Annotated in this window: 105 protein-coding genes, 1 tRNA gene and 1 pseudogene (1 of these 107 running past the window's edge); 64 read left to right on the top strand and 43 right to left on the bottom strand. The window is 63.6% G+C overall.

The features are described 5' to 3' along the window. Positions 1-216 precede the first annotated feature (216 nt). The 5 genes from P9236_RS09425 to choX form a co-directional block, all read right to left on the bottom strand. Entirely contained in the window at positions 217-1,254 is a 1,038-nt protein-coding gene (locus P9236_RS09425) for an MBL fold metallo-hydrolase (protein ID WP_278074347.1), read from the bottom strand. Positions 1,255-1,436: 182 nt separating this feature from the next. Beyond that, positions 1,437-3,473 carry an autotransporter outer membrane beta-barrel domain-containing protein gene (locus tag P9236_RS09430; RefSeq protein WP_278074348.1) on the bottom strand — a complete coding sequence of 679 codons (2,037 nt, stop codon included), beginning with the start codon at positions 3,471-3,473 and terminating at the stop codon, positions 1,437-1,439. A gap of 106 nt (positions 3,474-3,579) precedes the next feature. Then, positions 3,580-4,761 (bottom strand): choline ABC transporter ATP-binding protein, encoded by a 1,182-nt coding sequence (gene choV / locus P9236_RS09435; RefSeq protein ID WP_278074349.1) that lies wholly within the window; start codon positions 4,759-4,761, stop codon positions 3,580-3,582. After that, positions 4,758-5,612: a choline ABC transporter permease subunit gene (choW, locus tag P9236_RS09440; RefSeq protein WP_278074350.1), complete on the bottom strand. Its 855-nt coding sequence runs from the start codon at positions 5,610-5,612 to the stop codon at positions 4,758-4,760. Before choW ends, choV begins: the two co-directional genes overlap by 4 nt. 219 nt (positions 5,613-5,831) lie before the next feature. Further along, positions 5,832-6,767: a choline ABC transporter substrate-binding protein gene (gene choX / locus P9236_RS09445; protein WP_278074352.1), complete on the bottom strand. Its 936-nt coding sequence runs from the start codon at positions 6,765-6,767 to the stop codon at positions 5,832-5,834. A gap of 232 nt (positions 6,768-6,999) precedes the next feature. Here choX and P9236_RS09450 point away from each other — a divergent pair, with 232 nt between their 5' ends. The 7 genes from P9236_RS09450 (at position 7,000) to P9236_RS09480 (ending at position 16,853) form a co-directional block, all read left to right on the top strand. Beyond that, positions 7,000-7,611 (top strand): thymidine kinase, encoded by a 612-nt coding sequence (locus P9236_RS09450; protein WP_278074353.1) that lies wholly within the window; start codon positions 7,000-7,002, stop codon positions 7,609-7,611. 390 nt (positions 7,612-8,001) lie between these two features. Continuing rightward, the gene (locus P9236_RS09455) at positions 8,002-9,090 is read left to right on the top strand and encodes a hypothetical protein (protein WP_278074354.1); all 1,089 of its coding nucleotides are present in this window, start codon (positions 8,002-8,004) and stop codon (positions 9,088-9,090) included. A 34-nt stretch (positions 9,091-9,124) separates the two neighbouring features. Continuing rightward, entirely contained in the window at positions 9,125-10,270 is a 1,146-nt protein-coding gene (locus P9236_RS09460) for a hypothetical protein (RefSeq protein ID WP_278074355.1), read from the top strand. 22 nt (positions 10,271-10,292) lie between these two features. Further along, the gene (locus tag P9236_RS09465; protein WP_278074356.1) at positions 10,293-12,203 is read left to right on the top strand and encodes an ATP-binding protein; all 1,911 of its coding nucleotides are present in this window, start codon (positions 10,293-10,295) and stop codon (positions 12,201-12,203) included. Between the two features lie 219 nt (positions 12,204-12,422). After that, positions 12,423-13,721, top strand: coding sequence for a DUF6638 family protein (locus tag P9236_RS09470; protein ID WP_278074357.1), 1,299 nt, complete (start codon positions 12,423-12,425; stop codon positions 13,719-13,721). A gap of 16 nt (positions 13,722-13,737) precedes the next feature. Beyond that, a complete protein-coding gene (locus tag P9236_RS09475) occupies positions 13,738-14,862 on the top strand; it encodes a DUF2333 family protein (protein WP_278074358.1) in 1,125 nt (374 codons plus the stop codon). Positions 14,863-15,173: 311 nt separating this feature from the next. After that, positions 15,174-16,853 (top strand): formate--tetrahydrofolate ligase, encoded by a 1,680-nt coding sequence (locus tag P9236_RS09480; RefSeq protein WP_278074359.1) that lies wholly within the window; start codon positions 15,174-15,176, stop codon positions 16,851-16,853. A 71-nt stretch (positions 16,854-16,924) separates the two neighbouring features. Here the strand turns inward: P9236_RS09480 and P9236_RS09485 are convergent, their stop codons facing one another. From P9236_RS09485 to P9236_RS09495, 3 genes are all read right to left on the bottom strand, one after another. Continuing rightward, the gene (locus P9236_RS09485) at positions 16,925-17,113 is read right to left on the bottom strand and encodes a hypothetical protein (RefSeq protein ID WP_278074360.1); all 189 of its coding nucleotides are present in this window, start codon (positions 17,111-17,113) and stop codon (positions 16,925-16,927) included. Further along, on the bottom strand, positions 17,053-18,240 hold the full coding sequence (locus P9236_RS09490) for a hypothetical protein (protein ID WP_278074361.1): 1,188 nt from the start codon (positions 18,238-18,240) through the stop codon (positions 17,053-17,055). The genes P9236_RS09485 and P9236_RS09490 overlap by 61 nt, the downstream gene beginning before the upstream one ends. 505 nt (positions 18,241-18,745) lie before the next feature. Further along, a complete protein-coding gene (locus P9236_RS09495) occupies positions 18,746-19,387 on the bottom strand; it encodes a cysteine hydrolase family protein (protein WP_278074362.1) in 642 nt (213 codons plus the stop codon). Between the two features lie 126 nt (positions 19,388-19,513). On the opposite strand from P9236_RS09495, the gene P9236_RS09500 reads away from it, so the two are divergent. Next, the gene (locus P9236_RS09500; RefSeq protein WP_278074363.1) at positions 19,514-20,500 is read left to right on the top strand and encodes a helix-turn-helix domain-containing protein; all 987 of its coding nucleotides are present in this window, start codon (positions 19,514-19,516) and stop codon (positions 20,498-20,500) included. Here the strand turns inward: P9236_RS09500 and P9236_RS09505 are convergent. Then, a pseudogene (locus P9236_RS09505) lies at positions 20,487-20,640 on the bottom strand (sugar O-acetyltransferase); the annotation flags it as partial. The gene P9236_RS09500 and the pseudogene P9236_RS09505 sit on opposite strands and share 14 nt — an antisense overlap. A 123-nt stretch (positions 20,641-20,763) precedes the next feature. Here P9236_RS09505 and P9236_RS09510 point away from each other — a divergent pair. The 5 genes from P9236_RS09510 to P9236_RS09530 all read left to right on the top strand — a co-directional run bounded on the left by P9236_RS09510 (position 20,764) and on the right by P9236_RS09530 (position 27,257). Further along, complete coding sequence (locus P9236_RS09510; RefSeq protein WP_278074364.1) at positions 20,764-21,225, top strand: DUF4126 domain-containing protein; 462 nt, start codon at positions 20,764-20,766, stop codon at positions 21,223-21,225. Then, the gene (locus tag P9236_RS09515) at positions 21,222-22,598 is read left to right on the top strand and encodes an FAD-containing oxidoreductase (protein ID WP_278074365.1); all 1,377 of its coding nucleotides are present in this window, start codon (positions 21,222-21,224) and stop codon (positions 22,596-22,598) included. The genes P9236_RS09510 and P9236_RS09515 overlap by 4 nt, the downstream gene beginning before the upstream one ends. Positions 22,599-22,767: 169 nt before the next feature. Then, on the top strand, positions 22,768-23,823 hold the full coding sequence (locus P9236_RS09520; protein ID WP_278074366.1) for a succinylglutamate desuccinylase/aspartoacylase family protein: 1,056 nt from the start codon (positions 22,768-22,770) through the stop codon (positions 23,821-23,823). Between the two features lie 291 nt (positions 23,824-24,114). Further along, positions 24,115-26,304 carry an anthranilate synthase gene (locus P9236_RS09525; protein ID WP_278074367.1) on the top strand — a complete coding sequence of 730 codons (2,190 nt, stop codon included), beginning with the start codon at positions 24,115-24,117 and terminating at the stop codon, positions 26,302-26,304. Between the two features lie 5 nt (positions 26,305-26,309). Beyond that, a complete protein-coding gene (locus tag P9236_RS09530) occupies positions 26,310-27,257 on the top strand; it encodes a cation diffusion facilitator family transporter (RefSeq protein ID WP_278074368.1) in 948 nt (315 codons plus the stop codon). A gap of 88 nt (positions 27,258-27,345) precedes the next feature. Here the strand turns inward: P9236_RS09530 and P9236_RS09535 are convergent, their stop codons facing one another. Beyond that, positions 27,346-28,416, bottom strand: coding sequence for a hypothetical protein (locus P9236_RS09535; protein ID WP_347405180.1), 1,071 nt, complete (start codon positions 28,414-28,416; stop codon positions 27,346-27,348). A 223-nt stretch (positions 28,417-28,639) separates the two neighbouring features. Here P9236_RS09535 and P9236_RS09540 point away from each other — a divergent pair, with 223 nt between their 5' ends. From P9236_RS09540 to P9236_RS09560, 5 genes are all read left to right on the top strand, one after another. Next, a complete protein-coding gene (locus P9236_RS09540; protein WP_278074370.1) occupies positions 28,640-29,074 on the top strand; it encodes a DsrE family protein in 435 nt (144 codons plus the stop codon). Positions 29,075-29,145: 71 nt separating this feature from the next. Then, positions 29,146-29,931 carry an SDR family oxidoreductase gene (locus P9236_RS09545; protein WP_278074371.1) on the top strand — a complete coding sequence of 262 codons (786 nt, stop codon included), beginning with the start codon at positions 29,146-29,148 and terminating at the stop codon, positions 29,929-29,931. A 50-nt stretch (positions 29,932-29,981) separates the two neighbouring features. Continuing rightward, a complete protein-coding gene (locus P9236_RS09550; RefSeq protein WP_278074372.1) occupies positions 29,982-30,293 on the top strand; it encodes a putative quinol monooxygenase in 312 nt (103 codons plus the stop codon). A gap of 68 nt (positions 30,294-30,361) precedes the next feature. Then, positions 30,362-31,450 (top strand): AbrB family transcriptional regulator, encoded by a 1,089-nt coding sequence (locus P9236_RS09555; RefSeq protein ID WP_278074373.1) that lies wholly within the window; start codon positions 30,362-30,364, stop codon positions 31,448-31,450. Positions 31,451-31,496: 46 nt separating this feature from the next. Next, positions 31,497-32,249, top strand: a complete 753-nt coding sequence (locus P9236_RS09560; RefSeq protein WP_278074666.1) for an SDR family NAD(P)-dependent oxidoreductase — start codon at positions 31,497-31,499, stop codon at positions 32,247-32,249. 29 nt (positions 32,250-32,278) lie between these two features. Here P9236_RS09560 and P9236_RS09565 read toward each other — a convergent pair whose 3' ends face one another. Next, entirely contained in the window at positions 32,279-33,166 is an 888-nt protein-coding gene (locus P9236_RS09565; protein WP_278074374.1) for a LysR family transcriptional regulator, read from the bottom strand. Positions 33,167-33,313: 147 nt separating this feature from the next. On the opposite strand from P9236_RS09565, the gene P9236_RS09570 reads away from it, so the two are divergent. After that, positions 33,314-34,849: an MFS transporter gene (locus P9236_RS09570; protein ID WP_278074375.1), complete on the top strand. Its 1,536-nt coding sequence runs from the start codon at positions 33,314-33,316 to the stop codon at positions 34,847-34,849. A 254-nt stretch (positions 34,850-35,103) separates the two neighbouring features. Here P9236_RS09570 and P9236_RS09575 read toward each other — a convergent pair whose 3' ends face one another. Genes P9236_RS09575 through P9236_RS09585 form a run of 3 tightly spaced genes read right to left on the bottom strand, consistent with a single transcriptional unit; the run spans position 35,104 to position 37,365 of the window. Continuing rightward, complete coding sequence (locus P9236_RS09575; RefSeq protein ID WP_278074376.1) at positions 35,104-35,418, bottom strand: nuclear transport factor 2 family protein; 315 nt, start codon at positions 35,416-35,418, stop codon at positions 35,104-35,106. After that, positions 35,418-36,194, bottom strand: coding sequence for a hypothetical protein (locus tag P9236_RS09580; RefSeq protein ID WP_278074377.1), 777 nt, complete (start codon positions 36,192-36,194; stop codon positions 35,418-35,420). The genes P9236_RS09575 and P9236_RS09580 overlap by 1 nt, the downstream gene beginning before the upstream one ends. Positions 36,195-36,198: 4 nt before the next feature. Next, positions 36,199-37,365, bottom strand: coding sequence for an ATP-grasp domain-containing protein (locus P9236_RS09585; RefSeq protein ID WP_278074378.1), 1,167 nt, complete (start codon positions 37,363-37,365; stop codon positions 36,199-36,201). A gap of 526 nt (positions 37,366-37,891) precedes the next feature. On the opposite strand from P9236_RS09585, the gene leuA reads away from it, so the two are divergent. From leuA to P9236_RS09605, 4 genes are all read left to right on the top strand, one after another. Beyond that, positions 37,892-39,568: a 2-isopropylmalate synthase gene (gene leuA / locus P9236_RS09590; protein WP_278074667.1), complete on the top strand. Its 1,677-nt coding sequence runs from the start codon at positions 37,892-37,894 to the stop codon at positions 39,566-39,568. A gap of 194 nt (positions 39,569-39,762) precedes the next feature. Further along, a complete protein-coding gene (locus P9236_RS09595) occupies positions 39,763-41,550 on the top strand; it encodes a tetratricopeptide repeat protein (protein ID WP_278074379.1) in 1,788 nt (595 codons plus the stop codon). A 224-nt stretch (positions 41,551-41,774) separates the two neighbouring features. Continuing rightward, positions 41,775-42,575, top strand: a complete 801-nt coding sequence (locus P9236_RS09600) for an alpha/beta fold hydrolase (protein ID WP_278074380.1) — start codon at positions 41,775-41,777, stop codon at positions 42,573-42,575. A 68-nt stretch (positions 42,576-42,643) separates the two neighbouring features. Next, entirely contained in the window at positions 42,644-43,261 is a 618-nt protein-coding gene (locus P9236_RS09605; RefSeq protein ID WP_278074381.1) for a hypothetical protein, read from the top strand. A 46-nt stretch (positions 43,262-43,307) separates the two neighbouring features. Here P9236_RS09605 and P9236_RS09610 read toward each other — a convergent pair whose 3' ends face one another. After that, positions 43,308-44,243, bottom strand: coding sequence for a metallophosphoesterase (locus P9236_RS09610; RefSeq protein ID WP_278074382.1), 936 nt, complete (start codon positions 44,241-44,243; stop codon positions 43,308-43,310). Between the two features lie 68 nt (positions 44,244-44,311). Here P9236_RS09610 and P9236_RS09615 point away from each other — a divergent pair, with 68 nt between their 5' ends. Next, positions 44,312-44,815 carry an NUDIX domain-containing protein gene (locus P9236_RS09615; protein WP_278074383.1) on the top strand — a complete coding sequence of 168 codons (504 nt, stop codon included), beginning with the start codon at positions 44,312-44,314 and terminating at the stop codon, positions 44,813-44,815. Between the two features lie 72 nt (positions 44,816-44,887). Here P9236_RS09615 and P9236_RS09620 read toward each other — a convergent pair whose 3' ends face one another. Further along, on the bottom strand, positions 44,888-45,874 hold the full coding sequence (locus tag P9236_RS09620) for a glutathione S-transferase family protein (RefSeq protein ID WP_278074384.1): 987 nt from the start codon (positions 45,872-45,874) through the stop codon (positions 44,888-44,890). A 308-nt stretch (positions 45,875-46,182) separates the two neighbouring features. Here P9236_RS09620 and P9236_RS09625 point away from each other — a divergent pair, with 308 nt between their 5' ends. The 6 genes from P9236_RS09625 (at position 46,183) to P9236_RS09650 (ending at position 50,930) form a co-directional block, all read left to right on the top strand. Further along, positions 46,183-46,788, top strand: a complete 606-nt coding sequence (locus P9236_RS09625) for an N-acetyltransferase (protein WP_278074385.1) — start codon at positions 46,183-46,185, stop codon at positions 46,786-46,788. 30 nt (positions 46,789-46,818) lie between these two features. Continuing rightward, entirely contained in the window at positions 46,819-47,580 is a 762-nt protein-coding gene (locus tag P9236_RS09630) for a 3-hydroxyacyl-CoA dehydrogenase (protein ID WP_278074386.1), read from the top strand. Between the two features lie 6 nt (positions 47,581-47,586). Continuing rightward, the gene (locus P9236_RS09635) at positions 47,587-48,765 is read left to right on the top strand and encodes a CaiB/BaiF CoA-transferase family protein (protein WP_278074387.1); all 1,179 of its coding nucleotides are present in this window, start codon (positions 47,587-47,589) and stop codon (positions 48,763-48,765) included. A gap of 37 nt (positions 48,766-48,802) precedes the next feature. After that, positions 48,803-49,570: a HugZ family protein gene (locus P9236_RS09640; protein WP_278074388.1), complete on the top strand. Its 768-nt coding sequence runs from the start codon at positions 48,803-48,805 to the stop codon at positions 49,568-49,570. A gap of 167 nt (positions 49,571-49,737) precedes the next feature. Further along, on the top strand, positions 49,738-50,076 hold the full coding sequence (locus P9236_RS09645; RefSeq protein ID WP_278074389.1) for a metalloregulator ArsR/SmtB family transcription factor: 339 nt from the start codon (positions 49,738-49,740) through the stop codon (positions 50,074-50,076). Positions 50,077-50,132: 56 nt separating this feature from the next. Next, on the top strand, positions 50,133-50,930 hold the full coding sequence (locus P9236_RS09650) for an RNA methyltransferase (protein ID WP_278074390.1): 798 nt from the start codon (positions 50,133-50,135) through the stop codon (positions 50,928-50,930). Positions 50,931-50,967: 37 nt separating this feature from the next. On the opposite strand, the gene P9236_RS09655 is transcribed toward P9236_RS09650, so the two are convergent. Both P9236_RS09655 and P9236_RS09660 read right to left on the bottom strand, forming a co-directional pair. Then, positions 50,968-52,107 carry a hypothetical protein gene (locus P9236_RS09655; RefSeq protein WP_278074391.1) on the bottom strand — a complete coding sequence of 380 codons (1,140 nt, stop codon included), beginning with the start codon at positions 52,105-52,107 and terminating at the stop codon, positions 50,968-50,970. Between the two features lie 140 nt (positions 52,108-52,247). Next, positions 52,248-52,784 (bottom strand): EipA family protein, encoded by a 537-nt coding sequence (locus P9236_RS09660; RefSeq protein WP_278074668.1) that lies wholly within the window; start codon positions 52,782-52,784, stop codon positions 52,248-52,250. A 390-nt stretch (positions 52,785-53,174) separates the two neighbouring features. On the opposite strand from P9236_RS09660, the gene P9236_RS09665 reads away from it, so the two are divergent. Then, positions 53,175-53,804, top strand: a complete 630-nt coding sequence (locus P9236_RS09665) for a histidine phosphotransferase family protein (protein WP_278074392.1) — start codon at positions 53,175-53,177, stop codon at positions 53,802-53,804. A 329-nt stretch (positions 53,805-54,133) separates the two neighbouring features. Next, entirely contained in the window at positions 54,134-54,502 is a 369-nt protein-coding gene (locus P9236_RS09670) for a response regulator (RefSeq protein ID WP_278074393.1), read from the top strand. A gap of 84 nt (positions 54,503-54,586) precedes the next feature. Here P9236_RS09670 and ctrA read toward each other — a convergent pair whose 3' ends face one another. Further along, positions 54,587-55,282 carry a cell cycle two-component system response regulator CtrA gene (ctrA, locus tag P9236_RS09675; RefSeq protein WP_006203583.1) on the bottom strand — a complete coding sequence of 232 codons (696 nt, stop codon included), beginning with the start codon at positions 55,280-55,282 and terminating at the stop codon, positions 54,587-54,589. A gap of 448 nt (positions 55,283-55,730) precedes the next feature. On the opposite strand from ctrA, the gene P9236_RS09680 reads away from it, so the two are divergent. Then, entirely contained in the window at positions 55,731-56,108 is a 378-nt protein-coding gene (locus P9236_RS09680) for a flagellar export protein FliJ (protein WP_278074669.1), read from the top strand. Positions 56,109-56,191: 83 nt separating this feature from the next. Here P9236_RS09680 and P9236_RS09685 read toward each other — a convergent pair whose 3' ends face one another. Continuing rightward, the gene (locus P9236_RS09685) at positions 56,192-56,593 is read right to left on the bottom strand and encodes a helix-turn-helix domain-containing protein (protein WP_278074394.1); all 402 of its coding nucleotides are present in this window, start codon (positions 56,591-56,593) and stop codon (positions 56,192-56,194) included. A gap of 90 nt (positions 56,594-56,683) precedes the next feature. Here P9236_RS09685 and P9236_RS09690 point away from each other — a divergent pair, with 90 nt between their 5' ends. Further along, positions 56,684-57,610 carry an NADP-dependent oxidoreductase gene (locus P9236_RS09690; protein WP_278074395.1) on the top strand — a complete coding sequence of 309 codons (927 nt, stop codon included), beginning with the start codon at positions 56,684-56,686 and terminating at the stop codon, positions 57,608-57,610. Positions 57,611-57,677: 67 nt separating this feature from the next. Here the strand turns inward: P9236_RS09690 and P9236_RS09695 are convergent, their stop codons facing one another. Next, positions 57,678-57,953 (bottom strand): DUF1153 domain-containing protein, encoded by a 276-nt coding sequence (locus tag P9236_RS09695; protein ID WP_006203587.1) that lies wholly within the window; start codon positions 57,951-57,953, stop codon positions 57,678-57,680. An 85-nt stretch (positions 57,954-58,038) separates the two neighbouring features. After that, complete coding sequence (locus tag P9236_RS09700; protein WP_278074396.1) at positions 58,039-58,224, bottom strand: hypothetical protein; 186 nt, start codon at positions 58,222-58,224, stop codon at positions 58,039-58,041. Between P9236_RS09700 and mnmA the strand changes: the two genes are divergently transcribed. Further along, entirely contained in the window at positions 58,223-59,413 is a 1,191-nt protein-coding gene (gene mnmA, locus P9236_RS09705) for a tRNA 2-thiouridine(34) synthase MnmA (RefSeq protein WP_278074397.1), read from the top strand. The two genes, P9236_RS09700 and mnmA, sit on opposite strands and share 2 nt — an antisense overlap. 55 nt (positions 59,414-59,468) lie before the next feature. Here mnmA and P9236_RS09710 read toward each other — a convergent pair whose 3' ends face one another. After that, positions 59,469-60,434 (bottom strand): Gfo/Idh/MocA family oxidoreductase, encoded by a 966-nt coding sequence (locus P9236_RS09710; RefSeq protein ID WP_278074398.1) that lies wholly within the window; start codon positions 60,432-60,434, stop codon positions 59,469-59,471. 241 nt (positions 60,435-60,675) lie between these two features. On the opposite strand from P9236_RS09710, the gene P9236_RS09715 reads away from it, so the two are divergent. Next, positions 60,676-60,752: transfer RNA gene (locus P9236_RS09715), tRNA-Met, on the top strand. Positions 60,753-60,866: 114 nt separating this feature from the next. Here the strand turns inward: P9236_RS09715 and P9236_RS09720 are convergent. Then, on the bottom strand, positions 60,867-61,775 hold the full coding sequence (locus tag P9236_RS09720; protein ID WP_278074399.1) for a formylglycine-generating enzyme family protein: 909 nt from the start codon (positions 61,773-61,775) through the stop codon (positions 60,867-60,869). An 89-nt stretch (positions 61,776-61,864) separates the two neighbouring features. Next, positions 61,865-63,370, bottom strand: coding sequence for an arylsulfatase (locus P9236_RS09725; RefSeq protein ID WP_278074400.1), 1,506 nt, complete (start codon positions 63,368-63,370; stop codon positions 61,865-61,867). 575 nt (positions 63,371-63,945) lie between these two features. Between P9236_RS09725 and P9236_RS09730 the strand changes: the two genes are divergently transcribed. After that, positions 63,946-64,224 (top strand): hypothetical protein, encoded by a 279-nt coding sequence (locus P9236_RS09730; RefSeq protein ID WP_278074401.1) that lies wholly within the window; start codon positions 63,946-63,948, stop codon positions 64,222-64,224. A 189-nt stretch (positions 64,225-64,413) separates the two neighbouring features. Here the strand turns inward: P9236_RS09730 and P9236_RS09735 are convergent, their stop codons facing one another. Next, on the bottom strand, positions 64,414-65,205 hold the full coding sequence (locus tag P9236_RS09735; protein WP_278074402.1) for a hypothetical protein: 792 nt from the start codon (positions 65,203-65,205) through the stop codon (positions 64,414-64,416). A gap of 230 nt (positions 65,206-65,435) precedes the next feature. Between P9236_RS09735 and P9236_RS09740 the strand changes: the two genes are divergently transcribed. After that, positions 65,436-66,410, top strand: coding sequence for a helix-turn-helix domain-containing protein (locus tag P9236_RS09740; RefSeq protein WP_278074403.1), 975 nt, complete (start codon positions 65,436-65,438; stop codon positions 66,408-66,410). Positions 66,411-66,713: 303 nt separating this feature from the next. Next, positions 66,714-66,983, top strand: coding sequence for a hypothetical protein (locus tag P9236_RS09745; protein WP_278074670.1), 270 nt, complete (start codon positions 66,714-66,716; stop codon positions 66,981-66,983). Between the two features lie 225 nt (positions 66,984-67,208). On the opposite strand, the gene uxuA is transcribed toward P9236_RS09745, so the two are convergent. Beyond that, a complete protein-coding gene (gene uxuA / locus P9236_RS09750) occupies positions 67,209-68,393 on the bottom strand; it encodes a mannonate dehydratase (RefSeq protein WP_278074404.1) in 1,185 nt (394 codons plus the stop codon). 187 nt (positions 68,394-68,580) lie between these two features. Here uxuA and P9236_RS09755 point away from each other — a divergent pair, with 187 nt between their 5' ends. The 4 genes from P9236_RS09755 (at position 68,581) to P9236_RS09770 (ending at position 72,725) form a co-directional block, all read left to right on the top strand. Further along, positions 68,581-69,312 (top strand): FCD domain-containing protein, encoded by a 732-nt coding sequence (locus P9236_RS09755; RefSeq protein ID WP_278074405.1) that lies wholly within the window; start codon positions 68,581-68,583, stop codon positions 69,310-69,312. A 17-nt stretch (positions 69,313-69,329) separates the two neighbouring features. Beyond that, positions 69,330-70,115, top strand: coding sequence for an SDR family oxidoreductase (locus P9236_RS09760; RefSeq protein WP_278074406.1), 786 nt, complete (start codon positions 69,330-69,332; stop codon positions 70,113-70,115). Between the two features lie 706 nt (positions 70,116-70,821). Continuing rightward, a complete protein-coding gene (locus tag P9236_RS09765; protein ID WP_347405181.1) occupies positions 70,822-71,502 on the top strand; it encodes a WecB/TagA/CpsF family glycosyltransferase in 681 nt (226 codons plus the stop codon). After that, positions 71,499-72,725: an NAD(P)/FAD-dependent oxidoreductase gene (locus tag P9236_RS09770; RefSeq protein ID WP_278074408.1), complete on the top strand. Its 1,227-nt coding sequence runs from the start codon at positions 71,499-71,501 to the stop codon at positions 72,723-72,725. The genes P9236_RS09765 and P9236_RS09770 overlap by 4 nt, the downstream gene beginning before the upstream one ends. Positions 72,726-72,765: 40 nt before the next feature. Here the strand turns inward: P9236_RS09770 and P9236_RS09775 are convergent, their stop codons facing one another. Beyond that, positions 72,766-73,923: a GNAT family N-acetyltransferase gene (locus P9236_RS09775; RefSeq protein WP_278074409.1), complete on the bottom strand. Its 1,158-nt coding sequence runs from the start codon at positions 73,921-73,923 to the stop codon at positions 72,766-72,768. A 303-nt stretch (positions 73,924-74,226) separates the two neighbouring features. On the opposite strand from P9236_RS09775, the gene P9236_RS09780 reads away from it, so the two are divergent. Next, positions 74,227-75,687 carry a hypothetical protein gene (locus P9236_RS09780; RefSeq protein ID WP_278074410.1) on the top strand — a complete coding sequence of 487 codons (1,461 nt, stop codon included), beginning with the start codon at positions 74,227-74,229 and terminating at the stop codon, positions 75,685-75,687. Positions 75,688-75,712: 25 nt separating this feature from the next. Here P9236_RS09780 and P9236_RS09785 read toward each other — a convergent pair whose 3' ends face one another. Then, positions 75,713-76,807: a glycosyltransferase family 4 protein gene (locus tag P9236_RS09785; protein WP_278074411.1), complete on the bottom strand. Its 1,095-nt coding sequence runs from the start codon at positions 76,805-76,807 to the stop codon at positions 75,713-75,715. Then, on the bottom strand, positions 76,804-78,216 hold the full coding sequence (locus P9236_RS09790; protein ID WP_278074412.1) for a lipopolysaccharide biosynthesis protein: 1,413 nt from the start codon (positions 78,214-78,216) through the stop codon (positions 76,804-76,806). Before P9236_RS09790 ends, P9236_RS09785 begins: the two co-directional genes overlap by 4 nt. A 240-nt stretch (positions 78,217-78,456) precedes the next feature. On the opposite strand from P9236_RS09790, the gene P9236_RS09795 reads away from it, so the two are divergent. The 3 genes from P9236_RS09795 (at position 78,457) to P9236_RS09805 (ending at position 83,328) form a co-directional block, all read left to right on the top strand. Further along, the gene (locus tag P9236_RS09795) at positions 78,457-80,616 is read left to right on the top strand and encodes a GumC family protein (RefSeq protein ID WP_278074413.1); all 2,160 of its coding nucleotides are present in this window, start codon (positions 78,457-78,459) and stop codon (positions 80,614-80,616) included. Positions 80,617-80,636: 20 nt separating this feature from the next. Further along, positions 80,637-81,746, top strand: coding sequence for a cellulase family glycosylhydrolase (locus P9236_RS09800; RefSeq protein ID WP_278074414.1), 1,110 nt, complete (start codon positions 80,637-80,639; stop codon positions 81,744-81,746). A gap of 64 nt (positions 81,747-81,810) precedes the next feature. Next, positions 81,811-83,328, top strand: coding sequence for a hypothetical protein (locus P9236_RS09805; protein WP_278074415.1), 1,518 nt, complete (start codon positions 81,811-81,813; stop codon positions 83,326-83,328). A 31-nt stretch (positions 83,329-83,359) separates the two neighbouring features. Here P9236_RS09805 and P9236_RS09810 read toward each other — a convergent pair whose 3' ends face one another. Next, positions 83,360-84,244, bottom strand: a complete 885-nt coding sequence (locus P9236_RS09810; protein WP_278074416.1) for a hypothetical protein — start codon at positions 84,242-84,244, stop codon at positions 83,360-83,362. Between the two features lie 493 nt (positions 84,245-84,737). On the opposite strand from P9236_RS09810, the gene P9236_RS09815 reads away from it, so the two are divergent. From P9236_RS09815 to P9236_RS09825, 3 genes are read left to right on the top strand one after another with little or no spacing between them, the layout of a single operon-like run. Next, positions 84,738-85,289 (top strand): MaoC family dehydratase, encoded by a 552-nt coding sequence (locus P9236_RS09815; RefSeq protein ID WP_278074671.1) that lies wholly within the window; start codon positions 84,738-84,740, stop codon positions 85,287-85,289. Beyond that, on the top strand, positions 85,286-86,446 hold the full coding sequence (locus P9236_RS09820; protein ID WP_278074417.1) for a CaiB/BaiF CoA-transferase family protein: 1,161 nt from the start codon (positions 85,286-85,288) through the stop codon (positions 86,444-86,446). Before P9236_RS09815 ends, P9236_RS09820 begins: the two co-directional genes overlap by 4 nt. Continuing rightward, positions 86,443-87,588 carry an extracellular solute-binding protein gene (locus tag P9236_RS09825; protein WP_278074418.1) on the top strand — a complete coding sequence of 382 codons (1,146 nt, stop codon included), beginning with the start codon at positions 86,443-86,445 and terminating at the stop codon, positions 87,586-87,588. Before P9236_RS09820 ends, P9236_RS09825 begins: the two co-directional genes overlap by 4 nt. Before the next feature lie 35 nt (positions 87,589-87,623). Here P9236_RS09825 and P9236_RS09830 read toward each other — a convergent pair whose 3' ends face one another. Then, positions 87,624-88,460: an amidohydrolase gene (locus P9236_RS09830; RefSeq protein ID WP_278074419.1), complete on the bottom strand. Its 837-nt coding sequence runs from the start codon at positions 88,458-88,460 to the stop codon at positions 87,624-87,626. A gap of 75 nt (positions 88,461-88,535) precedes the next feature. Continuing rightward, entirely contained in the window at positions 88,536-89,321 is a 786-nt protein-coding gene (locus tag P9236_RS09835) for an IclR family transcriptional regulator (protein ID WP_278074420.1), read from the bottom strand. Positions 89,322-89,477: 156 nt separating this feature from the next. Here P9236_RS09835 and P9236_RS09840 point away from each other — a divergent pair, with 156 nt between their 5' ends. The 10 genes from P9236_RS09840 to P9236_RS09885 all read left to right on the top strand — a co-directional run bounded on the left by P9236_RS09840 (position 89,478) and on the right by P9236_RS09885 (position 98,892). Further along, the gene (locus P9236_RS09840) at positions 89,478-90,791 is read left to right on the top strand and encodes a sugar ABC transporter substrate-binding protein (protein WP_278074421.1); all 1,314 of its coding nucleotides are present in this window, start codon (positions 89,478-89,480) and stop codon (positions 90,789-90,791) included. 209 nt (positions 90,792-91,000) lie between these two features. After that, the gene (locus P9236_RS09845; protein WP_278074422.1) at positions 91,001-91,897 is read left to right on the top strand and encodes a sugar ABC transporter permease; all 897 of its coding nucleotides are present in this window, start codon (positions 91,001-91,003) and stop codon (positions 91,895-91,897) included. Between the two features lie 2 nt (positions 91,898-91,899). Continuing rightward, positions 91,900-92,766, top strand: coding sequence for a carbohydrate ABC transporter permease (locus tag P9236_RS09850; RefSeq protein WP_278074423.1), 867 nt, complete (start codon positions 91,900-91,902; stop codon positions 92,764-92,766). Positions 92,767-92,770: 4 nt separating this feature from the next. After that, entirely contained in the window at positions 92,771-93,868 is a 1,098-nt protein-coding gene (ugpC, locus tag P9236_RS09855; RefSeq protein ID WP_278074424.1) for a sn-glycerol-3-phosphate ABC transporter ATP-binding protein UgpC, read from the top strand. A gap of 2 nt (positions 93,869-93,870) precedes the next feature. Further along, positions 93,871-94,992 carry a mandelate racemase/muconate lactonizing enzyme family protein gene (locus P9236_RS09860; protein WP_278074425.1) on the top strand — a complete coding sequence of 374 codons (1,122 nt, stop codon included), beginning with the start codon at positions 93,871-93,873 and terminating at the stop codon, positions 94,990-94,992. Between the two features lies 1 nt (position 94,993). After that, entirely contained in the window at positions 94,994-95,323 is a 330-nt protein-coding gene (locus P9236_RS09865) for an L-rhamnose mutarotase (RefSeq protein WP_278074426.1), read from the top strand. Further along, positions 95,316-96,389, top strand: coding sequence for a Gfo/Idh/MocA family oxidoreductase (locus P9236_RS09870; protein WP_278074427.1), 1,074 nt, complete (start codon positions 95,316-95,318; stop codon positions 96,387-96,389). Before P9236_RS09865 ends, P9236_RS09870 begins: the two co-directional genes overlap by 8 nt. 8 nt (positions 96,390-96,397) lie before the next feature. Beyond that, positions 96,398-96,850 carry a MaoC/PaaZ C-terminal domain-containing protein gene (locus P9236_RS09875; protein WP_278074428.1) on the top strand — a complete coding sequence of 151 codons (453 nt, stop codon included), beginning with the start codon at positions 96,398-96,400 and terminating at the stop codon, positions 96,848-96,850. A gap of 19 nt (positions 96,851-96,869) precedes the next feature. Next, positions 96,870-97,601 carry an SDR family oxidoreductase gene (locus P9236_RS09880; RefSeq protein ID WP_278074429.1) on the top strand — a complete coding sequence of 244 codons (732 nt, stop codon included), beginning with the start codon at positions 96,870-96,872 and terminating at the stop codon, positions 97,599-97,601. Positions 97,602-97,614: 13 nt separating this feature from the next. Further along, positions 97,615-98,892 carry an L-fuconate dehydratase gene (locus P9236_RS09885; RefSeq protein ID WP_278074430.1) on the top strand — a complete coding sequence of 426 codons (1,278 nt, stop codon included), beginning with the start codon at positions 97,615-97,617 and terminating at the stop codon, positions 98,890-98,892. A gap of 79 nt (positions 98,893-98,971) precedes the next feature. On the opposite strand, the gene doeB is transcribed toward P9236_RS09885, so the two are convergent. The 10 genes from doeB to P9236_RS09935 form a co-directional block, all read right to left on the bottom strand. Beyond that, positions 98,972-99,973, bottom strand: coding sequence for a N(2)-acetyl-L-2,4-diaminobutanoate deacetylase DoeB (gene doeB, locus P9236_RS09890; RefSeq protein ID WP_278074431.1), 1,002 nt, complete (start codon positions 99,971-99,973; stop codon positions 98,972-98,974). Between the two features lie 4 nt (positions 99,974-99,977). Next, positions 99,978-101,156 (bottom strand): ectoine hydrolase DoeA, encoded by a 1,179-nt coding sequence (doeA, locus tag P9236_RS09895; RefSeq protein ID WP_278074432.1) that lies wholly within the window; start codon positions 101,154-101,156, stop codon positions 99,978-99,980. A 37-nt stretch (positions 101,157-101,193) separates the two neighbouring features. Further along, entirely contained in the window at positions 101,194-102,186 is a 993-nt protein-coding gene (locus tag P9236_RS09900; protein ID WP_278074433.1) for a cyclodeaminase, read from the bottom strand. Beyond that, a complete protein-coding gene (gene eutB, locus P9236_RS09905) occupies positions 102,183-103,169 on the bottom strand; it encodes a hydroxyectoine utilization dehydratase EutB (protein ID WP_278074434.1) in 987 nt (328 codons plus the stop codon). The genes P9236_RS09900 and eutB overlap by 4 nt, the downstream gene beginning before the upstream one ends. A 20-nt stretch (positions 103,170-103,189) precedes the next feature. Continuing rightward, positions 103,190-103,966, bottom strand: a complete 777-nt coding sequence (gene eutA / locus P9236_RS09910) for an ectoine utilization protein EutA (protein WP_278074672.1) — start codon at positions 103,964-103,966, stop codon at positions 103,190-103,192. A 5-nt stretch (positions 103,967-103,971) separates the two neighbouring features. After that, on the bottom strand, positions 103,972-104,631 hold the full coding sequence (gene ehuD / locus P9236_RS09915; protein WP_278074435.1) for an ectoine/hydroxyectoine ABC transporter permease subunit EhuD: 660 nt from the start codon (positions 104,629-104,631) through the stop codon (positions 103,972-103,974). Continuing rightward, on the bottom strand, positions 104,631-105,290 hold the full coding sequence (gene ehuC, locus P9236_RS09920) for an ectoine/hydroxyectoine ABC transporter permease subunit EhuC (RefSeq protein WP_278074436.1): 660 nt from the start codon (positions 105,288-105,290) through the stop codon (positions 104,631-104,633). Before ehuC ends, ehuD begins: the two co-directional genes overlap by 1 nt. 193 nt (positions 105,291-105,483) lie before the next feature. Further along, complete coding sequence (gene ehuB, locus P9236_RS09925; protein ID WP_278074437.1) at positions 105,484-106,335, bottom strand: ectoine/hydroxyectoine ABC transporter substrate-binding protein EhuB; 852 nt, start codon at positions 106,333-106,335, stop codon at positions 105,484-105,486. Between the two features lie 106 nt (positions 106,336-106,441). Then, the gene (ehuA, locus tag P9236_RS09930; protein WP_278074438.1) at positions 106,442-107,227 is read right to left on the bottom strand and encodes an ectoine/hydroxyectoine ABC transporter ATP-binding protein EhuA; all 786 of its coding nucleotides are present in this window, start codon (positions 107,225-107,227) and stop codon (positions 106,442-106,444) included. Between the two features lie 136 nt (positions 107,228-107,363). Then, entirely contained in the window at positions 107,364-108,749 is a 1,386-nt protein-coding gene (locus tag P9236_RS09935) for a PLP-dependent aminotransferase family protein (RefSeq protein ID WP_278074439.1), read from the bottom strand. Positions 108,750-108,832: 83 nt separating this feature from the next. On the opposite strand from P9236_RS09935, the gene P9236_RS09940 reads away from it, so the two are divergent. The 4 genes from P9236_RS09940 to P9236_RS09955 all read left to right on the top strand — a co-directional run. Then, complete coding sequence (locus tag P9236_RS09940) at positions 108,833-109,324, top strand: Lrp/AsnC family transcriptional regulator (protein WP_278074440.1); 492 nt, start codon at positions 108,833-108,835, stop codon at positions 109,322-109,324. A 240-nt stretch (positions 109,325-109,564) separates the two neighbouring features. Further along, positions 109,565-111,058, top strand: coding sequence for an NAD-dependent succinate-semialdehyde dehydrogenase (locus P9236_RS09945; RefSeq protein WP_278074441.1), 1,494 nt, complete (start codon positions 109,565-109,567; stop codon positions 111,056-111,058). Positions 111,059-111,094: 36 nt separating this feature from the next. Next, complete coding sequence (locus P9236_RS09950; protein ID WP_278074442.1) at positions 111,095-112,474, top strand: aspartate aminotransferase family protein; 1,380 nt, start codon at positions 111,095-111,097, stop codon at positions 112,472-112,474. A 135-nt stretch (positions 112,475-112,609) separates the two neighbouring features. Beyond that, positions 112,610-113,633 carry the 5' portion of an alcohol dehydrogenase family protein gene (locus P9236_RS09955; RefSeq protein ID WP_278074443.1) on the top strand. 77 nt of this gene lie beyond the right edge of the window, so only the first 1,024 of its 1,101 coding nucleotides appear in the window; its start codon is at positions 112,610-112,612; its stop codon lies beyond the right edge, outside the window.

Below are 113,633 nucleotides of genomic sequence, written 5' to 3' on the forward strand. Positions count from 1 at the left end.
AGAAGCTCGCTCTACGCCAAGCCGCATGACCAGCAATATGGCCGCCCCTTTTTTGCAGAACTTGACGCACACAACCCCGTAGCCTTCATAGAGCGGAGACCCTTGCGAGGGCTTCGGCCGGCGAAGGCCGGAGCGCAGCGGACGTTGAGTCCGTGAGCACCGGAAGCGCAGAAAGACATCGTTTGCAGGCCGGCACCACCTGAATATCGGCACACCCTAGTGCATCAGCGGGCCGCTGGCCCTTCTCCACGCATCGATGCCGCCTTGGATGTGGCGGGCACTCGAAATCCCGACATCCTGCGCCGCCTGCACGGCCATCGCCGAACGCTCGCCGAAGGCGCAGTAGAACAGGATCTGCCGGCTGGTCGATTTCGCCAGCTCATGCAGCATGCCGCCAGGAGCGATGTTCTCCTGCAGCCGCGCGTAGGGCAGATGGATCGCGCCGGGGATGACACCATGGCGTTCCCGTTCGGATTGCTCGCGCAGATCGATCAGCGCCACATCGGGCCGCCCGACCAGCGCCAGCGCCTCCTCGGCTGTCAACGACCAGCCGCGGCTGGCGATGTCGTCCTGATGCAGCCCCACCCGCATGTTGGCCGGCACGGCCACGTCCATCATCTTCGGATTGGACAGCTTCAGATTGTTCATGATGTCGACATACTCGTCGACGGACTTCACCTGTAGGCGCGGGTTGAAGGCCTTTTCCTCGCCGATCGTCGACACGGTCTCGCCCTTGTAGTCATGCGCCGGGAAGATCAGCGTCTCGTCGGGAAGCTTGAGCAGACGACCGAAGATCGACTCGTATTGCAGGCGCGGATCGCCGTTCTGGAAGTCGGTGCGGCCGGTGCCTCGGATGAGCAGCGTATCGCCGGTGAAGACCCGGTCCGGCAGCATGAAGCTGTAGGAATCGTCGGTGTGGCCGGGCGTGTAGATGACGTCGAGCGCCAATCCCTCGATGGCAAGCTTGTCGCCGTCGGCAAGCCGCATCGACACGACGTCGGCCTTGGTCTGCTCGCCCATCACGGTGACGCAATGCGTCTTGTCGCGCAGCGCGCCGAGACCGGTGATGTGGTCGGCATGGAGATGCGTGTCGACCGCCTTCACTAGCCTGAGGTCGAGCTCGTTGACCAGCTGCAGGTAGCGCTCGACCTTCTCCAGCACCGGATCGATGATCAGCGCCTCGCCGCCGCGGCGGCTGGCGAGCAGGTAGGAATAGGTGCCCGAAACGGAATCGAAAAGCTGACGGAAGATCATTTGCATTAACCCGCTGCATTTTGCACCGTCGGGCGACGTCCGCGCGGCCGCGGCAATACCCTACCGCACAGACGTGCCAAACAGGAATGGATTTCGAAAAATATATGCCGGTGCGGATGTTCCTTGCAGCCACGGAGTGACAATCTCCAAACCCGTACGCAGACGCCGGTTCGCGCACTCCGTCAAAAGGCCTTGCTGAGCCTAGCCCTGCCCCGGAGGGTGAAGGCATTGTCGCTCCCGTAGCCGGCTTCGAAGCCGGCGTTCAGGGTCATGCCGGCGCCCACCTCCGCGGCGACGTCCGCGCCGGCAAAGCCGCGCAGCACCGTCTTTCTGCCGCCGCCAGCAAAAGAGATGTCCTGGCCGAGAAGCGTCGCCGACAGGTCGTCGCTGTCTTGCGCTATCGCATCGATCCCGGCGCGAAGCGTGGTTTGCCATTTCTGGCTCCGCGTGCTGACGGGGGCCAAAGCCAGCGCGAGCTGGCCGCGCGCCTCGAGCACGTTGACGTCGCGCCGCGAGACCGCGAGATCGCCGTCCGAACCGGTCTCCGCGTAATCGTTGACGAACAGTCCCACGTAACGCAGCCGAACGCTCGGTATCAGCGTGCCGGTCACGACCGGCAGCCGCGTGCCGAGCGTGACCGACGGGCTGAGGAAGATACCGTTGAAATCGGCCCGCGCCGTTTCTACGCCACCGAGCACCAGGTTGTTCGCGACACGGCCGCGGCTCCGCTCCTCAAGCACGCCCGCAACGAACGTCGCCTCGGCAAAATGCGCGCCTCCGTCGTAGCCCAGATAGCCGCCCGCAAACACGCTGCGATGGACGATCTCCTGCGCATCGTCGTCGACCTCTGTCGATCCGGCAGCGCCTCCCAGAAGCACACCGCCCAGGAAGCCGTCGCCCGAGCGCCTCTCGGCACCGGCGACGACGCCGCCCAGCGTCTCGCTGAATCCGGCCGACGCGCCAGAGCCGCCCTGGGAGCGTGCCGCGCCAAACGTGGAGATCCAGGCGTCCTGACCGCTGTGCGGCGCGAATATCTCGCCGCTTGGATCAGGCATGCGCGCTTCGACGAGGCCAGCTATGCCGTCGGCAAGGTCTTCGATGAGCGGCCCGCTGCTCGCAAACCCGGTGATGTCGACCACCGCCACGCTGTCGCCGCTCGTCACGAACGGCCTGCCGCCGGTCAGGATGGTCTGCGGCAGACCGGATCCGGCGAAGCTCATGACAGCGTTCAGCGCGGGGCCGAAGCTCACGGTGTTGCCGCCGCCGGAGAAAACGATCGGTCCCTGTATGGCCGTCCCGCCCAAAAGATTGAGCGTGGCGCCGGGCGCGCCGAAGAAGATTGCGGCGCTCTGGTCGCTAAGGACGCGGCCGGAATTGGTGATGACGGAATTGCTGCCCAGCGCGGCGATGCCCACTGCGCTCACGCCGTCGACGACGACCGAGCCGGAATTGGTGATCGTAGCATTGCCGAACAGGGTTCCGATACCTGTCGCGCCCGTGCCGGAAACGCGGACGCCGCCGCTGTTGACGATTGCGGCATCGCTGCCGCCGGCGCCAATGCCGATGGAGGCCAAACCGGACACGGTGATCGACCCGGAATTATCCACCCGCAGGCCGTCGTTCTGCCAGATGATCCCGGCAGCGGCGATACCGAAAGCCTCGATCGACCCGCTGTTGGAAACCCTCAGGTCCGGCCCGGCGCCGATGATACCCGCGGCCGCGGTGCCGGCAACGCCGATGAAGCCGTGGTTGTCGATACGCCCGCCGGGCGCGTTGCTGATGATGCCGTATGTAGCGATACCCAGCGCTTCTATCGCGCCATCGTTGACGATGTGCGCGTTGTCGCCCGCCGACAGGATACCGATGGATGCATCGCCTATTGCCAGGATGGTCCCGTCATTGAGGATCCTTGCGTCCGAGCCTTGCGAATCCACATTGATGGCGCCGCCGCCCGACGTTTCAACCAGACCGTGGTTGGTGAACGTCTGGGCCGGGCCGAACATCCGCACCGCATCGACGCCGGCGCCAGATGTTTCGATCGCTCCCGCTGGGCTGACGACGCCGGTTTCGCCGGCGCCGGTCATCGTCTTCTGGCCGGCAGTCGTGTCGTTGCCGACGACAAAACTTTGGGAAAGCGCCGCGCCGCTTCCAAGCGAGACCGCGGCGAGAGCGGACAGCGCGACCGCGCCGGAAAGCCCTCGATGCGACGTCGGTATCACCCCCCTGACGCGTGGGCACGCAACGAAAGGATTCTGCGCTCGACGAACGCGAAAAACAAGCAGGAGGCGGCGCCAAAACTTCTGTTTGGACGCGTGCGAAAAATGCCTACCGCCTGAGCACCGCACTCAGCACGTCCCGGATGCCGATCGCGCCGACGAAGCGCGAGCCTTCGTCGAAGAGTGCCACCGGGGCGGTCTGCGAACGATGCATGGCCAGCATCACCGTCTTCAGCGGCGTGCCGGGATTGGCCCAGAACACCTGCGCCCCTTCCTCGGGCTGGCGCTCGACATCGGCGCAGGACACCCATACCGCCGGCTTCCCGTCGCGTTCGGCCGCCGCCACCAGGCCATGCTCGTCGATCTTGAAGCGCGTCGTCTTGCGCCGGTCGAGCCACACCCAGCCGTCTTCGCCCTGTTCCAGATCGCGGCGGTCGCGCATCACGTTCCACGCCGTCAGCACCGAAAGCGGGTTCACGTTGGCGATGAAGTCGCGGACATAGTCGTTGGCCGGACGCAGCACGATGTCCTCCGGCGCGCCGGTCTGCACGATGCGGCCGCCTTCCATGATGGTGATGTGGCTGCCGATCTTCAGCGCCTCCTCGAGGTCGTGACTGACGAAGATGATGGTCTTCTTCAGCTCTGCCTGAAGCTGCAGGAGCTCGTCCTGCAGCTTGGTGCGGATCAGCGGGTCGAGCGCCGAGAACGGCTCGTCCATCAGCAGGATCGGCGCCTCGGTGGCGAAGGCACGCGCCAGGCCGACGCGCTGCTGCATGCCGCCCGAAAGCTCATGCGCGTATTTCTTCGACCATTGGTCGAGATGGACGAGTTGCAGCTGTTTCTGGACCCGCGCCTTGCGCTCGGCATCGGGCACGCCGGCAAGCTCGAGCCCGAAGCCGACATTTTCCTCGACGGTGCGCCACGGCAGCAGGCCAAACTGCTGGAACACCATCGCCACCTGCTTCTGGCGCAGCCGCCGCAAGGTCGCTTCGTCGCAGGTCACGACATCGACGGTGCGGTCGCCGTCATTGACCAGCACCTGTCCCCGCGACACGACGTTGAGCCGGTTGACGGCTCTGAGCAGCGTCGACTTGCCGGAGCCCGACAGGCCCATCAATACGGAAATCTCGCCTTCATTCACCGTGAGGTTGGCCCCGGCGCAGCCCAGCACGTTGCCGGTCTTCTCAAGGATCTCGGCGCGGGTGGCGCCTTTGTCGATCAGCGCAAGCGAACCGGCCTGATCGGCGCCGAAGACGATATCGACATTCCTGAAGTCAACCGCGACGGTCATTTCTTGCCTCCCACGCCGATGCGCGTCATCCGGTCGAGCACGATGGCGAGCACGACGATTGCGAGGCCGGCCTCAAGTCCGAGGTCGATGCGGCGGGAACCGAGCGCGCGGTTGATTTCGGTGCCGAGGCCGCCGGCGCCGATGAGCGCCGCGAACACCACCATCGACAGCGACAGCATGATCGATTGCGTCAGCCCCGCCATGATCGTCGGCAGCGCCGACGGCAGCTCCACCTTCCATAGGAGTTGGCGTTTGGTGGCACCAAACGCCTCACCTGCCTCGATGATCGCCGTGGGCACCGAAACCACGCCGAGATGGGTAAGTCGTACTGCGGTCGGGATGACGAAGATGATGGTGACGATCAGGCCGGGTGCGTTGCCGAGCCCGAACAGCGTCAGAACCGGGATCAGGTAGACGAAGGTCGGCAGCGTCTGCATCAGGTCGAGCACCGGCAGCATGACGCGGTAGACCTTCGGCTTGTGCGCGGCCCAGATGCCGAGCGGCACGCCGATGGCCATGGCCATGGCGGCGGCGGCGACCACCAGCACCAGCGTCTGCACCGTCTGTTTCCAGAGGTTCTGGTTGATGATGAAGATCAGGCCGATGAAGACGCCGATGGCGAGCGGCCGCGAGCGCTGCAACAGCCAAGCGACGATGGCGATGACCAGCGCCAGCAGCACCGGCGGCACCATCAGCAGGAGGTCCACCGCCCCGTCGAGGATGAAATTCAGGCCGTTTGAGAACGCCCGAAAGAAGGTATCGAAATTGTCGGTGAGGAAGCCGAAGAAGGCCTTGCCCCATGGCCCGATCGGGATTTTGTGGTCGGTAAGGAATTTCGATATCGGATCCATCTTCCCCTCTCGGTTTCGCCGCACTTGTCGTGCGGTCATTGTCTCGCAGCTTAATGCATGTCACCCAAAAGCGTGCGGCGGTTTGGGAAAATGACATGCGCAAAAACAGAGACTTAAAGCGCGTCGCTTGAACCCGTTTCAGCGCGGCGCTTTAAGAAAAAGGGCAGCCTTTTCCAATGGCTGCCCTTTTTCGGAGATCATGCCGGACTCAAAGCCGACTCAGCTCCCGAGCGCGGTCTTGATAGCCGCGGCGGCATCGCCGCCGTCGAAGGTGGTGACGCCGGCAATCCAGGGAGTGATCGCGTCCGGATGCTTCTTCAGCCAGTCGGTCGCGACCGTCTGGGCGTCGCCGCCCTTGAGGATCGCATCCATCATCTCGCCTTCCATGTCGAGATTGAACTTCAGGTTGGCGATGAACTTGCCGGCATTCGGGCACTCGGTGGTGTAGCCCTTGCGCACATTGGTGTAGACGGTAGCGGCGCCGAAGCCGCTGTCGCCCATGCCGTCGAGATAGGTGATCTTCATGGCGCCCATCACCGGATGCGGCGTCCAGCCGAGGAAGGCGATCCACTCATTGTTCTTCATCGACTGCTCGGCCTGCGTCAGCATGCCGGCCTCCGACGATTCGACCAGCTCGAAGCCGGCGAGGTTGTCGGCCGGGTTCTTGATCATGTCGAGGATGATGCGGTTGCCGTCATTGCCGGCCTCGATGCCGTAGATCTTGCCGTTGAACTTGTCCTTGAACTTGCCGAGATCGGTGAGCGTCTTGACGCCGGCGTCGGCGACATAGGTCGGCACGACGATGCCGTAGCCGGCGCCGGTCAGGTTGGTGCTGATCGTCTCGACCGAGCCGTCGGCGGTGTAGTCCTTGATGTCGTTGGTCATCGACGGCATCCAATTGCCGAGGAAGACGTCGAGGTCCTTGTTCTTCAACGAAGCCATGGTCACCGGCACCGAAAGCTGGATCACCTGCGCCTCGTAGCCGAGCGCGGTGAGCAGCACCGAGGCCAGCCCCGTGGTCGCCTGAATGTCGGTCCAGCCGACATCGGACAGGCGCACGGCCTTGCAGCTTGCCGGGTCGCCGGCATAGGCGGCGGTCGTGGACAGAAGCGCCGCCAGACCGAGGCCGGCGACGAAAGATTTCATACGCGACATTAACTTTCTCCCATTGCAATTCGAGGCGGCCCGAAGTCACGGTTCTTGCGACCGCCTTGTTTCGTCAGCCAAACACCATTTTGAAGTGGTTTCAAGCGGGGCCACATCACGATGAACGGCGCGCGCTGGCCATTCAGCGACATGCAGCGTCTTTTCCAAAGCAAGCGCTTTTTTGGTGGAAGGAGCCGGCGCCCCCTTCCCCGCATTGCGACAAGTGGGCTTAAAGACCCACATGGCAAAGCTCTACTTCAACTACGCAACGATGAATGCCGGCAAGACGACGATGCTCCTGCAGGCGTCCTACAACTATCGCGAACGCGGCATGACGACGATGCTTTTCGTCGCCGGCCATTATCGCAAGGGCGACAAGGGGCTGATCTCGTCGCGCATCGGCCTTGAGACCGAGGCCGAGATGTTCCGCGACGGCGACGATCTCTATGCCCGCGTTGCCGAGCATCACGAGCATACGACCGTGCATTGCATCTTCGTCGACGAGGCGCAGTTTCTCGAGGAGGAGCAGGTCTGGCAGCTCGCCCGCATCGCCGACCGGCTGAACATCCCTGTCATGTGCTACGGCCTGCGTACCGATTTCCAGGGCAAACTGTTTCCCGGTTCTCGCGCGCTGCTTGCCATCGCCGACGACCTGCGCGAAGTGCGCACCATCTGCCGCTGCGGCCGCAAGGCGACGATGGTGGTACGCCTCGGTCCCGACGGCAAGGTGGCGAGGCAGGGCGAGCAGGTGGCGATCGGCAAGGACGTCTATGTCTCGCTCTGCCGCCGGCACTGGGAAGAGGAAATGGGCAGGGCCGCGCCAGACGACTTCATAGGCTTCGCCCGCAACTGAAACGGAGAGCCTGTCGACGGTCGGAACCGGTTGCCACCCCTTGCCTATCTCAGGGCCGGCCCGAAGCCCTGACCGGCATTCCAAGAGGCGCCGTCCGGCGATAGACCGGCCGACGATCGAATGATCTGCCGCGACTTGCCGCAAGAGTTTGGCCCGCTGCTCCATCCGATGCCGGTCGCCGCAAAAACAAGAGCTTAAGGCATATAAGCTGAAGCTGCCTGAAGGTCAGGCGCATTACTCGCGGTTGGCATGCTTGCCTTGTCTTTCAAGGGCCTGACCAATTCTTTTGTTTTGACGCCTCTGCTTGGCTTCCTTCTTTCAATCTCGGGAGGCCCCACATATATTCGCCGCCACGTGCGACGAAACCGGATGCCGATGCGGGAGGCCCCTATGGCGACATTGCAGAATTTCGATGCCGAAATTGCCAAGACCAAGCAGGTCGTTGAGGACATGCGCACCAAGATCGAGCAGTCCGGGAGCGTGCTCGACACGCTCGCCCAGGCCGACAAGAAGATAGGCGACGCCAATTTCGACATCGAGAACGCCCGCATCGAGGACGTGCTCAAGCAGCAGAAGGTCATGGAAGGCAACATTGCCGACCTGATCATCGGGCTTGAGGACGCCACCAACGTCTTCGGCGCCGAATTCGAGAGCATGAAGAACTACACCGGCTGGGAAAACTTCGTCGGTGTGTTCTCCGCGCAGCGCAAGCAGCGCATGCGCACCGACCGCGTGCGCAACATGTCGCTCGCCGGCAATCTGCAGGAACTGCTGGCGAAATCCGACACCATCGTCGGCATCCTGAAAGCCCAGAAGCAGATCCTCGACCAGCGCTACAAGACCTCCGAAACCAGCCTGTCGCAGGTGATCGAGCGCCGCAAGACCACGATGGCCAATCTCGAGGCGGTGCAGAAGCGCATCGAGGAGCTCAACCCGATGCTGCTCGACATCGAGAACAAGATCGCCGCCTCAACGACCCAGAAGGAGCGCACCGAGCTCGAGGGCGAGCGCTCGAAGATGGCGACCGAATACAACGAGAAGCAGGCCAAGGAGCAGGAGCTGCTCGCCGAAAGCCAGACGCTGGAACGCTATACCTCGATGTTCCAGACATTCGTGGACTCCCTCAACAACCAGATCGCCGCGCAGTCGACGCTGATCAACAAGCTCACCATCGACACCGAGCAGCGCATCGTCCTTTACAAAGCGCTGGAAGACTCGCTGAAGACGGCAGCCCAGCAGGACGTCGCCCACAAGATCAACACGCTGGGCAGCCAGGTCGACAACACGGCGGAAGAGACGATGGCCGGCATCGGCGCCGCCTCGCAGAAGCATATCGGCGATCTGCTCGAGATGCATGAGAAGAACATGGTGGCGAGCGCCGACATCCAGCGCCGCAAGAAGCTCGCCGACGATGCCTTCGCCCGCCGCTTCGACGAGGTGATGAAGAAGCACAACGCCGCCAATTACGTGCAGCAGTAGGCGACGTGTCGGCATTCTTCTCCAGGGCAGCGCCATGACCCCCGAAAACGAAGCTGCGGCGCGCTACTTCTCCGCCATCACGGCGGCGCTGAGCGGGCTGGAAGTTTTCATGCGCGACGATCGCTCGCCGCTCTACCGGCACGGCATCGTCGCCAACATCGTCGCCGAATACATCGCCCGGCTGGACAAGTCCTTTGCCTGCTGGCGCAACCGGCTGGGCTTCATGGACACCTTCCGCATATCGCGCGCCGACAGCGGCTACCCGGTGTTCCAGAACCTGCTCGAACTGGAGAACGACCGCCGCCAGGCGGACAGCCGCCTGGCCAACATCCCGCAGGCGGACGAATTGCGTGAGGAGATGGCCGACTTCATCCTGCGCCACAAGGAGTTTCCCGCCGCGCTGCAGAAGTCGATGGCCGAGCGGCTTTATCTGGAAGACGTCAGGAGCGAGGCGACCTTCGGCCCCTTCATCCTGGCACAGACGGCGAAGGTCTCGGTCAATCCGAAGACCATGCGGCCTTATTATCTCGTCCATTGGGCATCGTTCGACGGCAGCGCCAACCTGCCGCTCGTCTATATGGTGACGGTAGAGGACTCCTCCGAAAGCATGGTGCGCCAGCTGGTAGACGGCAACGGCAAGCTCAACGAGCGGGTCGACATTCCGCTTCCCGTCGACGGCCTGCTCAATCCCGAGCTTGCCCACCGCTTCGACGATTTCACCGAGAAGAATTCGGCCTACACGCTGTCGCCGGCGACGATCGCCGTCAATCTCGACAAGGATTTCGAGCCGCTGCACCCGAAGCAGCTGCGGCGCGTCGTGCTTGGACCTTTCTATTCGGCCGGGATTACCGAGAACAATTCGACGGTGACGGAGGTCCTGGCCAAGGTGCGCAAGCCCGAAAACGCCTGGCTGCTCACCTGGACCATCCAGGAGGTCTTTTCCAAGGGCGAGAAGCCCGGCCGCAAGGGCCTGTTCTCCAGCGAGAAGACGACGCAGGAATTCTTCATCAACACCGACGACCTCGAAGCCGCGCGCCAGGGCGTGTCGAGCTACGAGAACCACGCGCTGATCCCGCACGAGGCCTATCAGGCGCTGTACGCCGCCGGCGAGGCGCAGAAGATCTTTTCCGGCTACAAGGTCCACATCCTGTCGAACGGACAGGTCATCAGCGACGTCTGATTTCAACCGCGGAGCATCCTTCATGGACACCGGGCTGACCACGATCTCGGAAGCGGCAATCGAACGGCACCGCGCTACCGCGCAGAGCTTCATCACCCGCATCGTCGTGCTGGAGGACCCCGCGCGCGAATCCGGCACCGCGCTCGCCGGCACCAACCGGCGCTTCGTCTCGACCGTATCGGTCGGCTCGGTGCGGCGCACGCGCGAAGTCGAGCTGTCGAAGACGGTTGCCGCAATTCATCCCGACGACCAGTTGATGAGCATCCCGCAGCACACGCTTCTGTTCCGCGCCCGCCGCGGCCTGGCCGTCGCGCTGGCCATATCGGATGTCTTCGCCGAGGGTTCCGATCTCGAAAGCCTGCAGGCGAAGAACGCCCGGGCGCCGCTCGAAGGCGACGAGGCTGCGAGGTTCAAGAGACTGTTGTCGGCCGCGGCCTATGTTTCGGCCTTCGGCTTCGCCTCCTACCTGTTCCAGCTGATCGACAGTGACGGCGAGGCGCCGAACGATAGTCCCGAACCCGACTTCCTCTTCGACACGCCGCAGGATGCGGTGAAGTCTATCGTGGCCGGGCTCGACAAGGCGATTGCCGGTTCGAAGGACGACGCCGACCTGATGACGCGGGCGCGTGCCTTTGCCCGCGTCGCCATCGATGGGCTGCTCGCGCGCAAAGGGCGCTTCGACGGCATCGGCCCGTTCGAGAATGCGCATATTCGCATCGACGTCGACGACTTCACCCTCGACGGCTTCGACGTGGCGCCCGGCAAGCGTTTAAAGCCGCTGCTGATGACCTTCAAGAAACCGGAAGAAGTCGTCGGCAACCACATCGCCAAATTCCAGTCGGTCAGGCTGGCCAAGATGCTGATGGCCTATGATTTCGAGCGCGAGTTGAACCCTTTCGTCGAGCTCGGCGGCTTCCTGTTCACCTTCATCGGCGACGGCGCGCCCGGTACCGGCAAGACGACATTGATCCAGATGATCGCCGGTCTCGTCAACGGCTACTGCCAGGTCGCCGGCTATCCCTTCGTCTACGAGAATTTCGGGGTCGACCAGATTTCGTCCTATCAGGGCAAGTCGGGCCAGAACTGTCGCCAGTTCATCAACAACGTGCTCAATCCGCGAACCATCGGCTTCGGCACCATCGACGACATCGACCAAGTGGCGGCGCGCCGCTCCGACGACCGCGCGTCCGCCGGCCAGCAGGAAATCACCGGCGTCTTGATGGACGCCTTTGCCGGTGCTTCCACCGTGGTGCGCGGCAACTGCTCCTTCGGCATGTTTTCCAACTATCCCGAGAATGTCGACGATGCGCTGCGCCAGCGCGCCGGCGCCCGCTGGCTGGTCGACGGCCCGCAGACCCGCGACGACTACATCGACATCTTCGTGCTGCTTGCCGGCAAGAACCACAAGATCCCGCTGGGCGACCACGAGCTCTACGCGGCGCAGGAGATCCAGCGTGCCGTGGCCGAGGCCTATGAGGAGCACGAGAAGCCGCAGGAAGACGGGCTGATGAAGGTCTATGAACGCTACATGAAGGAAAACGGCGCACCGAAAACCATGGCCGACATCGGCACCTATCTGCACATGATCAAGGACGCCGAGCCGCGCTTCACCGGCCGCGCCATCAAGAACGTCACCGACGCCATAAAAATGCGCGCCATGGACATCGAGCTGCCGGACGACTGGTTCGAGAAGCCGGAAGCCTTTATGCACAAGAGCTACGACGACAAGAAGGCGATGATCGAGGAACTGCGCGGCCCGTTCTCGATGGAGATGGTCATGCAGGAGATCAACCGCTACGCCGATTCCGAATTCCGCTATTCCGACAAGTCCGACGACGCCGCGGTGGAGAAGCTCCTGCGCGACGCGCGGCTGCGCGAGCGCGCGGCACGCGAGATGGAGGAACTGAAGAAGAAGGGGCTGTGGAATGCGTGAGTTGCGCCAACACCCCCTTCTCCCCTTGTGGGAGAAGGTGTCGCCGAAGGCGACGAATGAGGGGTGCTCCAGCTTGGCGCCGCCGGCACTCCGGCCAACACCCCTCATCTGTCTCGGCGCTACGCGCCGATCCACCTTCTCCCACAAGGGGAGAAGGGAAGTCCGCGCCCCTCATCCGCCTTTCGGGCACCTTCTCCCCGTGAACGGGGAGAAGGATAGGTGAAGAAAAAACCCGACCTGCTGCGCGACAACGAGCTGATCTACGGCAGGCTGCTCGCCGTCGACGAGCCGCATCTCGTCCAGCGCTACAACAAGGCGCTCGTCGCCTTCGGCCTCGATCCCACCAAGCTGACAAGCTTCCAGATCGACCGCACCGGCTTCTCGCCCGAGGTGGCCGAAGAATGCGGCGACTACGACTATCTAGATCCCAACGAGGTCAACCGCCGCTTCATCATCCTGACGCCGTCGCAGATCGACCTGCCGGTAGTGCACACCGCCTTTTCCAACACCTCGCAGCTGATGTTCGAATTCATGTCCAAGAACCAGCGCGCCATCGACGCTCTGACCATCAAGGACGTCATCTACGGCGAGATCGAGGACTCCGTTCCCAAGGTCAACGACATCGAGGATCTGCTTTCGATCAACCAGGTCGAGTTCAAGGTGCTGTCGGCCGAGGACGTGCTGGGCAAGGCGGCCGAGCTCGGCAAGCTCGTCGACCGGCTGAAACAGGAGCCCGACGCCTGGCGCGACAACGCCATGCTCGAGCGCATGGTCGATCTCGCCAAGATCTGCGGCGACATCCGCGAGAACGCGCTTGTCCCCGACCAGGTGATCTTCCGCCACAATGCCTACTGGACGAGCCATTTCGGCGGGCTCTATGTCTTTGTCGATCCTGATATGACGACGGTGATCTGCGACCCGGCAGCACCGGGCTTCCGCCGCTCGCGGCCGTGGCAAGTGAGCTATCTGTCGATCAACGACGCCGACAAGGTGTTCCGTTTCCTCGCCGCCACCGGCCGCCTTGACTTGCCGCGCGCCTCCTGGATCGAGGCCTCGGGCTATCTCGAGCATCGCGCCGAGATGGTGGTGCGGGCGCTGATCCGCGACGCCGAGCCCAACCGCAACCTGACGGATGTAGACAAGGTCTGGCTGCAGACCTGGATCCACGGCCATGCCGACCTGATTGCCAGCGACGGCAACTTCCCGTTCCTCAACGCCGCCAAGCGCGAGATCGCCCAGTTCGGCCATCTCAAGGTCGAGGACGTTCCGCCGCGCCAGCGCTTCCTGGTCGTGCGCGCCAGGCCCGATCATCCCGATGCCTGGCTCATCAACCAGCTGATCTCGGATTTCGTGCCGCAGGACTTCGTCTCGCGCTACGTCTTCAACAAACCGGGCTTTTACAAGGACTTCGACGGCTTCAGCGACGCCTGGCGATCGCATGTTGTGGACGTTCTGAAAACCACATATTTGAAGGACAAGGCGGCGTTCCGCGCGCGCCTTTACGGCTTGACTGACTGAGGGGGTGACGAGAGCCATGCTTGATCCGATCGTGAATTTCTTCACCCGGATTTTCCAATGGATCGGCCGCGGCATCGGCTTCGTCGTCGGCATCATCCTGTGGCCGTTCATGTGGGTCGGCCGCTGGTACGGGCAGCGCGGCTGGATCCTGAAGGCGGTGGTGGGCCTCGCTATCCTGGTGCTGATCGGCCTTTACGCCAATTTCTTCTATGCCACTCAGTGGTGGAACAATTTCGAGCCAAACTATCCCGACAAATACACCTTCGAGACGCGCAACGTGTCGGCCGGCGAGCAGGTTTCGGCCGGCGCCGGCACCGACACGGCCAAGACCTGCGGCAACTCGGCGATCGCCCAGGTGGCGGCCGATCTTACCGACTTCAACGTCAACCAGAATGCCTGGATCTCGTCGATGATCCTCTACAAGCTCGGCTTGTTCGGCATCGACTGGGACCACACGCCATGGATGGACAACAAGGCCTCTTTCCAGCGTGGCATCAACCAGGCGGTGCGGCGCACCGCGACCGAGCTTGCCGACAATCTCGGACGCGTGCGCACGACCTCGCAGATCGACAGCGACCTGCAAGACGCGCGCGGCAATCTGCAATTCGACGAATACACATGGTATTTCGGCTTGAACCCGTTCGGCCCGAAGACGCCGACGCCGAGCTATTATCGCGACGCGGTGCGCAAGCTGCGCTCCTTCAATGCGCGGCTGGCCACCTGCCAGGCGACGTTTGACGCCCGCGCCGACAATCTGAAGCAATATATCGACCGTATCGCCAGCGACATCGGCTCGACCTCGGCGATCCTCAAGGAGCGCGCCGAGAACCACAATGACGGCTGGTTCGACTTCCGCGCCGACGATCGCTTCTGGTTCGCCTACGGCCAGCTCTATGCTTATTACGGGCTGATGAAGGGCGCTCAGGCAGACTTCGAGGGCGTGATCAAGGAAAAGCACCTGCAGAACCTGTGGGACACGATGGACGCGCAGTTCGTCTCGGCGCTGCGCATCCAGCCCTTCATCATCGCCAATGGACGCGAGGACGGCTGGCTCCTGCCGACGCATCTGACGACCATGGGCTTCTATATCCTGCGCGTGCGCTCCAACATGGTCGAGATCAGCAACGTGCTGACCCAATAGCCTGACCAGCAGACAGTTGAGGCTGGCGGATTTGCGCCGTCGCCTCTGTCGCTTTTCGCGTATTGCACGGCTGTTTTGAGACGGCGGAGCGGCACCTGCTCTGGCTTCTATACGGCGCAACGACCGGGCGCCGAAGACGCCGGCAAGGTCGGCCCGGGAACAGTGAACTTTCTTCACAGGAAATATAGTTGCATGAAAGTTGACGCCGTGACAGCGACAGGGTTAGAACATGCCCTTGCGTCCGGGCGGCGTTTCGATCATGCAGCGATCAAAGCCCTCCCCTCCACCGCTCATTTCAGAGGAAAGCCGTCATGGCCGAAGTGAAGTCCGATATCGAGATCGCGCGCGCCGCTAACAAGAAACCGATCCAGGAGATCGGCGCCAAGATCGGCATCCCATACGAGCACCTGCTGCCCTATGGCCACGACAAGGCGAAGGTCTCGGCCGAGTTCATCAAGTCGGTGAAGGGTAACAAGGACGGCAAGCTGATCCTGGTCACCGCCATCAACCCCACTCCCGCCGGCGAAGGCAAGACGACCACCACGGTCGGCCTCGGCGACGGCCTGAACCGGATCGGCAAGAAGGCGGTCGTGTGCATCCGCGAAGCCTCGCTCGGTCCGAACTTCGGCATGAAGGGCGGCGCGGCCGGCGGCGGCCTCGCCCAGGTGGTGCCGATGGACGACATGAACCTCCACTTCACCGGCGATTTCCACGCCATCACCACCGCCCATAACCTGCTTTCGGCGCTGATCGACAACCACATCTATTGGGGCAACGAACTCGGCATCGACATCCGCCGCGTGGCCTGGCGCCGTGTCATGGACATGAACGACCGGGCGCTGCGCGAGATCATCTGTTCCCTGGGCGGCGTCGCCAACGGCTTCCCGCGCGAGGCAGGCTTCGACATCACCGTCGCCTCGGAAGTGATGGCGATCCTGTGCCTGGCCACCGACCTCAAGGACCTCGAGAAGCGTCTGGGTGACATCATCGTCGCCTACCGCCGCGACAAGTCGCCGGTCTATGCCCGCGACCTCAAGGCCGACGGCGCCATGGCCGTGCTTCTGAAGGACGCCATCCAGCCCAACCTGGTGCAGACCCTTGAGAACAACCCGGCCTTCGTGCATGGCGGTCCGTTCGCGAACATCGCACACGGCTGCAACTCGGTCGTCGCCACCACGACGGCGCTCAAGCTTGCCGACTATGTCGTCACCGAAGCGGGCTTCGGCGCCGACCTCGGCGCCGAAAAATTCTTCGACATCAAGTGCCGTAAGGCAGGCCTCAAGCCGGCCGCCGCCGTCATCGTCGCCACCGCGCGCGCCATGAAGATGAATGGCGGCGTCAAGAAGGAAGACCTCGGCAAGGAGAACATCGAGGCGGTCAAGAAGGGCTGCCTCAACCTCGGCCGCCACATCGAGAACGTGAAGCAGTTCGGCGTGCCGGCGGTCGTCGCGATCAACCACTTCACCACCGACACCGAGGCCGAGATCCAGGCGATGAAGGACTTCGTCAAGGCGCAGGGCGCCGAGGCGATCCTGTGCAAGCACTGGGCGCAAGGCTCCGCCGGCATCGAGGATTTGGCGAGGAAGGTGGTCGAGATCGCCGAATCCGGCGCCTCGCAGTTCTCGCCGCTCTATCCCGACGAGATGCCGCTGTTCGAGAAGGTCAACACCATCGTCAAGCGCATCTACCGCGGCGACGAGGCGATCGCCGACAAGTCGATCCGCGACCAGCTGCATGCCTGGGAGCAGGCCGGCTACGGCAACCTGCCGGTCTGCATGGCCAAGACGCAGTACTCTTTCTCGACCGACCCGAACCTGCGCGGCGCGCCGACCGGCCACACCGTGCCGGTGCGCGAGGTGAGGCTTTCGGCCGGCGCCGGCTTCGTCGTCATCATCTGCGGCGAGATCATGACCATGCCGGGCCTGCCCAAGGCGCCGTCCTCGGAAAAGATCTTCCTCAACGAACAGGGTCAGATCGAGGGTCTGTTCTAAACATTCTTCGAGCTGAGAATGACCAAGGGCGCCGCGCTGCCGCGGCGCCCTTTTTTGCTTGCCCGAATTCCTCAAGCCGCCGTCGAGGAACCGAACTTCTTGATGCCTGCGACCGACATGCTCACGAACTGGTCGAGGAGGGTGAAGAAGATATCCAGGCTGAAGCCGAACAGGAAGGCGAAGGTGAACAGGCTGAAGCCTATCGCTGAAGCCTGACCGCCAAGCTTCGTGTCAGGCCCCAAGAACCAGGCCAGCACCATGCCCGCCAGCGCTCCCAGGACGACCCTGTGAACCAGTGCGCCAATGTCGGATTAGGCAGCAGCGGGTTCAGGATCATGCGCATGTGAAACATGATGGCGCCCAGGCTTCCGTAAAGTGCCGGCAGGATCCAGAGAGCATAGGGGCTCAAGACGGCGTTGAGGCCTCCTATCTGCGCGGTCATCATGTAAATTGAACTGGGGGTAAGGGTGATCACGCCGCTGCACTGAAGACTGCGGGTGGCCTCCTCGTACTCGCTGTTCGCGTCGATCTCGGGGCTCGTGCCTGCCGACACGGCGCCGCCAGGCTCCTTGCCCGCGGGATTGCCGGGTTGCGCGCAAGCTGGATTTCCCCCTCCCGGGACCTCGCCCACTGGTCCCGAATATTCCGACTTTGCCGACGCCACCCCCTGATTGCAAAGCTGGTTTGTGATCGCCTGCTGCGGATCGTAGGTCTGACCATTGCCCGCCGCGCCCGCGGTCACCAGCGACTGCAGCTTGCAGTAGGCCGATTGCATCCCCCAGATCGGGAAACGCGCCTCTCGGGTCATGAAGCTCTGGGAATTCGCCCAGAGGGTGACGAACCGCTGGTCGAGCAAATGAAGGCTGTCCTCGGCGTTGTAGTAGACATCCTCAAGAAGATTTATGTCGCTTTGCGACAGGCCGCCCGATGCGGCCGATCGCAATTGCTTCTGCGTCGCCCAGACCTGGCGCACCGCCTGGCCGAAGCGAACGCTGAAATTGTCCTTGTCTATGTCTTGCAGCTCGGCGCTCAAGGAGACGCCCCTGTTGTAGACATATGTCATCTTGCCTGTGATCACCATCAGGATCACCGACAGCGCGACCAGCAAATAGGTTGCTATCGCGGCCCTGCGCGAAGTGTCGCCAGGCGACCACCCGGAGCGAAGTGCCGCCAGCGTGGAAAACGGCACGACACCCGAACAGTCGTTCAAGACCTTCTGAAGATTGACCACCGCCGGCTGGCCGGCCGTCACATCGCCAAGCTTCTCGGCATCGCCAATGGCCGCGAACAGCGAATTGTCCTTGAAGACCCCATAGCGACCATAGCCCGCCACCAGCTTCGCGTCTTTCAGCAGCCCGGTCACAAGAGGATCAACAGGAGCGGTCATCGACGTCGGCTCTCACTCATCGCGTCGCTAGCCCAGAACCCCGGGCACGTAGCCATATTGCGACGGGCACCCGCATGGATATCCGGGCGGTCCGGGTGGCTGCGCCCAGCACCAGAAGAATTGGGTGAAGCAGATGGTCCCTGGCGCGTGTGGGGGAACTTGCGCGAAGGCGGGCCACGGCAACAGCGCGGCGCCGACGGCAAGCGCCAGGACAACCACGGTTCGTGCAATGCGCGCTTCCAATCCAGCCCCCGGCCAACCGCGCTTACCAATGCGGCATCACTCTCTGGAAGTGCCGGCTGGACTTCTGTGAAGTGGGTCACGCGCCTCATGAATTTTCATGCCAAAGCAAGAGGCGCTGCATCGCTGCGGCGCCTCTTGCTGTTCCACGCAGCTCCGGTCTAAAGCATGTCCCCCGAAAGTGGGAACCGGTTTCGGAACAAGGACATGCGTGAAATCAGAAACCTAAAGCGCATGGCGCGAATCTGAAAGATCGCGACGCGCTTTAGGCGGCGTTGCGTGCCAGCGCCCGCTGGTTGGACGCATAGATGGTGTCACGTTCCGGCAGGGCGCCGGTCTTCAGGCAATCGATCCATTCGGCGGTCTTCAGCACGGCGGCGAAGCGCGACTGCAGCACGACGCTCACCACCCGATGGATGTCCTCGGCCGACGCGTAGCCGGCGCTGTTGGCGTAAGGCACCGAACCGCTGGCATCCGAAAGGAACTCGACGGCAAAACCCATATGCACGGCATGTATGATGGTCGACAGATCGCAATTATGCGTCATGTAGCCGACGACCGCGATCGTATCGATGTGGTTGGCGCGCAGCCAGTCCTCGAGATCCGTGCCGGTGAAGGCGGAAGGCAGCGTCTTTTCGACATAATGGTCGCGCGCGCGCCTTGCGATCTCGGGATGCAATTCGCCGCCATGACTGCCCTTGGCAAAGAACGGTGCTGATTCCGGCGCCATCTGCTTGACGACGACGATCTTGATGCCGGCAGCAGTGGCGGCGTCCATGGCGCGCGCCACATTGGCGACGCTGTCGGCGAAGGGCGGATGCTGGATGGCGAGATTGCCGCCGTCATAGTCGTTCTGGACATCTACGACGACGAGCGCGCGGCGCGGCTGGGTGGCTGGTGCCGACATGGCTTTTTCCTTTCGAACGGGTTGATGGGCGCAAAGCTAGGCCGGATATCCACTCGCAGAAAGTGGCCCAATTGACATTATTCGAAAGAATTGGGACACTGTTGCCGCAACCCAATGGTGTCTGCCATGCACAATCCGATCATCGCCGCCGTCGCATTCGACGGCATCAGCCCCTTTCATCTTTCCGTGCCATGCCTGGTTTTCGGCGCGGACCGTACCAAGCTCGGTCTGCCGCGCTTCGACTTCCGTGTCTGCGCGGCCGAACAAGGGCCAATTCATACCGATGCCGGTTTGACCATCTCGGTCCCGCATGATCTTTCGGCGCTCGACGAAGCCGACATCGTCATCATCCCCAGTTGGAAGGATCTCGACGCGCCTCTGGCCGCTCCGCTCAAGGATGCGCTCGAACGGGCACACGAACGTGGCGCGCTGATCGTGGGCCTGTGCCTCGGCACGTTCGCCATTGCCGCCGCTGGACTGCTGGCGGGACGCAAGGCGACCACGCACTGGGCCTATACCGATCAGCTCAAGACCCTTCATCCCGATATCGCCGTCGACGCCGATGTGCTCTATGTCGACGACGGCGACATCGTCACCTCCGCCGGCGTCGCCGCCGGGCTGGACTGCTGCCTGCACATCGTGCGCGCCCGTTATGGCGCCGAGGCAGCGCTTCGGCTTGCCCGCCACGTCGTGCTTTCGCCGCATCGGCAAGGCGGGCAGGCCCAGTTCATCGAACGCCCGCTCGCGCCGACGCCGACCGCCGACCGCTTCGCCAAGGCCTTGGACGAGGTGCGGGCGACGCTCGGCGACGCGCACAGCCTTGACAGCGTCGCCGAAGCAGCGGGCCTCACCCGCCGCACCTTCACGCGCCGCTTCCAGAAGTCGACCGGCACCAGCTTCGGCGACTGGCTGGCCGGCCAGCGCGTGGCGCTGGCGCAGCGGCTGCTGGAACAGACGGACAAGTCGATGGATATGGTGGCTTTCGAGGCCGGCTTCGGCAGCGCCACTTCGCTGCGGCAGCATTTCGCCGCGCGGCTCAGGACCTCGCCGATGCAATATCGGCGCGAGTTCTCTCGAAGCGCTCAGGTATCGGACGCGCTCAGCCTCTTGTAACGACCGGCGCCGGGTTGCCGACCACCGTCACGTTGGCGGGCATCGTGCGTCACCACCGCGCCCGTTCCGACGATGGCGCCTTCGCCGATGCTGATGCCGGCGAGGATCACAGCGCTGCCGCCGATCCAGGCATTACCTAAAGCGCATGGAGCGAACCTGAAAGATCGCGACGCGCTTCAGGGAAAAGCCGTGGCCAAAAGCCCGGCCTATGCTAGCCTGACGTCTCGGGGCCGTGCGAGGTCCCGGATTTGAGGGGGTCGATCATGCTCTACATTCTTGCATTGCTGATTGGCGTGGTTGCCGGCCTGCGCGCCATGACGGCGCCGGCGACAATCGCCTGGGGCGCTTGGCTCGGCTGGCTGCCGGTCGCCGGCACCTGGGCGAGCTTCATGGGCCATTGGATCGCTGTCGGCATCTTCACCATTCTGGCGATCGTCGAGCTCGTCACCGACCAGTTGCCGTCGACGCCGAGCCGCAAGGTGCCGCAGCAGTTCGGCGCCCGCATCGTCATAGGCGCCTTCACCGGCGCTGTGATCGGCGCCGCCGGCGGCGCGACCATCGGAGGCCTCATTGCTGGCGCGATCGGCGCGGTCATCGGCACGCTGGGCGGCGCGGAAGCCCGTTCGAGACTGGCAGCCGCGTTTGGCAAGGACCCACCCGCAGCCTTCATCGAGGACGCGGTCGCGATCCTCGGCGGCCTGCTCATCGTGGCGGCGGTCGCATGAGCGCGAAGGCCTTCGACGCCATCATTATCGGTGCAGGTCAGGCCGGCACCCCGCTCGCCGGTCGCTTGACTGCGGCCGGCATGAGCGTAGCGCTGATCGAGCGCAAACTGGTCGGCGGCACCTGCGTCAACACCGGCTGCATCCCGACCAAGACGATGGTGGCGAGCGCTTACGCCGCCCATCTTGCCCGCCGCGCCGCCGACTATGGCGTGACCCTCTCCGGCCCGGTCGGCGTCGACTACAAGGCAATCAAGGCGCGCAAGGACAAGGTGTCGGGCGCTTCCCGCACTGGGTTGGAGACCTGGATCGCGGGCATGGAGAAATGCACGCTCTACCGCGGTCATGCGCGCTTCGTATCCGCCAACACCGTGCGCGTCGGCGACGATCTGCTGACCGCGCCAAAAATCTTCCTCAACACCGGCGGGCGCGCATCGGTGCCCGATCTTCCCGGCATCGACGACGTCCCCTATCTCACCAATTCCTCGATGATGGATCTCGATGTGCTGCCCAGCCATCTCATCGTCGTCGGCGGCAGCTACATCTCGCTCGAATTCGCGCAGATGTTCCGCCGTTTCGGTTCCGAGGTCACGGTGATCGAAAAAGCGCCGCGGCTGACCGGCCGCGAGGACGAGGATGTCTCGGCCGCCATCCAGTCGATCCTCGAAAACGAGGGCATCGCCGTCCATGTCGGCGCCGACGACATCGCCTTCGCCAGGAAAGGCAACGGCATCGCCGTGACCTTCTCCGCCGGCAAGCCGCCGGCGGTCGGCTCGCATGTGCTGCTGGCCTTGGGCCGCGTCCCCAACACCGACGACCTCGGCCTGGACAAGGCCGGCGTCCAAGTCGACCAGCGCGGCTACGTCGTCGTCGACGACCAGCTGCGCACCAGCGTGCCCGGCATCTGGGCGATGGGCGACTGCAACGGCAAGGGCGCCTTCACCCATACTTCTTACAATGACTACGAGATCGTCGCCGCCAATCTGCTCGACAACGATCCGCGCCGGGTGAGCGACCGCATCGAGGCCTATGCGCTCTATATCGATCCGCCACTCGGCCGCTGCGGCATGACCGAGGCCGCGGTGAAGAAATCCGGCCGCCGGGCGCTCGTCGGCCAGCGGCCGATGACCCGTGTCGGCCGCGCCGTCGAAAAGGGCGAGACGCAGGGCTTCATGAGGATTCTGGCCGATGCCGACACCGGCGAAATCCTCGGCTGCTCGATCCTTGGCCCGGGCGGCGACGAGGCAATCCACTCGGTGCTCGACCTCATGTACGCCAAGGCGCCGATCTCGACGCTGGCGCGCGCCATGCATATCCACCCCAATGTCTCGGAGCTTCTGCCGACCATCGCCCAGGAGCTGAAGCCGCTCACCTGAGGCTGGACAAGCCGCTTCAGGCCGCTCGGGCTGCGCTGGCGCTCAACCGCGCACTGCGCTGCGGACCCGGCCGGCCGAACGGCTGCGCTGCGCCGACGCCCGGCGCTGCTGGACCACTCGACAGCCGAACCGCAAACATGCATGTCTGGCCTCACATCGGAGGCACTTCATGCAAAAGACGATCGAGCGCATCGCCGGCGACAGCGAAGGCGTTGCATACGAATTCCCGGTTTTCCGCTTCGGCGGCACGGACAAGGCAGCACCCTCGGCCTATCTGCAGGCGGCGCTCCATGCCGGCGAATTGCCGGGCGTCGTCGCCATCGACGCTCTGATGCCGATGCTTGCGAAGGCGGAAGCGGAAAGCCGCATCAGGGGCGCCGTCACCGTGCTGCCGTGGGCCAATCCGATCGGCCGCGCCCAGTATCATTTCGGCGAGCATCAGGGCCGCTTCAATCTCGGCACCCGCACCAACTTCAATCGTTCTTTTCCGCTGCTTGCAGCACCCGATGCCAAGCTCTTGCCGGACGTCAGCCTCGGCGGCGCCGACCGCCGGCTGAAGAACCGGCTCGTCGAGCTCTCGCTCGGCAACGACATCGTGCTCGATCTCCACTGCGACGATGAGGGCCTTGCCTATCTTTACGTCCACACCAGCCTGTGGCCGCATATGGCCGGCTGCGCGGCCGCCATGGGCGCCGACGCCGTGGTGCTGTGGAGCGAGGACAGCAGCGGCACCTTCGAGGGCGCCTCGATCATGCCCTACCAGAACGTGCCGCCGAGCGTCGCGCGTTTCGACCGCCGCGTCGTCACCACGGTCGAATATCGCGGCATGCTGGACGTCGACGCCGCCTTGGCCGGGTCGGATGCCGCAGGCCTCTACCGCCTGCTGGTGACGCGCGACGTCATTCACGATCCTTCCGTTCCGAAGGCGAGCAGTTTCAGCCGCGCCGTCGTGCCGTTGGAAAACATCGACATGATGCCCTCGCCCAAAGCCGGCGCCATCCTTTACGACGTCAAGCCCGGCGACCACGTCAAGAAAGGTGACAGGCTGGCGACGATCGTCCATGCGCCTGGCGAAGTCGGCGGCCGCACCGAAGTGTTCGCGCCGCAATCGGGCTTCATCCTGACCAGGCGTTCCCGCCGCATCATCCGCGCCGGCGAGGACCTTTTGAAGCTTGCCGGCGACAAGAAGAGCGCCGACGCGCGCTCCGGCACGTTGGAGGACTGATGCATGTCGCCCAAATGCGCAGCGGTTTTTGGAGAACGACATGTATCAAACAAAGGCCTGCGGCTTTCACCATCCGCATGAAATCCAGTTGCGCAGGCCTTCATTCGCCGCTATGGGAGTCGCCATGAACATGCGTTCGAACAAGACCGTCTGGTGGTGGGCTCGCTGACAGCGGCCAGTTTGAACGCGTGTGCGTAAAGAAGATGGTGGCCGCAACGGAATGTCCGGGCGGCCATTTGTTTTTTCAAGCCATTCCCGGGTCCGTTGCCCAAAACGCTGATGGAGACGGCAATGACGATTAAAGTTCTGGACAACGGAGCGGAGCGCTTCGTCACCGCGGGCGGGGTGACGATCACCCGCGAGCGCCATGACAGGCCTTACGAAGGCGCGATCGACGCCTATGTCGAAGGCTTGAATTCCCGCCGCGGCGCGGTGTTTTCCTCGAACTACGAATATCCGGGCCGCTACACGCGCTGGGACACGGCCATCATCGACCCGCCGCTGGTGATCTCGGCGCGCGGCCGCGCCATGCGCATCGAGGCGTTGAACGCCCGTGGCGAGGTACTATTGCCGGTGATCGGCAAGGCGCTTGGCCAGCTCAGCGAAGTGACGATCGCCGAGACCTCGAAAAAGCTCATCCGTCTCGATGTCGCCAAGCCCGGCCGTGTCTTCACCGAGGAGGAGCGCAGCCGCGTTCCGTCCGTCTTCACCGTGCTGCGCGCCATCACAGCGCTCTTCAAGACCGCCGAAGACGCCAATCTCGGCCTTTATGGCGCCTTCGGCTACGACCTTGCCTTCCAGTTCGATCCGGTCGACTACAAGCTCGAGCGCAGAGAGAGCCAGCGCGACCTCGTGCTGTTCCTGCCCGACGAGATCCTGGTCGTCGACCACTATTCGACCAAGGCCTGGACCGACCGCTACGACTATTCCGGCGAGGGTTTTTCGACCGAGGGCTTGGCCCGCGAAGGCGCCGCCGAGCCGTTCAGGACCGCCGACCGCATCCCGCCGCGTGGTGACCACGAGCCGGGCGAATATGCCAACTTGGTGCGCCTGGCCATGGAGAGCTTCAAGCGTGGCGACCTGTTCGAGGTCGTGCCCGGACAAATGTTCTACGAACGCTGCGAGACCCAGCCCGCCGACATCTCCCGCAAGCTGAAATCGATCAACCCCTCCCCCTATTCCTTCTTTATCAATCTCGGCGAAAACGAATATCTGATCGGCGCCTCGCCGGAGATGTTCGTGCGCGTCAATGGCCGCCGCGTCGAGACCTGTCCGATTTCCGGCACCATCAAGCGCGGCGACGACGCTATTTCCGACTCCGAGCAGATCCTGAAGCTGCTCAATTCGAAAAAGGACGAGTCCGAGCTCACCATGTGCTCAGACGTCGACCGCAACGACAAGTCGCGCGTCTGCGAGCCTGGCTCGGTGCGCGTCATCGGCCGCCGCCAGATCGAGATGTATTCGCGCCTGATCCACACCGTCGACCACATCGAGGGAAGGCTGCGCGAAGGCATGGACGCCTTCGACGCTTTCCTGTCGCACGCGTGGGCGGTCACCGTCACCGGCGCGCCGAAACTGTGGGCCATGCGCTTCATCGAGCAGAACGAGAAGAGCCCACGCGCCTGGTATGGCGGCGCGATCGGCATGGTCAACTTCAACGGCGACATGAACACCGGGCTGACGCTGCGCACCATACGCATCAAGGACGGCATCGCCGAAGTGCGCGCCGGCGCCACATTGCTTTTCGACAGCGTTCCCGAGGAAGAAGAAGCCGAAACCGAATTGAAGGCATCCGCCATGCTCTCCGCCATCCGCGACGCCAGGACCGGCAACGCCACCGGCGCCGAACGCACCACCGCGCGCGTCGGCGACGGCGTGAACATTCTGCTCGTCGATCATGAGGACTCTTTCGTCCACACGCTGGCCAACTACTTCCGCCAGACCGGTGCCAATGTCTCGACCGTGCGCACGCCAGTGCCGGAAGAGGTCTTCGAGCGGCTGAAGCCGGATCTCGTCGTGCTGTCGCCCGGCCCCGGCACGCCGAGGGATTTCGACTGCGCGGCCACCATCAAAAGGGCGAGGAGCCGCGACCTGCCGATCTTCGGCGTCTGCCTCGGTCTGCAGGCGCTGGCGGAGGCCTATGGCGGCGAGCTGAGACAGCTGCATATCCCGATGCATGGCAAGCCGTCGCGCATCCGCGTCTCCAAGCCTGGCATCATCTTCTCGGGGCTGCCCAAGGAGGTGACGGTCGGCCGCTACCATTCGATCTTCGCCGATCCGGTGCGCCTGCCCGACGGTTTCGTGGTCACGGCCGAAACCGAGGACGGCATCATCATGGCGTTCGAGCACCGCAAGGAGCCGATCGCCGCCGTGCAGTTCCATCCGGAATCGATCATGACGCTCGGCCACAATGCCGGCATGCGCATCATCGAGAACATTGTTGCGCATCTGCCGCGCAAGGCCAAGGAAAAGGCTGCCTAGCAACGATGGCCGCAACGGAAGACACGACGGCGGCCGCGGTGAAAGCCGCGACCAGACAGAAGGTCGCAAGGCTGGCCTTCTGGTCGATCGTCGTCGCCGGCTTCGTGCTCGCTCTCAAGGTAGCCGCCTGGTACATAACAGGCTCCGTCGCGCTCTATTCGGACGCGGCGGAATCCATCGTCAACGTCATCGCCTCGGCCGCCGCTTTTTGGGCGATCCAAGTCAGCTACAAGCCCGCCGATCAGGACCATCCCTTCGGCCACCACAAGGCCGAATACTTCTCGGCCGTGCTCGAAGGGGTGCTGATTGTCGTCGCTGCCCTCCTGATTCTCAACGAAGTCTGGCGATCCTGGCAGCATCCCGCCCCGCTGGAACAGCCCTGGACGGGTCTTGCCGTCAACGGCGTCGCGACCATCATCAACGCGATCTGGGCATGGATCCTGATCAGCTCAGGCCGGAACGCGAAGTCGCCGGCTCTGGTCGCCGACGGCCAGCACATCATGACCGACGTGGTGACGTCCCTCGGTGTGTTCGGTGGCCTTGTCGGCGCCGTCCTCACCGGCTGGCAGATCCTCGATCCGGCGCTTGCCGTCATCGTCGCGCTCAACATCCTCTGGCAGGGCTGGCATGTCATCGGCTCGTCGATGAATGGACTGATGGACCGCGCCGTCGACACCCAAGAGCACATGCAGATCCGCGACATCATCTCGGCCAATTCGAAGGGCGCGATGGAGGTGCACGACCTGAAGACGCGCATAGCCGGCCGCGCCACCTTCATCGAGTTCCATCTGGTCGTCGATGCCGACATGACAGTCGGCGCCAGCCATGTCATCTGCGACCGGATCGAGGATGCGCTGAAGGCCGAGATCCCCTCCGTGCGCGTCACCATCCATGTCGAGCCGGACGACGAGGCGAAGCTGCCGAAAGGCACCACCGCGGTACCGTTCGCCTGAACTCACCAGCTCTCGATCGCCAGATCCTTGATCCGTTCGAACTCGCGAACGCGCCAACATGAACAGGGACGATCCGTCCCGAAATATCTCACGGGGTGCAGGCCGACTGCGGCATCGGATTGAGCCTGTAGAACTTATCGTCGGACTTGGTCTTGCCACCCGCCGCCTTCGAGCAGAGATCGACGATGGCAAGCGCATTGTTGGGGTTGGCCAGCATCATCGTGCCGCCGGCGCCGCGCTTAAGAAAAATTTCCTTCTGCGAGATGTCGCAGGCAAAGTCGCTCATCTTCGAGCTTGCCGAGCACCGCCACTGGTCGGCCTCGCCCTGGCAGGAATAGGTCTGCGTGACCTTGGCGCTCTTCTGCCTGGTCGTCACCGAGATGGCGATGTCGGCGCCGTCGGGCCAGTTGGCGGTGTCGCCGCCGGTGGCGAAGGAAGCGAGCTCGATTGGACCGCGAAAGACGCGGATCGACTGCGTCATCTGGTCGGGATGCGATTTCAGATGCGCGTCATCATAGTCGCGGCCGTAGCAGAAGGCCTGGTCGGGCTTCAATCGCTCACGCAGCGGGGCCCCGAGCGCCGGATCGATCGGATCGATGCGCGCGAACTCCGCCTTGCAGGTGTCAGCCGGCATCGGATCCAGACGGAAATTGTCGTCCTCGCTGCCCAGCGCCTGCTTGTTGTACTCCGCCTCGCCGAGATCTTCCTCCGCGCCAGCGTCGAGATACACGTCAGGCTGCAGGTTGGAGAGGATCAGCCGGCCCTTGTCGTCGACCTTGAGAGAGGCCAGCGTGCGGTCGCATTCCATGCCGCAGCGGATGCCGCTTGAACCATCGCCGGGGTCCTCCTTGTTGCACCAGCCGGCCGCCCAGTCGGGCTCATTGGCACCGCGCACGGTGGTGGTGAGAAAGCCGTTATAGGCGGCGCCCGACATGGTGCTCGGCTCCTCGTTCGGCCGGCTAACTGGGTCATGGCCGTAATAGAAAAAGATGCGTGCCACCTTCTGGTGCGGATGCGCCTTGAGATGGGCTGCATCATAGACGCGCCCGAAGCAGGCATCGGCGCCATTTGGGCTCAATTCGGTGAGTTTGAGAGCATCGTCGGCAGTCGCCGCGCCGACAAAAAGCAACGCGGCCCCCAGCGTCGCGCCCCCCACCATCCACGACGTCATGTGATCCCTCCTAGCACCGACAGGACGCGACCGAGATTTATGCTAGTCTAGAGCAATTCCAGGGAAAAGTGTGTAACGGTTTTCCGTCCGGAATTGCGTCGAAACAAGGGGATAGAGCGGTTCGCCGTTTCCCTGAAACGGTGGAACGCTCCAGGTTCGCAGCCTCAGCCACATGAATCGTGTGCAAGCGGGCGGCAGAGGAGGATACGGGATGCTGCGGCGTGACATTTTCCGTGCCGGTCTTGCCGGAGCGGCCGGCCTTTTCGGTCTGCGCCAAGCGACTGCCGCCACGGGCGGGGAACGGCTGAAGGTCGCCTATCACCTCAGTGACGCCGACAAGGTCAATTTCGTCCTCGGCAATATCAAGAACCACTATGAGGGCACCGGCGGCAATGTCGAGATCGTGCTGGTCGTGCATGGTCCGGCCCTTGCGGCCTTCAAGGCGAAGAGCGCGTCCGGCGCGACCTCGAGCCGGTTTGCCGGCCTCGTCCAGCAGGGGCTCGTGCCGCAGGCCTGTGGCAACACCATGCACGGTATGGACATCACGCTGGCCGATCTGCTCGAAGGCTTCCAGGTCGCCGACAAGGGCGGCGTCATCAAGCTCTCGGAGCTGCAGCGCCAGGGCTATGTCTATCTCCGGCCCTGATCTCGCGTGAACTTGGACGCCTGGCCGGCGAACGTCTACCAATTGCCCGCGCAAATCCCGGAGGTATCGACATGCCAGCCAACCCGACCGCACTTGTCATTCCCGACCTTGCCGGCAAGGCAGTGCTGGTCACCGGCGCCTCGACCGGGATCGGCGCCGCGCTCGCCCTCGCTTACGCCGCGCAGCGATGCCGGGTCGCGTTGCATTACAATTCGAGTCGGGAAGCAGCAGAAACGCTGGCCAAGACCATCCGCGAGGGCGGCGGCGAGGTGTTTTTGACCCAGGGCGATTTTTCGGTTCCCGCCGACGTCGAGCGCGTGGTCGAGCAGAGCGCGCAACATTTCGGCCGGCTCGACGGGCTCGTCAACAATGCCGGCGGCATGCTCGGCCGCGTTGCCTATGCCGACCAGACAGAAGCCCACTATGACGCGGTGATGGATCTCAACGCGCGATCGGTGCTGACCGCCTCGCGCAAGGCGATCCCGTGGCTGAAGCGCCAGGGTGGCTTCATCGTCAACACCTCCTCGATCGCCGCGCGCAACGGCGCCGGCGGCGGCGCCGGCCTCTACGGCTCGTCCAAGGCCTTCGTCTCCAATGTGACGCGCGGCATGGCCAAGGAGCTGATCGGTTTCGGCATCCGCGTCAACGCCGTGGCGCCTGGCACAATCCTGACGCCGTTCCATGAACGCTATTCGAGTGCCGAGCAGATGAGGGCCATGGTTGCCACCATACCTCAGGGCCGTGCCGGAACGGCGCAGGATTGCGTCGGAGCCTATCTGTTCCTGTCCTCCGACCTCTTGAGCGGCTACATCATCGGCCAGGTGATCGAGGTCAATGGCGGCCAGTTGATGCCGTGAGCCGTCGCCTGCATACTCAGGCGACGTACAACCCGCAGGAGAGGTAGGGCATGTTCGGACTGATCGGCAAGATGCGGGCAGCACGCGGCCAGCGTGATGTGGTCATGGACGTGCTTCGCGAGACGACCAGCGCCCTGCCAGGCTGCCTGAGCTACATCATCGCCACCGACCCGGCCGATGCCGATGCGATCTGGGTCACCGAAGTGTGGACCGACCAGGCGAGCCATAAGGCTTCGCTGCAACTGCCCGAAGTCCAGGCGGCGATCGCCAAGGCGCGTCCCTTCATTGCCGGCTTCGAATTCCAGGTCGAGACCCATCCGGTCGGCGGCTTCGGCCTTCCTGTACCGGAAAAGTCCAGTTGACGGCCCGGACTAGGAATTTCTTCGACAAGCGGGTTCGCATTTGTCCGCGCCCGGTCTAAGAGCCGGACATGGACTCTTCACCAGAGCAACCACCCGTTGAGCGCATGGCGCGATTGCGCCAGCCACAGCAGTGGCTGGTGCTGGCGGTGTTCTCGCTACTCTTTGCCGGTGCATTGGAGCTGGCCGCCCTGCCGGCAGCGCTGCTGATCGGCCCGATGATGGCCGCGATCCTGGCCGGCACCAACGGTGCCACGGTGCGTGTGCCCCGGCTGCTGTTCGGTTCCGCCCAGGCAGTGGTCGGTTGCCTGGTGGCGAATTCGATCTCGGCCGACATCTTTCCGGTCTTCTACGTCGAATGGCCGCTCTTCCTCGTTGCGGTGATCGCCACCGTCGCGGCCTCGAGTCTGCTTGGCTGGCTGATCAGCCGCTGGCGCATTCTGCCCGGGACCACCGCCGTCTGGGGCTCCTCGCCGGGCGCGGCCACCGCCATGGTGCTGATGGCCGGCGCCTTCGGCGCCGACCAGCGCCTCGTCGCCTTCATGCAATATCTGCGCGTCATCTTCGTCTCGATGACGGCGGCGCTGGTCGCCAAGATGTGGGTCGACACATCGGGTGTCGAAGTGCCGCCTGTCGTGTGGTTCCCGCCGATCGATCCCGTCGCCTTCGCCGCCACCATCGGCATCGCGATCGTCGGCGGCCTGTTCGGAAGGCAGCTGAGACTGCCCTCGCCTTTCTTCCTCGGCACCTTCATCTTCGGCGCCGTCGTCAATCTGGGCTTCGGCGTGCCGATGCAGCTGCCGCCCTGGCTGCTCGCAATCAGCTACGCCATGGTCGGCTGGTCGATCGGACTGAACTTCACCCGGCCGATCCTGCGCCATGCGGCGCGCGCCCTGCCGCAGATCATCGCCTCGATCGTAGCGCTGATCGCATTCTGCGGCGGACTGGCATTCGTCATCAGCCGCGTGCTCGGCATCGACCCGCTGACCGCCTATCTCGCGACCAGCCCCGGCGGCATGGACAGCGTCGCCATCATCGCCGCCGCAGCGCAGAACGTCGACATCTCCTTCGTCATGGCGCTGCAGTCGGCTCGTTTCCTCGTCGTGCTGCTCATTGGTCCAAGCGTCGCCAAGCTGGTGGCGCGAAACGTGAAGGACTGATCCGCAGTATCAATGCAAGGGGAGGAAGAAGCCAATGAACCGCCGTTTGAACGTCGTCGATCTCTCCGGTCGTGCCGCCGTCGTGACGGGCGGCGCACAAGGCATCGGCCTTGCGGTTGCCCGACGCCTGCTGTCGTCGGGCGCAAGCGTCGCCATCTGGGACATCGACCTGCCGGCGATGAAGAGTGCCGTCGCCGAGCTTGCACCGCTTGGCCGCGTCGAAACCTTCATTTGCGACCAGTCGCAGATCGAGGCCGTCGACCGCGCCGCCACCGAAACCGCGCGCGCGCTTGGATCCGTCGATCTCCTCGTCAACAATGCCGGCATCGCCGGACCAGCGGCGACCGTGGTGGATTATGACCCCGCTGCCTGGCGCCAGATCGTCGATATCGACCTCAACGGCGTCTTCTACTGCTGCCGGCGCCTCGTGCCCGGCATGATCGACCGAAACTACGGCCGGATCGTCAACGTCGCGTCCGTCGCCGGCAAGGAAGGCAATCCCAACGCCGCCGCCTATTCTGCCGCCAAGGCCGGCGTTCTGGCGCTGACCAAGTCGCTCGGCAAGGAACTCGCCGGATATGACATCGCCGTCAACGCGCTGACGCCCTCGCCCGCCCGCACCCGTATCCTCGAACAGCTCACCGAAGCCCAGGTGACCTACATGCTGGGCAAGGTGCCGCGCGGCCGGTTCGTCGAAGTTGAGGAGGCGGCGGCCATGGTCGCCTTCATGCTGTCGGACGAGAATTCCTTCACCACCGGCGCCACGTTCGACCTTTCCGGCGGACGCGCGACCTACTGACCATCGTCGCAGCTTTCGCCCGGCGCAACCTATCGTCCGGCCGCAAGCCGCTCGGGGAGGAAATCGACGAAGACACGAACCTTCGGCGAGAGGTGGCGATTGGATGGCCATAGCATGCGGAACTGACCGCGACCGTCGACATGGTCGTCGAGCACGGTGCGCAGCTTTCCCTCATGCAGCGCCTCCCGCACTAGGAAATCGGGCATGCAGGCGATGCCCAGACCAGCGATCGTGGCGCCCTTCAATGCCTCCATGTTGTTGCAGGTCAGCATCGAGCGTATCTGCGGTACCGCGCTTCCGGTAATGAACGGCCAGTCGAGCAGCCTGCCGCTGTTGAGAAAACGGAAATGTATGCCGAAATGCAACGCGAGATCCGCTGGCGTGCCGGGTGTGCCATGGCGGTCGAGGTAGGAAGCGGCCGCGCATAAGATCATGCGAAAGGGCGCAACCGGCTTCGACACCAATCGTGAATCGGGCAGCTCGCCGCTTCGAATCGCGACATCGATACCCTCGTCGATGATGTCGACGATGCGGTCGTTGAAATCGATATCGAGCTCGATCTCCGGATATCGCGCCATGAATTCCGAAAGCACCGGCAAAAGCAGATGATAGGTGACGATCGGTGTCGAAACGCGCAGCCGCCCATGCGGCGTCTCGCGCGTCCGCGACAGCATCGCCTCGGCGTCGTCGATGTCGTCGAGGATGCGGCGCACGCGTTCGTTGAACAGCTTGCCCTCCTCGGTCAAACCTATGCGTCGCGTGCTGCGCTGGAGGAGACGCACCCCAAGCTCCTGCTCGAGCCGGGCGACGCTCTTGCCGACTGCGGATGCCGAGATTCCCAGCGCCCGGCCGGCGCACGCAAAGCTGCCGAGCTCTGCGGTGCGGGCGAAAGCCAAAAGGCCGTTGAGACGATCCATCGCATGAACCAATTCGAGCGTTTCATTCCGGTATGACCGGAGATTTAATACTATTCTGCCGCAAATGTCGCTGCCCTATCTTGTCCTTGCGATCGGCGCCGCCAATCCGCGGCATGCCGGAAAATCCAGCCTCAGATAGGAAGATCCATGACTTCGATGACCATAACCGGCCCGGCCGGCAGATGGCTTGTGCTGCTGTCGGTTTGTCTTGCCGCCATGACGATGCCGTTGAGCTTCACCGGTCCCGCCGTGGCGCTTTCCCGCATTGCCGCCGACCTCGGCGGCAGCCCGATCGAACTCAATTGGGTGACGAATGCCTTCATGCTGACCTTTGGCGCCAGTCTGATGGCGGCCGGAGCACTGGCCGACAACCATGGCCGCAAGCGGATCTTCCTCGCTGGCCTCGCCACTTATGTCCTTGCCGCGCTGGGTGCCACGATTGCGACCGATATCGTCTGGTTCGACATTTTCAGGGCTTTGCAAGGCATAGGCGGTGCTGCGGCCTTCGCCGGCGGCGCCTCTGCCCTTGCCCAGGAATTCGATGGCCAATTGCGGCTGCGCGCCTTCAGCTTTCTCGGCACCAGCTTCGGCATCGGCCTCGCCTTCGGCCCTGTTGCATCCGGCCTGCTCATCGACGCATTCGGCTGGCGCGCGATCTTCTTTCTGGTGGCGGTGCTCACGGTTGGGGCCGCATCCCTCGGCCTGCGCACCGTCACCGATTCGCGCGACCCGGATGCGGCCGGGCTCGACTGGGCGGGAGCTGGCACCTTCACCATCGCGCTCGCCGCGCTGACCTATGGCGTGCTGCAGGCACCGCAGAACGGCTGGACCGATCCCGTCGTCATCGCGCTTCTCGGCATGGCCGCCATCTGCTTTGTCGCTTTCGTCATTGTCGAGCGACGCGTGCACCGGCCGATGCTGGACCTGACCCTGTTTCGCTTCCCGCGTTTCGTCGGCGTCCAGTTCCTGGCCGCCGCGCCTGCCTACGCCTTTGTCGTCCTGCTCGTGCTCTTGCCAATCCGCTTCATCGGCATCGAGGGGATGAGCGAGATCAAGGCGGGGCAGTTGATGATCTGCCTTTCCGGGCCGCTGCTGATATTGCCGCTGCTTGCCGGCCAGTTGGCACGCTGGGTCGCTCCGGCCACTATCAGCGGTATCGGCCTGCTTGTCGCAGCCGCCGGCCTTGTCTGGCTCAGTCGCGTTCCCGCGGCGGACGGCGCGCTGATGGCCCCGCTGGTCCTGATCGGCATCGGCATCGCCTTGCCCTGGGGCCTGATGGACGGCCTTGCGGTCAGCGTCGTGCCGAAGGAGCGCGCCGGTATGGCGGTCGGCATCTTCAACACCACCCGCGTCGCTAGCGAGGGCGTGGCGCTGGCGATCGTCATGGCGGCGCTGTCGGGTTTCACCGCCACTGAGCTCGGCAATCAACGATTGGCTTCGCCCGCCTTGGCGGCTACGGCGGCGCAGTTGCTTGCAACCGGCAATATCGGCGAAACGACGCAACATCTGCCTACGGCTAACGCCACCGCTCTCATCCAGGCCTACGAGGCGGCTTTCGACCGGCTGCTCGTCGTGTTGGCGACAATCACCTTCCTCACCGCCATCGTCGTCTTCCTCGGCCTGCGTCGCGGATGGGCGCCGGAGCAAGATGTCGCGCCTCTCCCTGCCTGCCAGGAAGGCTAGCCGCCAGCAAAACCAGGTGCCTTTCAGTCGTCTTCGGCGGGCGACCTGTATCGTCACGGGAGGCGCGACCGCAACCGACCGGTCTGACGCGATACGACGTCATCAAGTTCGGCCAGGGTATAAAAAATACTTGACTAAGTTACTCATATTTGAGAGCGCGAGAGCGCAATAAAACGTGAGAATCGGAGACAAGTTAATGGGCGAGCGACCGACGGCGTGGCGGCCGGCCGCCGGTGGGTATCGGCAGGGCGACGTCAGGCGATCGCGAGGCTCGCGATCCGGTCGCCGTCCAGCTTGAAGGTCATGTCGCCTTCGCCGTTGAAGCCGTTGCCGGCCACCTTGATGCGCACATGGTAGACATCGCCCGACTGCGCAATGCGGACGATGCCGAGACGGGACTCCACGCCGATATTGTCCGTCTGGTTCCAGCGCGCGATCCCGTCGCGCCCGCGGAAGGAGCGGCCCCAATCGGTGAGCAAGGCGTCGGCCGTGAAGGTATCGAGAAAGGTCTCGGTGTCGCCGGCATTGGTGGCTTCGACAAAGCGGCGGATCGGCTCGGGCGTGGTCATCAATCGATCCGGTGCATCAGGTCGTCGTCCAGCCAGCGGCCGAAGAAATAGACGAGTTGCTTGTGCCACCACGGCCAGTCGTGGCTGACGTCGCCGCCCCAATAGTCGACCCAGGCCGAAATGGATTTGTCGCGTAGCACCTGCTCGAGTTCGCGCGTTTCGACAAGCATGCGCTCTTCCCAGGCGCCCTGCCCGCAGCAGAAGATCAGCCGCAGCGCCCTCAATCGGCCGAGCAGCCGCTGGTCGACGATACCCGGCAGATAATCGAGCGGCGAGTTGAAATAGATGCTGCCCTCCAGCGCCCGGCCGAAGAAGTCGCGGGTCGAATAGACGCCGGACAGCGAGATCACGCCGCTCGCAAGTTCCGGAAAGCGGAAGACGAAATTCGAGGAATGATAGCCGCCCATCGAGCAGCCGCAGAACAGCGGCTTTAACAGGCGTCCGCCATTGGCCTTTGCGGCAACCGACTGCAACTCCGGCAGCGCCTCCTCGCGCACATAGCGGAAATAGGCCTCGTGGCGGGCGATGCGGTGGATAGGATCGCCATGCTTGTCGAAGAAGGATTCCGAATCGATGCCGTCGAGCGTGAACAGCTGGATGCGGCCGGTGTCGATGAATTCGGCGAGCGCGCCGACGCCGCCCGAATCCTCGAATTGGTAGAAGCGCCCCTGCGAGGTCGGGAAGACCACCACCGGGCGCCCGGCATGGCCGTAGCGCTTGTATTCCATGTCGCGGCCGAGGTTGCGGGCATGACCCTTGTGATAGGAAACGTCCATCGCCTCACGCCTTTTCCGCGTGGATGTAGTCGACCGCCTGGCGCAACGCCTTCTGGTCCTTGGAACGCATCTGGTAGGCGTAGTTGCCCATGGCGCGGCTGAAAACCTCTTCGATGGCCTGGTGGTGCACGATCTTGTCGCCGTGGGCGGCTAGCACGTCCTCATGGCTGTGCAAATAGTCGATATGGCGTTTGCGGCTGGCATAGGCGGTGAAGTACTTGCCCTTGTAGGGGCCACCGGCCGCGTCCTTCACCACCATGTCGGCCCAGGCGGCGTAGACGTCGATGTCGAATGTATAATTGATGGCGTCCGTCATCCAGGCGCCTGGCGGGCGCATGTTGACCTCGAGCGCGATGATGCGCTTGTCCCTGGTCTCGAACAGCTCGATATGGAAGAAGCGCTCGCGCACGTCGAACGCTTTCAGGATCTTGCGGCCCGCCTCCTCGACCGCCGGGCTGATCTCCGGGAAGCAGGTGTAGCTCATGTGGCGGTCGTTGTTGACCGCGTCCATGATGCTCTGGTCGTAGCGATGGCTCGCCGCCAGCACCACTTCGCCATCGCGGTTGACGAGGCCGTCGAAGGTCACCACCAGCCCCTCGATGAACTGCTCCATGACGAAGGTCACGCCCTCGGGCTTGTCCTTGAAGAACTGGTCGAGCTCCCTGGCGTTGGAGATTTTGAACGTGTTCGAGGCGCCGGAGCCTGAATCCGGCTTCACCACCACCGGATAGCCGACGCGACGGATGAAGGTCATGGCCCCGGCGCGGTCGGAGCATTTGCGCTGTGGAATGGTTTCGACGCCGCTCTTGCGGAAGAAGGCGCGCATGCGGCTCTTGCGCTTCAAATTCTTCACGAAATCGAGCTTGGTGCCGAAAATATTGAAGTCAGTGCGGATGTTGGCCTCAAGCTCCAGCCAGTGCTCGTTGAGGGACTCGAAGCGGTCGATGCGGCCCCATTTGTGGATGAAATGTCCCATCGCCCGGAACACGGCATCGTAGTCTTCCATGTCCGCTACGCGGTAATATTCCGACAGTGCTGCCTTGAGCTTCCCACTCAGCGTCTCATAGGGCGCATCGCCGATGCCGAGCACGGTGGCTCCGGCCTTCTTCAGCCGGTCGCAGAAATCGGCGCCGTTGGCCGGAAAATGCGGCGAGAAGAACACGAAATTCATGCACTGCCTCCCCCTGAGATCAGGTCTCCGGGAACGAGTGTGGCGCATTTGCCTGGAGCGGGGAAGAGCCGCGCCGATGGCATGTCGCCCAAAAATGTGCAGCGGTTTTGGGAAAACGACATGCATGAAACCAAAGACTTAAAGCCGGACCCGGCACTTGCCTCCAGATGCCCGCTCCTGTAAGAGAGCCGACATGACCACGCGCACCCGCTCCGTCGCTTCTCCTCGCCCCGGCTTTGCCGGCGAGACCGTGCGCGCGCTTGCTTCGACCCTGCTTCTTCTCGGCCTTATCGGCGATCGCCGGGTTCGCTGAAGGAGCGCCCGGCGGTCGAAAACCGCCGCTCGAGGCGCATGCTCCTTGGCCAGATTGGCAAGTCACATCAAGCAAACGAAACTTTGGTAAAGGCGCCGCTCGGCACCAATCCGCCTGAGGCGGTCCCACGAGCCGCCGGGAGAAACGACGATGAACAGAAGAGAAGCAATCCGCGCCGGCGAGGCCGAAACGGGCGCGCAAGCGCCCGGGCACATGCCCGACGCCGCCCGCAAATATCAGCCCTATCCGACCGTCAACCTCGCCGATCGCACCTGGCCGTCCAAGGTCATCGAGAAGGCGCCGATCTGGTGCTCCGTCGACCTGCGCGACGGCAACCAGGCGCTGATCGACCCGATGGGCCACGAACGCAAGGCGCGCATGTTCGCGCTGCTGCTCGACATGGGTTTCAAGGAGATCGAGATCGGCTTTCCGTCGGCCTCGCAGACCGACTTCGATTTCGCCCGCTGGTGCATCGAGGAAGGCGGCGTGCCGAACGATGTGTCGCTGCAGGTGCTGGTGCAGTGCCGGCCCGAGCTGATCACGCGGACTTTCGATGCGCTGAAGGGCGCACACCGGCCGATCGTGCATTTCTACAACTCGACCAGCGAGCTGCAGCGCCGCGTCGTCTTCGAAAAGGACGTCGTCGGCATCAAGCGCATCGCCACCGACGCCGCCAAGATGATCACCGACATGGCGGCCAAGGCCGGCGGCGGCTATCGTTTCGAATATTCGCCGGAGAGCTTCACCGGCACCGAGCTCGAGGTCGCGCTGGAAATCTGCAACGCCGTCATCGAGATCGTGAAGCCGACGGCCGACAACAAGCTGATCATCAACCTGCCCTCGACGGTCGAGATGTCGACGCCCAACGTCTATGCCGACCGCATCGAATGGATGTGCCGCAATCTCGACAACCGCGACAAGCTGATCATCTCGCTGCACCCGCACAATGACCGCGGCACCGGCATCGCCACCACCGAGCTCGGCCTGATGGCGGGCGCCGACCGCGTCGAAGGAACGCTGTTCGGCAATGGCGAGCGCACCGGCAATGTCGACATCGTGACGCTCGCGCTCAACATGTACACGCAAGGCATCGATCCCGAGCTGGACTGCTCCGACATCAACCGGATGAAGGACGTCTACGAGTACTCGAACCAGCTGAAGATCCCGGAACGTCACCCTTATGTCGGCGAGCTGGTCTACACGGCGTTTTCCGGCTCGCATCAGGATGCCATCAACAAGGGCATGAAGGCGCTGCGCAAGGCCAACACGCCGCTTTGGGAGGTGCCCTATCTGCCGATCGATCCCGCCGATGTCGGCCGCACCTACGAGGCGATCATCCGCATCAACTCGCAGTCCGGCAAGGGCGGCATCGCCTATGTCCTGCAGGCCGACTACGGTCTCAACCTGCCGCGCAACCTGCAGATCGAATTCAGCCAGGATATCCAGGCGATCACCGATGCCGAGGGCAAGGAAGTGCCGGCCAGGCGCATCCACGAGCGCTTCCTCGAAGCCTATGTCGACCAGCCCGGCGCGCGGCTGAAATTCCTCGACCATCACACCTATCCCGACACCGAGGTGAAGGGACGGCGCGTGGTGGAGGCGGTTATTCTCGACAACGGCAAGGAAATGACGATCACCGGCACCGGCACCGGACCGATCGACGGCTTCGTCGATGCGCTTTCGCGCCATGTCGGCGTCGAGATGTCGGTGCTCGATTATTCCGAGCATTCCTTGCAGCGCGGCTCGAACGCCTCGGCCATCTCCTATGTCGAGATGGAATATCCGGGCGGCAAGCTATTCGGCGCCGGCATAAACACCAACATCGTCGCCGCCTCGCTCGAAGCCGTGGTTTCGGCCGCCAACCGCATCCTCGGCCGCAAGGCGGGCTGAACATTTGAGCCCGTGAACGCGGCGCGTCCGCCTGGCGCGCCGCGTTAAAACATGTGCGATTTTCTCGCCATTCGTTAACCGGCAGGGAAATTTGCGGTGGCTTACGCGATCGCATAACAGAAGCATTCTTGTGCGCCGGCGCGAGCGCTATATGATCACGTCCTAACCTGTGCCGACTTTGAAGGGTTCGACACTTGGAGCCTGCCACGCCTGCCGCCCCCGCAGTGCGCGAGACATTGGAGCGACTGCTTGCCAGCGAAACGTTCGGACGGTCCGAGCGTGCGCGTAGGCTATTACGCTATCTCGTGGAGCGCGAGCAGGCCGGCGAAGGCGACAGGCTGAAGGGCGTTTCCATCGCGATGGACGTCTTCGGCAAGGACGGCGACTTCGACTCTGCGACCGATGCGGTCGTCAGGGTCCAGGCCGGGCGGCTGCGCGAGCTTCTGGAGCATTATTTCGCCAATGAGGGCATCGCCGAGCCGGTGCGCATCGCAATCCCGCGTGGCGGCTATGTGCCTTCCTACGAGCTGAATGCCATCCGGCTGCCCGCCGAGGCCAAGCCTGCCGACAGCGGCCAGGCTGCTCCGCCATCGGCCGAGCAATTCGAGAATCGCGCGCCCGCCGGTACCTCGCCCGCCGATGCCATCCCGTCGACGGCGACACCCGCGGTCCCCGACACCGCCTCGTCGCTGACGCGCCAATTGCGGTTCTTCTGGGCCGCCATGGTGCTGGTCATCGCCATGCTGGGTGTCCTCGTCGTCCGTCAGGGCAACGCCTTTCTCCACGGCGACGACTCGGCCACGCCGGTCGAAACGGCGGGCGCGACCGGCAGCGTCGCTCCGCAAACATTCGACAGCTTGCCCTTGATCTACATGGCTATTAAGGCCGACGGACCCGGGGCCGCCCGTGTCGCCACCTCGCTTCGTGCCGGTCTCGCCGGCTTCGATACCATAGACTTCATCGGGCGCGACGCCGACGCTACGCGCGATAGTTCCGCCGATCCGGTCAGCTTCGTTTTCGACGTTATTCCCGGACCTGCCACCGGTGACGTCATGATCGAGTTGCAAAGCGTCGCGACGGGACGGGTTCTCCTGTCGCGCAACCTGACCCCAGCCGAAAGCGCGCCTGGCGTGGTCGAAAGCAATATCGCCAGCCTTCTGACTTCGACCGTGCCCGCTTCGGGCGCGATCTACAGCTACATCGATCAGAGCGACATCCAGACCAGCCAGATCGGATGTCTGGTGCTCGATGAGCGCTACTATCTCGACCAGAGCGCCAAGACGCACGAAGCCGCGTATCGCTGTCTGGAGAAGCTGGTTGGCGAGGGCACCAAATCATCGCTCGTCTACTCGGAACTCGCTTCGCTGCATCTGGAAGCTGTCACCAGCCACTATGCCTACCCGCCCGACGCGACGCTCGAAAAGGCCATGTCGTTCGCCCACCGCGCCGTTCAGATGGGGCCGATGAGCCCGCATGCGCATCGCGCCTATGGCTATCTCAGCTCGCGTCTCGGCAATACGGACGAAGCGATCCGCTGGATGCGCAAGGCCTATGAACTCAACCCTTACGATCTCGGCATGGCCGCCGCCTACGGCTACGGCCTGATCTTCGCCGGTAAATATCAGGAAGGTACTCCGATCCTCGGCCACGCTGTCGAAACATTCAGCGGTCACCCGACCTGGTGGGACTACGGCCTGTTTCTCGGAGCCTTGATGCAAGGCGACACCAAGCGAGCCGCAATTGCCAGCGAATCGCTGCGGACCACGGCATCAAAATCGCATTACCTGGCCGCACGCCTCATCGGCGCCAAGATTTCAGGCCGCGACAAGCTCGCGAGCCAGTTGGCCAACGAATTGACGGCCGAGTTCCCGAAATTCGCCGCAGATCCGCGCGCGACCTTTGTCGACAGGAAGTATCCCGCCGATCTCACCGATCGGCTTGTTCAGTCCTTGCACTCTGCGGGAATCGGCAACCCGAGTTGAACCGTCTCGGACCTGTCTCTGGCGCGCTGATCCCGAATTGGAATCGACAATTTTTGTCGCGCCGGCTCCGCTCGGCAAACCATATTAATTTAAGCCTTCTTCTGCGTTTGCTCGGCCATACACAGCCCGGTCGCGAAAATTTTACTGGCTATCGACTCGTTCGGAGAGCAATTCAGCCACAATCTTGAATTGCCGCCCGTCCTGTCTCGCAGCCAATAATTTTGATGCTTCCGTCCCTTCATGTCGCAGAAAGCGGTGCCGGCTTGAAGACGATTATCTTCCTGCATGGCTTCGGCGGCTGCCATTCGATCTGGCGCGACGTGATTGCCGCGTTGGCGCCGGCTGTGAGGGCATTGGCCTACGATCTGCCCGGTCACGGAGGCTCCCTGCAGTGCGAGTCGGCAGGCGCCAAGCAGGCGGCGCGGGCCATTCTGACGGATCTGGGCGCGCGCCGCCTGGGCAAGGTCCATGTCGTTGGCCATTCCATGGGCGGTGCGATCGCGGCATTGATGGCGCTGGCCGATCCCGAAAGGGTGGCCTCGCTGACCTTGCTGGCGCCCGGCGGCTTCGGCCCCGAGATCAACGGTCCGTTGGCGCGCCGCTATGCCGCCGCAGCCAATCGGGATGATATCCGTGCATGCCTTGCCGCCATGTCGGGGCCGAGGAGCGCGCCCCCAGAACATGTGGTGGAGGCGCTTTCGCTCATGCGCGAGCGGCCGGGCCAGTTGCAGACCCTTGTCGATACCGCGGCCGTGATGACCAGGGGTGACCGGCAAGGTGTCATCCCTGGCGAATGGCTGGCGACCTTGAGCATGCCGGTGATGGTGATTTGGGGAACGGACGATCCCGTCCTGCCCGTCGACCAGGCTGAAACCCTGCCGGCACATTTCCACCTGCACCATGTGCTGGAGGCCGGCCACATGCTGGCCGAGGAGGCACCCGACGTGATCGCGGAGGTCGTGCGCCGCAATATGCGGCGCCGCGGCAAAGGCCAACGGTCTGTATTCGGTGCGGCAGCAAGCTGACCCATCTCGCAGTGCATTTTGCCGGCGACTGTGTTAACTCGCTGTTTACCAACAGCGAGGCAGCTCCCATGAAGGATGCAGGCGACAAAGTCACCCCGATCGAGCCGTCACGGAAGCTCGCGGACGCGATCCGCGAGGTCAAGAACGCCTTTGCCGACCGCGACGACGTGGTGGTCGACATGCGCGAGGCACACCGCATGCGACTCGAACTTCTGGCCGCCGAGCTTGCGCCCGTCTTTGCCGGTGTGCCCACCGACATGGATAATTTCGACTTCGCCGTCTCCTCCGGCCTGCAGCCGCGGCTGTGGATCGATGCCGTCAGCCATGTCGCCATGGGACGGGATCGCCGCACCTTCCGCTTCCTCAAGGATACGCGCATCGGCCGCGTGGTGCTGGCCGAATCGATCGACATGAAGCCCGTCGCAGATGCCGTCACACGTTATGTGGCCGAGCGTGTCGTCGAGCGGCAACGGATGATGGAAGGCGCGGTCGAGAGCGCCGTGCCCGGACTGCATCGCGCCGAGGTCCAAGAAGCCGAGCCGCCGCTGCAATCCGCAACGCGCCGCAACGGCTGGACGACCTTCTTCGCCGGCCTTGGCCTGATCGCCGCCGGCGCCTTGGTGGGCCTGGCGGTATCGCTCGTGCTGTTCTGGGATCGCATCGCCCAGATGAAGATCAGCTTCTAGAGCAATTCCAGGAAAACTGTGAAACGGTTTTCCGTCCGGAATTGGCTCAGCTTCTGACCATTTCACGGGCCGTCATTGTCTCGGCACCCAGCTCGATCACCTGAAGATCTGATGGCGGCAGTGCCGGACCGGTCAGGCCGCGCCGTGTCAGGCGGATGCTCCACTTGCCCTTTTCCCCGTCGATTTCGAGCAGATTGTACTGAGCGGCGGGATGCTTGCCGCCCGGCGCCTGGCCGGCGGCGGCTACGCCGACCACCGGCACCTTGGCGCCGCGCGGGCCGATGGTGAACAGCGACGGCAGATGCGAGTGACCGTGCAGGACAAGCTCGGCGCCGTGCCGGCGAATGACCTTGTGGAAACGCGAGATGCCGAACAGCCGCTTATGCTGCGAAACCGCGCCGCGCACCGGCGGATGGTGGATCATGATGGCGCGAAACAGCCCCTGTTTGGCGGCGGCGTCGAGGATCTTGGCGAGCCGCTCCGCCTGGCCCTCCATGAAGAAGCCGTTGGCCATGAAGGGCGCCGTGGCCCGCGCAGTCGTGACGCCGATCAGCGCGACGTTGCCGCGTACGCGCAGATAGGGAAAGGAATTGCGGTCGACCGGACTGTCGACGCCGTCGCCCGTCATCCACGGCGCCCATGACCGGCAGACCTTGTCGAAGGCGCCGGGCACATAGGCATCGTGGTTGCCTGGCACGACCGACACGTCGTTCGGAGAACCAAGCGTCTCCAGCCAGTGCTTTGCCATCTCGATCTCGCCGTCGAGCGCCAGGTTGACGAGATCGCCGGTGACGGCGAGATGGTCGGGCGCGCTGGCCTTGATATCGGCGACGATGGTGTCGATGACCGCATCATGCATATGCCGGCGGCGGTTGCGCTGCCAGTTGACGTAGCCCAGCACGCGCTTGGACGCGAGATCGCGATAGGTTACATCGGGCAGCGGCCCCAGATGGACATCGGACATATGTGCGAGCCTGAGCATAGCCCCTTCTTAAGCGACCCCGTCCGGGCTTTCTACTCACCGTTTGCTGTTCGCCCGCGGATTGCCGGATGACAGGCTCACCCGACCTCGAGGAGACGTTCCGTCAGACCGGCTGGCCGGGACTGCGGGCGAGGCTGTTCCATCTCTATTTCCTGCTGCGGCGCCCGATGACGCTCGGCGTGCGTGGCCTCGTCTATGACCAGGTGTCCAATTCCGTCTTCCTCATCCGCCATACCTATGTTCCGGGCTGGCAACTGCCGGGCGGCGGCGTCGAGATGGGTGAGACGCTTATCGAGGCGCTGGCGCGGGAACTGGCGGAGGAAGGAAATATCGCCCTGACCGCCTCGCCGGTGCTGAAATCGATGCATTTCAACCGTCGCGCCAGCAGCCGTGACCATGTCGGCTTCTATCTGATCGAAGCCTTCAGCCAGACCGGGCCGAAGCAGCCCGACCATGAGATCGCCGAGGCGGCGTTCTTTCCGCTCGACCGTTTGCCGGAAGATACGACGCCCGCGACGCGACGGCGCATTGCCGAAATTTTCGGCGGCGAGCACGTTTCGGCTTACTGGTAGCTAGATGTGAGCTTTCAGGAAAAGTGCGCAGCGGTTTTCCGGTTCAGCGATTCTATCAAACACTGAACCGCGCTAAGCCGCCTTCCTGAACCTGCCGCGATCATGCGGCGCGGCATAGTCCAGCTCCGGCCCCACCGGAACGATTCCGGTCGGATTGATCGATTTGTGGCTGCCGTAATAATGCGCCTTGATGTGGTGCAGGTTGACCGTGCCTGAGACGCCGGGCACTTGGTAGAGATCGCGCAGATAGTTCGACAGGTTCGGATAGTCGGCGATGCGGCGCAGATTGCATTTGAAGTGGCCGACATAGACCGGATCGAAGCGGACCAGCGTGGTGAACAGTCTCCAGTCGGCCTCGGTGATGCGTTCGCCGACCAGATAGCGTTGCTTGGAAAGTCGCTCTTCGATCGTGTCGAGCGCTGAGAACAATTCGCCGAATGCTTCCTCGTAGGCGGATTGCGTGGTGGCGAAGCCGGCGCGATAGACGCCGTTGTTGATCGCCGGATAGACCAGCGCATTGATCTTGTCGATCTCCGCCCGCAGCGACGGGGGATAGAAATCGAGGCTCGCATCGCCCCATTCGTCGAAGGCGGAATTGAGCATCCGGATGATCTCGGAAGACTCGTTGTTGACGATCGTTTCCTGTTTTCTGTCCCACAGCACCGGCACGGACACCCGCCCCGAATAGGCGGGACCGGCCTTGGCATAAATCTGGTGCAGGTATTCGAGGCCGTAGAGCGTGTCGCCGGTGGCACCGTCCTCCGCCTCGAAGGTCCAGCCGTTCTCACCCATGAAGTGGTGCACCACGGAGACGGAGATGATGTCTTCCAGCTTCTTCAGAGAGCGGAAGATCAACGTCCGGTGCGCCCATGGGCAGGCGAGCGAAACGTAAAGATGATAGCGGCCGGGCTCTGCCTTGAAGGCGCGCTTTCGGCCTTCCGCCGGCGCGCCATCGCGCGTCACCCAGTCGCGCCATTGCGCTTCGGCCCGCACGAACCTTCCACCGGTGTCGGCGGTAACCGGCCGGTTCTGCCATCTGCCTTCAATCAGCAATCCCATGTGAAATCTCCCTGCGGATCCACAAGACATTTAGGCGCTTGGCAGGAATGTCGAAGCCCCCGGGCGCTGAACAGTTCGTCAAACGACGGACCAGTTCGTCCAACGACGAAGCAGATCGGCGGCGGCAAGAAAGGTGAAAAGCGCCGATTGCAGCCGGGAAGAATTGATGCTAGCGGAGGCGCCCATGTTCGACTTTGCCACGATCCGGTTCGACCGACGACGAAAGGGCGCCCGCGCTTGACGAAGCGTTGACTGGCGAACGCTGCCGCTTGCAGCAACCTTTCCTCGTATACCGGAACGCAAAGACCATGAGCCTTGCCGACGTGAAATACCTGCCGGAAACCCCGGCGCATGATCCTGAAATCGAAGCCATCAACGATGAGGCCTTCGGGCCTGGCCGTTTCGTGCTTGCCGCCTACAAGATCCGCGAATCCGGCGGACATGACCGCTCGATGTCCTTTGTCGCCGTCAAGGACGACACGGTGATCGCCTCGGTGCGCATGACGCGCGTTGCCGCCGGTGCGGGACGCGCCATGATGCTAGGCCCGCTTGCCGTGCGCCCCGCCTTCAAGAATCTCGGCATCGGCCGCCGGCTGGTCGCGATCGCTCTCGAAGCTGCGGCGAAGGCGGGCGCCCCGGCCGTGATGCTGGTCGGCGACGAGCCTTACTACGGGCCGCTCGGCTTCAAGCGCTTTCCGCGCGGCCAGATCATCATGCCGCGCCCGGTCGATCTCGACAGGCTTCTTCACCACGAAATCAAGCCCGGCGCGGTGGCCCGCTTTGTCGGCGAGGTCTGCCATGCGGACACAGCGCGCGTCGCGGACTTGGCTACGGCCGCGGTCCGGGCGCCGGCCAATCCGCAGGTCTCGGTCGATCCGGTCATTCAGGTTGCGCCCCAGCAGCGTGCTTCGTAGCATGACCTGAAATTCTCGGAGGATGCCCGCATGAACCCCAACGGCCAGATCGCGATCGTCACCGGCGGTGGCTCGGGCCTTGGCGAAGCGACGGCGCGCGCCCTTGCCGCCAAGGGCGCCAGGGTTGCGATACTCGATGTCGGCATCGCGCGCGCGGCCAAGGTTGCCGCCGATATCGGCGGCATCGCCGTTCAGTGCGATGTCAGCAGCGGCGACAGCGGTACCGCCGCCATTGCCGAGGTGGCGAAAAGGCTTGGCGAGCCGCGCATCCTAGTGAACTGCGCCGGCATCGCCATCGGCGTGAAGACGATCGGCAAGGATGGTCCGCACCCGCTCGACCAGTACCGCAAGGTGATCGAGATCAACCTGATCGGAACTTTCAACATGATCCGCCTCGTCGCCGATCGGGCGGCGAAACTCGACCCGCTCGATGGCGGCGAGCGCGGCGTCATCGTCAACACGGCATCGGTCGCCGCCTATGACGGCCAGATTGGCCAGGCGGCCTATTCGGCATCCAAGGGCGGCGTCGTCGGCATGACGCTGCCTGTGGCGCGCGACCTTGCGCGCTCCGGCATCCGCGTCTGCACCATCGCCCCTGGCATCTTCAAGACGCCGATGATGGCCGGCATGCCGCAGGAGGTGCAGGATTCGCTCGGCGCCTCGGTGCCCTTCCCACCCCGTCTCGGCGAGCCCTCGGAATATGCGGCGCTGGCGCTGCACATCATCGAGAACCAGATGCTGAACGGCGAGACGATCCGCCTCGATGGTGCGATCCGCATGGCGCCGAAATAGAAGGCAATGACCACCTCGCAGGCAGGCGCCACCCCCAAGGCAGGACCGCTGGCTGGCCTGACGGTGATCGAGATGGCGGGTCTCGGCCCGGTGCCGCTCGCAGTCTTGATGCTGTCGGAAATGGGCGCCGAGGTGCTGCGCATCGAGCGGGCGGACGCCCGGGAGCCGCTTCTGTCCTTGCCGGAAGCCTATGACCTCGACCGCCATGGACGCTCCATCCTCAAGCTCGACCTGAAACGTCCGGATGGCTCGGAGCTTCTGCTGCGCCTCGCCGAAAAGGCCGACATCCTCGTCGAGGGCTTTCGCCCGGGCGTCATGGAAAGGCTGGGCCTCGGACCCGACGTCGTGTTCGAACGCAATTCGGCGCTGATCTATGGCCGCCTGACGGGCTTCGGCCAGGACGGGCCGCTTGCGCCCCGCGCTGGCCATGACATCACCTATCTCGCCTATGCCGGCCTCTTGCATGCTATCGGCAGGCAGGGAACGCCGCCCGCGCCGCCGCTCAACCTCGTCGCCGACCAGGGTGGCGGCGCCATGATGTTGATCACCGGCGTGCTGGCCGCTCTCTTCCAGCGCTCGCGCACCGGCAAGGGCCAGGTGATCGACGCCGCGATGGTCGAGGGCGCATCGATGCTCGCGGCTCCTATCCATGCCTTCATGGCGGCAGGCATCTGGAACGACCGGCGTGGCGAAAACTTGCTCGACACCGGGGCGCCCTTCTACGACACCTATGAGACCGCGGACGGCCGGCATGTCGCCGTCGGCTGCCTCGAGCCGCAATTCTTTGCCGAGTTCGCCGAACTTCTGCCGCTCGACCGGCGTTTTATCGGCAGCCAATATGACAGGACATCGTGGCCCGAGATGCGCGCCGCCATCGCGGTGAGGATCAGACAGAAGACGCGCGACGAATGGGTCGATATCTTTGGCCAGACCGATGCCTGCGTCGCGCCGGTCCTGTCGCTGAGCGAGGCCAGGGGCCATCCGCAGAGCCGTGCCCGGCAAAGTTTTGCGAGATCAGGCGAGTTGGAACGCCCGGCGCCGGCGCCGCGCTTCTCGAACGCCCCGCCGAGGCTTGCGGCGGCACCGACCGTCACCGATCGCCAGCCCGCCGATGTGCTGGCACGCTTCGGCATAAGTGAAAGTGAAATCGAAGCCCTTGTCAGGTCCGGCCTGTTTGGCCAATAAACCGGAGAGCATAGATCAACTTATTGCGGTGAGCGCTTTGACCGAGAACAGGAAGGATGTCATCCGCGAGACCGACGCCGAAGCCGTCAGGCTGGCGAAGACGCTGATTCGATCGGCCCGTTTCGGCGCGCTGGCGGTGATCGAGCCTGGCACCGGCGCGCCGCTGGCAAGCCGGGTCGGCGTGGCGACCGACATCGACGGCGCGCCGCTGATCCTGGTCTCGATGCTGTCCGCGCATACGGGCGCGCTTCTCGCCGACCCGCGTTGCTCGCTGCTGCTCGGCGAACCCGGCAAGGGCGATCCGCTCGCGCATCCGCGCATCACGCTTGTGTGCCGGGCACTGCGGCTGGAGCGTGGCTCGGCCGAGCACGTCCGCGCCGAACGGCGCTACCTCAACCGCAATCCGAAGGCAAAGCTTTACGCCGGGCTTGGCGACTTCTCGATATTCCGGCTCGAGCCTGAACGCGCCAGTCTCAATGGCGGGTTCGGCAAGGCATATCTTCTGGATCGCGCCGACCTGATCACCGGCGGCGCGATCGTCGATGAGCTTGCTGCCAGTGAACAGTCGGCGCTGGACCATATGAACACCGACCATCGCGATGCGCTTTGCATCTATGCGCGCCATTTCGGCGGGGCCGACGGCGATGGCTGGATCGCCACGGGTTTCGATCCCGACGGCATGGACCTGGCTTGTGCGGACGCCGTCTGCAGGGTCTTCTTCCCTCAACCCCTCGGCGCCGCCAGCGAGTTGCGGTCCGTGCTGGTCGAGATGGCAAAGACCGGACGCGCCGCCGGCAAGGCATAGTAGCGAAAGTTAATCGTTGCAGATCGAAAGCAACTCTTGAGATTTAGATAAAATGATCTACCCTTTGTTGCAGCGCTGATTCAGCGGCGCTTTCTGACCTGAACACTATGGAATCAGCCGCCATTGCCCCCATGGCGGCTGGATGAGCCAGAAAACATGGGGCATCTATGATCTCGAGCAAGCTAGTCGCCAACGCCGAATCGGCTGCTGCGTTTCTGACGCTCATGGGCAATGAAAAGCGGCTTCTGATCGTCAGCTATCTGATCGACGGCGAAATGTCCGTCGGTGCCATCGCCGATAAAGTCCAGTTGAGCCAGTCCGCTTTGTCGCAGCATCTGGCCAAGCTGAGAGCGCTCGATCTCGTCGAGACGCGCCGCGATCGCCAGATGATCTATTATTCCTGCAAGTCCGACGCGGTGCGCGAGTTGCTTCGTATGCTGGAAGGCATCTTCGGCGACGGCGATCTGTCCCAGATGGCCTATCGGTTGCGCCGCGCCGGGGGTTGACCCGCGCTATCCAAAGCCCCTTACCTCGCTGACGATCGTTCGCCGGCGAGGTCTGCATGAACTTCATTCCCATCGACGACCCGCAGGATCCGCGTGTCGCCGCCTATCTCGACATTCGCGAGCGCGATCTCGTCGGCCGCCGCGGGCGCTTCGTCGCGGAAGGCAAGGTGGTGCTGGATCTTCTGTTGTCGGCCGGACGCTTCACCGCTGAATCGGCCCTCATTCTGGAAAACAGGCTGGCGGGCATGGAGGACGTGTTGCGCAAGGCGCCGGCGGACTTCCCGATCTATGTCGCCGGCGGCGAGGTCATGGACCGGATCGCCGGTTTCCACATGCATCGCGGAATATTGGCGATCGGCGTTCGGGGCGCTCTTCGATCGAAGGAGATTTTGCTCGAAACCTTGCCGGCAAGCGCGCTTGTCGTGGTTCTGGTCGGCATATCCAATCACGACAATATGGGCTCGATCTTCCGCAACGCCGCGGCCTTTGGCGCGGACGCCGTGCTTGTCGATTCCACCTGCTGCGATCCGCTCTATCGCAAGGCGATCCGTGTTTCGGTCGGCGCGGCGCTGAAGGTTCCCTTCGCCTCCTTCGGCGACACCACGAGCCTGATTGCAACGCTCGACGGGCTGGGCTTCAGCCAGTTCGCGCTCTCGCCGCGCGGCCAAACGGACATCCGGGCCGCGGAAAGAACTTCACGGCTGGCGCTGTATCTCGGCACGGAAGGCGAAGGCCTGCCCGAAACCTTGCTCAACCGTCTGCGGACGGTACGGATCGGCATGGCGGAGGGATTCGACAGCCTCAACGTCGCCGCCGCTTCAGCCATCGCCTTGCATCACTTCTCGAAACGATAGCAGCGCGCCGACCAAAACCCTCCGGTGGGCCTTCGGCTCAGCTGGTCGAGCTTGTCTTCTGCAAGGCCCTTACACGATCCGCGAGGCTGATGCCGCGCTCGCCGGCATCCTGTCGCCCGTCGCGAGAAGCCGCCAAGGCCTTGGCAATCGGCGAATCCGGCCCGTCCAGCTTCATCGTCAGGTTGACGACCTCGGCGGCCAGTTCGTTCATCTGCTCGCGAAGCGCTGCACCGGCACGGCGCATGTCGGCTGCCTGTTCGGGCTTTGCCGTTTCGAACGCGGCAAGATCGGTCTTGAGCCGCTTGTTCTCGTGAGCGAGCGCCGCCAGCCTCGCCTCCAGCCGCTCCCGATCGCCTTCGAGCTTGGCGATGGCCTTGTCGATGCCCTCGCCGGCCTGGTGCGTTCCGCCGTTTGCCGTGAGGCCTTGCTTTGGGCGTTCGCGTATCCGGGCAAGCTCCTTCTCGCGCCTGTCGAGCTTCTCCTCGCGATCGGCAAGGGTCGCAAGCAGCCGCTCGACCTTCTTGTCCAGCTCGGCTGCGCGCTTCTTTTCCACCTTGAGCGTGTCCCTGGCCGCTTTACCTTCAGCGGCGAGCTCCTGATTGCGCCGGTCCGCTTCCTTGCGCTGGCTGCGCAGCACCGCAATGTCGTTGGCGAGCTTGTCCAGTTCCGATTCGCGGGCCACGAGCTCTATCTGGCGATTGCTGGAAGAGAAGCTGGCATCGTCGTACATCTGCTCCAGCTTTTGCAGCTCCAGCGTGCGCTTCTCCAGGGAGCGCTCCGTCTGCGCCAGTTTTTCCGACAAATTGTGCAGTTCTTCCTCGCGCTGCCTGAGCTCCGCGTTCTTGGCCTGCAGGTCGGAAAGCGCCTGGTTCTTGTCCTTCGTCTCGACCGCCAATCCCTTCAGGGCCTCACGCCCGCGGCCGATCTCGACCAGTTGCTCGGCCGTCTTCTCCTTGAGGCTCTTGATGTTCATCTCGAGCCGGCGCGTGGTCATGGCGAATTCGGCGCGGACCCGGTCCTTTTCAGCCAGGATCTCGGCGGGCGTCAGCGGCATCGAGGCCTCGAGGCGCCTGCGCGTCAGCACGACGGCCCGCCGCCACACGGCCGGCGCGATCAGCGAGATCAGAAAGACGGCGCAGAGGAAGCCGAGTGCGAAGAACAGGATCGACTGGACCAAGGTGGACTACCCGATATACGAGGCGGCAACCCGCCAATGCCCGACTGTGCCACCTTGGCATGGCGGAAATCCAGCGCCGCGACAAGTGCATGCCGCGGCGCCGTCAGGCTTATCCGAGCGGATGTGGCGATCCTGCCCGGTCAGAACGGATTCCAGGTCGCCCGTTCCGTAAGCTTCAGATAGCCGAGATTGACGCCGAGCCGGGCACCGACGCCGGTGCGGATCGGAACGATGAGCACCCTGTTGCTCTGCAGCACGTTGAAGCCGACGCCCGCTACGACATAGGCGGAGCCGGCGACGCCGCCGAAGCGGTTGTAGAGGCTGCTGATGTCGTCGAGATTGTAGACCAGCATCATCACGCGCGACCCTTCGCCGCCGAAGTCCCAGCCGAGCGACGGGCCTTGCCAGAACACCTTATGGTCGCCGGCGTTCTTGGTGTAGAGCGTGCCCTCGCCATAGGTCAGGCCGCCAATCAGCGCTCCGGATCCTTCCTCGCCGAGCAGATAGCCGTTTGGCAGCCCGTAGGACGCGAAGATCTTTTCGACCACGGTGGCGAGACCGCCTGACGTCGCGCCGAAGAACTTGTGGCCGGAATCGATGATCTCCTGCGCGGTATATTCCTGGGCCCGCGACGCGGAGGTTGAGAAGATGACAGCACCTATGAGGGCGATCGTCATGGCAAGGACGCGGACGAGAGTCCGGTCATAGAATCGGGAAAACATGCTTCCAATCTCCGTCAGGGAGCACTTTCGCCGACGCCTCGTACCCCTACGGCTCTTGGCGGCCGTTTCGAGATGACTATCACGGGCAAACTATGCCGTAATCCTTTTTCAACCATTAAACTGGCGCAGGAAGATGGCGGTTCGAAGGCTGGCGGCCCGACACGGCCTCTTTCGCCCCGGTTTCCTGGCGTGAATGTACCGTTTTTGCCGTCCGCGGCCGCGGATTTGTTGATGCGCGGGCGGGCGCTGTGTATTCAGAAGGCCTTGGAAAAGAGCGTGATTCGCGTGGCGGCGCGAAAATCGGTCGCTCGGCCATGAATATATGAACTAGCAGGGATTTCTCCGATGGCCGAGCTCTTCACCCTCTCCGCCCCCGATCTGGCGGCGCTTCTGTGCAGTCGCGTATGCCATGACATCATCTCGCCGGTCGGCGCCATAAACAACGGGCTCGAACTGCTCGATGAAGGCGGCGCCGACGAAGATGCCATGAAACTGATTCGACAGAGCGCCAGGAACGCCTCGGCGCGTCTGCAGTTTGCCCGTATCGCTTTCGGCGCCGCCGGCTCGGCCGGCATGATGATCGACACCGGCGACGCCGAGGCCGTGGCCATTGCCTTTTTGAAGAACGAGAAGCCGGAGCTCGTCTGGAACGGAGCCCGCGCGCTGCTGCCCAAGAACAAGGTCAAGCTGCTGCTCAATCTCATTCTCGTCGCCAACGCGGCCATACCGCGCGGCGGCAAGCTTGTGGTCACGCTGGAGAATCTCGAGACCGAGCCGCGTTTTTCGCTGTCGGCCAGCGGCCCGATGCTGCGCGTGCCGCCGAAATTCCTCGAGCTGCATTCCGGCCACAAGCCTGAGGAACCGATCGACGCCCATTCGGTCCAGCCCTATTACACGCTGCTTCTGGCTCGCGAGGCCAACATGACCATCTCGATCCATGCGACCGCCGAAGAGATCGTGTTGTCGGCCGTCTAAATACATGTCGCGCAAAAGTGCGCGGCGGTTTTGTGAAACGACATGCGTTAAACAAGGACTTAAGGCGCGTCGCCTGAATCAGCGCGACGCGCTTCAAGCAACGACCAAGAGCAGACCAAGCGTTTATTTCCGCTGATACTGTCGCCTGCAGTGCGGTTGAAGCAATGTCTGCGGTTGCCAGCCTATTGGCTTGACGGTGAAAACCCGTCCGCCGCGCTCTTTGGAAAAACTTTACCTAACCGCTTTTCGGCTTCTTTACCGGATTGCTCTATGGTGCCCCACGGTTACCGGAGGTTGCCGGTTCGGCAGATGGCAAAGAGGGCCCGGAAATGAAGCGCTGCCTGTTCGTGGACGATTCGAGCGTCATCAGGAAGGTCGCCAAGCGTATCCTTGGCGGCTCGGACATCGTGGTCACCGAAGCGGCCACCGGGCTTGATGCGATCGAGATCTGCTCCACCGACATGCCCGATGTCGTCGTTGTCGACGGCGGCCTGCCGGACATGCAGGCGGTCGACCTCATTCGCCGTATCCGCGCCATCGAAAGCCCCGTCAAGCCGCGGATCCTGGTCTCGCTCGTCGAAGTCGACGTCGGCTCGATCATGCGGGCGAAACGTGCCGGCGCCCAGGGCTATCTGCTGAAGCCCTTCAACCGGGCGCAGTTGCTCGAGAGCTTCCGCTTCCTGAAGACCGCGGCTTGAGCTTTTCGGTGTCGGAAACGAAAAACCCGGCCGGAGCCGGGTTTTTGTTTCGAATTACTTTTATACGAACCGTTTTGCCGCAGGTCAGGCGCTGACGCGGATGTCTTCCGGCTCGCGCAGCACATAGCCGCGGCCCCATACCGTCTCGATGTAGTTCTGGCCGCCGGACGCGGCGTCGAGCTTCTTGCGCAGCTTGCAGATGAAGACGTCGATGATCTTCAGTTCCGGCTCGTCCATGCCGCCATAGAGGTGGTTGAGGAACATTTCCTTGGTCAGCGTCGTGCCCTTGCGCAGCGAAAGCAGCTCCAGCATCTGATATTCCTTGCCGGTCAGGTGCACACGCTGGCCGCCGACCTCGACGGTCTTGGCGTCGAGATTGACCACTAGGTCGCCGGTGGTGATGACAGACTGGGCATGGCCCTTGGAGCGGCGCACGATGGCGTGGATGCGCGCCACCAGCTCGTCCTTGTGGAAAGGCTTGGTCATATAGTCGTCGGCGCCGAAGCCGAGACCGCGCACCTTGTCCTCGATGCCGGCCATGCCGGAGAGGATCAGGATCGGCGTCTTGACCTTGGAGAGGCGAAGCGTGCGTAGCACCTCGTAGCCCGACATGTCGGGAAGATTGAGATCGAGAAGGATGATGTCGTAGTCGTAGAGCTTGCCGAGATCGACCCCTTCTTCGCCGAGATCGGTCGTATAGACGTTGAAGCTTTCCGATTTCAGCATCAGCTCGATGCTTTGTGCGGTTGCACTGTCGTCTTCAATCAGCAGAACACGCATTTCATTCCCCTTTTCTGCTGCCGGACCGCGTCACGACCCGTCCGGAACCCGGAGCAGTGATTGCCTGAACAGAAGGTGCCACCGACTGGTTAACAAATCCTAATTTCGTGCCGACCACGATACCAGATTTTTTAACCCCTTTCTACACCTACTTGAATCTAATAACGAATCATGGACCCAAATCGCTCGTGTACCACATTAATAAGCCAGCCTAAGTGACTCCAGAGACTCGCAGGCCGCGCTTCCCGCCGCAGCCGGAATTTTTACCCGGCCTTAAGTCCTCGCCCGTATGATTAACAATGCCCGTAAACGAATGGTTACCGCCGGCAAAAATCTTTAGGGCTTTGTTTCCTATAGTAGGGGGAAAGCCGGGGGAAACGGGCGACGCTTGGGCCTTTTGAGGGCGATGGGACGATATGCAGGTGTGCGTTTTGCGGAGTACCGAGTCATGAAGTCACGTGAAAACCTCGTTCGACTGAAGCAGTTTCAGGTGAATGAGAAGCGGCGCCAGCTGTTGCAGCTGGACATGATGATCGCCGAGTTCGAACGCATGGCCGTCGAGTTGGAGGCGCAGATCGTCGCCGAAGAGAAAAAAGCCGGCATCACCGACATCAATCATTTTGCCTATCCGACCTTCGCCAAGGCGGCACGCCTGCGCCGCGACAACCTCAGGAATTCGCAGGGCGACCTCGCCCAGCAGCGAACCATGGCCGAATCATTACTCGGCGAAGCTGAAGCGGAGCTTTCCAAGGCGGAGATGCTGGAATCGCGCGACAGCAAGATCCGGGACGCGGAAGCGGGCGGCCGCAGCGCTATGATCGGCTGAACCGTGCGCGTGCCGCTATCGCCGGGGTCCTCCGGCATCGCCCATCAAATCGCGCCAGGACAGATCCTGCCCGCGCTCTCAATTCAAGGCTGAATCGCCATATCATCCTGATGGTTAGCCGATGCCCTGGCACGCGCATCCTTGATGTCGGGCGCATGCTCTTCCGCCCAGGAGCGGATCTGGCTGAGCAATCCCGCTAGGTTCTGGCCGAGCTCGGTCAGCTCATACTCGACCCGCGGCGGAACGACCGCATAGATCTCGCGCCGGACAAGGCCGTCGCGCTCCAGTACACGCAGCGTCTGGGTCAGCATCTTCGGCGTGATGCCTTCGAGCTTGCGCGCCAGCTCGCCGTTGCGCATCCGGCCGCGCCGGAGCGCGCAAACGGTTAAGTAGACCCATTTGCTGGCCAGCATCTCGAGCACGGTATGCGACGGGCAGGTGCGCCGGAACACATCGTAGCCAAAGGGAGCGTCCTTACTATCCATGAGGTGCCTATATATATGGAAGGTACATACTGGACAATGGGATATTACTATCCAGATGATAGCGGCATACCAATCGAACAGGAGGCCTCCATGCGTGCCGTTATCCAGAACTCCGTCGGTGGACCCGATGTCCTTTTCGTCGCCGAACAGCCTGATCCCTCGCTCAAGCCTGGCGAGGTGTTGATTCGCGTCCAGGCGGCGGGTATCAACCCTGTCGACGGCGCCGTGCGCGGCGGCTTCTATCCGCTGCTTGGCGAGCCGCCTTTCATTCTCGGCTGGGATATTTCCGGAACCGTCGAGGCAGTGAGCGCCGGTGTGAGCGCCTTCAAGGCCGGCGACGAGGTGTTCGGTATGCCGCGCTTTCCCAAACAGGCCGGAGCCTATGCCGAACTCGCGGCAGCACCAGCGGACGAGATCGCCATCAAGCCCGCAGGCCTCGATCATGTCCATTCGGCAGCGCTGCCGCTCGCCGGCCTCACCGCTTGGCAAGGCCTTGTTCGCCACGGCCGCATTCAGGCCGGCCAGCGCGCGCTGATCCATGCCGGCGCCGGCGGCGTGGGCCATCTGGCGGTGCAGATCGCCAAGGCGCTTGGTGCTCATGTCGTCTCGACCGCCAGTCCGGACAAGCTTGATTTCGTTCGCTCGCTCGGTGCCGACGAGGTGATCGACTACACCAGCAAGGATTTCACCGGGGCGGCCGGCAATTTCGACCTGGTGCTGGAGACCGTCGGCGGCGATCATGCCGAAGCGTCGCTGAAAGTGCTGCGAGATGGCGGCGTGCTGGTGTCGCTGCTCAATGTGCCCGATGCCGCGAGAGCGAAGGCAAAGGAGCGCAACATCCGCGTCGAGCGGATGTCTGTGACGCCCGACCGCGAAGGCCTTGTCGAACTCGCCAGGCTAGTCGACGCCAAGAAGTTGTCGCCTCACGTGGCGAAGGTTTTCCCGCTCGATCAGGCGGGCGCCGCCCACGCCTTCCTCGCCACCCGATCGATCGGCAAGGTCGTGCTCACGGTCTGAGCGAAGGGCTCTCTGGAAAATGAAAGGGCGCGGAATTCCGCGCCCTTCCGTCTCCGACAGCCGGTGTCTAGTGCCGGTATTGCTGGATCCGCGTCGTGCGCAGCCCGGCGAGGCCATATTCGTCGATCGATGCCTGCCAGGAGAGAAATTCCTCCGTGGTGAGCTTGTAGCGCTGGCAGGCCTCTTCCAGGCTGAGCAGTCCGCCGCGAACCGCCGCGACCACTTCCGCCTTGCGCCGGATAACCCAGCGCCGTGTATTCGTCGGCGGCAGATCGGCTATCGTGAGAGGGCTGCCGTCAGGCCCGATAACATATTTGACTCTAGGTCTAACCAGATCGGTCATCGTACTCTCTACTAAAAACTCAAAGACCCAATCCCCGCCACAGTACCGCCACAGCTTTAAAAATTGCCTAAGCGAACCCTAATGACTAGGTAAGGATCGTGAACGTCACGTTAGGTTTTTGTTCGGCATTTGAAACAATCGCGGTACCGGCCCTGATTTGCCGGGAAAAATCGCCGAGAAGATCGCTTGGGGAGGCAAGCTGGCGCAGCCGGTGCGCTTGACCTATATTCCGGCCATTGGCAGCCAGCGCCACGCAGATTGAAAGAACCATGAACAGCCTCGATCTCCCCGGACGCCCAGAAAACACCCGCGTCGTCGTCGCCATGTCGGGTGGCGTTGATTCGTCGGTCGTTGCCGGCATCCTGAAGCGCGAAGGCTATGACGTCGTCGGCGTCACCCTGCAGCTTTACGACCACGGCGCGGCGACGCACCGGGCAGGCTCCTGCTGCGCCGGCCAGGACATCGACGATGCCCGCCGCGTTTCCGAGACGCTCGGCATCCCGCACTACGTGCTCGACTATGAAGAGCGCTTCCGCAAGGCGGTCATCGATCCTTTCGCCGAGAGCTATGTCGCCGGCGAAACGCCTATCCCCTGCGTCTCCTGTAACCAGACGGTCAAGTTCGCCGACCTTTTGGCCACCGCGCAGGACCTCGGCGCCGACGCTTTGGCCACTGGCCATTACATCCGCTCGCGCGCCAATGGTGCGCATCGCGCGCTCTACCGGCCGGTCGACGCCGACCGCGACCAAAGCTATTTCCTGTTTGCCACCACACAGGCGCAGATCGACTATCTGCGCTTCCCGCTCGGCGGTCTCTCCAAGCCGCAGGTGCGGGCGATCGCCGAGGAGATGGGGCTGACGGTCGCCGCCAAGCAGGACAGCCAGGACATCTGCTTCGTGCCGCAGGGCAAGTATTCCGACATCATCGCCAAGCTGAAGCCGGCGGCCGCCAATCCGGGCGACATCGTCCATATCGACGGCCGCGTGCTCGGCCGCCATGAAGGCATCCTGCGCTATACGATCGGCCAGCGCCGCGGCATCGGCATCGCCTCCGGCGAGCCGCTTTATGTCGTCCATCTCGACGCCGACCGCGCGCGCGTGGTGGTCGGCCCGCGCGAGGCGCTGGAGACGCACAAGATTTATCTGCGCAATATGAATTGGCTTGGCGACGGCCCGCTCTCGGATGTCCCTGAAGGCGGGATCGAGCTTTTCGCGAAAGTCCGTTCGACCAGGCCGCCGCGCCCTGCCGTGCTACATCATCACGACGGCGTGACATCGGTCGAGCTGGTCGACGGCGAATCCGGCATCGCGCCCGGACAGGCCTGCGTGCTCTATTCCGACGACGGCAACGAGGCGCGAGTCTACGGCGGCGGTTTCATCGAGCGCTCCGAGCGCGGTGCCGAGGCCGAGGCGATGCTGTCCAGGCTTGCGCAACGGCCCGCACGCATCCCCGCCGAGTAGCCGGTACCCTTCGACCGATTGGGCACCTCAGGTCAGGATTGTCCTTGCGGATTGCTTAGTCCGGCGAGCCGCTATGCGTCACTGTGCCCGCCGTGAGAATGCGCAGCACCCGGATCGCTTCCTCGCCGTCGGTGCGCGGTTCCGCGCGTGTCTCGATGCATTGCATAAAATGCGCGAGTTCGCGTGTCAGCGGCATGCCTTCGCCGACCGCCACGTAAGAAGGCTCGTTGGCGGTGAAGGCCCACTGGCCGCTGTCCTGCCAGACCGCGTGGCGGTAGACGGCAAGCTTGCGCTCCCAGGGCTCGACATCGTCGAAAACGGCCATCGCCTTGGTGCCGACCACGGTGAGCCGGCGCTCGCGATAGGGATTGAGCCGCGAGGCGAAGAGATGACTGCGCACGCCGTTCGGAAAACGCATGTGCAGATGCGCGAAGTCGCTAAGATTGTCGAGAAGCGCTGCGCCTTCGCCCCTGACCTCGATCGGCTCGGTGCCGGTGATGGCGAGAATCATCGAGAGGTCGTGCGGCGCCAGGTCCCACAGCGCGTCGTTCTCGGTGTGGAACTTGCCGAGGCCGAGCCGGTGCGAATGGATATAGCGCACCTCGCCGAGTTCGCCGTTATCGATCAGCGCTTTCAGCGTCTCGAAGGCGGGATGGAAGCGCAGTACGTGGCCGACCATGAAGACGCGGCCATTTTTCCTGGCAGCCTTCACCGAGCGCTCGGCATCCGCGACCGTCAGCGCGATGGGCTTCTCCACCAGCACGTCCTTGCCGCTCTCGACGGCGCGCACCGCCATGTCGACATGGAATTGCGGCGGCAGCGCCATGACGATGGCATCGACATCGGCACGCTCGAATAGCTTGTCCGGCTCGATCGCCTGGCAGTCCTGCTCGCTGGCAAAGCCTTCGGCGCGGGCGCGATTGACGTCGGAAACGGCATGGAGCGCGCCGAGCGCCTTGAGGGTGCGGATGTGGTTGCTGCCCCAGTATCCGCAACCGAGGACTGCAATGCGCGGCTTCATTCGTTCAAACTCTAGAATTTCATGGCCGAGACATAACGACGTGCCCCGTCGAACTCAACCCCGACGCATGGGCTTGAGTGTCTGTCCGGCAAAGCTTTTTTCGGGGACGAGATTATGCCGACTTGCCGGCCGTATCCCAGCTTGACAGGTTTGCCCCGCCAACCTTATATCCGCGCGACCTTGGCGAATGCCTCGAAATTGCCCGATCCCGGGCAGTTCTTCGAGCCTCTTCGCCGCTCCTGGCGGAGTAGCTCAGTTGGTTAGAGCACGGGAATCATAATCCTGGGGTCGGGGGTTCAAGTCCCTCCTCCGCTACCATCATTTGAAAAAGCGTTGGGGCCTCCCGGTTTGTGGTTTGGCAAGTTGAGACGCTCGACCGGCGCGCCGTGAATCCCTCATGCACTGATGGCGCTCAGCGTTGAAGAGCGCTCCCTATATCGAACGCGCGATGCAGCGGAAGCCAAGGTGACAGGTTGACGTATCCACGGGCTGCGCCATGCGGGCGGCCGGGCGGTAGCGCCGGCAGTAATTGGGTGCGCAGAGGAACGAACCACCCTTGGTGACCTTGCGCGGAATGCGAATTTCGGGCGTCAGCGGATCGTAACTCGCGTCGCGCTCGCCGCCGCGCGGATTTTCTATCGTGCAGCAGGAGCTCTCGATCGGGCGATGCTCCTGGTACCAGTCCGTGGTCCACTGCCAGACATTGCCGGCCATGTCGTAGAGGCCGTAGCCGTTCGCCGGAAAGGAAGCGACCGGCGCGGTCCATTCGTAGCCGTCCTCGCAATCGTTGCGGAATGGGAACTCGCCCTGATAGGTGTTGGCCATGTGCTGGCCGCCGGGGGTCAGCTCGTCGCCCCAGACGAATTCGGCGCCGTCCAGCCCGCCGCGCGCGGCGAACTCCCACTCGGCTTCGGTCGGCAGCGCCTTCCCGACCCAGTTCGCATAGGCTTCCGCGTCCTCGTAGGCGACGTGCACCACAGGATGGTTTTCGAGCCCCTTCAAGCCGCTGGCAGGCCCGCGCGGATGCCGCCAGTTGGCACCGCGCACGTAGGCCCACCAGTTGTAGTGGTTGTTGCGATCGATGCCGCGCGGGGGCCTGACGAACAAGGCTGAAGCCGGCGCCAGCGCTTCGGCGCTGGCTCCGGGATAGTCAGCGGCATTTGCGGGACGCTCGGCCAGCGTGACATAGCCGGTCGCCTCGACAAAGCGCCTGAACTCGGCATTCGTGACCGTGGTGCGATCCATCCAGAAGCCGCCGACGACGACGCGGTGCGCCGGCGCCTCTTCCGGATAGTGGCAGTTCGAGCCCAACAGGAATTTGCCGCCTGGGATCCAAAGCATATCGCCGTTTGACGAAACCGCTGGCTTTGCAGCAAGTCGTGCCTCAATCATCGGGTGGTCTCATCCGGACGGCGGAACGCATCCGCCTTTCAATCCCCCGCAGCGAACATATCTTCCGGGCTTGGTGTCACCAGCGGCGTGAAGTACGTCAGCCGCACGGCTTCCAGCAGCAACAGCGGGGGTTTCATCTGGGTTGCGAGCTCGGTAATCCTTGCCTGCAACACCTTGACTTTGTCAGGATACTTGTCGGCCAGATTGGTAGCTTCCGATTTGTCCTGCACCAAATTGAACAGCTCTATCTTTTGCGGCAACGTTGCCGACCATAACAGTTTCCATTCTCCCTCGCGTACGGCGCCAGTCATCGGATCGACATTGTAGACGATCTCCGTGCGCGGCGAAGGTTTGCCCTCGCTGATGGCCGGCCACATATCCATGCCGTCTAGCGGTTTGTCCTTGCCAGGCTTCGCACCAGCCAGCCCAGCCAGTGTCGGCAACATGTCAACGACGTGCATGAGACCATTGAAGACGCTAGGCTTGATCTTGCCGGGCCAGTTCATGAAGGCAACCGAGCGAGTACCGCCCTCATAGAGGGTGCCTTTGCCGTCGCGATAGGGGCCATTATCCGCAGGCAGCTTGCCGCTCACCTTCGAGTCGCCCGTGAACATCGAGTTGACGACGCCGCCATTGTCGCTCATGAAAACGATCAGGGTGTTGTCGCGAATCCCCTTCTTCTCGAGGGCTGCCACGACATTTCCGATCTCGTCATCGATCACCGAGACCATGGCGGCATAGGTTCTGCGGTTCTCGTCGGCGATGTTCTTATACCTGTCGAGATATTCCTTCGGAGCCTGGAATGGCGTGTGGGGCGCGGTGAAGGCGAGGTAGAGAAAGAGCGGCTTCTTCTGATCGTGAGCGTTGATGACTCGGACAGCCTCCTGACCGAACAGGGTGTTGTCGAAGCCTGGCTCCTTGATCGGCTTGTTGTTCCTGTACCAGTCCGCAATACCGTGCGACGCATGTTTGAAATGGTCGATCTCGCCGACCGTTGCCCCGTAGAATGAATCAAATCCCCGCTGTTTTGGCCAGTAGTCAGTCTTGGCATGGCCGAGATGCCATTTGCCGCTCATCGCCGTCTGGTAGCCCGCGTCTCTAAGGATTTGCGGAAGAAGCGTCTCGTCGAGCGGAAGGCCGTAGGTCCCTGCGGCGGGGACGACGCCAACCTGCATGCCATAGCGTAGCGGATAGCGGCCGGTCATGAGGGCGCAACGCGTTGGTGTGCACATCGGCTGCACGTAATATTCTTCGAGCTTCGCCCCCTCCGAGGCAAGCTTGTCGATGTTGGGCGTCTTGATGTCTGAGCCATGGTAGCCGACGTCTTTCCAACCCTGATCGTCCGCAACGATGAAGACGATGTTCGGCTGCGATGGCCCGGCCGCCGCAGGCTGAACGCCGGCAAGGCCGGCGAGTGCGCCGGAAAGGCCGACGGGCGCGGCAAATCGCGAAACGGCGGCCGCCGTTCCGGCCATCAATGCATCCCGCCGCGTAATTTTGCTGGTTATGCCGGCCTTAGCCGGGAAGTCACGATCGTTGCTCATGTTACGTCCCTGCTCTGCTAATTCACGCCGTTCCACTCAGAATCATGGCGCACCTGGCGCCGATCGGCCTTCCAGAAGCCAATGAAGGCGCGCCTTGGTATTCACTCGACCGACTGCGTGCCGCGAGATCTCTCGGGTTCCAGGAAAGCGTGTCGGGACTGTCAGGGCCTCTCCGGGAAACCGCCGGCCCCAGAAGGCACGACTGCCCCAGGGCGCTCGATGTCCTTTGCGCACGCTGCTGAAATGGTCTTGCCTGTTCATGCTCCCCACTCGCCGTGCGTCGGCGATGTTCCTGCGCTGTTTGATCTCGCGCAATTCGAGCTTAAGTTATACCTAATACAACCATGCTGCTATCCACTTTGCGCAAAGGAAGTATTTTTTCGCCCGCAGGGACGTACCGTTCGATTTGGAGAACCTGCCGACGCGGCCCTCGAGGCATGCCGGTCACAGCCGATGATAACAGCGGCTTTTGATGTGGCAGCGCAGACGCTCTTCCCCGATGCGCCGTCATCACTCACGTGCTTGCCCGCCTTGGCCCATTGTGAGCGCCTTGCTGATCAACTCAAGTTGCAGGAATGGCAGAACATCGAGAAGAGCACGGCGAGCAGAAGGACAATCTTCCACGGCCGGACATCCAGTTCGTCGAACTTGACGAAGAAGACAACGGAGAACATGGCGCTGGCATAGATGAAGTTAAGTCGCGCCAAAAACTGGAGAACGTGAGCCGGCACGGCAGCGCGAGGCAAGGTTATCCTGCGGCGCGGCGGCATGGCCGACCAGTAACCGATTTGCCCCGCGATCGAGCAAGGAGCGGCAATCAGATAGAGTGGTGGGTCGAACTGCTGACCGGCTAACAGCAACTTGCGGTAAAAATGGAGTTCCGTTCCACAGCACGATGCTGTCGGCAGTGGTCTGCACCAGCAGCCAGAACCAGAATTACGCCGTCGACCGAGGGCGGCCGATGCCTTGCTCCGCCATCACTCAGCAGTCCAGCAGTAAACGCAAGCGCCGCCGAGAACCGACCACTTCATTTCAATCCGCAATTATCCCGGATGGGCTGGCGAGAATTGATAGGTGAAGCCAAGTATCGGACCCTGCTGAGTGAGTTTGTTGACGAAGCCGTCGTGGCTGTAATTGTCGTGCACGGCCCGATAACCGACGAACATCGACATCTTGTCGTTGAACTGATACCCGGCGCCGCCCATCACATCCCACATGGATTTGGATCCCGCGCCGAAACCGCCGACAAGGCCCCAGCCGGCCAGGTAGATGCCATTGCCGACATTGGCCTTGAACTTGGCGCCGATCACCGGATCGACCCACGTATCGCCGTCACTCGCTGACCTACCATCAAGCGCACCGCCATGGAAGTCGAAACTGTTGTCGACCGACCAGAGGCGGGCGCCGGCCACGAGGTCGAAATTCGCCCCATCCTGATAGTAAATGCTGTAACCGCCGAGCGCGGTCCCCATGAAAGTGCTCACCGTCGCATCGATGTTGGAGGCGAGGATTCCCCTCGGGGAGCCGATGTTGGCGTCGAGCTTGGCGTAGACTATGTCCGTGCTGATCGTGAAAGGCCCGTTGCGGGCTTCCGTGAGCCCCATGAAGCCGAATTTGAGGTGATTCAGCACGTCGCTGAAGCTCACATCGACATCCTGAGGCGGGAATCCGAAGAGGCCGCTTTCGCCCTTGATGCCCGATGCCCAGAGATACGGGGCGACAGTAAAGGTCCAACCTTCATCTTGTGGCTTGGTGACATCAGCTGCAAAGGCATTGGCCGCACCAAGGACCGACACTCCTGCCGTTGCCAAGGCGACCACACGAAATTTGTTCATCATCGTCCCCATTTGTCGTTCTTGTAGCCCCGACCGCGCCAAGCCGAGTTCACCGCCTCGGTACAGGATGAACCCCTGCTTGCGCGCTCTGTCAATTTGGCCGCATGCGATATCCCCCACCGGCGCCGCTCGTCGGCGATATTGCGCACGAATTGATCTCGCGCAATTTGCGCGTAAGCTATCCCTAATACAACCGTCCTGCTATCCACTTTGCGCAAAGGACGTTTTGCTTGACCACGTGGCCTTCATTGCCTTCGTACAGGGATGTGCAGCTTGGCCCTGACGACCTTACCAGCGCCGCCTCTGGTCTGCCGGTGAAAATAGACAGGCTTTCGCCCGGCTACCTTCCCTCCCGCATCCGGCAAATCCAGTCTCCAGGCAAGTGGGCGCTCGACCTGCCGGAATTCAATTGCGCCTTTCGCGCCAGTGGCGGTTTCGATCCCGGCTCGGTGGCGATAGTGGCCGTCGAGCGGGCCTGTGGATCGACGATATGCGGCATCGCGCTCGAAGACGACTTGATCCTGGCAATTCCTGCCGGCACCAACGTGACGGCAACGGTCCGGCCCGGCCTCGCTTACGCTGTCGCCATTGTACCGACAGCGACCTGGATGGAGATCCAATCGGTTGTCGCGGGGATCGTCCTCGAACAGGTCAGCGATCGCCCGGTTGCAGTTCGGCTCGCCACCGACGAAGCGCAACGAATCCGAAGCCAAATGAAGTCGATGGCAGATTACCTCGGCACTGTTGCAAGCGGCCCCTTTCTGCCGGAACAGCCTCCAGCTTCGCTCGTGGAATGTCTAGGGGTGGTGGCTGACGCCTTCGCGGGCGCAGATGTTCGTGAGACCGGGACAGGCGGTCCAGCGAATCGTCATTTTAGACAAGCGTCGGCAGCCGAGGATTTCATCCGTACTCATATCCGGGAAGACATACCCATTGTTCGACTATGTAAAGAAGTCGGCGTCAGCCGTCGACAGCTGGAGTACGCCTTCCGCACTACCTTCGCCGTAACTCCGCTCGAATTCATCAGGGCGCTCCGTCTCAACGAAGCCAGGCGACTGCTTACCAGTGGCGGCGCAACCGGCTTGAGCGTCACAAAGATAGCGATGGAGGTTGGGATCACCCATCTCGGCCGCTTCGCAGCGAATTATCGCCTGTTCTTCGGCGAGTCTCCCAAGGAAACACTTCAACGTGCGGGGAGATCGTGAACAGGATTGCGCTGGCCGAGAAAGTTGCGCCGCGTCTTCATCCCAAGCAACTCGACGGAATTTGCGCAATCCGGATAGAAGGCACGATCGAGAATCTGTATATTCCAAGGTGCTAATAATAAACTGCGCCGCGCAGGGTCAGGAAGCAGGCTCGGCCCGATTTCGAGTTTGACGCAGGCTTGCGTCGGGTACGCGGTGTGCGGCCGGGATACAAAGGCGGAGCGGAGAGCTCTTTGGGAGGATGAAAAAATGACAAGACCTAGCTTGAGATTGACCGGCGCTGCCGGAATCATCGCCGCCTTGATGTTCGCCGGGCTCGTCGATAGCATTGCGCCCTTCGCTCCTTTCGTCAGCGATGCGCAAGCGCGAGTTGGTCGTCCGCTCACGCCCGGCAGCGTCGCAGGTGTCGCGAGGCGTACCACTCGCCGGACGATCCGCCGCTCGACCGTTTACGTGGCCAGGCTTCCGGCAGCATGCGTGAAGACCTCGATCAACGGCACGCTGTTGTGGCACTGCGGCAGCACGTATTATCAACCCTACGGCGGACGCTACGTCGTCGTCCACGTGTATTGAGTGAACCCGTCGATCCTTCCCACGACAGGGCGGCGGCCCCCTGCCTCATTGTCGGGCGGCTACTGCGCGAGCCGCGCGGCGTGCCATTTCAGATGATCGTCCATGGCGGAAACAGCTTTCATCGGTATGCCTTCTCATCGGGGTTCGGACCGGCATAACCCTCCGCCCCCCGCGCTCGCAACCTTCTTCCGAACTTGATCGGCGCCCCTCCCCCGACAGGCGGCCTCAAGCCAGGCCAAACCGTTCGACGGCCCGCATGATGCCGCGCAGTTCGGCAAGCCCCTTCAGCCGGCCGATCAGCGAGTAGCCGGGATTGATCCTGGTTTTGCCGATGTCGTCGGCGAGCAGATGCCCGTGATCCGGCCGCATCGGAATGCGCCAATCGGCGCGGCCCTCCTTCCGACGCCGCGCCTCCTCCTGCATCAGGGCAAGGATGACATGCGCCATGTCGGTGCCGCCCTCGAGATGCTCGGCCTCGTAGAAGGAGCCGTCATCCTCGATGGTGACGTTGCGAAGATGGACGAAATGGATGCGGTCGGCGAATTCCTTGACCATGGCGACGATGTCGTTGTCCGCGCGCGTGCCGTAGGAGCCGGTGCAGAAGGTGAGACCGTTGACCGGACTATCGACGGCATTGAGGATGAAGCGCGCGTCCTCGGCCGTCGAGACGATGCGCGGCAGCCCATAGAGCGAGAAGGGCGGGTCGTCGGGATGGATGCACATGCGCACCCCTTCCTGTTCGGCGACCGGAATGATCTCGCGCAGGAACCAGGCGAGGTTTTCGCCCAATTCCTTCGGCCCGATTGCATCGTATTCGGCCAGCGCCTCGCGAAAACTGTCGCGGTCGTAGCTGCGCTCGGTGGCGGGCAGGCCGGCGATGAGGTTGCGCTCGATCCTGTCGATCTTCTCGTCGCTCAGCTCCTGCAGCCGCGCTTGCGCTGCGGCGATGCGGGCGGACGTGTAGCCGGCCTCGGCATTCTTGCGCTTCAGCACGAACAGGTCGTAAGCCGCGAAATCGATGGCGTCGAAGCGCAAGGCATAACCGGTCGTCGGAAGCCGGTACGCCAGATCCGTGCGGGTCCAGTCGACCACGGGCATGAAATTGTAGCAGATCGTCGCGATGCCGGCCTTCGCCAGCGCGCGGATCGTATCCTTGTAGAAGCCGACATAACGGAGCCGTTCCGGCGAGCCGATCTTGATAGAATTGTGGACGGGGATGCTCTCGACGACCGACCAGGTCAGCCCCGCCGCCTCGATGATCCGCTTGCGCTCCAGGATGTTTTCAAGCGGCCAGGCGCGCCCGTCATAGATGTCGTGCAGGGCCGAGACGACGCCGGTCGCGCCCGCCTGCTTGACATGATCGAGTGTCACCGGATCGTCCGGGCCGTACCAACGCCAGCACTGTTCCATCGCCGTTTCCTTTTCAAGAGAGCGGCAACTTATTGTTGGACCACGATAGGAGTCAAATTAAAAATACAGCCGTTTGCGGAGGTCGCAGGCCGGTAATATGTCTGCAAAATCCACCAATGCAGGGCCTAAGCTGGTTGTTTTCCCCAAATCTTGCGATATGTTGGTCCAACAATTCAGGAGCAGCTCATTGGAAAACCCTCAGGCCGTGCGTGACAATGCCGCCCGCCGCCGCGCCGGCGGCAGCTCTGCGGTTGACGCCGCGGCCGGGCGGATCCTCGACCTCATCCGGGCGCGGCAGCTGAATGTCGGCGACGTGCTGCCGACCGAACGCGAGCTCAGCGAGATCACCGGCGCCAGCCGCAACACGGTGCGCGAGGCTTTGCGCACCATTCGGACCTACGGGCTGATCGAACCGAAACCACGCGTCGGCGCTGTCCTGGCCGACGGGCAGAGCATCGCCATCCAGAATTTCTTCGCCGCGCATATGGATGTCTCGCGCTCGTCCTTTGCCGACATCCAGGGTTTCAGGCGCATCATCGAAGTCGGCATCGGCGACCACATCGTGCTCAATGCCACGAGCGAGCAGATCGAGGCGCTCGACGAGATCAATGCCCGGATCGTCGACAGCCGTTCGATCGAGGAAGCCGCCGAGAACGATTTCAATTTCCACATGGCGCTGGTCGCGCTGGCCGACAATCGCATGCTGACGGACATGTATTCCTTCCTTTCCCCGGTGATCCTGCGGATCATGACCATCGGCAAGGAAATGCGCCCGGTACTGGCCGACACCCGCGCCGCGCATGGCGAGATCATCGCCGCGCTGCGCGCGCGCGACAGGCTGGCCTACGCCTACCTGATGAGCCGCCATCTCGATTTCGCCCTGCGATTCCTGCCGGAAGACCCGGCTTCCGCCACGTGATTGAAGGAGTTCCCGCAATGAAGGATTTCGACGGCAAGGTCGCCCTGGTGACCGGGACGACCGGTATCGGCCTTGCGACCGCAAGGCGCCTTGCCGCGGGCGGCGCTGCGATCGTCGCCTGCGGTATCGACCGCGCGGCCAATGCGGCAATGCGAGCGGAACTGGAAAGGTCTGAAGCCGGCGCGCTGGTCGTGGACACCGACGTCTCCGTGCCGGGCCAGGTCCGCGACGCCGTCGCAGCCGGCGTCGCGCGCTTCGGCGGCCTCGACGTGATCGTCAATTCGGCCGCCGTCCATCCGTACGGAACGGCGACGACGACCGACTGGGAAACCTGGAACAAGGCGATGACTGTCAATGTCGGCTCGATCTATCTGACCGCCCATTTCGGCATCCCCGAAATGATCCGCCGGGGTGGCGGCGCCATCGTCAACGTCGCCTCGGTGCAGGGTTTCGCCTGCCAGCAGAACGTCGCCGCCTATGCCACGACCAAGGGCGCCATCCACACGCTGACGCGTTCGCTCGCGCTCGACTACGCGGCGGCCGGCATCCGGGTCAATTCGGTCAGTCCGGGCTCGATCCGCACGCCGATTCTCGAGAAGGCTGCGCGCGGCGAAAATGGCAGTGATGCCGATGTCGAGGAGGCCTACCGGCGCTTCGGCGCTGCGCATCCGCTTGGCCGCATCGGCGAACCGGAGGAAGTGGCGGAGCTCATCGCCTTTCTGTGCTCGTCAAAGGCGAGCTTCTGCACCGGCGCGGACTACAAAATCGACGGCGGCCTGACCGCCGGGATCGGCGTGAAGTAACCATGAAGATCGGTCTTGGCCTCTAACGGGAATCGCTGACGCCGGACAATTTCCGCTTCGCCCGTCAGGCGGGCGCCACGCATGTCGTTGCCCACTTTCGGCATCATGAGACAGACAGCCGTGGGCGCCGCCGCCGTGCGGCTGATGGGGCCGGTAGAGCCGCCCACATCCGGACCCCGGCTGGCGCCCCAATGTGGCTACGATCAGCAGCAATCGCACCGCAAAACGCCCAGAAAGAATTCAACTTCAAAATCAACAAAAAACAAGTCGCAGTTGCGATCGAAAGAACAAAATTAATTTGAATTTCAATTCAAATTTTATATATTAACTAACTATTAACAATTCGCTTAACGTTTTGATTTTTTTACTTATGATAACAATGAAGGGGGTAGTTTCAATATCGGAGAATGGGGCGACTTCTCCTATGCGAAAAGTTTTAGAAAGTTCAAAAAGAGATTTTGAACAGGACTGCGTTACGACCAGCGGATCGGATCCGCTCCACTCCAGCCAATATGTGACGCCCGCTAACCATGAGACCTCTCATTTTTCCCGGTTGCAGCATCAGACTTCGACCGGGTACCGAAGCGTGACCGCCGTGGCGAAGCTGGAGACAGCACCTTCCCCGCAGGACTTGGCTGCATTGCCGACGGTGCAGCTCGGCGGACTTCCCGTCACGGTGATCGACCGGCAAGGCGCCGCCCGTCTGATGATCGCGGCGGCGCGGCAGCACCGCCACGGCAGCCGTCCGTATTATTTCACATCCGCCAATGGCGAGGTCATCGCCCAGGCGCGCGCGAAGTCCGAGATTGCCGCCCTCTTCCGCGAAGCCGACCAGATCTTCGCCGACGGCCAGCCGCTCGTTCTCGCCTCGCGCCTTTTGTGCAGCACGCCGCTGCCGGAACGGGTGGCCACCACCGATCTGTTCCATGACGTGGCAAGGCTCGCCGAGAACGAGGCCGCGACCTTTTACCTGCTCGGGTCGACCGAGGCAGGGAACGCCAAGGCCGTGGCCGCGATCAAGGCCAGCTACCCGCGCCTGCGCATCGTCGGCCACAGCCACGGCTATCTTTTCGGCCAGGCGCTCGAGAAAAAGCTCGATGAGATCAACGCGCTCGCACCGGACATATTGTGGCTGGGCCTCGGCGTTCCGCGCGAGCAGATCTTTGTCCGCGATTTTGCGTCGCGGCTCTCGAATGTCGGCGTGATCAAGACGTCCGGGGGGCTCTTCGATCATATCGCCGGCAAGGTCCGGCGCGCGCCGCTTTGGGTGCAGAAGGCCGGCTTCGAATGGCTCTGGCGCATGCTGATGGAGCCGCGCCGGCTCTTCTGGCGCTATTTCACCACCAATCCCCGTGCTCTCTATGCCCTGTTGAGGTATTCGCAATGACCGCCGAACATTCGCTTCGTCCGCTGCCGGAGGGGACCGACACGGAGATCGCCATCGTCGGCGGCGGACTCTCCGGAACGCTTGCCGCGACCCTGCTCGGGCGATCGGGCTACCATGTCACGCTGATCGACCGCCACCCCGTTTTTCCGCGCGAGTTCCGCGTCGAGAAGATCGCCGGCGACCAGATCGACAAACTGCGCCGGATCGGTCTCCTCGATAGTCTTTCGGCGGCGGCCGCGGCATTCGACGAGATCGTCAACGTGCGCAAGGGGCGTGTGCTCGACCGCACGCACGCCCCTCACTACGGCATTTTCTACGACGACCTCGTCGCGGCGATGCGGGCCGAACTGCCCAAGACCGTGCGCTTCGTCGCCGGCCGGGTGAGCGCGGTGGAAGCGGGTCCGGAGCGGCAGCGTGTGTCGATCATCGGCCAGCCGGACGTGACGGCTCGGCTCCTCGTGCTCGCCACCGGCATGGGAGATATCCTGCGACGCGACGTGGGTATCGAGCGGCGGTTCGTCCACCAGCGGCAATCACTGACTTTCGGCTTCAATGTGCGGCCGGCGGGCGCACGTGCCTTCAACCATCCGGCATTGACATATTACGGCGAGCGGGTGTCGGACGGGATCGACTACCTGAACTTTTTCCCGGCCGGCGGCGTCACTCGCGCCAATCTCTTTGTTTTCCGGGAGCATACCGACCCTTGGGTCAAGGCGCTGCGCGACCGCCCTCGCGAGACGCTTATCGAAACGCTTCCCGGGCTCCTCAAAACATTCGGCGATTTCGAGGTCATCGACCGTGTCTCGAGTTGGCTCACCGACATCACCGTCGCCGAGAATTGCAGGCGCGATGGCGTCGTCCTGATCGGAGACGCTTATCAGACATCCTGTCCGGCGGCCGGAACGGGCGTCAGCCGGCTGCTCACCGACGTCGAACGCTTGTGCATGGTGCACGTGCCGCAGTGGATGGCTTCGCCCGGCATGGCGGCGGCAAAGATCGCCACTTTCTACGATGATCCCATGAAACGGCAGATGGACGAGCGGGCACTCGAACTAGCGAATTTCCGCCGCAGCCTGACCATCGACACCGACCTGCGTTGGCGCGCGCGCCGGCAGGTTCACTTCAGCCGCCGCCGCATCCTGCATGAGATCGACAAATTCAGCCCGAGCTTTGCCGCCAGGCTGCGCGGTCTCAAGCAGCCGCGGATCGAAGCCGTCAACTGATCGGGGCTAGTTCCCCGACACCGGGATCCAACGCGTTCGATCAGGAAGATTCGGCAGCCTCGTCGGGGGCCGGCGGCACGATGATGGCGGAAGGCCTGGCCTTCTTGACATGCGCGGCCTCCAGGATATGCCGTGCCAGCGCCTTGGCTGCCGGCAACTTCTCCACCGTCAGATGCGCCGCATAGCCGAGCGGACTCCCCGCATGGTAAACTTGCCACATCGGTGAAGGCCGGCCGCCGAAGATGCGCTTGTAGGGCTCGTCGCCGATGGTGAAATCGAGATAGTGATCTCCGCGCTCGATGCAGTCGCGGGCGATCTGCTCGAACATCAGGCTGCCGATCGACTGCTTCCTGTAGCCTGCCTCGTCGAAGCCGCCGAGAATGACCAGGAGGGAGTCGCGATGCTCGAGCCCGAGCGCGCCGGCGATCGGCCGGCCGTTCATCCAGAACGCGTAGGTGCGGGCAAAGCCGGCGGATCCTTCATTGGCGACGGCCAGATAGAAATCGAAATAGGAGGATGTTTGCAAAAGGTCGGCGGGGCCATCGCTCCCGTCGAAGCGTTTGCCGCGATAGAGCTTGAGGGCATCGAATGTCGTGCGGATGGCGGCCGGGTCGTCCACGCGTTCGAAGCGCGCCTCCCCCATGCGGTTCAGCTGCCGGGATTTCTTGTCGAGCTCCTTGCGGTAGGACTGGTCCAGCCGATGCTCGCGCCAGCCGGCGAATGTCGGCTCCAGCTTGCTGGTATAGGCGCTCATGCCCATGCTGTCGCGCTTGTCGATGCCGAACAGGCGCTCCATCGCCAGTGAGCGGTCCGCGAGCTTGCCGATGCGCAAGAGATCGTATGGCCGCAGATGCTTGCGGATGGCGGCGACCGTGCGGCTGTCGGCGAGGATGCGGGAGAAAGTCTCCTCATCGGCGACGGGCGAGACATAGTCGGAAACCCGCATATCCGCGAATTCCACGACCTTCAGCAGCGTGTAGCGGCGCCTCACCAGAGGTAGGACCATCGCGAGCTTTCCGCTTGCGCGCAGACGTACGACGATGATCAGCGGCGTGGCGGCGCCTTGTCGTACGAGCCTCTCATACAGTTGCGCGAGCCATATGGGGTGCTGAAAGGCGGTCGCCGCCGAGCTGGCGAAGAGCTCGGCGTATTCCTTCGAACGGAAATCGAACGCATCCTCGGCAGTGACTTCAAACATGTGATCCGAACCGGCGGGACAGCGGCCTATCGACGACGTCTTGGCCTTCAGGTCAAGATCGATCACCGCGATAGTTGGAATCTTGGTATATGCGTAAAATGCTAATGTTGCGTTGCAAAAGCGGCCGGGCGCCCCGCCCACTCGACCGGTTCGGGATTGCAAGTCGAGAATCTTCGCCGTGAATGTCGAAGTCGAAGCCGGATTTTGCGTGTAACGCTGATGTAAGCATTTAGGGCTAGTCTTTCGCTCCTCATTGTCGGAACTACGAAAACCCGAATAGAAGATAGACGCGGACGACAAGACATGCTGGCGATCGAAGTCATCGTTCCGCAATCGGCGCCCCGCCATTGGCAGCAGGTCGCCATTGAGCGGCTGGAGGCGGACGGCCACGATGTCGCGGTAACGCATCAGCCCGGGCCGGCAGGCTGGCCGGCCGCGGCAAAAGCCGCCTTCCGGTTCGAGCAACGTCTTTTCCGCCGGCGTGGCCCCCTTCTCGGCTCCGCGGTGCAGGCAATCCGGGCACGGCCCGGCAATCGCCCTGCCGCGCTGAGGCTCGACCTTGCCGGCGACGCGGTCCTATCGAATGTTCCGACCATCGGCCTCCGCTTCGACGGATCGAGCGCCGATCTCTCGGCCGCAATCGCCGTCGCGGCCGGCAGGCTGCCGATGATCGAGGCCGTGCTCGACAGGAAGACGGTGGTGGGCCAGGCGCGGCCGATGGTCGACAAGCGTGAGTCCACCGCGCTCGGCTCCGACGACGTGTTCGCCCGGGCCGTCACCCTGGTTCAATCGGTCGCCCGCGCGTTCGCTGCCGGTCGGCTGCTGCGGGAGCCGATCGCCGAGAGCCATGATCGCGGTGAGCGAGGCCGATTCACGTCCGCCTATCTCGGAGCGGCGCTGCCGCGGCTCGGCCGGGAAGCGCTTCGGCGCGCACGCTTTCGGCACGCGCATTGGCGTGTCGGCTATCGCTTCACCGATGCGCCGGGCGTCGCCGATAGGAGCAAGCTCGGGACCGGTTGGTCGGTGCTGCCGGACGTGGGCGACCATTTCTATGCCGACCCGTTTCCCTTTTGGTGGCAGGACCGGCCCTTCGTCTTCGTCGAGGATTATCCGCATGCCACCGGCAAGGCGGTGATCTCCGTTGTTCCGTTCGATGCTGGCGGTGTTCCCGGCACGCCTCGGGTCGTGCTGGAGGAAGCCCACCACCTCTCCTACCCGCAAGTGTTCGAGCGCGACGGCGCGGTCTGGATGCTGCCCGAGGCGAGCGCCAGCGGCAGGCTCACGCTCTACCGCGCCTCGGGCTTCCCGGACGATTGGATTGCCGAGACCGCGCTAGTCGAAGGCGAGATTTCCGATGCCACCTTGCTCGAGCATGAAGGCACGCTCTGGCTGTTCGCCACGGACCGGGACGGCCACGGGAGCACCTCCGACATGCTGGTGGTCTTCTCGGCTCCCGCGCTCGCCGGCCCATGGCGGCCACATCCGGCGAACCCGATCCTGATCGACCATCGCATGGCCCGCCCGGGCGGAGCCTTCGTCCGCAACCGCGACGGCCGCGTCCTCCTTCCGGTGCAGGACGGAACGCTGGGCTACGGCGGCGGGCTTGGCCTGTCCGAGCTGCTGCAACTCGACCAGCAGACGGTGCGGCTTTCGGCGCCGCGGCCGATCGATGCGGCCGGCGACTGGCCCTATCCGAAGATCCACACGCTCAATCGCGCGGGCCGCCTGGAGGTGATCGACGGGATCGCCGCGGTGCGGAAGTAGTCAGAGAGTGTTTCGAAACCCGCTCTCAGGCAAGCAGTAGGGCTTCGTAGCCCGCGCACATCCTGGCCGGCGAATACTTGTCTCGGAGCCGCCGCCCCGCCGCCGAAAGCCTGGCCTTGAATTCCGGCCGTGCGACCAGATCGGCAAGCCCCTTGGCCATGCCGGCGGCGTCGGCTTCGACGAACAGCGCAGCGGGTGAGCCGTCCTCGGCTGTCAGCACCTCGCGCATGACGTCGAGGTTGCTTGCAACGATCGGCAGGCCGGAGATGGCCGCTTCGACGCAGGCGAGGCCGAAGGTCTCGGTCATCGAGGCGAACGCATAGGCGTCGCCGGCCGCGAGGAATTCGAAGATGCGTGCCGGAGGAACCTCGCCGACGAGATGCAGGCGGTTCGCCACGCCGTGGCTTTCGGCAAAGGCGACGAGCGCCTCGCGCTCCGGCCCCGCGCCGGCAAGCGCGAGATGGACGTCAGGCAGTTGGTCGAGCGCCCCGACAAGCGCGATCTGGTTCTTCATGCGCGTCAGCCGGCCGGACGACAGGGCCAGCCATACGTTCTGCGGCAGGCCGAAGGCGGCACGCGCCGCTGCCTTGTCGAATTCCTCGCCCGGTACGGAAACGCCATGATCGATGCGGCGCATGCGCCGCCGATAGGACTGCGGATAGCGATCGAATTGCGCTTCCGTCCAGCCGGAATTGACGACATTCGCCTGGTAAAGGCCGACCATGCCCATTAGCTTGTCGATCTGCGAGAGAAGACCCATGACCCCCTTGCGATGCGGGGCGCCGCTCTGGTTTGCAACGATATGCCTGACACCGGCCAGACGGGCGCCGATCGTGCCGAAGATGTTGCCGTAGTGTTGGTAGGTGATCACCGCGTCGGGGCCTGCCGCGCGCAGATATCGCGCCAGGCCGAAGGCCGCCCGGATCTGCCCGGGCAATCCGCGCGGACGTTCCTTCAGGATGAAATCCGCATTGGGATCGCGGTCATAGGCATCGGTCTTCCGATACATGAAGACGGTTCGCACCTCGTGGCCGCGCGCCCGCAATCCTTCGCCCACCATGTCGGAGATGCGTTGCGCCCCCGCCGCCTCCGCCTGGGTCTGCACCTGCACGATCTTCACGTGCGCTCTCTCGGGAGCAAGTGGGGCACGAGACCGATCCTGTCGAAAGACAAGCCAAGGACTGATGGATTGATACCGATTCTGCGCCGGGCGATCGAGACTCCGAAGGCCGTCCAGGCGATCACGGTTCCGGCAATGCTGAGCGCGGCACCCACGGGTCCGAGGTAGTAGGTTGCCACCGCCGTCACGCAAAGCCCGGCGATGTTGACGACGACAAGCACCTTGAACAGCGCGTGCTGGAGACCCGTCAGTTGCAGCAGGATTTCGATCGGACCGCAGGCGGTGCCGAACGTCGCTCCTATGCCGAAGATGACGAGCGTTGCCCTCATGGTCGGCGTCGCATAGGCCGGATTGAAGATGGACAGAATGAGGTAGCCGAATATCCAGAAGGATGCCAGAACGCACAGCGCAATGGCCGAGCCGCCAAGCGCGGCGAGGCTGGTGATGCGCTGCACGTGAGCCCTGTCGCCGTTGTAGAAGGCGGCCGATATCTGCGGCGCCAGCGCCTGGTTGATGCCGTTGAGCGCAAGGGTGACGAAACGGGTGGTCCGGTCCGCCACAAAGATCGCGCCTGCCGCTTCGGGCCCCAGGATCATCGCCACGAGCAGGGTGCTGACCTGGCCGAGCGCCGGCGGCAGCGAGGTGACGCCCCACAGGCCGAGCGTCACTGTCTTGAATTCCTGCTTCTGCCCCTCGGTGAGACCGCCGCGATCGGCCCGCATCGTGTCGCGCACCAGGATGATTGTCTGTGGGACGACCGAGAGGATGAGCAGCAGCGCCGTCAGATACGTCGCGGTAACCGCAGCCATCCTCACATGCATGAAATGCAGCACCAGAACAGCCGCGATCGTCGCCGCGCGCCAGATGACGTCCCTTGGCAACAGGCCCGATATCAGCGCGTTCTTGGCCCGGAAAGCGCCGGAGGTAAATTCCGACCAGCCGAGCGAGAAGGACAGCACCGCGGCCGCCACGCACAGCGGGAGCCATTCCGGCGTTCCCCTGCCGACGAAAGGCAGGAAACCGACCACGATGATGAGCAGGCTGGTGCCGACAAGCCCGGCCAGCGCCACGAGAATGGCGCGGGCCATCAGCCCATGAGCCGAGGCGAGATCGCCCAATCCGGCATATTGGGGCCAGAACCTGAGCACGGTGCTTTGCTGACCCACCGAAGCGAAGAAGGAAACCAGGCTCGCGCCGGCATAGGTCGCGCTGTAAAGGCCGAACTCCCGTTCGTCCGTCACCATCGCCACGGCCACGAACATGAGGAAGGACAGGCCCGCGCTGGCAAGCTTGATGATGCCGGCCACGGCGCCGCTCTTGGCGAGGGCTGTGATCGACATGCGCATGTCGGTCGCCGGGCTGGCCGCTGCCCCCTGGGCGGCCTCGCGGTTCCCCGTGTTGTCCTTCAACGTCGCCTCCTGAGACGATCGGCGATGGGCCTACCCCGCACCTACGACGACGCTCAAAACCCAATCCTGCATAAGCAAAATGCCGCAACCGCGCCAGCGCGAACGCTTCGCATGGTTACCGGCATCGCCCACGCCGAGCTCATCGTCACGCCGCCACGCTTAACGGATGGCTAACGATAATCCTTAATAATGTGGAGACGAGTGAGGTCGTTAGGTCGCGGCTCCGCACGAGGAACATTGATGAAGCCAGCCAGGATCGACGAGCGCACTCTTCCGCCGCTGTTCGACATAGGTGCCGTGTGGTCCATTCTTTGGGCGCGTCGCTTGATGGTGCTTGCCATCGCCGGCGCGGCATTGCTGCTCGCGCTTTCCTATCTTGCGGTGACAAAACCGAGCTATACGGCGACGGCCTCGATACTGATCGACCCCCGCGACACGCGCGCGACCAATTTCAACAACGTGCTTCCGGGGATCGGGTCCGACAGCGCCGCCATCGCCAGCCAGGTCTTCGTCATCCAGTCGCCTGACCTGCTGGGCGCGGTCTTCAAAAGCCAGAAGCTCGACAGCGATCCGGAATTCGCCGGCGCCGGTATGACGTCGCGTCTGCTGTCGCTGTTCGGAGCCGGCGCGACCGCCACGCACGATGCCGCCTTCAAACGCTTCCAGAGCAAGGTGTCGGTGGAGCGCGAAGGACTTACCTATGTCATCAATGTCAGCTTCACCTCGCCGTCGCCGGAAAAGGCAGCGCGCATCGCCAATGCCATCGTCGACCAGTACCGGGCAGGCCTCGTGGGAGAACGCGAGACCGCCAACAGCGACGTGAACACGCTGCTGACGGACAGGATCTCGGGCCTGCAGAAGGATGTCAGCGACGCCGAGCGCGCGGTCGAGGATTTCAAGACGAAAAACAATATCGTGAATTCGACGGATGGCGGCACGCTGCAGTCGCAGCTCGATCAGCTCACGGCGCAGCTGATAGCCGCCCAGGGCGACGCCGATCGTGCCAAGGACCGGTACAACCAGGCGCTGGCGGCGGGCAATTCACCGGCCGGACTCGCCAAGCTCGCGGACATTCTTACCTCCACCTCCGCCAGCAAATTGCGCGACGACTACAACCAGCGCGCCACCGAGCTTGCCAGCCTGCAAACCATGTACGGGCCGCGTCACCCGACGATCGGCCGGCTTCAATCCGAACTGGAGCGGTTGCAGCGACTGATGGCGGCCGAGGCCGATCGGATAAGGCAGCAGTTGAAGGCCAGCTACGATCTTGCCGTGCAGAATGTCGGCAAGCTGCAGGACAAGCTCGAAGCCCTGCGTCAGCAGTCAACGGACTCGAATATCGCGCAGGTGCAGCTGCGGCAACTGGAATCCAAGGCGCAAGCCGCGCGCGCCGTGCTCGACGACTATCTCAAGCGCGCCCAGGAAACGTCCCAGATGCAGGGCGTGCAGACTTCCGAGGCGCGCAGGATCGGCGTCGCCTCGCCGCCAGTCCAGCCGACATGGCCGAAGCCGGTCCTGCTTCTCCTGGTGAGCGCCGTGCTGGGGCTTCTCGCCGGATGCGGCCTTGCCTTGGCGCTTGGTCCGGTTCCGCAGCCGGAAGAGGATCCGCAGGCGCCGAAGCATGCCGCGCCGGAGCCGGTCGTGGACCGCAAGGACAGAGCGCCCGTCAGCCCCCGGCCATTGCCGATGCCGGCCAATTTCGGCGAATACCGCCTGCCCGGCGTCGCCGGCGGAACCGCCTATTCCAACATCAAGGCGATCAGGAAGCAGCTGTTCCAGACTGGAAACGAAACGCTGTCGCTCGACGTGCTGAAGATCATGCGGCAGATGGTTCTGCACTTGAACGACCACGGCAAACCCTTTGTCATCCTGGTGTCCTCGATCCGCAGCAGCTTCGAGGCAAGGATTGCAGGTGCGATGCTGGGCATCGGCATGCAGCGGGCCGATCAGAACGTGCTGATGGTGGAAATCGGCGATCATCTGTCGAGCTCGACGACGGACGGAGCCGGATTGTTCATCGACGGCGCGACCGGCCTGCGGACGGTCGTGTGCAGCTCCGTTATGGAGAAAGGTCCTGGCGTGCCGGATCGCAACACCTTCCGCGGCATTCTGGCGGAAGCCGGAAGCGCGTTCGATTTCGTGCTCGTGATCGCCCCTTCGTTCAATGAGAATGGCTGGATTCCGGAACTCTTCGCCAAAGCCGACCTTGCGCTTCTCGCGCTCGGCCCGTCCGAGCAGCCTTCGGAAGCCGCCAAGCTGCTTGCGCAAAAATTCGGCGCCGGCCAGATCGGCCGCAGCGCCACTCTTGTCATCGCGCCGGACGGCGCACGGCCGGCCGAGGCGATAGACGGTCCGCGAGCGGTGGGCGAACAGCGCCGCAGCGCCGCCACCCGGGGATAGGCAGTGGAGGCGATGCATCGATGACATCGCCGTCCAAGATGTCACGGCGACATGCGCTGGCACTTGCCGCCGGAGTCCTGCTCGCCACCTCCCCTCTGCCACGGTCGGCCGCGCTGGCGACGGGCGGCGTCCGCGTCCCGTCGCGCGGCTTCAACCTTCCAGGATGGTTCGACCGCGACGGTGGACCTGCCCCTGCCACGGCCACGCTTGAAAAGCTGCGCCAGGCCGGCTTCGAAACCATTCGGCTGCCGGTGAACGGCGACCTCGTCTCCAGCGGCCATCCGGCAACGCTTCGCCGCATCCAGAACGGGATCCGGGATCTTGTCGGGGCGGGTTTTTCAGTCCTCCTCGACATGCATCCCTCGGGCGAGCTGGTGGCGGCTTTCCGAAACGATCCCGAAGCCGCGGGCGGGCAGGTGCTTCGGGCCTGGACCTCCTTGCGTGTCGTGGTCGCCGATCTGCCGGCGGATTGGGTCTATCCCGAGCTGCTGAACGAGCCACCGATGGAACGGAACGCATGGCTGGCGCTGCGGGAACGGATCGCCGCAACGTTGCGAGCGAAGTGTCCGCTCCACACGCTGGTCTGGGGACCGGCACGGTTTCAGGGCATCTGGGAAATCGCCGATACGCCGCCGCTCGCCGACGACAATCAGATTGCCGCGGTTCACTATTACGCTCCGATGGCATTCACCCATCAGTGCGAAAACTGGGATGCGTCGCCGCTCGCCCGCATCGCGGACCTGCCCTTTCCCGCAAGCAAGGAAACGGCGGCGGTGAACCAGCTGCTTTCCAAACTGCGCGCGGCCGGCGACGAGGAGGCGGCCAACCTCGTCGAGGACGAATTGTCGGCGCCTTGGACAGAGGCACGGATCGCCTCCGATTTTACCGATCTGGCGCGTTGGTCCGCGACTCATGACTGCCCGGTGATGCTGAACGAGTTCGGCGTGCTCAATTTCTGCGTGGATGCCGAAAGCCGCGCCTCCTGGGTGCGCGCCGTGCGCAAGGCGGCGGAAACGAATCAGGTCGCATGGACCTACTGGGAGCTCGATCAGGGTTTCGGCTTCATCAAGAACCGGCGGAGCGTCGAAGGCTTCGACGGCTCGATGATCGCCGCGCTCCTTGGAGGCTAGCGGACGTGGACGACAGGCGCCATAGACGCTTGCTGAGGCGAGCAACGACCGGAGCGGGCCGCCGATGAGCAGGACGGAGGCCTATTCGCCCGTCGGACTGCCGGGCCGCGACACGCCCGAAGCCCTGCTGCATGTCGGCACGGCCTTGCTTGTCGTTGCGCTCGCCGTCTCCTCCTTTGCCGTCTGGACCCCGTTCGGAGTTGCCGCGACCTTCGTGTTGACGCTGATCATTGCGAACGCGGTGCCTTCGGGCGTTCCCGTGCTGATCATCTGCGCCTTCCTCTATCAGAACCTCGTGGTCGCCTGGTTCACGCCGTACATTCCCGACAACGACACGTTCGACGCGCTGCGCGGCACGAACTTCATCATCCTGATGACCGCGTTCGGCATCTTCCTGGCCGCCTCGTTTCAGCACCGCGTCCGCGCACTGACCGAATTGCGTCCATGGCTGCTGCTCAACATGGTGCTGTGCGGAACGGTCTGTTTCTATTTCGCCTTCGGCGTCGTGCATGGCGGCCCCAAGGACGCGGTCGTCTATTTCCGCAACACGATCACGCCGCTCGCCTGCTTTCACGTCGCGGTCCTCGCCGCCAGCCTTTATCCCGTCGATCTGCGCAAGAGCATGCTCTGGCTCGGCGCCGGCGCGATCATCTATGGCTACGCCGAACTGATCTTCACCATGGATTTCCTCGGCCTCTTCCATGGCGACCTTTACGTCGAGCGCAGCGTATCGCGGCAGGTCGAGACGGGAGTGTGGGAGCAAGCGCTGAAGGAAACCGGTTTCGTTTATCGTGGCATCGAGGACGTGATGACCACGACCTTCTTCAACACGCCGCTGTTCAACGACATCCTGCCGAGCGTGTTTCGCATCGGCGGCCCGAACTTCCATCCGATCAGCTATGCTTACGCCTTGAGCACTATTTCGGCCTGGCTCCTGTTCAGAGGACGGTGGTTGCTGCCTGTCGCGGCCTTGCCGCTGTTGCTCGTCATCGGCTCCAAGGGAGCGACCTTCATGCTCTTCGTCGCGATTGCCGCGCGGCTGATCTACAAGCCCTCGCGCGCCGGCCTGGCGCTCGTGGCGGTGATAGCGCTGGCCGTCGTCTGGACGACGGCGGCGATCGGCTACGGCGGGACGCATGGCGACTATCACGTCCTTGGCCTGATCGCAGGCATGCGCGACTTCCTGGCCGACCCGCTGGGGCAAGGATTGGGGCTCGGCGGCAACCTGTCGAGCACGAGCATCAATCTCAACTGGCAAAGCGCTCAGGCCGAGGGTGCCGCCTCGGTGCCGGTCGAGAGCGCGGTTGGTGTCATGCTTTACCAGATGGGCGTAGGCAGCCTCGTCTTCTTCGGCTTCCTGGCGGCGCTGTTGGTGGCGCTGCGCCGGCAGCTCGTCGAAACCGGCGACCCGGATTTCCTGTTCGGTTTTGTCGGCATCGCCACCATCTCGGCCAACGCCGTGCTGCAGGAGGAGGCGTTCTACTCCCCTCTCGCCCTCGCCTTCTGCCTGTTGCTGGTGGGTATCTCGCTCGGAACACGCTGGCGCATAACCGCGGCGGCAAGGGCCGGGGCACTGGACTGATTTCAAGGATCGGCCGGCTTCGCGACGTCGTTCAGGAGCCGAACAGCACCATCTCGGTGAATGTCAGGTCTCCTGGAGAGGGCGATTTCGGGCCTTTGAAATACTTCAACCCTTTCTTCGGAAAATACCTGCCGGAGAGACCTGGAACCGGGCCCATGGCGTCGACGAGGCAAAGCAGCTTGCCGCGCCGCAGGAGAAAGCGCCCTACCGCCCCGGCACACCGGACCAGATCCGCATGGGAGCGGCAGTAGACGACCTGACAGCACGGAATGAGACCGTGCAATATTCGACGCGGCTTCAGCACGAGCGGCAGCGCCAAGCCGTCGCAAATGCAGATCAGCGACAGGCAGCCCAGCGCCGCATGCTCCAGGAGTATGTATCTTTCATTGTCGGTGAGCTGGGCCATCTCGGCGAGGTCCGAACCGGCTTCCAGCACGCGGTCCGGGCGCGGCATCGCATTCAGGACGGGAAGGAAGGCGACCTGCCCGCCGGAAAACAGGCGAAAGCCGAATGCCTTGTTGAGCTTCAATGTTCCGGGTGACGGGGAAATGTTGGTGTAGACCACGTCCTTGCGCGCAATGACCGTCGCGATCATCCGACTGGCATAGGGCCGGAACTCCGCATCCACGGACCAGCTCGAGAGATTGCAGCGGATTTCGTCGCCGTCCACGCCCCTGTGCCTGGCATAGAGCGTAAGCACGGCGCCAACGATTTTGCCCGACTTCTCGAGGACAAAACCATATCGCGGGAAATCGGCCACCGCGGGCCGCCGCGACAGGCGGGTCAGCGCCTCGATCCAATAGCTGCGGCTGCGTTCCGGAAAGCCCCTGCGCAGGCAATCCGCGACGCCTTCCCAATCCTCCTCATCGAAGGGTCGGCAGCCGACACCGGGAGGAAACGCACCGAGAACAGCCATAGTCGACTCAAGAAAAAAGGCACAAAATATGGTCGAGACCCATATTATCCTGATGATCGATTACTAACGAATTACACTGCCATCGAAGCCAATTTTATTGGCCATATCTCACGGCACCCTGCGGCGCTCTTCTGCTACAACTGATCTTCCAAATTCTACAACCGATAAGGGTATTTGACGTTGTAGAGTTGCCTAATAGCCATTTATTTCTGCGTGATTCCGGGCGGAAGGTCGCTACGCGCTTTCCTGGTTGCCCGGGCTCAGCCTTCGCTATCAACCCTTGCGTTCCTGCGGGACGTTACCGCTTCCACCACCAATACGGCGCCGTCGGGGTTCGGCAGGGCGGGTAAGATTTCTGCCTAACCCCGCTTGTACCTAAATCTCATATGTGAATATAATCTTCACAAGAGAAGATTTGGGGAGGATCGATCGCGTTTGGCTCCGGCCTAGCCGGACGGCGCGGCCTATTCTCCGGCAGCGGACGAACAGGATGATCACCAGCTTCCCGCCCACCGTCGGCGTCGCTTCGACACACCCTTCCGACATGCCGGCCGATCACGCCGAGCTGCCGGTGTGGAACGCCGAAAACTGGTTTTATGAGGATTGGCCGGTCGGCCAGAAGATCCGCTCGCTCCGCCGCACCATGGCCGAAGGCGACAGCCATCTCTTCAACACTCTGGTGCTCGACATCCACCCTTATGTGCAGGACCAGATGTTCGCCGAGCGCGAAGGCATTTTCGGCAGGCGCCTGGTCGCCGGCGCGTTCGTGTTCTCCGCCGGGCTCGGCCTTGTCGCCACCAATTGCGTCAACGCCTTTTCCTACGGCTACGACAAGCTCCGCTTCATCAAGCCGGTTTTCATCGGCGACACCATCTATTCGATCCGCACCAACATGGAAAAGAAGCCCCGCTATCATGACATGGGGCTGATCCGCGCCAGCTACGAGGTATTCAAGGGCGAAGGCGAGCTGGTGCTCTACTGCGAGCACCTGCAGACCGTGAAATACAGGAATCCGGCCGACTTCGCCGGCAAGACGGAGAAGTGACGATGGCCGCCGACCTGCCGCTGTCCGGCCTTGTCGTCGTCGACATGAGCCAGTTCCTGTCGGGACCTTACTGCTCGCTGAGGCTGCTCGACCTTGGCGCCCGCGTCATCAAGATCGAGCGGCCCGATGGCGGCGACCTCTCGCGCCGGCTCTATCTCAGCGACACCGAGATTGGCGGCGATTCCACCATCTTCCATGCCATCAATCGGGCCAAGGAAAGTTTTGCCGTCGATCTGAAGAACGAGGACGACCTCAAAGCGCTGCGCGGCCTGCTCGCGAAGGCCGACGTGCTGATCCAGAATTTTCGTCCCGGCGTCATCGAGCGGCTCGGCCTCGACTATGAGCATGTGCGCTTGCTCAACCCGCGCCTGGTCTATGCCTCGATCAGCGGCTATGGCGAGGAAGGCCCGTGGGTGAAGCGTCCGGGCCAGGACCTGCTCGCCCAGGCGCGCTCCGGCGTGATGTGGCTGAACGGCGACGAGGACCAGGGACCGGTGCCTTTCGGCCTGGCGATCGCCGACATGCTGGCGGGCGCGGCCTGCGCGCAGGGCATCCTTGCAGCACTTGTCCGGCGCGGCATCACCGGCCAAGGCGGCCACGTCGAGACCAGCCTGTTCGAGGCGCTGATCGACTTCCAGTTCGAGGTCCTGACGACCCACCTCAACGACGGCCGGCGCCTGCCGCGCCGCTCGTCCTTCCGCAGCGCCCATGCCTATCTGGCGGCGCCCTACGGCGTCTATCCGGCCAAGGACGGTTTCCTGGCGATCGCCATGACGCCGATCCCGAAGCTGGCCGACCTGCTAGAGATCGAGGCGCTGGCGCCCTATTGCGACCGGCCGTCGACCTGGTTCACCGCCCGCGACGAGATCAAGGCGATCATCGCCCAGCGCATCGCGCAGAGGTCGGTCGACGAATGGCTGGCCATCCTGGAGCCCGCCGACATCTGGTGCGCCAAGGTGCTGAACTGGAAGGAGGTGCTGGAGAGCGACGGTTTTGCGGCGCTCGACCTCCTGCAGACGGTGACGCGCGAGGACGGTGTGTCGATCCACACCACCCGGTCGCCGCTGAGGATCGACGGCGTGCGCGCCAAGGTCGACCAGGCGGCACCCCGCGTCGGCGAGCACAGCGCCAAAATCCGCGAGGAATTCGGTCTATGATGTCACTCAAGGGCATGACCTGGAACCATCCGCGCGGCTACGATCCGATGGTCGCCTGTTCCAGGCTGTGGCAGGAAAAGACCGGCGTTTCGATCGAATGGGAGAAGCGCTCGCTGCAGGATTTCGAATCCTTCCCGGTGGAAGAACTCGCCCGCGCCTATGACCTGATCGTCATCGATCATCCGCATGTCGGTCAGATCACCGCCGAAAAATGCCTGGCGCCGCTCGACGTGCCAGGCCGCGAGGCCGAACGCGACGCGCTGGCGAGGGCAAGCGTCGGTCGATCCTATCCGAGCTACAACTGGCAAGGGCGGCAATGGGCGTTTCCGATCGACGCCGCGACCCAAGTCCAGGCCTGGCGGCCCGATCTGATCGCGGCCGCGCCTACGATCTGGACCGAGGTGCTGGAGCTTGCCGAACGGGGCCGCGTGCTCATGCCGCTCAGGCCGCCGCACTCGCTGATGTGCTTCTTCACTTTAGCCGCCGATCTTGGCCGGCCATGCGCCGTCGAAGGCCCGGGCGATCTGGTCGATCCCGAGACCGGCGAAACGGTCATCGAGATGCTGCGCGAGATCGCGGCGCTGGTCGACCCCGTATGCCTGACGATGGATCCGATCGCGGTGTTCGAGAAGATGGCAAAGGCCGGCTCGCGCATCGCCTGCGCGCCGCTGATCTATGGCTATGTGCCTTACGCAACGGCCGGTTTCCGCCCGAACCGGCTTTTCTTTTGCGACATGCCGTCCGTGGGCAGCAACGGCCCGGTCGGCTCCGCGCTCGGCGGCACCGGCATTGCCGTCTCGGCCTTCTCCGCTGCCGGCCGGCAAGCAATCGACTTCGCCTACTGGATCGCCAGCGGCGATGTGCAGCGCGGACCCTATGCCGCCGCCGGCGGCCAGCCGGGCCATGCCGCCGCATGGGAGGATGCGGCCGTCAACGCCGCGACCGGCGACTTCTATCGCGCCACGCGGGCGACGCTGGAAGGCGCCTGGGTGCGCCCGCGCCATGACGGCTACATGGCGTTCCAGCAGGCGGCATCCGACCGCCTCAACGAGGGCCTTGCCGGCCGGCAGGACGCCAGCCGTGTCGTTGCCGACATCAACCGCCTGTTCCGCGAGAGTTTCGCGCCGGCCGTCGCCGGCTGATCCATGTCTCTCGACCTGCGCAGCAGTGTTGTGGCTTAGAGCCGCCAAAGCGTCTTCGCATTGCCGGACAGCAGCTTGGCGCGCTCGGTCTCGCTCGCGCCCGCGATGAGCGCATGCGTCGCCGCCACCCAGCCGAGCAGTCCGCCGCCCAGCGTGCAGACCGGCCAGTCGCTGCCCCACACGACGCGGTCCCAGCCGAAGCTTTCGATCGTGTGCTCGACGTAGGGCCGCAGCGTTTCGGCGGTCCAGGTCGCGGGATCGGCATAGGCGACGACGCCGGAAATCTTGCCGACGACATTGGGGCGCCGTGCGATCGCGGCGATCTGCTCGCGCCAGGGGTGCTCGGCCTTGCCCTTGATGTCGGGCACGCCGCAATGATCGAGGACGAACTGCACGTCCGGCGCCAGATCGACCAGCGCGATCGCTTGGCTCATTTGCCTCGGCAGCACGCAGAGGTCGAAGGTCAGCCCGCTGCCGGCGATACGCTTGATGTTTTCGCGGAACAGCGCGCCCTCGGAAACGTCGTCGGGCACCACATGCAGCACGCGGCGGAAACCCTTCACAAAAGGATCGGCTTTCACCTTGTCCAGCCAGGTGGCGAAGCCGGCCTCTTCCGGCCGGCACGAGACGATCGCGCCCTGCACCAGGCTGCCCGGCTTTTTCGACAATCCTTCGACATGGGCCGTCTCTGCCTCAATATCGGCCGGGTCGACGTCGACCTCCATATGCAGCGCCAGTTCTATGCCGGCGCGGCGCGCTTCGGTTGCGTATTCATCGTGGGAGAAGTCGCGGTCGAGCGCCGGCACGCCGGTCAGCCACGGATAGCGCAGCGCCGCCTTGTCGATGAGATGCAGATGCGTGTCGACGATCATGGCTTCCTCTCTTGTCGCGCTTATGCATGCCACCCAAAGATCATCCCACGGGAGAATTCATCATTCAAATAAGAATTACTCCTTGGGTCTCACATCCGATCCGGCAAGTTGCGACAGACGAGCGGCCGCCGCCTGGAGCAGCGTGATGGTCCTGGTGATATCGGGCGCGGCCGGCGCGTTGACCAGGGTGATGTAGGGTATGGTGAGCGCGGCGATGCCGCGTCCGTCGGGACCGAGCACCGGCGCCGACAGATTGTAGACGCCGGCCGTCTGCAGCGAAGCCATCATTTCATAGCCGCGGTCGCGCACCTGGTCGAGGCGGGCGAAGAAGTCGGGCGACAACTTCATCTCCTCGTTGCTGCGCAAATGCTCGGCGATCATCATCTCGCGCTCTTCCGGCGAGCGGAAGGCCAGCAGCACATGTCCCGACCCCGTGTCGAACAGGCTGATATGCGAGCCGACGCGGATGGAGATTCCCCAGTATCGCGGCGCCTCCTGCTGCGCGATGACGACGGCGCTGCCGCGATCGAACACCACGAGTTGGTTCGCCTGCCATGCGGTTTCGGCCAGCTCGCGCATGATCGAGGTGGCGTAGGAAACCAGCCTGCGCACCGGCGCATGCAGCTGGCCGAGCCCGAAGAGCTTCAGCGTCAGCGAATAGCGATCGCCGTCGGGGCGTGTGACGTAGCCCCGTTTCACCAGCCGGTCCAGCATCCGGTAGAACTCGTTCGGGCTGCGGTCGAGCCGCTTGGCGATCTCGGCCTGCGTCAGGCCGCCGTCGACGCTGGCGAGCAGCTCCAGGATGTCCAGCCCCTTGTCCAGAGCCGGCGCGCGATAGCGGTCTTCCTCGTCGTCCTGCACCGGATGCCCCTCTGGTGAATTTTCATCTTCATATACGCAAGAGCGCCTTCATTGGGAAGAAGTTTCAGCTTGACGACTTATGAATATTTTGTTTGCATATGAATGAAGCGTTGAGCTTCAGGTCGTGACGGCCACCGGCCGTCCAGGGAGGAATTCATGAATAGATTGCTTTCCGGCGTCGCCGCCGGCGCATTGCTCATGGCATCGGGCGCTGCATTCGCGGCCGACCTGCCGGGCAAATTTCCCGGCGTCACCATCGACGCCAAGCTGATCGGCGGCCAACAATACGAAAAGCTCTACGAGCGCATCGGCGAGTGGGAGAAGGCGACCGGCGCCAAGGTCAACGTCATCTCCAAGAAGAACCACTTCGATCTCGACAAGGAGATCAAGTCGGACATCGCCTCCAATTCGATCACCTGGTGCGTCGGTTCCAACCACACCTCATTCGCGCCGCAATATCCGGGCATCTACACCGATCTCGCCAAGCTCTTGCCTAAGGAGGAGATCGACGCCTTCGTCCCGGCCAACATCGCGGCGGGGACGCTCGACGGCAAGCTGGTGATGCTGCCGCGCGCGCAGTTCGACGTCTCGGCACTCTACTACCAGAAGAGCCTCTATCAGGACGAAGCCAAGAAGAAGGCCTATAAGGAGAAATACGGCGAGGACCTCGCTCCCCCGGACACCTTCGACGAGATGGCCCAGCAGGCGGAATTCTTCGCCAGCCCGCCCGATTTCTACGGCACGCAATATGCCGGCAAGGAAGAGGCGATCAACGGCCGCTTCTACGAGATGCTGATTGCCGACGGCGGCGAATATCTCGACAAGGACGGCAAGCCGGCCTTCAACTCGGACGCCGGCGTCAAGGCGCTCGACTGGTTCGTCAAGCTCTACAAGGCGAAGGCCGTGCCCGCCGGCACGACCAACTATCTGTGGGACGATCTCGGCCAGGGCTTCGCTTCCGGCACCGTGGCGATCAACCTCGACTGGCCGGGCTGGGCTGGCTTCTTCAACGACCCGAAATCGTCGAAGATTGCAGGCAATGTCGGCGTCAAGGTCCAGCCGAAGGGTTCGTCCGGCAAGCGCTCGGGCTGGTCCGGCGCGCACGGCTTCTCGGTGACCGAGAACTGCGCCAACAAGGAAGCCGCCGCCTCGCTCGTCTGGTGGCTGACCAATGAGGACAGCCAGAAGCTGGAGGCAGCCGCCGGCCCGCTGCCCACCCGCACCAAGGTCTGGGAATGGGACCTCGAGCAAGCGAAGTCCGACCCTTACAAGACCGAGGTGCTGCAGGCCTTCCAGGAAGCCGCCAAGAACGCCTTCCCGGTGCCGCAGACCCCGGAGTGGATCGAGATCTCCAACGCCGTCTATCCGGAGCTGCAGGCCGCCATCCTCGGCGACAAGACCTCCAAGCAGGCGCTCGACGACGCGGCCGCCAAGGCGACGCAGATCCTCGAGGACGCCGGCAAGCTCTAATGCATGTCGCGCAAAAGTGTGCAGCGGTTTTGCGAAGACGACATGCACAAGAACAAGGAATTAAAGAGCGTCGCCTGAATTCGTTTCAGCACGACGCGCTTTAAGGAACCATCCTCCCAGCGGCGCCGGTCTTGTGGCCGGCGCCGCTTTGACCGATGCGGCCGCCCTGCGATTGGATCGCCGGCCGCGCAGATATCTTGGGACATTGCATGACGGCCAAGCGGCTTTCCGCGCCAACCCTTCTTCTGCTGCCGGCCGTGCTCGTGCTGGCGGCCGTGGTGGTCGTGCCGCTCTGCCTGTCCTTCTATTCCAGCTTCACGCCGTTCAGGCTGACCCGGCCGGAGACCTTCTTCACCTTCATCGGGCTGCGCAACTATCGCAACATTCTGTCCGACGCGAATTTCTGGTGGGCTTTCGGCCGCACCGTGCTTCTGCTCACCATAGCGCTCAATCTCGAGATGCTGCTGGGGCTCGGCCTGGCGCTGCTGGTCGAGAAGGCCAGCCGCGGCCAGCGGCTGCTGCGCACCATCATGATGTTCCCGATGATGTTCTCGCCGATCCTGGTCGGCTTCCAGTTCAAGTTCATGTTCAACGACAATATCGGGCTGGTGAACAACGCATTGCAGTCGCTGGGCATCACGCAGGACGCGATCCCCTGGCTGATCGAAGGCCATCTCGCCTTCATCGCCATCTCCATCGCCGAGATCTGGTCGTCGACTTCGATCTTCGCGATCCTGATCCTGGCCGGCCTGCTCGCCATGCCGAAGGAGCCGGTCGAGGCGGCGCGCGTCGACGGCTGCACGCCGTGGCAGACCTTCCGCTATGTGACCTGGCCCTTCATCATGCCCTTCGCCTATATCGCCATGACCATCCGCTCGCTCGACGTCGCGCGCGCCTATGACATCGTCAAGATCATGACCGATGGCGGCCCGGCAGGCCGCACGGAACTTTTGTGGACGCTGGTGGCGCGCACCGCCTACAGCGACGCGCGCATGGGCGTTGCCAACGCGATGGCCTATTTTTCGATCCTGCTGTCGATCGTCTTCACCGTCTATTTCTTCAAGAAGCTCGCCGCGGCGAGCACCCAGATCGGCGCGGAGTGGTGAGAATGGACGCCAACGCATCCGCCCGCCTGAAGCGCCGCGCTGCAACCGTCGCGCACCGCGTCGGCCTGTTCCTTGCCATGCTTTTGATCTGCCTGCCCGGCATCTGGATCGTGCTGTCCTCGCTGCGGCCGACGGTCGAGATCCTCGCCAAGCCGCCGGTCTGGATCCCGCAGCAGGTCTCGCTCGACGCCTACATCGCCATGTTCAGCGGCGTCGGCAAGGGCGGTATCCCCGTCCTGGACTACTTCCGCAACTCGCTGATCATCTCGGTCACGTCTACCGTGATTGCCATCGCCATCGGCATGGCCGGCGGTTACGCGTTCGCGCGCTACCGCTTCCGCGGCAAATCGGCGATGTTCCTCGGCCTGATGCTGACGCGCACCGTGCCCGGCATCGCGCTCTCGCTGCCGCTGTTCTTCGTCTATGCGCGGCTCGACATCATCGACACGCATTTCGGCCTGATCCTGGCCTATGTCGCGCTGAACGTGCCCTTCACCATCTGGCTGATCGATGGCTTCTTCCGCCAGGTGCCGAAGGACTTGGCCGAGGCGGCACAGATCGACGGCTGCACGCGCTGGCAGGCCTTCTGGCAGGTCGAGTTTCCGCTTGCCGGGCCGGGCATCGCGTCAGCCGGCATCTTCGCCTTCCTAACCTCCTGGAACGAGTTTGCGCTGGCTTCCCAGCTGACGCGCTCGATTAACTCCAAGACGCTGCCCGTCGGGCTGCTCGACTACACCGCCGAATTCACCATCGATTGGCGCGGCATGTGCGCGCTGGCCGTGGTTATGATCATTCCGGCGCTTATCCTCACCTTCATCGTGCAAAAACACCTCGTCGGCGGCCTGACCTCCGGCGCGGTGAAAGGTTGATCCGATGGCGATTGTCTCGCTCAAGAAACTCACCAAGCGTTACGGCAACATGGAGATCGTGCACGGCATCGACCTCGACGTCGCCGACCGCGAGTTCATCGCGCTCGTCGGGCCGTCGGGCTGCGGCAAGTCGACCACGCTGCGCATGATCGCCGGGCTGGAGGACATCTCCGGCGGCACGATCGAGATCGGCGGCCGCGTCGTCAACGACCTGCCGCCGCGCTCGCGCAACATCTCGATGGTGTTCCAGTCCTACGCGCTCTATCCGCATATGACGGTGCGCGAGAATCTCGGCTTCTCGCTGAAGATCGCCGGCGCGCCGAAGGAGGAGATGGACCGTCGCGTCGCCGAGGCCTCGGCCATTCTCGGCCTCGACGCGCTGCTGGAGCGCCGCCCTTCGCAGCTCTCCGGCGGCCAGCGCCAGCGCGTCGCCATGGGCCGCGCCATCGTGCGCGATCCGGACGTCTTCCTGTTCGACGAGCCGCTCTCGAATCTCGACGCCAAGCTGCGCACCCAGATGCGCACCGAGATCAAGAAGCTGCACGCCAAGGTGAAGTCCACCGTCATCTACGTCACGCACGACCAGGTCGAGGCGATGACGCTCGCCGACCGCATCGTCATCATGCGCGACGGCCATATCGAGCAGGTCGGCACACCGGACGAAGTCTTCCAGCGGCCGGCGACGCGCTTCGTCGCTGGGTTCATCGGCTCGCCGCCGATGAACCTGCAGGAGGCGACCGTCGACGACGGCAAGGTCGTCTTCGCCAGCGGCCAGAGCCTGCCGCTGCCCGGACGGTTCAAGGCCAAGGTCGGCGCCGGCGACAAGGTGGTGTTCGGGCTGCGCCCCGACGATCTCTATCCGGCTGGCCATGGTTTGCACTCCGGCGACGCGGCGGACGTTTATGAGACGGAGCTGCCCGTGACGGTGACGGAGCCGCTCGGCAACGAAACCCTGGTGTTCGCCGACTTCGACCGCCGCGACTGGGTCTCGCGCATGCTGAACCCCAGGCCCCTGAGGGCGGGCGACCGTGTCGTGATGCACTTCGACCTGTCGCAGGCGCATCTCTTTTCCGCCGAAACCGGTAAATCCTTGAGGAGCTGACGATGGCGAAGATCGAGAAAGTCGAGCTTGCAATGGTCGATCTGGTGCCGAAGGTGAAGCGCACCGACGCGATCCAGAGTTTCGTCAGCCAGGAGACTCCGATCGTCACCATCACCGACGCCGACGGCGCGGTCGGCATGGGCTATTCCTACACGATCGGAACTGGCGGCTCTTCGGTGATGCGGCTTCTGGCCGACCACCTCGCGCCGCGGCTGATCGGTGAGGATGCCGACCGGATCGAGGCCATCTGGCACGATCTCGAATTCGCGACCCATGCCACGACGATCGGCGCCATCACGGCCATCGCGCTCGCTGCGATCGACACCGCGCTTTGGGATCTTCGGGCGCGCAAGCAGAAGCTGCCGCTCTGGAAGCTTGCCGGCGGCGCCAAGGATCGCTGTCCGCTCTACACCACCGAAGGCGGCTGGCTGCACATCGAGACGGAAGCGCTCGTCGAGGATGCGTTGGCGGCCAAGGCGAAAGGCTTCACCGGCTCCAAGGTGAAGATCGGCAGGCCGCATGGCTCGGAGGACTTCGCCCGGCTGTCCGCGGTGCGCCAGGCCGTCGGCGACGGCTACGAGATCATGACCGACTGCAACCAGGGTTTTTCCGTCGACGAGGCCATCCGGCGCGCCGAGCGGCTGCGCGATCTCGATCTCGCCTGGATCGAGGAGCCGCTGCCGGCCGACGACATCGATGGCCATGTGCGGCTGTCGAATTCGACCGCTACGCCGGTGGCGGTCGGCGAGTCGCTTTATTCGATCCGTCATTTCCGCGAATATATGCAGAAGGGCGGCTGCAACATCGTGCAGGTCGACGTCGGCCGCGTCGGTGGCATCACGCCCTGGCTGAAGGTGGCGCATATGGCGGAAGCCTTCGACATGCCCATCTGCCCGCATTTCCTGATGGAGTTGCATGTCAGCCTGGCCTGCGCGGTGCCGAACGGCAAATATGTCGAATACATTCCGCAACTGGACGAGTTGACGGGCAAGAAGATGGTGATCGAGAACGGCCATGCGCTGGCGCCGAGCGAGCCAGGCCTCGGCATCGACTGGGATTTCGATGCGCTCAAGGCGCGCAGCATCGCCGAATTCGACGTCACCGTCACCGAACGGAGGGATTGAGATGCAGCGAATGGGCATGGTGCTCGGCCTCAAGCCGGAGAAGGTCGAGGAATATGCGCGCCTGCACGCCGCCGTCTGGCCGGACGTGCTCAAGATGATCTCGGCCTGCAACATCAGGAACTACTCGATCTACCTCAAGCGGCCGGAGAACCTGCTGTTCTCCTATTTCGAGTATCACGGCACCGACTACGCCGCCGACATGGCCAAGATGGCCGCGGACCCCAAGACCCAGGAATGGTGGGCGGTCTGCATGCCTTGCCAGGAGCCTTTGCCGACCAGGCAGGAAGGCGAATGGTGGGCGATGATGGATGAAGTCTTCCACCATGACTGACGCTTTCGATCCTCGATCGCTGGCGCAGTCCTGGCCGGCTCCTGCGAAGCCGCGCCCGATCGTCACCTTCGGTGCCGGCTCGATCGTCGGCGACGCGCATTTTCCGGCCTATCGCAAGGCCGGCTTTCCGGTTGCCGGCCTCTACGATCCCGGCCATGCCAAGGCCGGAAAACTGGCTGAGCAATGGGGCGTGACGGCGTTCCGCTCGGTGGACGAGGCGTCCGCCGTCAAGGACGCGATCTTCGATCTCGCAACGCCACCCGGCCGGCACGCCGAAGTGCTGAAGGCTCTGCCCGACGATGCGGTCGCATTGATCCAGAAGCCGATGGGCAACTATCTCGGCGAGGCGACCGAGATCCTCGAAATCTGCCGCGCCAAAAACCTCAAGGCTGCCGTGAATTTCCAGCTCCGCTTCGCGCCGATGATGCTGGCGCTGAAAGATGCGATCGCCGAGGGCTGGCTTGGCGAGGTCGTCGACTTCGACGCCTGGCTGGCGCTGGCCACCCCGTGGCAGCTCTGGGAATTCCTGCTCAAGGCGCCGCGCGTCGAGATTGCCATGCATTCGATCCACTATCTAGACCTGATCCGGCAGCTTCTCGGCGACCCCAAAGGCGTGCACGCCAAGACCTTGGGTCATCCCAATCACAAGGTCGCGCAGACCCGCACCAGCGCCATTCTCGACTATGGCGAGACGGTGCGCTGCGCGCTCTCGATCAATCACGACCACAAGTTCGGGCGCCGCCACCAAGCCTGCGAGTTTCGCATCTGCGGCACCGAAGGCGCCGCCTACGTCAAGCTCGGCCTCAATCTCGACTATCCGCGCGGCGAGCCTGACGTTTTGGAAATCTACCCGAAGGGCGGGTCGGACTGGGTGAGCGTGCCGCTCGCCGGCGAATGGTTTCCCGACGCCTTTGTCGGACGCATGGCCAATGTCCAGCGCTTCGCGTCTGGCGAGGACGCCGAGCTGGTCAGTTCCGTCGAGGACGCCTGGAACACCATGGCGCTGGTCGAGGCCGCCTATAAATCGAGCGCCGCGCCGGCGACGCCGCCGGCCGCAAAACCGTAGGGCACGAGATGGAACAGGTCATGTATTTCGAAGACTACGAGATCGGCTCGTCGCGGCTCACCAGCGGCCGCACCATCACCGAGACCGACTTCGTCGTCCATGCCGGTCACACCGGCGATTTCTTTCCGCACCACATGGACGCCGAGTTCATGAAGACGACGCCTTTCGGTCAGCGCATCGCGCATGGCACGCTGGTGTTTTCCGTCGGCGTCGGCCTGACGGCGAGCGTCGTCAATCCGGTCGCCTTCTCCTATGGTTATGACAGGCTGCGCTTCATCAAGCCGGTCTTCATCGGCGATACGATCCGCACGCGCACGACGATCGCAGCAAAAGAAGACGATCCGAAACGGCCGGACTCAGGGCGCGTCATCGAGCGCGTCGAAGTTTTGAACCAGCGCGATGAGGTCGTGCTGGCTGCGGACCACATCTATATCGTCGAGCGGCGTCCGCGACTCGGCTGAAAGACGGAGACAAAACAACATGGCTGATCTGACGGGGAAAATCGTGGTCGTTACCGCGGCGGCGCAGGGCATCGGTCGGGCAAGCGCGCTGGCCTTTGCCAAGGCTGGCGCCGCTGTCCACGCCACCGACATCAACGAAGCCGCGCTGGCCGAGCTCAACGGCCGTAAAGCGATCGTAACCCGCAAGCTCGACGTTCTGAACGATGCGGCTGTCGCGGCAGCCTTCGCCGAGATCGGCCGCGTCGACGTGCTGTTCAACTGCGCCGGCTTCGTCCATTCCGGCTCCATCCTCGAGATGAAGGACGACGACCTCGACTTCGCCTTCAATCTCAATGTGCGCGCCATGATCCGCACCATCCGCGCCGTGCTGCCCGGCATGCTGGAGCGCGGCGACGGCGCGATCATCAACATGTCCTCGGTCGCTGGCGCCCCGAAGGGCGTGCCTAACCGCTTCGCCTATGGCGTGACCAAGGCGGCCGTGATCGGCCTGACCAAATCGATCGCCGCCGACTATGTCGCTAGAGGCATCCGCTGCAATGCGATCTGCCCCGGCACGGTGGAGAGCCCGTCGCTCGAAAGCCGCATGCGCGCCCAAGGCGACTACGAAGCGGCTCGCGCAGCCTTTATCGCCCGCCAGCCGATGGGCAGGCTGGGCACGGCTGGGGAGATTGCCGATCTTGCAGTCTATCTCGCCGGCGCCACCTATACGACCGGACAGGCCTATAATATCGACGGCGGCTGGTCGATCTGATGAGGCACCGAGCATGACCCGCATTACCGATCTTCGAGTTTTCGACCTGCGCTTTCCAACCTCGCAAAGCCTCGACGGGTCGGACGCGATGAACCCCGATCCGGATTATTCCGCGGCCTACGTCATCCTCGACACCGACGTACCCTCGCTGAACGGCCATGGGCTCACCTTCACGATCGGCCGCGGCAACGATATCTGCTGCGCGGCGATCGAGGCGCTGCGCCATCTCGTCGCCGGGCTCGACCTCGACTGGGTCAGAGAGGATCCCGGCCGTTTCTGGCATCACGTGACCGGCGACAGCCAGTTGCGCTGGATCGGCCCGGACAAGGGCGCCATGCATCTCGCCGTCGGCGCGGTGGTCAATGCGGTCTGGGACCTGTGGGCGAAGGAAGCTGGCAAGCCGGTCTGGCGCCTGGTCGCCGAGATGAGCCCTGAAGAGATCGTGCGCATCGTCGACTTCCGCTATCTCACTGATGCGATCACGCCAGCCGAGGCGCTGGAGATTCTGAAGCGAGCCGAAGCGGGGAAGGCCGAGCGCATCGCCACGCTCGAGCGCGAAGGCTATGCCTGCTACACCACCTCGGCCGGCTGGCTCGGCTATCCGGATGACAAGCTGCGGCGGCTCTGCCGGGAAGCGGTCGACCAGGGTTTCAATCACATCAAGTTGAAAGTGGGTCGCGATCGCGCCGACGACATCCGTCGTCTCAGGATCGCCCGCGAAGTGATCGGTCCGGACCGCCACCTGATGATCGACGCCAACCAGGTCTGGGAGGTCGGCCAGGCGATCGACTGGCTGCGCGATCTGGCCTTCGCCAAGCCATTCTTCATCGAGGAGCCGACCAGTCCGGACGATGTCGCTGGCCATGCGAAAATCCGCAACGCGGTGGCGCCAATCAAGGTCGCGACGGGCGAAATGTGCCAGAACCGCATCATGTTCAAGCAGTTCATCGCCGGCGGCGCCATCGACGTTGTGCAGATCGATTCCTGCCGCATGGGCGGGCTCAACGAGGTGCTGGCCGTCCTGCTGATCGCGGCCAAGTTCGGCCTGCCGGTCTGGCCGCATGCCGGTGGCGTGGGCTTGTGCGAATATGTCCAGCATCTTTCGATGATCGACTATGTCGCTGTTTCCGGCACCAAGCAGGGCCGAGTGATCGAATATGTCGATCACCTGCACGAGCATTTCCTCGAGCCCTGCGTCATCGAGAACGCGGCCTACATGCCGCCGGCGGCGCCGGGTTTCTCGATCGAGATGAAACCGGAGTCCATTGCCGCCTACCAATTCCGCGGTTGAAAGCGGCCGTACGCAGGCAATTGGGCGCCTGCGCACGGCTCGCTTTCTCAAACGCTCTGTATGACAGGTGACGCCGCGGTCAGTTGACCTCGACGGCAAGCACCGAGACGCAATCGCCGGCCTTGACCAGGCCCGGGAAATGGCGCGCTGCCAGCAGGCCCGACATCCTTGCCCTGATCTCCTGCGGCGCCATGCCGGTGCGGCCGGTCGAATGGATGCGCGCCACGACCTGCCCCTCGTCCACTTTCTCGCCGAGATCGACCATCGTTTCGATCAAGCCGTCCTCCTCTGCAAAGGCAAAGCAATCGCCCGAGGGCATGTCGAGCCAGCGGGTTCTGTCCTTCTCGACCGCACCAGCAACGATACCGGCATGGCGCAGCACGTTGAGCACGCCGCGCCGGGCGATCCGCACCGTCTCAGCCCGTGACGTGCCGCCGCCGCCGAGCTCCGTGGTGACGAAGACCTTGCCCATCTCCTCGGCCGCCGTGTCGTACATGCCGACCATGTCGATCTCGGTCATGCGCATCGAGAACGGCGCCGAAAAAGCCTCGACCGTCGCGAAGGCCTTCTTTTCCTGCGCCTTGTCGGGCAGCGTGTGCGCAGCGCAGAACGGCACGAAATCCAACGTCTTTCCGCCGGAGTGGAAGTCGAACACGATGTCCGCCCGCGGGAGCAGCTCACGCTGGAAATAGTCGGCGATCTTCTCCGTCACCGTGCCGTCGGGCCGGCCGGGGAAGCTGCGGTTCATATTGCCCTTGTCGATCGGCGACGTGCGCGTGCCGGCGCGGAACGCCGGATAGTTCATCGCTGGCACGATGATGACCGTGCCGGTGACATCCTTGTGGTCGAGCGTGCGCGCAAGCTCGTAGAGCGCCAGCGGCCCTTCATATTCGTCGCCGTGATTGCCGCCGGTGAGCAGTGCCGCCGGCCCCTTGCCGTTGCGGATCACGCAGGTTGGGATCATCACCGAACCCCAGGCCGAATCGTCGCGGCTGTAAGGCAGGCGCAGGAAGCCGTGCTGCACGCCGTCGCGCTCGAAGTCGACAGTCGGCGTGATCGGAGATGGACGCAGAGCTGACATTGCCTCAGTCCTTCACGAACAGCTTGCGCGGCACATTGGCCAGACATTCGACGCCGGTCTCGGTGATCAGGATCGACTCGGTGATCTCCAGGCCCATCGTCTCCAGCCAAAGGCCGGTCATGAAATGGAAGGTCATGCCGGGCTTGAGCTCGGTGCGATCGCCGGGGCGCAGGCTCATCGTACGCTCGCCCCAGTCCGGCGGATAGGAGATGCCGATCGGGTAGCCGGTGCGGTTGTCCTTGACGATGCCGTACTTTTTCAGCACCGCGAAGAAGGCGTTGGCGATGTCCTCGCAGGCGTTGCCCGGCTTCGCCGCGGCAAGGCCTGCTTCCATGCCTTCCAGTGTCGCCTTCTCGGCGTCGAGGAAGGCCTGCGTCGGCTTGCCGAGGAAGACGGTGCGCGACAGCGGGCAATGGTAGCGGTTGTAGCAGCCGGCGATCTCGAAGAACGTGCCCTCGCCCGCCTTCATCGGCTTGTCGTCCCAGGTGAGATGCGGCGCCGAGGCGTCGGCGCCCGACGGCAAGAGCGGCACGATCGCCGGATAGTCGCCGCCGATGCCCTCGACGCCGCGCGTGCCGGCATCGTAGATCTCGGCGACCAGATCGCACTTGCGCATGCCGACCTCTATCTTGTCGACGATGCGCTTATGCATGGCTTCGACGATGCGCGCGGCCTTGCGCATGTAGTCGATCTCGGTCGCGCTCTTCACCGCGCGCTGCCAGTTGACCAGCGCGGTGGCGTCGACGAACCGGGCGTTGGGCAGGTGCTTCTGCAGCGAGGCAAAGGCCGCGGCGGAGAACCAGTAATTGTCCATCTCGACGCCGATGGTGAGCTTGTCCCAGCGGCGCTCGGCCAGCACGCTGGCGAGGTAGTCCATCGGGTGCCGCTCGGTCGACTGCACATAGTGGTCGGCGTAGCCAATGATGTTGTCATGCGCGAGATAAGCGGTGCGCTTGGCGCCGTTGGCGTCCTGGCCGCGGCCATACCAGACCGGCTCGCCCGAAGGCGGCACGATGACCGCCTGATGAACATAGAAGGACCAGCCGTCATAGCCGGTCAGCCAGGCCATGTTGGAGGGATCGCTGACGATCAAGAGATCGACCCCCTTGGCCTGCATGGCTTTCCGTGTCTTGGCGAGGCGATCGGCAAATTCGCTTCGCGAGAATTTCAGGTTTGGCTGCATTTTGTTGGTCCTCGTTTTTGGGCCTTTACGGCCAGCATCAGCTTTCCAAAATCGTTCCGGCCTTCGCCGCCCGCGCGCGGTCGCGGGCCAAAGTGGCGATCGCGGTATCCTGCACGCCGGTGCCGGTGAGGTCGGCGATGGTGATGTCGCCGGCCGAGCGTCGGCCGTGCTTCTTCCCGGCGATGATCTGGCCGAGTTCGGTGACTTCGGCGTCGGCGGGCATCACACCTGCTTCGATGGCATGATGGAGTTCGCCGAGACGCCGCGTCTGCTTCGCGCTGTCGGCGACGTAGAGATCGGCCAGGCGAAGGATCGCCGGCGCGATCTCGTTCTTGTGCTCGGCGTCGGAACCCATGGCGGTGATGTGCTGGCCGGCCGAGACGAATCCGGCCTTGATCAGCGGTTCGGTCGAAGGCGTGGTGGTGACGATGATGTCGGCATCTGCCGCCGCCTTCGCGGCGTCCGGCTCGGCGCGCACCATGATGCCAAGCCTTTCGCGCAGGCGGGCGGCGGTCGCCTCGGCCTTGGCGGCATCGCGCGCCCAGATGCGCGCTTCCTCGATCGGCCTCACAAGGCGCAAGGCTTCCAATTGCAGGCCGGCCTGCAAGCCGGCGCCGAAGATCGCGGCTACGCTGGAATCTTCGCGCGACAGATGCTTGGCCGCGACAGCGCCGGCGGCCGCCGTGCGGACATCAGTCAGATAGCCGTTGTCGAGCAGCAGCGCCTCGACTACACCGGTTTTTGCTGAAAGCAGCACCATCATGCCGCCGCCGCTCGGCAGGCCGAGCTTCGGATTGTCGAAGAAGCCGGAGCTGATCTTGATGGCGAAGCCGTCGATGCCGGGCACATAGGCGGACTTCACGTCGACCTCGCCGCGATGCTCGTGAATGTCGAGCCTCAAGATCGGCGGCATCACCACTTGCTTCGTGGCAAGAGCGCGGAAGGCATTCTCGACGCAGGCGACGGCGTCGAGATCGAGCGTCACGATCTTGCGCAGTTCCGCTTCGGTGAGGATGGTCATGCGGCTCATGCGGCGCTCTCCTCCGGTGCAGGGTCGCCGCAGACGATGCGGCGATGCAGGCTCATGTCGATATTGCGGCCGGACAGGAGGAGGACGGTCGGGCCTTTCGCCTTCGCCTTTCCGGCAAGCAGCGCGCCGATGCCGACGGCGCCCGCGCCTTCGATGATCTCGCGCTCTTCCTCATAGGCATGGCGGATGCCGGCGGCGATCTCCTCCTCTGAGAGCAGGATGACGTCGTCGAGCAGGTCGCGGCACATGGCAAAGGTCAGGCGGTTGTCGAGGCCGATGCCGCCGCCGAGCGAATCCGCGAGCGTCGGTGGTTCTTCGACCTGCACCGGCCGACCGGCATCGAGGCTCGCCTTCATTGCGGCGCCTCGCTCCATCGAGATGCCGATGACGTTGGTGCCTGGACTCACACCCTTGACGGCCGCGGCGACGCCCGCCGCCAATCCACCGCCGGAGAGCGGCACCAGCACGCTTGCTGCGTCCGGAACCTGCTCCATGATCTCCAATCCCAGCGTGCCTTGCCCGGCGACGATGTCCGGGTGGTCAAAGGGCGGCAGCATGACGAGCCCCTCCTCCGCGACCAACCTGTCGACCTCCCGCTGTGCATCGTCCTGACTGTTGCCGACGATGCGGATATCCGCACCGAGGCGGCGGATGGCATCGAGCTTGTTCTCGGGCACCAGCTTCGACATACAGATCACCGCGCGCATGCCCTCGAGCTTGGCCGCATGCGCGAGCGCGCGGCCGTGATTGCCGGTCGATGCCGCGACGATGCCGCGCGATCTGTCCTGCGGGCTCAGCGCGGCGATGGCGTTGGACGCGCCGCGCAGTTTGAACGCGCCGGTGGTCTGGTGATGCTCCAGCTTGAGGTAGACGGGATGGCCTGCGCGATCCGACAGGCTTGGCGACTGAACGGCGGGCGTCCGCTCGACTTTGCCGGCAATATTTTTGCGCGCAGCGCGAATATGCTGAAGCGTGACTGCCATTTCGTTCACTGGCATTCCGATCACTGAGCCAATGGCTTTGTCATCAGCCGGCCGAACTCCGGCCGCGGTGCCTCGTCGCCGCAGAGCCGCAGGCAATTCCAGGCGCTGGCCTGGTTGCTGGTGACGACCGGACGTCCGATCGCCTCTTCCATGCCCGGAACGGCAAGCGCCGCGCGCAATGCCGTGCACGAGACGAACAGCGCGTCGGCCTGGGCATGCATGGCCTTGCGCGCCAGCTCGACGAGGGAGGCAGGCTTGATCCGCGCCATCTCGCGGTCGTCCTCGAAGCCGAGGCAGGTGAAGCTCTCGATATCGAAGCCGTGCGCTGCGAAATAGGCCGCCATCGGCCGGCTGGTCTCGACGGTGTAAGGTGTGAGGATGCTGATCCGCTTCACCCCGAAAGCCTTCAGGCCGCGCACGCCCGCCATCGGTGGCGTGACCACGGGGACGTTCGGTTTGGCCGCCTGGATGGCAGCTTCGATCTCGGCGTCGCCGATCACCACGGAGGCCGAGGTGCAGGAGTAGCAGATGGCGTCGAGCGGCTCGTCCGGCAGGATGAGCGCCGCGCCCGCCGAAAGCGACGGCTGCATCTTGCGCAAATTCTCCGGCGTCGTCGGATTGGCATAGGGGACGCGCGCGACATAGATGCCGATCCGCTCGCTCGCCACCATGCGGCGGAAGTCGACCTCGCTGGTGTGGTCGGTCGCCAGAGCGATCAAGCCGACGCGTTTTTCGAGCGGACGCGCATCGAGGGCTGGCCGGTTCGGCGCCAGCCGGATTTCGGGCAACGGTTTCATGACTTTCATCTTTCGATCCTGCCGTAGCGGTGCTCCAGCCAGCGCAAGAGTACGACGGAGCAGAGGCTGATGACGAGGAAGAAGGCGCCGACCAGCGTCATCGGCTCGATATAGCGATAATAGCTGTTGGCCACGCTCTTGGCCTGGTTCATCAGTTCCAGCACGGTGATCGCCGAAAGCAGCGGCGTCTCCTTGAACATGGCGATGAAATAGTTGGCCAGGGCCGGGATCATCGGCGGGATCGCCTGCGGCAGGATGACATGCGTCCAGGTGTGGTGGCCGCTCAGGTTGCAGGCCTTGGCGGCCTCCCACTGGCCGCGCGGCACGTTGTCGATGCCGGCGCGATAAACCTCTGCCGTATAGGTGCCGTAGTGCAGGCCAAGCCCGATGACGCCGGCCACCAGAGGCGGCAACAGGATGCCGAAATCGGGCAGCACGTAGAAGATGAAATAGAGCTGCACCAGGAGCGGCGTGCCGCGGATGAATTCGGCGAACCAGCCGACGCTGCGCGACACGGCCCGGTTCGGCGAGCGCCGCGCCAGCGCGATAGCCAGGCCGACGATCGCGGCCAGGACCGAGCCGAGCACCGTCGCCAGGATGGTGATCTTCACGCCCTGGATCAGCGTCGGCATGATCTGCCGGACAAAATCCCAATCCCATTCCATTACACACGCACTCCGTCGAGGCCGCGTGCCATGCGGCGCTCCAGCGAACGCACGCCCCAGGAGATGATCAACGCGAGCACGAAATAGATGACGAGCACGGAGACGAAGGGCATCAGCGTGCTGCCGGTCTGTGAGCGCACCACCTGCGCCTGGAAGGTGAGATCGGCGAGCGAGATCAGCGACACGACCGAAGTCGCCTTCAGCAGTTCGATCGCGTTGTTGCCGAAGGTCGGCAGCATGACCAGCAGCGCCTGCGGCAGGATCACGTGGCGCATGCCTTGCCAGCGGCCGAGATTGAGCGCCGTGCAGGCTTCATACTGTTCGCGGCCGATCGAAAGGATAGCACCGCGCACCACCTCGGCGGCATAGGCGCCGACATTGAGCCCCAGCGCCAGCACGCCGGCCTGCAAGGGCGTCAGCGACAGGCCGGCGAAGGGCAACACGAAATAGGCCCAGAACAGCTGCACGAAGATCGAGGTGCCGCGGAAGAACTCGATATAGGTCGTGGCCAGCGCCCGGACAAAGAAGAAGCGCGACACGCGGCCCATGCCGGCGAGGAAAGCCATGACAAGCGCCAGCACCGATCCCATCAGCGTCAGCTCGATGGTGACAAGCGCTCCTTGCAATATCAGGCCGAGATAGCCGGACCACTGGGTCATTGGGTTCCAACGTTTTGCGGTTTAGGTTCCTTCTCCCCGTTGAACGGCGAGAAGATGCCGGTTCACCCTCCGCAGCTGCTGCGAAGGACGGGCAGGCAGGTGAAGGGCAGCGCTAACCTTGAACTGCTGGCGCCGCCCCTCATCCGGCCCTTCGGGCCACCTTCTCCCCGCAGCAGGGAGAAGGCAAAGCGCACTACTTCGCCGCGCAGAGCTTCTCGCGCGTCGTCGACATCGCCGCCTTGGCGGAGAAGCCGTAGGGTTCGATGATCTTGGCGAACTCGCCGGACTTCTTCATCTTGGCGAGTTCGACGTCATAGGCGTCGCGCAGCGCCTCGTCGCCCTTCTTGAAGGCGGCGCCGTCGCAATAGACGGGTGCGCCCTGCACCGGCGCGATCACTTCGAGGTTCGGGTCATTGGCCTTCTTGACTAGGTCGTTGATCGACAGAACGGGCAGCGAATAGGCGTCGATGCGGCCGTCCTGCACCATCTTCAGGCCGCTCTGGCCGTCCGGCACGACGATGACGCGATCACGCGGCACGCCGGCATTGAGCGCCAGCTTCTCCTCGGTGCCGCCGCCGGGCGCACCGACGGTGGCGGAGCTGTCCTTGGCGATGTCCTCATAGCTCTTGAAGCCCTTCGGATTGCCTTTCTTCACCAGCATCGCCTCGGCATCGCACAGCACCGGCTCGGAATAGGCGACCGCCGCGCAGCGCTCCGGCTTCATGAACAGACCGGCGGTGACGACGTCGAAGCGGCCGGCCTGCAGGCCGGGGATCATGGCGCCGTATTCGGAGATGGAGGCGACGATGTCGTTGACGCCGAGGCGCTTGAAGATCTCGCGCGCCACATCCGGCGCCGCGCCCGAGACCTTGCCGTCGGCGGCGACCGCCGTATAGGGCGGCTCATTGGCGATGGCGACGCGGGCGAAGCCTTGCTGTTTGAGCTGCTCCAGCTTGGCGTCGTCGGCCGAACGCGCACCGGAGGCGACCAACACCGCGGCCACTGCGAGGCCGGCGACGCCAGCCAGAATGCCAAGTTTCTTCATCGTTCCCAACTCCTTGTTTCTATCTTCTTGGTTTGCCCACTTGGGCGTTTGGACCCCGAGGGCGGCTCGTTGCCCGGGACGACTTCGTCGCCCGTTTGCATTGCGGTCAGACGCGATGTCCGGCCGCGATGATCTTCTTCAGGAAACCCTGCGTACGTTCCTGTTTGGGATGGCGGAAAATCTCATCGGGCTTGCCTTCCTCGACGATCCTGCCGCGGTCGAAGAACAGCACCCTGTCGGCGAAGTCGTGGGCAAAGCCCATCTCGTGGGTGACGAGCAGCATCGTCATGTCGGTCTCGGCGGCAAGCTTGCGCATGACGTTGAGCACCTCCTCGACCAGTTCGGGATCGAGCGCCGAGGTGACCTCGTCGAACAGCATGATCTTGGGCGACAGCGCCAGCGCCCGGGCGATCGCGACGCGCTGCTTCTGGCCGCCGGAAAGCTGCGCCGGCATCGCCTTGGCCTTGTCGGCCAGCCCCACCATGTCGAGCAGCTCCATCGCCCGCTTTTCGGCGGCGGCGCGCGCGACGCCCTTGGTCAGCATCGGCGCCAGCGTGACGTTGTCCATGACGCATTTGTGCGGGAACAGGTTGAAGAGCTGGAAGACCATGCCGATCTTCTGGCGCATCTTGGCCAGGTGCCGCTCGTCGGCCGGCAGCAACTGGCCGTTGCGCTCCATGTGATAGAGCTGCTCGCCGTCGATCTGGATGTGGCCGCCGTCGATCTTCTCCAGCGTCATCAGGATGCGCAGGATCGTCGTCTTGCCGGATCCGGACGGGCCGATCAGCGCCAGCTTCTCGCCCGGCATGACCTGCATCGACAGGCCGTCCAGCACCTTGAAGGTGCCGAAGCTCTTCGAAATGGCATCGACCTTGATGATGGGCGCGGGCAATACGTTTCCCCGTTCTGGAGCAGTCTGTGTCCTTAACGATGCGAAACGCGCCAAATCATGTCAATTAGGAAAATAATATCATGACAATATTTCGGGCGCGGCACAATTTCAGGGCAATCTGCGCTTCTGTTGTGCATCAAATGGCGAGCAGGAGATGCTCCGGATCGCCAAGCAGGAGCTTGGCGACAACGCTCAAGCCGGCGCGCAGTTCCCCTTCGGTGGTCGAACCGAGCGAGATACGCACGGCCGGATGCCAGGGCGTGTCGGCGATGCGGAAAGAAGTGCCCGGCGCGATCGCCACGCCGCGCAGGCGCGCCTGCGCGACGAAGCTCTCCTCGGCGCGGTCGCCCGGCAGCTCCAGCCAAAGATGCAGCCCGTCGCGATGGACGCGATAGTCTATTCCAGTGAGCACCTCGGCGGCGATTTCCTGCCTGCGTCTCAGCGCGCCGCGCTGCCAGTTGACCAGCTCCATCGCCGTGCCGTCGTTCACCCAGCGCGTCGCGATCTCCGCCACCATTGGTGTCGCCATCCAGTTCGAGACGAGATGGCGGTTGGCGACGGCCGCGACATAGCGGTCCGGCACCGCGAGATAGCCGATGCGCAGGCCCGGCACGACGATCTTGGTAAAGGAGGTGACGTAGAGGGTTCGCTCTGGAGCGAAGGCGGCGACGGCCGGCGGCCGACCCTCGACGAGAGGCCCAAGCACGTCGTTCTCGATGATGGCGATGTCGTGCTTGCGTGCGACCGCCGCGATCTGCTCGCGTCGAGCGGCGTCCATCAAGGTGGCCGTCGGGTTGATCACCGAGGGCTGGACGAAGACGGCTCGGATATCCGAGAGCCGGCAGGCTTCGTCCAACGCTTCCGGGATAAGGCCGTTGCCGTCGATCGGCAAGCCCTCGAGATTGAAGCCGAGATAGCGGGCCAGCGGCACCAGCGTGTGATGGCCGATCGCCTCGGTGGCGACAGTCGAGCCGGGTGGCGCGACGCTCATCAACGCCACTGTCATGCCGGCCGTGGCGCCATTGGTGAGGCTGACGTTCTGCGGCGAGGCTTCCAGGCCGCAAAGCTTCAGCCACTCGACCGCCACCGCGCGGTGGCGCGGGAACACCATGTTCGGCCGGAACGACAGCGCCGAGCTCGAAGGCAGGTTCTCGGATAGCCAGGAGAGCGCCTGCTTCAGCCTCTCCAGATGCATCGGCTCGCAAACCGGCTTCAGGATGGAGAGATCGATGACCTCGCCCAGCCGCTCAGGGAGGTAGGGCGGCTCCGGCTCGCGGCGCTGCGTCTGCACGAAGCTGCCGCGTCCGACCTCGCCGGAGATCAGGCCGCGGCGGATCAGTTCCTCATAGGCGCGGCTGACGGTCTGCACCGAAAGTTTCAAGTCGTCCGCAAGGCGGCGGTGCGTCGGCAGCCGCGCGCCGTTGGCGAGCCGCCCGTCATGGATCGCGCGGGCGAATTGGTCGGCCAGCGATAGATAGGCTGGTCGTCGAATGAGCTCTGGATCTGGCTGCCATAATGTCATGACTTATTAGAGATCGAAATCAGTGCAATTGACAATCGAAATAATGCATCGTCATGGTGTCCCGGGCAAAAAACGGAGCCGGCATGGCGGCAGCGAAACTCGACCCGATCGACCTCAAGATCCTGGACGCCATCCAGCGCGACGGGCGCATCACCAAGCTGGCGCTGGCCGAGAAGGTCGGCCTGTCGCCGACCCCTTGCTGGATGCGGCTGCGCAAGCTGGAGAAGGCCGGCATCGTTTCGGGCTACCACGCCGCGATCGCCATGCGCGTCATCGCGCCGGTGGCGACCGTTCTGATGGAGGTGACATTGGCCAGCCACCGCCAGGCCGATTTCGACCGTTTCGAGCGGGTCATCCGCGACATCCCCGAGATCGTCGCCTGCTGGTCGGTCGGCGGCGGCGTCGACTATGTCCTGAAGGTGATGGCGCGCGACATCGATGCCTATCAGCGGCTGGTGGATAGCCTGCTCGAACGCGAGATCGGCATCGACCGTTACTTCACCTACATCGTCACCAAGACGGTGAAGGAAGACACCGTGTTGCCCGTGGCCGATCTGCTGCCGGGGCAAGCGTAAGGCATGTCTCCCGAAATCGGGAACCAGTTTCGGGACGAAGACATGCGTAAAATCAAAACCTAAAGCGCACGAAGCGAATCTGAAACATCACGGCGCGCTTCAGGGCAGAGAGATCGTCTCCCCGGGCAATCCAATAGAGACAATCTCTCTACGAACGGATGCCGAAACAGTCTCCTTTTTTGCCCGGCACGTCCGATGCTTCGCCCAATCGAGGGAACATCCCAAGTGAGGGAGCTATCAATGTCCGCGCATTTTGCACGCCCGCACCGCCACGAAGCACTCGACCGCCTTGCCGATCGCCGGCTATTGCGCGATCTTGGCTATGTCGGCGGTCACTGGACGGCCGGCCATTCGGCTGCGAGCTTCGAAGTCACCGACCCGGCCACCGGCGCCACCGTGGCCTTCGTCGCCGCGCTCGATGCCAAGCAGACGACAGAGGCAATCGATGCGGCCGCCCGCGCCCTGCCGGCCTGGCGCTCGGCCATGCCGCAGGAGCGCTCCAGAATTTTGCGAAAATGGTTCGATCTGATCGTCGCTGCCAAGGACGATCTGGCCCTGCTGATGACGCTCGAACAAGGCAAGCCGCTCAAGGAATCACTCGGCGAGATCGACTACGCCGCCTCCTTCGTCGAGTGGTATGCCGAGGAGGCAAAACGCATCAACGCCGAGAGCGTCACCAGCCACCTGCCCAATGCCGAGATGACCGTGCGCCGTGAGCCACTCGGCGTCGTCGGCGTCGTGACCCCGTGGAATTTTCCATCCGCCATGCTCACTCGCAAGGCTGCCGCAGCGCTCGCCGCCGGCTGCACCGTAGTGGCGCATCCGTCGTCGGAAACGCCGCTGTCGGCCCTGGCGTTGGCCGAGCTTGGCGAGCGCGCCGGACTGCCGGCCGGCGTCTTCAACGTCGTCACCGGTGACGCACGAACGATCGTCGGAACGATATGCGCCGATGCCCGCGTGCGCGCCATGAGCTTCACCGGCTCGACCGAAGTCGGCCGGTTGATTGCCGCGCAGAGCGCGTCGACGATGAAGCGGCTGGTCATGGAGCTCGGCGGCCATGCGCCGCTAATCGTCTTCGACGATGCCGATATCGAGAAGGCGGTGGCGATCGCGCTCGACGCCAAATTCGCCACCTCCGGCCAGGATTGCCTTGCCGCCAACCGCATCTACGTGCAGCGCCAGATCTACGACCGGTTCTGCGCCGCCTTCGCCCGCCGCATCGAGCGGCTGCGCACCGGCAACGGACTCTCCGGCGACGCCGACATCGGACCGCTGATGCATGAGCGCGCGGTCAAGAAGGTGGAGGAGCAGGTGGCCGACGCCCTCGCTCGCGACGCGCGTTGCCTCACCGGCGGCAAGCGCCCCGCGGCCGGATCGCTGTTCTACCAGCCGACGCTGCTCGTCGACGTGCCGGACGCGGCGCTGATCATGCATGAAGAAACCTTCGGTCCGGTCGCTGCCGTAACGCCCTTCGATGACGAAGCGGAAGTCGTCGCCCGCGCCAATGCCACCGAATATGGCCTCGTCGCCTATGTCGTGACCGAGAACGGCGCGCGGCAGGCGCGCCTGGGCCGCGCGCTGGACTACGGCATGGTCGCGATCAACCGGGTCAAGATCACCGGCGCGCCGATCCCGTTCGGCGGCGTCAAGCAATCCGGCATTGGCCGCGAAGGCTCACGCCATGGCCTCGAAGCCTTCACCGATCTGAAATACGTTTGTCTGGACGTCGCCTAGCGCACGCCGGAAGAATTCCCTGCAAGGAGAAAAAAGATGCTCGAACAATCCAACGAACTTTCGGCCTGGGATCGCGACCACTTCTTCCATCCCTCGACGCATATGGGTACGCACGCGCGAGGTGAGTCGCCAGCCAGGATCATGGCAGGCGGTGAAGGCGTCACCGTCTGGGACAACACCGGCAAGAAGAGCATCGATGCCTTCGCCGGCCTCTATTGCGTCAACGTCGGCTATGGCCGCCGGAAGATCGCCGATGCCATCGCAGAGCAGGCGAAGAACCTCGCCTACTACCACGCCTATGTCGGCCACGGCACCGAGGCCTCGATCCGGCTGTCCAAGATGATCATCGACCGCGCGCCGAAGGGCATGTCGAGGGTCTATTTCGGGCTCTCCGGCTCCGACGCCAACGAGACCAACATCAAGCTGATCTGGTACTACAACAACGTTCTCGGGCGGCCGGAGAAGAAGAAGATCATCTCGCGCTGGCGCGGCTATCACGGCTCGGGCATCATGACGGGCTCGCTGACCGGGCTTGAGCTGTTCCACAACGCCTTCGACCTGCCGCGCGCGCCGATCATGCATACCGAGGCGCCCTATTATTTCCGCCGCGCCGACCGCTCGATGAGCGAGGAACAGTTCTCGCAATATTGCGCCGACAAGCTCGAGGAAATGATCCTTGCCGAAGGCCCGGACACCGTCGCAGCCTTCATAGGCGAGCCGATCCTCGGCACCGGCGGCATCGTGCCGCCGCCGGCCGGCTATTGGCAGAAGATCCAGGCCGTGCTGAACAAGTACGACGTGCTGCTCGTCGCCGATGAGGTGGTGACCGGCTTCGGTCGTCTCGGCACCATGTTCGGCTCCGATCATTACGGCATCAAGCCGGACCTGATCACCATCGCCAAGGGGCTGACCTCGGCCTATGCGCCGCTTTCCGGCGTCATCGTTTCCGACAAGGTCTGGCAGGTGCTGGTCAAGGGCTCCGACAAGCTGGGCTCGCTCGGCCATGGCTGGACCTATTCGGCGCACCCGATCTGCGTTGCAGCGGGCGTCGCCAATCTCGAGCTGATCGACGAGATGGACCTGGTGAGGAACGCCGGCGAGACCGGCGCTTACTTTCGCGCCGAGCTCGCCAAGGCCGTCGGCGACCACAAAAATGTCGGCGAGGTCCGTGGCGACGGCCTGCTGGCCGCGGTCGAGTTCGTGAAGGATCGCGACGATCGCGTCTTCTTCGATCCGGCGCTTAAAGTGGGACCGCAGATCGCCACGGCGCTAGCAGCCAGCGGCGTCATCGGCCGCGCCATGCCGCAGGGTGACATCCTCGGCTTTGCACCGCCGCTCTGCCTGACGCGCGAGGAGGCCGACACCATCGTCGCCAAGACAGCCGACGCCGTGAACAGCGTGCTCTCAGCTCTCTGATCTTTGACCGTTTGCGCTGCCCCTCATCCGCCTGCCGGCACCCTCTCCCCGTGAAAACGGGGAGAGGGAAAAGCTCCAGCGCCGGTGGGTAAGCGTGAGGGGCAGCGCAAACCTGCACAGTTGGAAGTAACATCTATGAAGTCCCATCCCACCGTCCCAGTAACGATGGCCGCCGTGCAGCTCACCGGCCATGGCGGCATGGAAAAGCTCGTCTACCGCACCGACGTGAAGGTGCCCTCGCCGGCCGCCGGCGAAGTGCTGGTCAAGGTCAGCGCCTGCGGCATGAACAACACCGACGTCTGGGTGCGCCAAGGCGCGTATGGCACGGAGGAAGATGCCGGGGCAGTGTCGACCTGGCGCAGGCAAGGCAACACGCTGACCTTTCCGCGCATCCAGGGCACCGACACGGTAGGCATCATCCTTGCCGTCGGCGGCGGAGTGCCTGCCAGCCGCATCGGCGAACGAGTCATGGTCGACTTCTCCATCTACAACCGCGACGACGATTCGCTCGCCGATATCGACTATATGGGCCACGGTCGCGACGGCGGATACGCCGAATACCAGGCGCTTCCGGCCGAGAACGCGCATGTCGTCGACACCGATTTGAGCGATGTCGAGCTCGCCACCTTCTGCTGCGCCTATCTCACCGGCGAGCAGATGCTGGAACGCGCGGCGCTGAAAGCCGGCGAACGGGTGCTCGTCACCGGCGCCTCCGGTGGCGTCGGTTCGGGCATCGTGCAGCTGGCCCGGGCGCGCGGCGCCATTCCCTATGCGCTTGTTGGCAAGGGCAAGGAGCAGGCGGTGCTCGACATCGGCGCCGAGAAGGTGATCACGCGCGGCGTGGCCGACTTGCCGGCCGCCGTCAACGAGGCGACGGGCGGCAAGCCCATCGACGTGGTCGCCGACCTTGTCGGCGGCGCCATCTTCAACGACCTCTTACGCATCCTACGGCCCGAGGGCCGCTACACCACGGCGGGCGCCATCGCCGGTCCAGTCGTGCAGCTCGACCTCCGCACCATGTATCTGAAGCAGCTGCAGCTGCACGGCTCGAGCCAAGGCACTAGGGGCGATTTCCGCCGCATCGTGCGCTACATCGAGGAAAAGAAGATCAAGCCGCTGGTCGGCGGCATCTACAAGCTGTCGGACTTCCACCGCGCCC

The organism is Mesorhizobium sp. WSM4884 (assembly GCF_029625675.1).
GTDB lineage: Bacteria > Pseudomonadota > Alphaproteobacteria > Rhizobiales > Rhizobiaceae > Mesorhizobium.

Excerpts from the sequence above, each read along its gene's own strand:
- choX (WP_278074352.1), bottom strand. The coding sequence starts at position 6,767 with ATGTCGCGTATGAAATCTTTCGTCGCCGGCCTCGGTCTGGCGGCGCTT.
- P9236_RS09940 (WP_278074440.1), top strand. The coding sequence starts at position 108,833 with ATGGCGGCAGCGAAACTCGACCCGATCGACCTCAAGATCCTGGACGCC.
- P9236_RS09680 (WP_278074669.1), top strand. The coding sequence starts at position 55,731 with ATGAAGTCACGTGAAAACCTCGTTCGACTGAAGCAGTTTCAGGTGAAT.
- P9236_RS09795 (WP_278074413.1), top strand. The coding sequence starts at position 78,457 with ATGAAGCCAGCCAGGATCGACGAGCGCACTCTTCCGCCGCTGTTCGAC.
- P9236_RS09605 (WP_278074381.1), top strand. The coding sequence starts at position 42,644 with ATGAAGGATGCAGGCGACAAAGTCACCCCGATCGAGCCGTCACGGAAG.
- P9236_RS09850 (WP_278074423.1), top strand. The coding sequence starts at position 91,900 with ATGGACGCCAACGCATCCGCCCGCCTGAAGCGCCGCGCTGCAACCGTC.
- P9236_RS09570 (WP_278074375.1), top strand. The coding sequence starts at position 33,314 with ATGACTTCGATGACCATAACCGGCCCGGCCGGCAGATGGCTTGTGCTG.
- P9236_RS09840 (WP_278074421.1), top strand. The coding sequence starts at position 89,478 with ATGAATAGATTGCTTTCCGGCGTCGCCGCCGGCGCATTGCTCATGGCA.
- P9236_RS09945 (WP_278074441.1), top strand. The coding sequence starts at position 109,565 with ATGTCCGCGCATTTTGCACGCCCGCACCGCCACGAAGCACTCGACCGC.
- P9236_RS09670 (WP_278074393.1), top strand. The coding sequence starts at position 54,134 with ATGAAGCGCTGCCTGTTCGTGGACGATTCGAGCGTCATCAGGAAGGTC.
- ehuD (WP_278074435.1), bottom strand. The coding sequence starts at position 104,631 with ATGGAATGGGATTGGGATTTTGTCCGGCAGATCATGCCGACGCTGATC.
- P9236_RS09720 (WP_278074399.1), bottom strand. The coding sequence starts at position 61,775 with ATGCTTTGGATCCCAGGCGGCAAATTCCTGTTGGGCTCGAACTGCCAC.
- P9236_RS09770 (WP_278074408.1), top strand. The coding sequence starts at position 71,499 with ATGACCGCCGAACATTCGCTTCGTCCGCTGCCGGAGGGGACCGACACG.
- P9236_RS09810 (WP_278074416.1), bottom strand. The coding sequence starts at position 84,244 with ATGGCTGTTCTCGGTGCGTTTCCTCCCGGTGTCGGCTGCCGACCCTTC.
- P9236_RS09800 (WP_278074414.1), top strand. The coding sequence starts at position 80,637 with ATGACATCGCCGTCCAAGATGTCACGGCGACATGCGCTGGCACTTGCC.
- P9236_RS09900 (WP_278074433.1), bottom strand. The coding sequence starts at position 102,186 with ATGAGCCGCATGACCATCCTCACCGAAGCGGAACTGCGCAAGATCGTG.
- P9236_RS09775 (WP_278074409.1), bottom strand. The coding sequence starts at position 73,923 with ATGTTTGAAGTCACTGCCGAGGATGCGTTCGATTTCCGTTCGAAGGAA.
- P9236_RS09530 (WP_278074368.1), top strand. The coding sequence starts at position 26,310 with ATGGCCGCAACGGAAGACACGACGGCGGCCGCGGTGAAAGCCGCGACC.
- P9236_RS09550 (WP_278074372.1), top strand. The coding sequence starts at position 29,982 with ATGTTCGGACTGATCGGCAAGATGCGGGCAGCACGCGGCCAGCGTGAT.
- eutB (WP_278074434.1), bottom strand. The coding sequence starts at position 103,169 with ATGGCAGTCACGCTTCAGCATATTCGCGCTGCGCGCAAAAATATTGCC.
- P9236_RS09695 (WP_006203587.1), bottom strand. The coding sequence starts at position 57,953 with ATGACCGATCTGGTTAGACCTAGAGTCAAATATGTTATCGGGCCTGAC.
- P9236_RS09425 (WP_278074347.1), bottom strand. The coding sequence starts at position 1,254 with ATGATCTTCCGTCAGCTTTTCGATTCCGTTTCGGGCACCTATTCCTAC.
- P9236_RS09860 (WP_278074425.1), top strand. The coding sequence starts at position 93,871 with ATGGCGAAGATCGAGAAAGTCGAGCTTGCAATGGTCGATCTGGTGCCG.
- P9236_RS09665 (WP_278074392.1), top strand. The coding sequence starts at position 53,175 with ATGGCCGAGCTCTTCACCCTCTCCGCCCCCGATCTGGCGGCGCTTCTG.
- P9236_RS09710 (WP_278074398.1), bottom strand. The coding sequence starts at position 60,434 with ATGAAGCCGCGCATTGCAGTCCTCGGTTGCGGATACTGGGGCAGCAAC.
- P9236_RS09760 (WP_278074406.1), top strand. The coding sequence starts at position 69,330 with ATGAAGGATTTCGACGGCAAGGTCGCCCTGGTGACCGGGACGACCGGT.
- choW (WP_278074350.1), bottom strand. The coding sequence starts at position 5,612 with ATGGATCCGATATCGAAATTCCTTACCGACCACAAAATCCCGATCGGG.
- P9236_RS09765 (WP_347405181.1), top strand. The coding sequence starts at position 70,822 with ATGATCGCGGCGGCGCGGCAGCACCGCCACGGCAGCCGTCCGTATTAT.
- P9236_RS09580 (WP_278074377.1), bottom strand. The coding sequence starts at position 36,194 with ATGGACGTTTCCTATCACAAGGGTCATGCCCGCAACCTCGGCCGCGAC.
- P9236_RS09490 (WP_278074361.1), bottom strand. The coding sequence starts at position 18,240 with ATGACCGCTCCTGTTGATCCTCTTGTGACCGGGCTGCTGAAAGACGCG.
- P9236_RS09700 (WP_278074396.1), bottom strand. The coding sequence starts at position 58,224 with ATGGTTCTTTCAATCTGCGTGGCGCTGGCTGCCAATGGCCGGAATATA.
- P9236_RS09935 (WP_278074439.1), bottom strand. The coding sequence starts at position 108,749 with ATGACATTATGGCAGCCAGATCCAGAGCTCATTCGACGACCAGCCTAT.
- P9236_RS09880 (WP_278074429.1), top strand. The coding sequence starts at position 96,870 with ATGGCTGATCTGACGGGGAAAATCGTGGTCGTTACCGCGGCGGCGCAG.
- P9236_RS09495 (WP_278074362.1), bottom strand. The coding sequence starts at position 19,387 with ATGTCGGCACCAGCCACCCAGCCGCGCCGCGCGCTCGTCGTCGTAGAT.
- P9236_RS09650 (WP_278074390.1), top strand. The coding sequence starts at position 50,133 with ATGAACTTCATTCCCATCGACGACCCGCAGGATCCGCGTGTCGCCGCC.
- eutA (WP_278074672.1), bottom strand. The coding sequence starts at position 103,966 with ATGAAACCGTTGCCCGAAATCCGGCTGGCGCCGAACCGGCCAGCCCTC.
- P9236_RS09545 (WP_278074371.1), top strand. The coding sequence starts at position 29,146 with ATGCCAGCCAACCCGACCGCACTTGTCATTCCCGACCTTGCCGGCAAG.
- P9236_RS09685 (WP_278074394.1), bottom strand. The coding sequence starts at position 56,593 with ATGGATAGTAAGGACGCTCCCTTTGGCTACGATGTGTTCCGGCGCACC.
- P9236_RS09620 (WP_278074384.1), bottom strand. The coding sequence starts at position 45,874 with ATGGGATTGCTGATTGAAGGCAGATGGCAGAACCGGCCGGTTACCGCC.
- P9236_RS09645 (WP_278074389.1), top strand. The coding sequence starts at position 49,738 with ATGATCTCGAGCAAGCTAGTCGCCAACGCCGAATCGGCTGCTGCGTTT.
- P9236_RS09540 (WP_278074370.1), top strand. The coding sequence starts at position 28,640 with ATGCTGCGGCGTGACATTTTCCGTGCCGGTCTTGCCGGAGCGGCCGGC.
- P9236_RS09460 (WP_278074355.1), top strand. The coding sequence starts at position 9,125 with ATGACCCCCGAAAACGAAGCTGCGGCGCGCTACTTCTCCGCCATCACG.
- P9236_RS09865 (WP_278074426.1), top strand. The coding sequence starts at position 94,994 with ATGCAGCGAATGGGCATGGTGCTCGGCCTCAAGCCGGAGAAGGTCGAG.
- P9236_RS09610 (WP_278074382.1), bottom strand. The coding sequence starts at position 44,243 with ATGCTCAGGCTCGCACATATGTCCGATGTCCATCTGGGGCCGCTGCCC.
- P9236_RS09535 (WP_347405180.1), bottom strand. The coding sequence starts at position 28,416 with ATGGTGGGGGGCGCGACGCTGGGGGCCGCGTTGCTTTTTGTCGGCGCG.
- P9236_RS09515 (WP_278074365.1), top strand. The coding sequence starts at position 21,222 with ATGAGCGCGAAGGCCTTCGACGCCATCATTATCGGTGCAGGTCAGGCC.
- P9236_RS09450 (WP_278074353.1), top strand. The coding sequence starts at position 7,000 with ATGGCAAAGCTCTACTTCAACTACGCAACGATGAATGCCGGCAAGACG.
- doeB (WP_278074431.1), bottom strand. The coding sequence starts at position 99,973 with ATGTCAGCTCTGCGTCCATCTCCGATCACGCCGACTGTCGACTTCGAG.
- ctrA (WP_006203583.1), bottom strand. The coding sequence starts at position 55,282 with ATGCGTGTTCTGCTGATTGAAGACGACAGTGCAACCGCACAAAGCATC.
- P9236_RS09690 (WP_278074395.1), top strand. The coding sequence starts at position 56,684 with ATGCGTGCCGTTATCCAGAACTCCGTCGGTGGACCCGATGTCCTTTTC.
- ugpC (WP_278074424.1), top strand. The coding sequence starts at position 92,771 with ATGGCGATTGTCTCGCTCAAGAAACTCACCAAGCGTTACGGCAACATG.
- P9236_RS09520 (WP_278074366.1), top strand. The coding sequence starts at position 22,768 with ATGCAAAAGACGATCGAGCGCATCGCCGGCGACAGCGAAGGCGTTGCA.
- P9236_RS09465 (WP_278074356.1), top strand. The coding sequence starts at position 10,293 with ATGGACACCGGGCTGACCACGATCTCGGAAGCGGCAATCGAACGGCAC.
- P9236_RS09555 (WP_278074373.1), top strand. The coding sequence starts at position 30,362 with ATGGACTCTTCACCAGAGCAACCACCCGTTGAGCGCATGGCGCGATTG.
- P9236_RS09525 (WP_278074367.1), top strand. The coding sequence starts at position 24,115 with ATGACGATTAAAGTTCTGGACAACGGAGCGGAGCGCTTCGTCACCGCG.
- P9236_RS09455 (WP_278074354.1), top strand. The coding sequence starts at position 8,002 with ATGGCGACATTGCAGAATTTCGATGCCGAAATTGCCAAGACCAAGCAG.
- P9236_RS09730 (WP_278074401.1), top strand. The coding sequence starts at position 63,946 with ATGGCAGAACATCGAGAAGAGCACGGCGAGCAGAAGGACAATCTTCCA.
- P9236_RS09635 (WP_278074387.1), top strand. The coding sequence starts at position 47,587 with ATGACCACCTCGCAGGCAGGCGCCACCCCCAAGGCAGGACCGCTGGCT.
- P9236_RS09745 (WP_278074670.1), top strand. The coding sequence starts at position 66,714 with ATGTTCGCCGGGCTCGTCGATAGCATTGCGCCCTTCGCTCCTTTCGTC.
- P9236_RS09830 (WP_278074419.1), bottom strand. The coding sequence starts at position 88,460 with ATGATCGTCGACACGCATCTGCATCTCATCGACAAGGCGGCGCTGCGC.
- P9236_RS09485 (WP_278074360.1), bottom strand. The coding sequence starts at position 17,113 with ATGGTGCTGGCCTGGTTCTTGGGGCCTGACACGAAGCTTGGCGGTCAG.
- mnmA (WP_278074397.1), top strand. The coding sequence starts at position 58,223 with ATGAACAGCCTCGATCTCCCCGGACGCCCAGAAAACACCCGCGTCGTC.
- P9236_RS09780 (WP_278074410.1), top strand. The coding sequence starts at position 74,227 with ATGCTGGCGATCGAAGTCATCGTTCCGCAATCGGCGCCCCGCCATTGG.
- P9236_RS09885 (WP_278074430.1), top strand. The coding sequence starts at position 97,615 with ATGACCCGCATTACCGATCTTCGAGTTTTCGACCTGCGCTTTCCAACC.
- P9236_RS09875 (WP_278074428.1), top strand. The coding sequence starts at position 96,398 with ATGGAACAGGTCATGTATTTCGAAGACTACGAGATCGGCTCGTCGCGG.
- P9236_RS09510 (WP_278074364.1), top strand. The coding sequence starts at position 20,764 with ATGCTCTACATTCTTGCATTGCTGATTGGCGTGGTTGCCGGCCTGCGC.
- doeA (WP_278074432.1), bottom strand. The coding sequence starts at position 101,156 with ATGCAGCCAAACCTGAAATTCTCGCGAAGCGAATTTGCCGATCGCCTC.
- P9236_RS09630 (WP_278074386.1), top strand. The coding sequence starts at position 46,819 with ATGAACCCCAACGGCCAGATCGCGATCGTCACCGGCGGTGGCTCGGGC.
- P9236_RS09600 (WP_278074380.1), top strand. The coding sequence starts at position 41,775 with ATGCTTCCGTCCCTTCATGTCGCAGAAAGCGGTGCCGGCTTGAAGACG.
- P9236_RS09500 (WP_278074363.1), top strand. The coding sequence starts at position 19,514 with ATGCACAATCCGATCATCGCCGCCGTCGCATTCGACGGCATCAGCCCC.
- P9236_RS09845 (WP_278074422.1), top strand. The coding sequence starts at position 91,001 with ATGACGGCCAAGCGGCTTTCCGCGCCAACCCTTCTTCTGCTGCCGGCC.
- P9236_RS09480 (WP_278074359.1), top strand. The coding sequence starts at position 15,174 with ATGGCCGAAGTGAAGTCCGATATCGAGATCGCGCGCGCCGCTAACAAG.
- P9236_RS09805 (WP_278074415.1), top strand. The coding sequence starts at position 81,811 with ATGAGCAGGACGGAGGCCTATTCGCCCGTCGGACTGCCGGGCCGCGAC.
- P9236_RS09565 (WP_278074374.1), bottom strand. The coding sequence starts at position 33,166 with ATGGATCGTCTCAACGGCCTTTTGGCTTTCGCCCGCACCGCAGAGCTC.
- P9236_RS09615 (WP_278074383.1), top strand. The coding sequence starts at position 44,312 with ATGACAGGCTCACCCGACCTCGAGGAGACGTTCCGTCAGACCGGCTGG.
- choV (WP_278074349.1), bottom strand. The coding sequence starts at position 4,761 with ATGACCGTCGCGGTTGACTTCAGGAATGTCGATATCGTCTTCGGCGCC.
- uxuA (WP_278074404.1), bottom strand. The coding sequence starts at position 68,393 with ATGGAACAGTGCTGGCGTTGGTACGGCCCGGACGATCCGGTGACACTC.
- P9236_RS09725 (WP_278074400.1), bottom strand. The coding sequence starts at position 63,370 with ATGAGCAACGATCGTGACTTCCCGGCTAAGGCCGGCATAACCAGCAAA.
- P9236_RS09475 (WP_278074358.1), top strand. The coding sequence starts at position 13,738 with ATGCTTGATCCGATCGTGAATTTCTTCACCCGGATTTTCCAATGGATC.
- ehuB (WP_278074437.1), bottom strand. The coding sequence starts at position 106,335 with ATGAAGAAACTTGGCATTCTGGCTGGCGTCGCCGGCCTCGCAGTGGCC.
- P9236_RS09870 (WP_278074427.1), top strand. The coding sequence starts at position 95,316 with ATGACTGACGCTTTCGATCCTCGATCGCTGGCGCAGTCCTGGCCGGCT.
- P9236_RS09825 (WP_278074418.1), top strand. The coding sequence starts at position 86,443 with ATGATGTCACTCAAGGGCATGACCTGGAACCATCCGCGCGGCTACGAT.
- P9236_RS09950 (WP_278074442.1), top strand. The coding sequence starts at position 111,095 with ATGCTCGAACAATCCAACGAACTTTCGGCCTGGGATCGCGACCACTTC.
- P9236_RS09575 (WP_278074376.1), bottom strand. The coding sequence starts at position 35,418 with ATGACCACGCCCGAGCCGATCCGCCGCTTTGTCGAAGCCACCAATGCC.
- P9236_RS09735 (WP_278074402.1), bottom strand. The coding sequence starts at position 65,205 with ATGAACAAATTTCGTGTGGTCGCCTTGGCAACGGCAGGAGTGTCGGTC.
- leuA (WP_278074667.1), top strand. The coding sequence starts at position 37,892 with ATGCCCGACGCCGCCCGCAAATATCAGCCCTATCCGACCGTCAACCTC.
- P9236_RS09625 (WP_278074385.1), top strand. The coding sequence starts at position 46,183 with ATGAGCCTTGCCGACGTGAAATACCTGCCGGAAACCCCGGCGCATGAT.
- P9236_RS09585 (WP_278074378.1), bottom strand. The coding sequence starts at position 37,365 with ATGAATTTCGTGTTCTTCTCGCCGCATTTTCCGGCCAACGGCGCCGAT.
- ehuC (WP_278074436.1), bottom strand. The coding sequence starts at position 105,290 with ATGACCCAGTGGTCCGGCTATCTCGGCCTGATATTGCAAGGAGCGCTT.
- P9236_RS09660 (WP_278074668.1), bottom strand. The coding sequence starts at position 52,784 with ATGACGATCGCCCTCATAGGTGCTGTCATCTTCTCAACCTCCGCGTCG.